This window comes from Pseudomonas sp. BP8, assembly GCF_017875955.1.
GTDB lineage: Bacteria > Pseudomonadota > Gammaproteobacteria > Pseudomonadales > Pseudomonadaceae > Aquipseudomonas.
The window spans coordinates 1,157,059-1,272,079 of sequence record NZ_JAGINK010000001.1 but is presented as its reverse complement, the minus strand read 5'-3'; the positions used below and the strand labels follow the sequence as shown (position 1 = coordinate 1,272,079).

Here is a 115,021-nt window from a genome sequence, read left to right as displayed (position 1 = left end):
CGTCACCGGCCAGTACCGCGCCCTGAATGGCAGCACCCATGGCAACTGCTTCGTCCGGGTTGACGTCTTTACGCGCTTCTTTACCGAAGAAATCGGTAACCAGCTTCTGTACCAGCGGCATACGGGTCTGACCGCCGACCAGGATCACGTCGTTGATCGCGCCAACGTCGATACCGGCGTCTTTCAGCGCGATGCGGCAAGGCTCGATGGTGCGCTGAACCAGGTCTTCTACCAGCGATTCCAGCTTGGCGCGGGAGATCTTCACGTTCAGGTGCTTCGGACCGGTTGCATCTGCAGTGATGTACGGCAGGTTGACGTCGGTCTGCTGGCTCGAGGACAGCTCGATCTTGGCTTTTTCAGCGGCTTCTTTCAGGCGCTGCATGGCCAGCGGGTCACCCTTGAGGTTCATGCCGCTTTCTTTCTTGAACTCGTCGACGAGGTAGTCGATCAGGCGGATGTCGAAGTCTTCACCACCGAGGAAGGTGTCACCGTTGGTGGCCAGTACTTCGAACTGATGCTCGCCATCGACTTCGGCGATTTCGATGACCGAAACGTCGAAAGTACCGCCGCCCAGGTCATACACGATCACGGTGTGATCGCCCTTGGCCTTGTCCATACCGTAGGCCAGTGCGGCTGCGGTTGGTTCGTTGATGATACGTTTTACGTCCAGACCCGCGATGCGACCGGCATCCTTGGTAGCCTGACGCTGGCTGTCGTTGAAGTAGGCCGGAACGGTGATGACCGCTTCGGTGACAGGCTCGCCGAGGTAGTCTTCGGCGGTCTTCTTCATCTTTTTCAGGATCTCGGCGGAGATCTGTGGCGGTGCCATCTTCTGGCCGTTGACTTCGACCCAGGCGTCGTTGTTGTCAGCCTTGACGATCTTGTACGGGACCATCTGAATGTCTTTCTGCACGACTTCTTCGTCGAAGCGGCGACCGATCAGACGCTTTACCGCGTACAGGGTGTTGTGCGGGTTGGTGACCGCCTGGCGCTTGGCCGACTGACCGACCAGGATCTCGCCATCGTTGGCGTAGGCGATGATCGAAGGGGTAGTACGCGCGCCTTCGGCGTTCTCGATAACCTTGACGTTACCGTTTTCCAGGATGGAGACGCACGAGTTGGTGGTCCCCAGGTCGATACCGATGATTTTACCCATGTTAACTCTCCCGAAACTGAATTAGGTGGCAGCGGCTACATTGGCCAACTGCGGTAATATTTGAGTGCTTGACACCTAGATGGGGACGCCCCGGAGGATTTCAAGCCTTCTCGTCGATCGAAGGTTGGGCAACTGCCGGCGCCTTGCTGACCACCACCATGGCGGGGCGCAGCAGACGGCCATTGAGCATGTAGCCCTTCTGGAACACCTTGAGCACGCTGTTCGGCTCTACGTCGGCACTCTCTTGCAGGGCCATGGCCTGGTGATGCTCGGCGTTGAACGGCTCGCCGTGCGGGTCGACTGGCTCGAGGTTGTAGCGCTTGAGGGTGTCGTGGAACATCTTCAGGGTCAGCTCGATGCCTTCACGCATCGGCTTGATCGACTCGTCTTCAGCGCTGGAAAGCTCCAGGCCGCGCTCCAGGCTGTCGATGACTGGCAGCAGGTCGCCGGCGAACTTCTCCAGGGCAAACTTGTGCGCCTTCTCGACGTCTTGCTCGGCGCGACGGCGGATGTTCTGCAGGTCGGCGGCAACGCGCAGGGACTGATCCTTGGCGGCGGCCAGCTGCTCCTCGAGCACCTGAACGCGGGTGCCGAGATCCTCAGAGCCTGCCTGTTCGGTGTTTGGGGTGTTGTCATCCAGCTGTTCGTCAGCCATTGGGTATCTCCTCCGCAATTTCTGGTATGCGAGCTTACTCGCCTTGGTTGTCGGCTATATGGGGTCGGAAAAACCAGGTTCAAGGGGCAAGGCACTTTTCACTTGCCACCAGGCAATCTCCAAACGGGCATTGTCAGCCAGGCAAAAAGCACTGTATAAATATCCAGACATGACCCTTCGGGAGCTGCCCTCATGCTGGTCCACCTGTCCATTCACAACTACGCCATCGTCGAACACCTTGACCTCGAGCTCGCTCGCGGCATGAGCGTGATTACCGGCGAAACTGGCGCCGGCAAGTCGATCATGCTCGACGCCCTCGGCCTCGCCCTGGGCGATCGCGCCGACAGTGGCGTGGTGCGCCCCAGCGCAGACAAGGCAGACATCCTGGCCACCTTTGACCTGGTGGACATTCCCGAGGCCAGCGTCTGGCTCAGCGAGCGCGACCTGGAGCACGAAGGCCCGTGCATCCTGCGCCGGGTGATCACCGCCGAAGGCCGCAGCCGCGGCTATATCAACGGCACGCCCTGCCCGCTCGCCGACCTCAAGGCGCTGGGCGAGTTGCTGATCGACATTCACAGCCAGCACGAGCACCAGTCGCTGCTCAAGACCGACACCCATCGCCGGCTGGTCGACGAATACGCCGGCGCCATTGACCTGTCGCGCCAGGTGCAATTGGCCGCCCAACGCTGGCGGCAAACCCGCCAGGAGCTGGAGCGGCTGTCCAATTCCGGTGATGAACAGCGCGCACGCCAGCAACTGCTCAGCTATCAGCTCGAAGAGCTGGACAACCTCGGCCTGGGCGAAAACGAGCTGGAACAGCTTGAGCAGGAGCACAAGAGCCTGACCAACGCCGAAGCGCTGTTCGGCATCTGCCGCCAGGTGATCGAGCAGTGCAGTGAAAGTGACTCGGGCAATGTGCTCAACGCCCTGACCGTCAGCCTCAACCGCTTGAGCGCGGTGACTGGCGGGCCAAAGGCGCTCGATGAAGCCGCGACGATGATTGCCAGCGCGCAGATCCAGGTCGAGGAAGCGGTGGGAGAACTCAATCGCTTCCTGGATAACTTCGACGCCGACCCGATGCGCCTGCAGGCCCTGGAAGAACGCCTCGACACTATTTATACACTGGCACGCAAGCACCGCGTGCACCCTACCCAGCTGCCGGACCTGCAGCAGCGATTGATGGAAGAGCTCGAAGGGCTCAACGCCAGCGACGAATCGCTCGAGCGCCTTGGCGAGGAGCTGGCGGCATACGCCCAGCACTACCAGGCCAAGGCCACCGAACTTAGCGCCTTGCGCCAGCAGGCGGCCAAGCAGCTGGCAACGGCGGTGGAGCAGGAAGTCCAGCGCCTGGGCATGCCGGGCGGGCGCTTCTGCATCGAGCTGACGCCATTCGAGAGCAGCGAGCTGTCACCGCATGGCCTGGAGCAGATCGAACTGCTGGTCAGTGCCAACCCCGGGCAACCACTCAAGGCGCTGGCCAAGGTCGCCTCGGGCGGCGAGCTGTCGCGTATCAGCCTGGCGATTCAGGTGATCACCGCGCAGACCTCGCGGATTCCTACGCTGGTCTTCGATGAAGTCGATGTAGGGATTGGCGGACCTACCGCCGAGATCGTCGGGCAGTTGCTGCGCCGGCTCGGTGATCGTGGCCAAGTCCTCACAGTGACTCACTTGCCGCAGGTGGCGGCGCAAGGGCATCACCATCTGTTTGTACATAAAGTGCGCAACAGCGAAACCACCCATACTGCAGTGGCTAACCTGGGCAAGCGTGAGCGGGTCGAGGAAGTGGCGCGGATGTTGGGCGGGATCGATCTGACCAAGGAATCGTTGGCGCATGCGCGCAAGATGGTCGTTACCAGTAAGATTTGAGCATCCTTAGTCGGTCAGTGCGGGCCCCTTCGCAGGTGTACGACCGACCCCACAGGGACCGCGCCGCTCAAGAGCCTAGCGCTACCTCCTGTAGGAGTGGCCTTGTGTCGCGAAAGGGCTGCGAAGCAGCCCCGGCAAGCTCAAGCCAGACACCCATTTCGAACCCCCAAAAGCCCCACCCCAGAAAGCACAAAGGCGACCCTAAGGTCGCCTCCGCTTTCAATAACGATCGAAATCGTTACTTCTTCTTACGCACGTACAGGACCAGATTGTGGTCCACCAGCTCGAAGCCATGCTCAGCCACGATCTCTTTCTGACGCTTTTCGATCTCGGCATCGAAGAACTCGATGACTTCGCTGGTTTCCACGTTGACCATATGGTCGTGGTGGCCGCCGTCAGCCAGCTCGAATACCGCGTGGCCGCCGTCGAAGTTGTGACGTACAACCAGACCCGCCGCCTCGAACTGTGTCAGTACGCGGTAGACAGTAGCCAGACCGACGTCTTCGCCAGCTTCCATCAATGCCTTGTAAACATCCTCGGCACTCATGTGACGCTGCTCTGTCGAGTCCAGCATCTGTAGGATTTTGACTCGAGGCAGTGTCACCTTGAGACCAGCTTTGCGCAGTTCGCTATTTTCAACCATGGTCAGCTTTCTCGCCGATGCTGCTTCGCAGCTTCTCTTAATACGGGTATGATCGGGGTTTACGTTGTCCAGCCAAGATAGTGGAAGTCGCCCACCGATGCAAAAGTCCAAGCTCTTGCTAACCAGCCTCACCCTCGTGGGACTGCTCGCACTCGCCGGTTGCTCGTTTCCCGGGGTTTACAAAATCGACATCCAGCAGGGCAATGTCGTCACGCAAGACATGATAGACCAATTACGCCCGGGAATGACCCGACGGCAAGTAAGGTTTATCATGGGCAATCCCCTCATTCAGGATACGTTCAACACCAACCGTTGGGATTATCTCTACAGCCTGCAGCCCGGTGGCGGTAAACGTCAGCAGGAGCGCATGAGCATCTTCTTCAATGAAGGTGATCAGCTGGTCAGCCTGTCTGGCGACTTCATGCCAGGCGTGAGTAAAGACCAGGAGATTCTTGGCGGCAGCGGCGACACCAGTGTCAGCCCGGCGGCACAGCCCGGCGAGCCGACCGAGCCGAGCCAGCCCGCAGAGAAGCCGGCCAAGCCAGGCTCTGTTGAAGAGTCGATCCAGCGCGAGATCGACACCATCGAGACCACCCCGGTCCCGACACCAGCACCGCTGGATACCTCGCCGCAATAAACTGCAGCGACAAGAAAAAGCCCGGACCATGGCCCGGGCTTTTTTGTGCCTGCTGTTTAGCGCTACTCAGCCATTAAGTTGCTTGGCACGCTGGCAGAAGGCATCAACCAGGGTATTGGCCGCCTGATTGAACAGCGGGCCCAAGGTAGCCCGCACGATCGGCCCGGCGTAATCGAACGACAGATCGAGACTGATCTTGCAGGCCTTCTCACCCAATGGCTTGAACACCCATACACCGTGCAACTGGCTGAACGGCCCCTCCACCAGGTTCATCTCGATCGACTGCCCCGGCACCAGCACATTACTTGTAACGAATTGCTGGCTCATGCCGCCCTTGGCCACTTCCAGCTTGGCCCGCATGTGCCTGTCACTGCTTTCGATCACGGTCGAGGCCGAGCACCACGGCAAGAACTGCGGATAGCTGGCCACATCGTTGACCAGATCGTAGAGCGCCTGGGCAGGGTACGGCAGCAGGGCGGAGCGTTGAATATGGGTAGTCATCCAGGCGTCACTTCCAAGGCTGGGCGGCGACGCTTCACAGCGCACCGAAAAACAGGTTCTGTGCAATGCACAGCGCCTGCATTGTCCGGGATTCAATCGGCAGGCTCAAGCACACCGAAATCCCGTAGCCGACGACGCCACGACTGCCTATAATGCGGCCCCTATGGCTAAGCAAAAGAAACATCCGACCGGGACCATCGCGCAAAACAAGAAGGCGCGACACGATTACTTCATCGAACACAAGTTCGAGGCCGGGCTGGTCCTGTCCGGTTGGGAAGTAAAGAGCCTGCGGGCCGGCAAGGCACACCTGACGGACAGCTACGTGCTGCTCAAAGACGGTGAAGCCTGGCTGTTCGGCAGCCATATTGCCCCGCTGACCGCCGCCAGCACCCACGTCATCGCCGACCCTATCCGCACCCGCAAGCTGCTGCTGAACAAGCGCGAGCTTGAGCGTGTAGAGGCCGCCGTGTCGCAGAAGGGTTATACCTGCGTGGCGTTGGCGTTGTACTGGAGCAAGCACCTGATCAAGTGCGAGATCGCGCTTGGCAAGGGCAAGAAGGAGTTCGACAAGCGCGACACCCAGCGCGAACGCGACTCCAACCGCGAGATCCAGCGCGCCGTGCGTAACAAGGGCAAGGAAGACTGACTTCCGCCTGCTGGCACTGCCTGGTTGCAGGTTCGGGCTCAACCCCGCTCTCACAGAGCTCACGCTAACTCATTGATTTAGTGGAACCCTGTAGGAGCGGGCTTGCCCCGCGAAACCGGCAGAGCCGGTGCCATGCACCACAGTGGATGAGCTGGCCTCTTCGCGGGGCGAGCCCGCTCCTACAGGTTGAGCGCAACCGTTTGAGTCCGGCGAAAACGCTGGGGGAACGGTTTACTCGCGAAGGCCGCGGGGCAACTTTCAGTTCCTAGCGCCCGTTGCGCCGCTCCGCCCGCGCCACGCGCTGGGCCTCTTGCTGCGCCTCTTCGAGCACCTCCTGCACATACAAAATGTGCCGGCTCGACACCTCCCGCGCTTCCTCCGCCCTGCCCTCGACAATCGCCTGGTACAGCTCACGGTGCTGCCCGATCAGCATGTCGCGCGTCTCCGTACGCTGCTGATACATCCCACCAATGTTGGTCACCACGTTACGCTTGAGCAAATCGAACAGGCCACGAATGGTATGCAGCAACACCGCATTGTGGCTGGCCTCGGCAATCGCCAGGTGGAAGCGCGCATCCGCCGCGCCTTCCTCCACCCGGCTCACCTCATCCTTGCGCGCATAACAATCCTGCAACGCATCAAACGCCGCCTTGAGCCGCTCGCGGTCCGGCTCAGTGGCACGCTGCGCCGCGTAATAAGCGCATGAAGCCTCCAACGTATGGCGAAACTCGAGCAAGTCACGCTGCGCTTCCGGGCTGTGCTCAAGCAACTGCAGCAGCGGATCGCTGAACGTCGCACCCAGCGACGCCGCGACATAGTTGCCGCCACCCTGGCGACTCACCAGCAGCCCCTTGGCCACCAGCTTCTGGATCGCTTCGCGCAGCGATGGCCGCGACACGCCGAATTGCTCGGCAAGGGCGCGCTCGGCCGGCAGCCGCTGACCCGATGTCAGTGTGCCCTCGAGAATCATCCCTTCCAGCCGCTCGACAATGTCGTCGGACAGGCGCCGTTGGCGGACCTGATCAAAAACCATCACATGCTCTCCACAAACCCCGCACCGAATTCGGGGGCGCCTATTCTGGCCTATCCAGGCCGTTCCGACACGCATCAGTTGGCGATTTTGCCCCGCCATCACCCGCCCACTCATCGGCATCCGACCAAAGTTTGCCCCGAGACAAATTGACACGGGCGCAGCCGCGCTTTTAACCTAGCGTCCAGACATTGTAAATTGGTCTTACCAATTATCCAATGCCAGTGCTGACCAACAACAATTAGGGGCCACCCCATATGCAAACCTGGCAACAACTCTATACCCCCCTGGGAAGTCTTGGCCTGTCCGCAATGGCGGCGGTCATCCCGATCGTATTCTTCTTCCTGGCCCTCGCCGTGTTTCGCCTCAAAGGCCACGTGGCGGGCAGCATCACCCTGGGCCTGTCGATCCTGGTGGCGATCTTTGCCTTCAACATGCCGGTGGACATGGCCCTGGCCGCTGCCGGCTATGGCTTCCTCTACGGCCTGTGGCCGATCGCCTGGATCATCGTTGCCGCGGTGTTCCTCTACAAACTCACGGTCAAGAGCGGCCAGTTCGAAGTGATCCGCAGCTCGGTGCTGTCGATCACCGACGACCAACGCCTGCAAGTGCTGCTGATCGGCTTCTGCTTCGGCGCCTTCCTCGAAGGTGCAGCAGGCTTCGGCGCCCCCGTGGCGATCACCGCCGCACTGCTGGTCGGCCTGGGCTTCAACCCACTGTACGCCGCCGGCCTGTGCCTGATTGCCAACACCGCACCGGTGGCCTTCGGCGCCCTCGGCATCCCGATCATTGTCGCTGGCCAGGTAACCGGCATCGACGCCTTCCACATTGGCGCCATGACCGGCCGCCAGCTGCCACTGCTGTCGCTGTTCGTGCCGTTCTGGCTGGTGTTCATGATGGACGGCCTGCGCGGCGTCAAAGAAACCTGGCCCGCCGCCTTGGTCGCCGGCCTGAGCTTCGCCGTCACCCAGTACTTCACCTCGAACTTCATCGGCCCCGAGCTGCCGGACATCACCTCGGCCCTGGCCAGCCTGATCTCGCTGACCCTGTTCCTCAAAGTCTGGCAGCCAAAACGCTCGTTCGCCGCCGCCCAAGGCAGTGTCGGCGCCGCCGTGGTGCAATCCAGCGGCAGCCAGCCATCGCCCTACAGCTTCGGGGAAATCTTCAAGGCCTGGTCGCCGTTCCTGATCCTCACCGTGCTGGTGACGATCTGGACCCTGAAGCCGTTCAAGGCCGCGTTCGCCCCAGGCGGCGCGCTGTACAACCTGGTGTTCAACTTCGCCATCCCGCACCTTGATCAACTGGTGATCAAGACCGCACCAATCGTTGCCGCTCCAACCGCCATGCCTGCGGTGTTCAAGCTCGACCCGATTTCGGCCACCGGCACGGCGATCTTCCTCTCCGCGCTGATCTCCATGGCCGTGCTCAAGATCAACTTCAAAACTGGTCTTACCACTTTGAAGGAAGTCTTCTGGGAGCTGCGCTGGCCAATCCTGTCGATCGGCATGGTGCTGGCTTTCGCCTTCGTTACCAACTACTCGGGCATGTCTTCGACCATGGCCCTGGTACTCGCCGGCACCGGCGCCGCGTTCCCGTTCTTCTCGCCGTTCCTCGGCTGGCTGGGCGTATTCCTGACCGGCTCCGACACCTCGTCGAACGCCCTGTTCAGCTCGCTGCAGGCGACCACCGCGCACCAGATCGGGGTCAGCGACACCCTCCTGGTGGCGGCCAACACCAGCGGCGGCGTGACCGGCAAGATGATCTCGCCGCAATCGATCGCCGTCGCCTGCGCCGCTACCGGCCTGGTCGGCAAGGAGTCGGACCTGTTCCGCTTCACCGTCAAGCACAGCCTGTTCTTCGCCACCATCGTCGGCCTGATCACACTGGTCCAGGCCTACTGGCTCACCGGCATGCTGGTTCACCACTAAAGTGACAGGGGCCGGGTCCGCTACGGCGCGCCCGGCAGCCGCCCCTCTCCACCTTTACAGCGAGAATCCATGATCATTTCCGCCTCCACCGACTATCGCGCCGCGGCCCAGCGCAAGCTGCCGCCCTTCCTGTTCCACTACGCCGACGGTGGCGCCTACGCCGAGCACACCCTGCGCCACAACGTCGAAGACCTGGCCAGCATCGCCCTGCGTCAGCGCGTGCTGAAGAACATGTCCGAGTTGAGTTTGCAGACCCAACTGTTTGGCGAAACCCTGAGCATGCCTGTGGCCCTCGCCCCCGTTGGTCTCACCGGCATGTACGCCCGCCGCGGCGAAGTGCAGGCCGCCCGCGCCGCTGCCGCGCACGGCATTCCCTTCACCATGTCTACGGTGTCGGTGTGCCCGATCGAAGAAGTCGCCCCGGCCATCAACCGGCCGATGTGGTTCCAGCTTTATGTATTGAAAGACCGCGGCTTCATGCGCAATGCGCTGGAGCGGGCCAAGGCCGCCGGAGTCAAGACCCTGGTGTTCACCGTCGACATGCCGGTACCCGGCGCGCGCTACCGCGATGCCCACTCCGGCATGAGCGGCGCCAACGGCCCAATGCGCCGCATGCTGCAAGCCATGACCCGCCCGCAGTGGGCGTGGGACGTCGGCGTGATGGGCCGCCCGCATGACCTGGGCAACATCTCCACCTACCGTGGCAACCCGACCGGCCTGGCCGACTACATCGGCTGGCTGGGCAACAACTTCGACCCGTCGATCTCCTGGAAAGACCTTGAGTGGATCCGCGAATTCTGGGACGGCCCGATGATCATCAAGGGCATCCTCGACCCGGAAGACGCCCGCGACGCGGTCAAATTCGGCGCCGACGGCATCGTCGTCTCCAACCACGGCGGCCGCCAGCTCGACGGCGTGTTGTCCAGTGCCCGCGCATTGCCAGCCATCGCCGACGCGGTCAAGGGCGAGATCAAGATCCTCGCCGACTCAGGCATCCGCAGCGGCCTCGACGTGGTGCGCATGATCGCCCTCGGCGCCGACAGCGTGCTGATCGGCCGCGCCTTCCTCTGGGCCCTCGCCACACATGGCCAGGCCGGGGTGAAGAACCTGCTCGAACTGTTCGAAAAGGAAATGCGCGTGGCCATGGTGCTGACCGGCGCCAAGTCGATCAGCGAGATCAGCCGCGATTCGCTGGTCCGCGAACTGGGCGCCTGAACGCGCCCGCCCGACACACCCGCCTGATTGCCCGGGGCACGGCGCACAGCAGATGCGCCGGCCCCGCGAGGAGACTGCATGAGCCTGCCCGCCACCTTTGTTAGCGACGCCGCGCGCCTGATCCCGGCCGAACGCCGCTTCTACGACCCGACCTCGACCCTGGCCTTTGGCACCGACGCCAGCTTTTATCGGCTGATCCCCAAGCTGGTGGTGCGCGTCGAGTCCGAGGATGAAGTGGTCGGCCTGCTGCACCTGGCCCAGCGCGATCGCGTCGCGGTGACCTTCCGCGCCGCCGGCACCAGCCTCTCTGGCCAGGCCATCAGCGACTCGGTGCTGATCGTGCTGGGCGATAACTGGAACGGCAAAGAGATCCGCGGCCAAGGCGAACAGATTCGCCTGCAGCCCGGTGTAATCGGCGCCCAAGCCAACGCCTGGCTCGCCCCGTTCGGGCGCAAGATCGGCCCCGACCCGGCCTCGATCAACGCCTGCAAGATCGGCGGCATCGTCGCCAACAACGCCAGCGGCATGTGCTGCGGCACCGCCCAGAACACTTACCACACCCTCGCCGGCCTGCGCTTGGTGCTGGCTGACGGCACCCGCCTGGACAGTGAAGACCCGGCCAGCGTCGCCGCCTTCGAACAGAGCCACGCCGGCCTGCTCAACGAGCTCGCCCGGCTAGGCCGCGAGACCCGCGCCAACACCGAACTGGCCGCGAAAATCCGCCACAAGTACCGCCTGAAGAACACCACCGGCCTATCGCTCAATGCGCTGGTGGACTACGACCAGCCGCTGGATATCCTGCAGCACTTGCTGGTCGGTTCCGAAGGCACGCTGGGCTTTATCAGCGCGGTCACCTACGACACCGTGCTCGACCACCCGCACAAGGCCTCGGCGCTGATCGTCTTCCCTGACGTGGAAAGCTGCTGCAAGGCGGTCACCGTGCTCAAGCAGCAGCCGGTGTCGGCGGTCGAACTGCTCGACCGGCGCAGCATGCGCTCGGTGCAGGACAAACCCGGCATGCCGCTGTGGGTCAAGGCACTGTCGGACAACGCCTGCGCCCTGCTGATCGAATCACGCGCCGCCAGCCAGAGCCTGCTGCATGAGCAACTCACGCTGATCATGGCCTCGATCGCCCACTTCCCGCTGGAGCAGAAGGTCGACTTCAGCGAAGACCCGGCGGTGTACAACTTGCTATGGAAAATTCGCAAGGACACTTTCCCTGCTGTCGGCGCGGTACGTCAGACCGGTACTACGGTCATCATCGAAGACGTCACCTTCCCCGTCGAGCAACTGGCCGAGGGCGTCAACCGGCTGATTCAGCTGTTCGACAAGCACCGCTACGACGAAGCAATCATTTTCGGCCACGCACTGGAAGGCAATCTGCACTTCGTCTTCACCCAAGGCTTCAACAGCGCCAGCGAAGTCGCCCGTTACCAGGCGTTCATGGACGACGTCGCCCAGTTGGTCGCAGTCGAGTTTGGCGGCTCGCTCAAGGCCGAGCACGGCACCGGCCGCAACATGGCGCCCTTCGTCGAGCTGGAGTGGGGCCATGATGCCTACCAATTGATGTGGCAACTCAAGCGCCTGCTCGACCCCAACGGCATCCTCAACCCTGACGTGGTGCTGAGCGAAGACCCGGCCATCCACCTCAAGCACCTCAAGCCGCTGCCGGCTGCCGACGAGATCGTCGACAAGTGCATCGAGTGCGGCTTCTGCGAACCGGTCTGCCCGTCCAAAGGGCTGACCCTCAGCCCACGTCAGCGCATCGTCATGTGGCGGGATATCCAGGCGAAAAAGCGTGCTGGCGAAGACGTTCGCGAGCTGCTGCGCACCTATCAATACCAGGGCATCGACACCTGCGCTGCGACCGGCCTGTGTGCCCAGCGCTGCCCGGTCGGGATCAACACCGGCGAGCTGGTGAAGAAGTTGCGCGGCCAGTCGGCCGAGCATGCCAAGACCGCCGACTGGCTGGCCGAACATTTCCGCACCGCCCTGCGTGGCGCCCGCTTTACCCTGGCCGCCGCCAACGGCGCGCGCAAGCTGCTCGGTGCGCCACGTTTAGCGCAGATCAGCGCGTCGGTGAGCAAACTCAGCAACGGTCGCGTCCCCCAGTGGACCTCAGCCATGCCGCAGCCCTTGCGCGCCATCGACTTCGGTCCGGCGAGCAACGACGCCCGGCCGCGGGTGGTCTACCTGGCGGCGTGCGTATCGCGGGTGATGGGGCCGGCGTATGCCGATCGTGAGCAGAGCTCATTGCTCGACAAGACCCGCGCGCTACTGGAGAAGGCCGGTTATCAGGTGGTATTTCCGGAAAATTCCGACAGCCTTTGTTGCGGTCAGCCGTTTGCGTCCAAGGGCTATGCCGAACAGGCCGAGCACAAACGCCAGGAGCTGATCGCCGCACTGCTGCATGCGAGCCGCGGTGGGCTTGACCCGATCTACTGCGACACCAGCCCGTGCACCTTGCGTCTGGTGCAGGACCTGGGCGAGACCCGGCTCGACCTGTATGACCCTGTGCGGTTTATCCGCACTCATCTGGTCGACCGCCTGGAGTTCACCCCCCAGGAGGCGCCGGTGGCAGTGCATGTGACCTGCAGTACGCAGCACTTGGGCGAGAGCCAGGCGCTGATTGACCTGGCGCGGCGTTGCAGTAAGCAAGTGGTGATCCCCGAGGGGATTCATTGCTGTGGGTTTGCCGGGGACAAGGGGTTTACTACGCCGGAGTTGAACGCGCACTCGCTGCGCAGCTTGAAGGATGCGGTGCAGTATTGCAGCGAAGGGATTTCGACTAGCCGGACTTGCGAGATTGGCTTGTCGAGCCACAGCGGCATCGACTATCACGGGTTGGTTTACCTGGTGGATCGGGTGACCCGGGCGCGGAGTATTTGAGATCACGCTGCGAAGCCCGTAACGTGCTCAGTGCGGACACCGCAGTGTATGGCACCGGCTTGGCCGGTGTTCGCGGGTCAAGCCCGCTCCTACAGGTTCTCTACCAGCCGAAAGATTGACGCAAAACCTGTAGGAGCTGGCTTGCCCTGCGAATCGAGGGCAAAGCCCTCGCCTACGGTCTCACCACCCCCGCCGATGCCAGCCTCTCCAAGGATCGCCCCACAGGCTCTCCACCCACCCAAAGGTTGACCCAAAACCTGTAGGAGCTGGCTTGCCCTGCGAAACGAGGGCAAAGCCCTCGCCTACGGTCTCCCGGCGTAGGATATTTCCGAATCTGGAACCAAATGCTTCAGCTCCAACGTGCTTGGGAATTATCCTACGACCGCTGCAGCCGTTTCACTGTTGTTCAGCAAGTGCAGCAGGGGCTAATTTCCTGGGGTCGTCGATGTCCGGCGACGGGGTGTGAGAGCCCGACCTAGTGGTAGCCAATATGGCAGCTGTGCGCGGGCAGGATTCGTCCTGGCCGGGTACCTAGGTCCGGTCTCTCACACCGCGAACAGCTGCCACCCTCAATTCTGTGAGAGGAATTCTGATAGCAGCTCCTGACCGCCCTAGGAGTTACATCATGAAGAAAATTGTTCCCGACCCACCCCGCTCCGCCCGCGCCCTGATCGAGCACGCCCTCACCGGCCTCTACAACGCCGAGCAAGGAGCACCCGCATGAGCCAAGCCCCCAACAACTGGACCACAGCAGGTCTCGAAACCTGCCTAGACCTCTACCGCATCCAGCCCGGCGTCCCCGCCGAACGCGCTCACGAAGAAATCTCCGTCCTCCTCGGCCTGGTCCGCTACCTCACCTACGAAGCCGAAATGGAAGGCGACCGCCTGCTCCTGTGCGCAGCACGCTACTTCAGCGCCTTCGCCAAAGCCATCGCGGACGACATCGAAAACGGCAAGACCGAACCGACGCCGCCACACTGAAGTGCCACCCATGTCAGCAGGCCAGCACTCCGATTGAACCCTCGCTCAAGCGGCGCAGTCCACCTAACAGGCCCACCTTCCAGAGGCCTTCCAGAAGGAGACACCCATGAAAGGTACTGCGCTCTCAGCCCTGTTCGCGGCCGCTACCCTGCTGGCCTCGCCGGTGTTTGCAGCCGATGATCTCTGCGCCATGAACCTGCAGAAGATCGACGACCAGATGACCACGGCCGGCACGACCTCAGAAGGCCTCGACAAGACCATCACCGACCATGTCGACAAAGCCAAGGCCGCCCAAGCGTCGGGCGACACCGAAGAATGCATCGCCATTACCAGCAAGGTGCTGGAACGTCTCGAGAAGACTGAAAAAGGCAGCGGCAGCTCCGGCGGTAGCGGCGGCGCGTGAGCCTGAATCACGGGCGACAGGACAGGCTGTCGACGTCGCCCGCGTAAAGGCGTATACTCCGCCTTGCGTGCTGAAAAGCGCGTTCAGCTAGAGCTGAGTGTGGGGCCGATTAGGATTCGACGCCGGTCGCGAAACTCTAGGTGCATGCCGAGTTGGTAACAGAACTCGTAAATCCACTGTTGCAACTTTCTATAGTTGCCAATGACGAAAACTACGAGGGTTACGCTCTCGCTGCGTAAGCAGCTGAGCCCGCTCTCCTGGTAGCTTCGGCTCCAGCAATCACTAGGGGATGCCTGTAAACCCGAAGTGATTGTCATACAGAACAGGATCGTCGTGTAGCACGTTGTGGGCAAAGCGACTAAAACTTACACAACTCGTCCAAAGCACCCTGCCACTCGGGCGGCTGCGGATTAACTCAGTAGAGACGGCTAAGCATGTAGTACCGACAGCGGAGTACTGGCGGACGGGGGTTCAAATCCCCCCGGCTCCACCAAATCCTCAGAAGAAGACGCCCCAGGGCGTCTTTTTTTGTGCCTGGAATCTGGAGTTCAGTAAGCCGGCCACAGATCCTAGCGCGCGTTGCACCAGCCGTCCGTACATCAACCGTACGACCTTGACGCCTACGACCGACCCGTCTATTGTACGTACGAGCCAAGCTCGAACGACATCCAGTGAAAATCAAACAGTAATTAATCGATACAGATACTGGTTGAAAATCAGATTGAAACTGACGTTAAACAGCTAGAAAACCGTAAGGAAGCAAGATGATAGACCTAACCAAATCCAATGTACGCAAGCGATATTGGCATGCGGAATGACCTCAAGGAATAAGACACCATCCAGTTCCAATAGCAGGTGACCAAATGCCAACACCCGTTGAAAACTTGAACGCAGCAAAAACTGCGCGCCTTGATCTCAAGACGACTGAGTTCGCCAAAGAGTTCATCCGCAAAGCGGCAACCATTTCAGGTCTCGACATGACGTCTTTCATCATGGCTTCCGCTTTCAAAGAAGCCGAAGCAGTCATGGAAAACTACAACCGCCTGAAGCTCTCGGAGAAAGCATTCTCTCGGCTACACGAAATTCTTCGCGAGGGAGATGAAGAAGCAACTCCACCCCCAGCGCTGGTTAAACTCATGAGGAGTAAAAATACACGTGCAAGAGATCGGTAATTACGAAATAGATAGCAACCTGCGCGCGCATTATTCCTCCTATATATTCCCCAAGACCTTCAGCTGCGGAGAAGCGTTCCTCGACGAATACTTCAAGAGCAAACTAAAGCGGGCCTTGAAGAGCGAGAACGTCACTGGCATTGGCGCGATAAACGATAAAGGAGAGCTGATTGCTATATGCACACTGACCTTTCTTATTTTGGATAAAGCGCGGGTTCAGAATTATCTGGAACACGGATATCAACCCCCTCAGGTTCCGGCGGTCAAGCTGAGCATGCTTGCTGTTGACGTGTCTTATCAACGACAAGGCATTGGCGGAGAGCTGCTGATGATCGCTTTCGATCAGGCTATCACTGTACACATGACCATACCTATTAAAGGGATGTATCTTGATGCAGCACCCAAAGCGATCAAATTCTACCAGTCGCTCGGTTTTGAGACTTTGGACAAGGCGGGTGTTGATGGGACTACGCCGATGTTCATCACGATTAGGACGATGATCGCGGCCGCCTCTGCTGGCGTAGCTGATAGCTGACCGACTTTTTCTGTTAAATAAGGGCGTTGATAGCGCTAAGTTATCTCCGCGACACATAGCGCCCTCCGCCCTCTATACAGCCTTATCCCTGAAGCTAAACGACATATACGCATACACCGTATATCAAGTATCAGAATTAGATACATCAATGGTCTCATTGCTCCCTCCAAACAAGCGCTCAGCCACCTGCCGCCCTCGCTTTAGGCCTTCCTCCGTCAACCAAATCGATTTATTCCTATTTACCGGATCGCTGATAAGCCCTTGTTCATGCAATCGATTCATCACCTCGAAGTCGAAACCCTTCCAGGCATTGCCATGCTCAGAGCTGAATGCTGCCAAGAGGGCCAGCGCTGCATCTTCAATAAGTTTGTCGTCGTATTCCATGATTGTAGCTCCACTCATATTTGGCAGGCGCCAGAAAACAGGTGTGCTATCAAGGATACCAAGACGTCAGTAAGGGGCCAATGAATACGCCTTGCACAGATCAAGCAAGAACCGCCTGCTTCTTTTCTGAAAATCACTAAATATCAATGCCTTAGCATTCGCTTCAACGTGCCCTCACGGCAAATTTCGGTAAAATCCTCGGCACAATGGACTGCTGAAAGGTTGAAAAATGGACTTCACCGCTATCATCTCCAAGAACTGGGACACCCTGAGCTGGTTTATCCCGCTCGTCATCTTGCTTTTTGCACTCAAGAATCCAGGAGTAAAGGGCTATCTGGGCGAGCTGCTCGTACGCTACTTCGCTTGGCTGCACCTGGACGAGCGAACCTATCGCCGCCTGCACAACATCACCCTGGACACACTCGACGGCACCACCCAGATCGACCACGCTTTCCTCTCGGTGTACGGCATTTTCGTGCTGGAAACGAAAAACATGAGCGGTTGGATCTTCGGCAGCGAAAAGCAAGCGCAGTGGACGCAGAAACTCTACAAGCGCACCTTCAAATTCCAGAACCCGCTGCGGCAGAACTACAAACACCTCAAAGCACTGGAAATGAGCTTGGGCGTAAGCGCCGAGTATTTGCATTCAGTGATCACCTTCGTCGGTGACAGCACACTCAAAACGCAAATGCCCGCCAACGTTACCCAAGGCAGCAAATTCATTCGCTACATCAAGTCATTTCAGCAGCCAGTTTTCAGCGAGTCAGAAGTCGACGCGATGCTGCTAGCCCTGCAAACCAACCGCCGCGCGCCCACCCTCGCCACGCAGCGTGAGCATGTACAAAACCTCAAGCGCCGCAGCGATCCGACAGCCGAGAGGCAATGCCCGAAATGTGGCAGTTCGCTGCTGATTCGGACGTTCAAGTCAGGTGCCAAGGCGGGGCAGCAGTTTTGGGGGTGTTCGGCATTTCCCAAATGCCGAACGATGCAGAACTTCTAAGACGCGGAAAGGATTGCGTGCGCGGTGATGCAGTCGTTGCGCACGAAGCGATCAGTTGAGCCTTCGACCGGCGCGCATCGCGTCGGTTTGCATCTGACCTTCAGTGCATCGCGTAACTATGCATAGCGCCGTGCAGGTGAGCGCATGGGTTATTGCTAGCGCCCCCAGCTGTACTGATACCGGTCACGAACGCTTTCGAATAAGCCTTTGCGCCACTGCCCCACTGGCCAAATATGGCCATTTGCCTTCCCAACAAACTCCTTATCTCCCTGTCAAAAAGTTGATACGCCAGCATTTTTGATAGAGAATTAGAAACAGGATGCATTTTAGCGTATTTCAGTATGCTTTAAGCGAGTGCAGGGAATGGACGAAGACAGAACCTCAGATGCGGCCGTGCCGCCCATCGACCAGCTTGATCTCACCGCACACGGCGTTTTGGGCCACTTCGCCAAGTCGTCGCGCAATGTCCAACTGGTGAATTTTCTGATGGCCATGGACCAGGTCGACCGCTGGGCTGTGGATTTTGACGAAGACGCCCCCGGGCAACAGTTCGAAATTCCGCTGCTGATGCAAGAGATCCAGACCTTCGTGGAGGCCTATGCACGCGTGCTGCATCGGCTTCCGCAGCCATTCGCCGAGCTACTGGCACACCTCACCTCGTCGCGCTGCATGTACCTGATGCGGTATGTCGCGCAGCGCAATGAAGGGTTCACTGGAGCGCTGGCAGCACTGTTAGGGAGCGACTCATCGCAGTCGCAGGACCTGGCGGCGTTGCAACGCCGGCTGGATGCCTTCAGCAAGACGCACCTGCTCAGCGAGATTTTCTGCGGGGAGCGGCTGCGCGAGATAACACAGATCATGGGGAGTTACGCAGATGTATAAGGGACGCTTGAATCCTGTCGCCCAGGCGATAGGCAAATCTGTGGGCAAGCGCGCGCTGCTGGGCGGGGTGCTGGGCGCCTGGCTGGTGCTGGCCGGGCCGGCGTTCGGCGCGACCAGCAGCCTGGGCGCGACGTCGAGCAGCCTCATCTCGCAGCAGGACTCCGTCGTCGCCGATGCGATCAAGGCCGATGCCGAGGACTGTGCCGATGGCACCAAGCAAGGCACCATCGGCGCCTCGATCAGCGATGCGCTGAAAATCCACACCGAGCTGGCGTCGGCCACTCCCAATGTCGAATCGCTGTTCAGCGCCACGGCTGACTGCTTCGGTGGCTTGGGCAGCCTGTTCGACCTGTCCGGCTCGATCCCGAGCCTGGGCAGCATCCTCGCGTCGGCCCAGGCGGCAGTCTTGCAGTACGCACAGAAAAAAGTCTGTTCGGCGGTCCAGCAAGTCGCGTCGATGGTGACCACCCCGATCAACCAGGCCATTGGCAAGGTCAGCAGCGGCTCGTCGCTGGGCGATCTCAACGGCCTGACCAACGGCCTGGTCAGCAAAGGCATGAACACCCTCGATCCGGAGCTGGGCAGCGGCTACCACCACGCCGCGGCAGGCTACGAAGCCACCTACACCGTCGACGTCAACCCGTTCAATTACGTGCAGACCGACTTCGGCGGTGGCACCGGTGCCGGCACCACGGCCCCGGCAACCACCAACAGCGTGGCGGCGCCTGCCAGCGCAGCACCGGCGACCAGCACGTCGTCCAGTAGCTCGACCAGCTCCTCGTCGAGTTCGAGCAGCGGGTCATCCAGCTCCGCCGCGGGCCTGTTCAACTAAAAGGGGCTGTCGATGAAAAAGATCGCAGCAGTTTTGGCGGTGGGTCTGAGCGTAGGGATCACGGCGCTGCCTGCCCAGGCGCTGAGCTGGGCGTCGGTGCTGACCTTCATCAGCACGATGCAGAGCGAGATGAGTGCCTGGTCGGTGACGGTCAAGCAGACCGCGCTGTCGGCCAACGTCGTCTCGCAGATGGACAGCGATTCGAAAAAGCAGCTGGCCAACGCGGTAGGCACCATCGAGATGTCCAACCGAGTGATGAAGGCGGTGACCTCGTTCGATTCGGCAGTCGGCCAGCCGGTGACCATCAAATGCACGGCCCAGGAACAAGGCAAGCTGTTCGTGGAGGCCGTGTCGCAGCGTGACAAGGACGCGGCGAAGCTGATGGCCACCTACGCCTCGCAGCGCGTCGGTTCCAGGGCAACTGCCGATCAGGCGGCCCTGGCCATGCACCGCGATACCTACTGCACCGTGTCCGAGGCCCGGCAGGGCATGTGCACCCTCAATGCCAACGGCATGCAGGGCTGGGATGTGGACTACGCCGGGCCTTTCAGCGAGACCACCCTCGCCCCCGAAGGCGAGGCGGCGGCGTATGCCTACACCGCGATGATCACCGATCAGCGCGCCGAGGCGCACATCGACTGCAACAGCGCCGCCTGCAACGCCGCTCAGTCGCAGCAGCTCGCCACCTCGGCGATGAGTGCGATGGCTGCCAACTCTCTCGTAGGGCAGGTGACGGATCGTCGCGTGCCAATGCTCACAGGGCAGTGATATGAATTTTCGCCTGAAGTTAGCGGGCATTGTCGCCGGGTCGACAATGATCTCCAGTTTTTCCTACGGTGCGCTGTACGGTTTCGGCCCCGCCGAGGCATGGACCGCGGCACAGATCTCCCTGCACACGGCGTCAGTCAGCGCCAACATTGGCGCCTTTGGCACCAGCTTCGGTGCGCAGATGAGCTACAAGTTCGAGCAGATCATTTCCGCGGTGGCCATTGCGACCAAGCAGGAAGCGCTGTCGGCGAACGTGGTAGCGGACAACAACCGGCAAACCTCCGAACAGTTGGTCAACGCCATTCGTGCGCAACAGCAGAACACCTCGGTCGCCAAGGCCTACCTCGACTTCAACGCGGCGACCGGCCAAGGCTTCGACCCGTGCGGCACGGTGGCGAAAAACAAGTCGATGGACCTCGCCTTCACCACCCTGGCAGCCAAGGCCAAGGCAGCGGTCGGTGTGCTCGACGCCTCCCCTGGCCGCCTGGTGACGTCGACGGCCCAATCCATGCAGCAGCGCCTCAAACAGCACCGTGACAAGTTCTGTACCACCGCAGAGGCAAATGCTGGCCTGTGCACGCTGAGCACCTTGCCCGGCGGTGACACCAATGCCGCTCTGCTGTTCGAGCCCGCGGAAGAGAACTCGTTGACCACCGAAGCACGCACCGCTTACATCCAGCATGTGATCGGCCCACCGGATGAGGCGCTGGCCAAGGCGGCCGGCGCGACCCCTGCCGGTGAAACCTACATGGTCCAGAAAAACCGCAAGGACTCACTGTTGTCGGTGCCGGCCTACAGCCTGTCGACGATCAATGCGGCCAACACCCGTAGCACCCAGTTCGGCGGCAAGTCGCCCAACGAAGTGCTCAAACTGCGGGTGAACCAGTACTTCGGCGGCAAGGAATCCGAACAGTGGTCGGGTAACCTGGCGCGCCAGACCCAGCGCGGGCTGTTGGTCGAGGCGGCCAAGATGGGCGGCCTCGAGGTATGGATCCATCAGCAGCAGTACGAGCAGAACCAACGGCTGATCGCCAACCTGGCGACCCTGGTGGTGGCATCGTCCGACCGCCTCGGCGCCCCGCTGGAATCGCGCTATCAGAAGGTGCTGTCTGAAACCGCCAAGCAGGCGGTGCAGTGAGATGCGTATGAAAAAGGACTTCGACGAAGCGCGCGAGCCGCGTAAATGGCAGGTGTCGTTCGGCGTTTCGCTGGCGCTCACCTCGACCTTGGCCTGGGCCTATTGCCCACCTCAGTATCAGGAAACCGTCGTCTCGCCGGCATTCACGGCGGCTACCCAGACGCTCAACGCAGCGGTATCGACAGTCGACGCTTCGCTCTCGGCCATCCTCGAGACCCAAAGCCAGCGCCTGACCTCGGCCATCGCGGTAATGACCAAGCAGAAGGCCCTGGCCGCCAACACCGTCGCCGAGGCGGGGCGTAATTCGGCTCAGCAGACGGCCACCGCACTCAACGTGCTGGCCCAGACAGAACGGGTCAAGCAGGCTCGCTTCGACTACGGCGGTGAGTTCGGCCAAGGTTTCTCGCCGTGCAAGGTCTACTCGACCCGAACGCTGATGAGCAACCGCGATGCCGACATGACCACCGAGGTTCGCCAGCGGGTCAAATCCGAGATCGTCGCCGCCCCAGGCACATACGCCGAGCCGATCAGCGCCCAGACCACGCTGGTCAAGGCGCGCGAGAAATTCTGCACCCAGGACCAGGCCGATTCGGGCCTGTGCAGATCGGTAGGGACGATGCCGGGCGCCGACCTGACCGTGGCCACCTTGTTCGAACCCGCCATGGAAGGCGAAACCCTGTATGAAGCCAAGGTCGGCTTCGTCAACAACATCGCTGGCCTGCCGGACGGCCCGGTGCCGGCATCGGCCGGTAAATCGTCTGCCGCCGAAGACTATTCCCTGTCCAAGGCCCGCAAGGACGCGCTGGTCTCGCCTGCGCTCGCCAGCCTCAAGGCGATTCAGCTCGACTACTCGGGTGTAACCGGCAAAGAGACAGGCTCCGACCTGCCGCTGGCGGTGCATTTTCGCAACGAGGTCAAACGCTATTCGGGCAATACGGCCGAATACGACAGCTGGGCCAGGGTAATGTCTGCCCAGAACGAGCGCGGCGCGCTGGTCGAACTGCTGAAGATCAAGGCGCTGGACCTGGCCATCCAGGAGAAGCAGTACCGCCAGTACGAAAGCATGGAAGCCCAGCTGGCTTCGCTGGTGTCGATGGAAGTCACCGCAGGTGGTGCGCAAGACCGCACCAGCGAAGCGGCTTCGGATGCAGCCAAGCAAAACGTGAAGCAGAGTGTGCAGTGACGGAGCGCAAGGTATGAACAGAATGATCTTGCGCGGCGTTGCCGCCGTGGGCCTGGTGGCCTGTGCCCACGGCGCCGTTGCCGACACCTGCATGGTGTCGCCGACCGACAAGGAAGTTGTTTCCGGGCGTTTCGGCAAATTTCGCGGCGGCGGCTCGAGCAACTTCGGCTCGGCCAACCAGAAAGCGCACATGCACGATGGCCTGGACTTTTCCACCAGCGGTGCGTCGCAACCGGTGTATGCGACCACTGAGGGCGTCATCACCTTTGCTGGCAGCCGACGGTCGGCGGGTAACGCGGTACTGATCAAGCGGGCCAATGGCGATATCGTGGCGTACTACCACCTTAGCGGTTTTGCTAATGGCGTGACCCGCGGGGCTACGGTAAAACCCGGACAGCAGCTCGGTCTTTCCGGCAATACGCCCAGCAGCACCATGGCCAAGCATTTGCACTTCACCTACGGCACCGCGCAGAAGGATCAGGCCAGGGCCAAGGCGTTTTCCGAAAATGCCCAGCGTGGGCCGTTCAACCCGGCCCAGTTACCGTCCGCGTTCAATCGGCAGGCCGACATCGGCTGGAAGACTGACCCGGCCCCCTATTTCTGCCAGACTTATTCCATTCAGGATGGACACCCGGAGCACTACCCGATCCTGGGCAAGGACACCAAGGCGCAACATGAGATCCTGTTCGGCAATGTTCCCTCAGGCGGCGTGGCCCCCGACTCCACCGCGGAGCCTGTGCAAGTGGCTGCGGCCAACGCCGATGCCGCGCTGGCTGAAGCAGATGGCAAAACACCTGAGATGTACTTGTCTGACTCCGATGGCTATGGTGCTTTGCCGACGGCTCCCATCGGTGGCTACGACACCATGTCGGTTTCGGAAATGCTGATGACGGAAGCGACCCGTCGGTTCAGCGACGCCGAGTGGAACAACAGCATCACCCACGTTTCCAGCCGCGCCCTGTGGGTCGACTACAACCGGGCGACAGGTGTCAGCAATTATTTGTCGGAAGCGATTTATCGCAAGAAAGAACGAGTTGAAGCATTGCTTGCCGTTTACGCGTCGCAGAAATTGGCAGGTCAACGGGCACAGACCGATTGGGCGCATCAGCGTGCCCAGAAAGGAGCTGTGTCCAGATCCATTGAATAACGCGGCGCCCACGAAAAGGTAATCACAGATGGAACCCAATGAACTCAAGAAGCCTGCCCCAGCCGACGCTCACTCTGCTGCCGGGCCGCACGCCGAGCCGGGGCGGAGTTACGCAGGCCTCTTGGTCCATCATGGCGCAGCGCCCTACAACGATGATTCTGCACAACCGAAAAGCTACTACGTCACCTTGAAAACCCCCGCTGGCGAGCAAACCCTATGGGGCGCCGAACTCGAGCAGGCCATAAGCGGCGCTGGGGTGCAACCCGGCGAAGCTGTTCAGCTGGATTACCAAGGCAACGCCGAGGGTTCGGCGCAACCGGCCTGGAGCGCACGGTCGATTGATCCGGCAGCGCTGCCGGCCTCTGCTCCCGACACCACACCTGAGGTAACGACTGCAGGCCAAGATGCCCCAGCCAGCCAGGCGCCCACTGCCCGCAACGACATCGACCCCGTAACACTCGATGCGCTGATGAAGGTGACGGAGAATCTGCAGAAGAAAGTCGATTCGCTCAACCCAGAGGAAGTCCGGCGGATCAACGCATCCCTGCATGAGGGTGACGCGAAGGCCGCTGGCAAACGCTCGGAACAAGAGGCCAATGGTGCCGAAACCTTGTTGCGAGGCACTGCCGAGTTGGTAGGTGGCGTGGCGTCGTTGACCGGTGCTGCCATGCAGGGTCTGGGCAAGGGAGCGGACGCTCTGGCCAATGCCTGGCGGGGCGGATCAAAGGCCCAGGACGCTCAAGCGAGTGCGGTGGAGCCGGCGTTCTCGGAAGAAACGGCTGGCCGCGTGCAGGTGCTGCCTCGCCTTTCCGAATACCGTGTCGATCAGGTCGAGAAAGCCGCCAACAACTACGAGAAGGCACATGTCGCCTTCTGGAATGCCGGCGACATGCCCCAGGTTCGTCAGCAGATCGAGACCCGCGCCGAGCAAACCGGCCTGACCGTGCCCGAAGTGATCGAGAAGATGAAGCCCGACGGTGAATTCACCGACCTGCATGAAAAATTCGTCGAGGCGGTAGGCCAATCACCCGATGCCCAAAGCAACAAGAAAGCCATGGACAAGGCCCTCACCGGCTGGGCGCGTCAGTACGGCCGCGCCCAGGAAGAGTTGCTGAACCCGGAAACCGAAGGCAGCCCGCATTACGACAAGCTCAAGAACCGTCTCGAAACGTCCAGCCAGAGCATCCATGCCAACGCCGGCAATACACCGGCCTTCGACGGCGAAGCGCAGTCGCACCTGGAGCGCCTCAAGGACGTCATGCAGCGCATCGGCGAGCGACTCAAGGAAATGGTCCAGGGCATCGTCGACCTGGTCCGCGGCAAGCCTTCAGGTCCATCGTCAGGCAACGATTTCACCCCGTGACAGGGGAAAACACCTAGCCAATGCCGAAATGGAGCCATGAAGGCGCAGGCATGACATCCAAGCAAGGAAAACGGAATGAAAGAGTACAGCAACTGGAAAGAAGTCACCGCCACGCCAGAGGCCCATCTGGATTTCCTGCGGGTGGTCGACGCCAGCCTGGATGAAGGCCTGGGTGGCAAGAACCTCTATCAGAAACTGGCCCAGGAAATCAGCGTGGATGGCAAGGCGTTCAGCCAGGCCTTCCACCTGAACAACCTGGAAAACAACTCGGGCAACTGGGATACCGACGAGACGCCAGACCCAGTGAAACTGGAAATCGTCTCGCTCACGTCGAAGATCAAGCAGGCTGATCCAGGCTACGACATGGCTCACTTCACGGTCGGTTATGAATACATGATCAGTGAGATGAAAGAACGTGGCGTAGACGTCGATGCCGGCTTGGATCACAGCGACCCAGCACCTAAACGCACCAGTGGTGCAGACTACGAGCCTGGCATGTAATGCCGGAGGCGCTTGTGAAAACCACCCTATCGATCGTTGTAACGTTGAGCGCGTTGACCCTGGCCAGTGCTGCCCAGGCTCAGAACAGCCCCGAGGCGGCTGAAGAGCAATGGCAGGAGTTGCCGCGCAACACCACCATCTATGTGCCGGTTCCGCAGCAGGTCACGCCGGTTAGCGCATACCGGTCGTGCTCCAATCGCTATGAAGGTGAGCGTTGTGACTTCGCCACGCCTCAGCAGGGGGTCGTCGAAGGCACCTGCGAGGCACCTGAAATGCGCCAACCGCCAGCGTATGGGTATCAGGTCCAGCAATACCCTGCACAAGTGCGAACAGGGCTGGTGTGCACGCCGGTCGACACCCCTGCTCCCGGTGGCCCAGGTAGCGGGCCCGCCAACCCTGGCCACGAGACGCCCTACGCGCCCCCGCAAGCCCCAATGCCGCCCGCTGAAGCAGCGCCGCAATAAAGCCACCGAGCCTACCCGACTCAGCACCTAGTCCGCTGGGTCTGAGTCGTCCGCCTGTTGACGGGGAGCAACAGAGGCCTGCATGTCGAGGATGAACTGGTGTATTGAAGGCAGCTTTTTCTGGAACGTCGGATCCTGCTCCGGCGGGCGGAAGATATACCCCTCACGCAGATGCAGTGCCACCTGCTCCTGATAGCGCTCGACGAACCGCTCACGGATACGCCCGGCCTCAGGCGTATCTTCGGCGACAATCTCCTCCAGCAGCCACTGCGCCACCTGCGCGAAGATCACGCTGCGGTTGTACTGCTCGGTATTCAGCTCGGACTGTGCATAGGTGGAATTGAACTGCCGCTCCATCGCCTTCATCGTGAGCTTCTTGAGCTCAATATCGTCCTTGAGGGCGGCCACCTCGCGTGCCAGGCGGGCCTCTTCTGCGCTTGCGGTGCGATTGGCTTCGTTTGCTTTGGCGACGACTTGCAAATACTGCTCATGCATTTGCTCGACCACCGCCGTCAGTTGCTTCGCAATGCCTCTGAGCTCTACCGTTTCCGAGAAGTATTGCCGCACGAGGTCACGCAGCGGCTCGAGCTTCTGATTGGCGTAGTCCCTGCCAGCATCCCAGCCTTCTGAGTAGCCATTGGAGCGTCCTTGTTCGAAGCCCTCCTGCCGGCCTTGCTGGCGCCCCACATGGAGGTTGGCCTCGGCCTGTTGAAAAGAGCCGTTGTAGCCGCCGTCCAGACTCATGTTGCTCTTGCGTCCCGCCCAGTTATGGTCCATTCCGTAAGCTCCTTGCATCGGCGCATCGTCGCGTCACTCGCCTCACATTGTAGATAATGGCACTGCGATCAGGGCCGATAGCGCCTACTTGGTCGTTTTGATCTCGGCTCCCGCCGCCTGCAGCGCATCAGCCTGAGGCAAAGCGAACTCCGCCAACCGGTGCACGGCAACCGCCACCCAATCGCCGCCAAAGCGCTCGTCTTCCAGCACAGATTTCAGCGCCAGGATCGGCACACAGTGCCCTGCTTGCCCTTGGACATAAAAAGCGGCCAGCCATTCGGGCAGCAGGTGATTTATCGCGTCATGGGTTTCGACGGTGAACATCAATGCCAGCGTGCCGGGCATGGCCTTGACCTCCCGGCTGGGGAGGGCGTCGGCCAGCCAGAAGGCCACTTCACCGAGCTGGTTGGCCAGGATCGGCAGCAAGGCAATCACTTTGCGCCCATCGTGACTGACCACAATACCCGGCTCGAGGTCGACCGTGGGCGCACCGAAGTCCAGCGCCTCATGACGAATGGGCAGCGTCTGCAGAAAATGCTCTAGCAGCGTGTACATCTCGAATGCCGCCGGGATGTCTTTCTGAATGGCTGGAGTGCTCTTGGCCATCACGCTGACAAAACCACCGCCTGACTGCGCAAATACATTGCCACTGATGGCTTGTGCCACGAATGCTTCAAGTTCATCAAGCGAATACATGTTCAACTTCCCTGCACCGGGTCGACTAGACTGAACTTGAAGTTGCTTCAAGGTCAAAGTTACTGTCAACAGTGTGTCTCTGTTTGCAGCCCAAACTTCAAGGAAGTATCAATGAGCCATCAGTTTCATTGCGCATTTCAAGCAGCCCCCGGTAACGTTGGCGGGGTACTGAATATCGGCCCTGCCTCGGTCAGTATCGATCTGGACAATCTGCACCTGTTTGCCGAGGTGGTCGGGCAAATCGAAAAGTCTCGGGCGGGCGGCGAAACCCGCTCGGAAATCCTCGGCGAGTGGGCTGCTCGCGAGGGGATCGACTGGGCGCATATCGGCTTTCATCCCTGCCGCGAAAGCTACAGCCTGCGTTACAACGGCGTAGCGTGGGAATCGCCCGCCGATGCGACAATCGCGGCCGCTGCCGAGGCCAGGTTATTCCTGGATAACATGCGCCTGCAGGCCTGATACCTGCACGGGGCGCTCACTGACGTCATAGGAGGACCTAGCTTCATTGGCCGTGGCCGAGAACTCAAACTCAACCCGGCGATTGACCGCGCGGCCCGTCGCGGTGTCATTCGAGGCAATATAGTTTCCAACTTGACCTTGGGCACTTATCTTCGACGCTTCTACGCCGCGCTGAACCAGATACAACTTCGCCGCTTCCGCTCTGAGTTGGGCAACGCGGCGATTCGCCTCCATGGTTCCCACACTGTCGGTGTAGCCAAAGATCTTCACCTGCCGCGCTGTATGCGCCGAGCGCACCAGCACCTCGGCATCTGCGGCGCTGGGGCCGAACCTTGAGTGGCCAAAGGCGAAGTTCAGGGTCATGTGGTTGATCGAGCCCTGGATCTGTTCCTGCTGCGCACTGATGGCCAGCAGCTCCTGGCGGCTGCCGTTCGCATCGGCCTCTGCGGCCGCCAAACGTACCCGCAGGCTCTGGATTTCGACACGCAGCGCGTTGATCGTTTGCTGCATCTGCGCGGCGTCCTGGCCCTGGGGCGGCGCGGTCGCACGAGAAACCGGTGCGGCAGGGCTGTCGATCAGTTCAAACCCCGCAAACGCCTTTGGGGCGAGTGCTGCGGACAACGCAACCAACACCAACGGCAGCACGGCGCGAGGGGTGGCAATCAGGGTGCTCATACATTTCTCCAGAACCGCAAGATCACGAAAACGATAACCGACCAGGCATACCCCAATATCAAGGCCAGAGCGCCCGCCAGCAAATACGTGCGCAGCGGGTCGATGGCGTCTTGGCCAAGCGGCTTAAGCCCGGGCACCAGGGTGGCTGGGAACCAGGCAAACAGCAGCGCCACCAGCGGGGCAAGCCACAGGCCAAGGCGCAGCCGACGATGGTCGGCACCGCGCGTCCACCAGGCGTACCAGCCGAGGCTGAGCAGGTAGGCCGGTAGCAGCATCACGCTCAACAACAGGGCCGAAAAGGACAGTGCCGCGGCGTAGAAGCGCGGCGTCCCTTCAGTCATCTCACCCATCGTGATGGCGACGACAGCGATGGCAAACGCCACAAGGGCCGCCAACAGCGGCACCAGCAGCAGCCACAAGGCCGCGCGGCGATCGCCCACCACCCTCAGGCCCGGCTCCACGGCAAGTGGCGGTAACGGGTAGGACATGCCTGAAAACTCCTTGTAAGGGCCAGCTGAACGGTGATGTTCAAGACAAGCGTCGCAGCATCTGGGGATGATGCCGATCAGCCAGCGTTCAACGTCCTGTCAATGATCAAAATGGCCTGTTAGAAAAATGTCGATAAGGATGGCGAGTATGAGTTTGAGGCCATTTGCCGTCAAGGTTAAATCCTGAGGTTAGCCAGGCGTTCGCTTGACCAAGGGCAAGGCCTGGCGCACACTGCGCCCATCAAAAAAACGCTTTTCTAACAGGCTAAATTGATAGCATTTTGTCATCCAGGAAGGATCTGCCGCATGAAAGCCCTGCAACTCGCTGTACCCCTGCTGGTTTCGCTCGCCTGCTCTAGCGCCTTTGCCCAAAAGATCGACCAACCCGAAGCCAACGCGCGCCTTACCCAGGTGCTGACGTGCAAACGCAACGTTTCGCTGGAGCAATTCGAAGCGCTGGTCAAGGCAGCGAATGGCAAAGCCATCGTTCGTGCCTCGGCGATAGACGATGGTGAATACACGGTGCCGAACCCGCTGGACGTTTACGGTCGCCCGGTCACCCAGCTTTCGCTGCACCCAGGCGCCAACGGCGAAGGCGACTTCAACGGTTACGGCGGTGCATTCAGCGGCGAGAGCCTGCAGACGGTCGCCAAGCTGGCAGGCATCGCCAAGGACGAAGTCGGCGATTACAAGCAAGTCGTCGGCAACCATGACCTGTGGCTGTATGAAGACTCAGGCAGCACCTACATCAACTGCTCATACGATGTGCGCACGGTGACCAAAACCATCAAGAGCAAGGCGCGCGAGGCAGCGGATGCCGTCAAGCGGGCGACCCAGTAACACTTGGCGATCCGACACGGATTGAATGGCGTCAGGGGATGAGCTTCAGGACCCTGGCGCCGGCGTTTCTGCCAACGGTCAAGGATGACCTGAAGCGCCCTCCCCGGCAGCGCAATCGGCTACGCCGAGCAATACTGTTTGGCCATTTGGTGAATGCGCGCTGCCGCCTGCGCCTGGGCTTGAGCCTGCTCGCAAGCCCAAAGCAGCGTCCCGGCGTCAGGAATATAGGCCACCCCACTCGCCTTCTTCGCCACGAACCACAGCGCACGCATGACAAACAGCGGGTCGCCATTGAGTCGTTGATCACCCGCTGCATGTAGATGGCCGACCAGCGCCTGCGTCGCGCCGATCAACCCCTTGCTCTGGCCATACTGGATCAACGTGCCCAGCTCCTCCGGCTTCATCGAAGGATGGATTGTCAGCGGCGTGCAGAGGTCGGCATCGAGCAAATCCCAGAACGTCACGCCATCCTTGCAGACCATACCCACACGGCGGCCACCGGCCATGTCATCGACCTCGATAAAGGTGCCCGGCTGATACTTGTGGATTTTCATCTTGTAGCCCTTACGGATTGACTGACCGACCATCGTCGGCAACAGGTGCATTCTAAGCATGCAGCCGACACAACGCACCATCGGGCCGTGTCAGGGCTCAGGGGCATCCCAGGCGACGGTACGCTCCAGCACCTGCTCCACAGGACAGGCGATCATCGCCCGGGCCAAGGGCTTGCCATCCGCTCCAGGTATCTCGTAGGCGTCTTTCAAGGTGCCTTCGGGGCGCTCGGCAATCCATGCTGCGGCCTGTTGTAAACCATCGCTGAGAAAGCCCGCCTGGTCCGCCTCACCTACATGCCGCATGTCGATCGCGACCAGCACACCGCGCGCATCGGTGAATGACGGCGCCTCATGCACAGCCTCCAGCGCTCCCACCACATTACCGTTGGTATCGTGCAGCAGGAAGGGATCACCGATAGCCAGCGGCGCTCTGGCAAGGGCGCCGTCAGCGGCCTCCGCAACAATCCGACTGGCCTCGTACTCAAAGCCCAGATCGGCAAAGGCCGAGGACCCCTCAGGGTCAATCCGCACCACTGCATAATTGGCCGACACGTCGGACTTGGGTACAGGAACCGCTTCAAGACCCAGTCGTTGAAGGTGCTCAGCTTCGGGCTTAGAACTGGCGAGCAATGACGAGAGTTCGGCCACTTGCGCGTGGGACTGGGCTGCCAAGACTGATGCGTGCTCCGCTTTGCGCGTCGCCAGCCGATTCTCGATGTTGCTACCGGCGGGGTCATCGGGCATGGACGAGGCGCTCTGGGCCTTCTCGTCCCATGCGAAGAACTTCTCACCTAGCTTTCTGCCTATGCGCTGAACAAGAGGGTCGCCCAGCGAGTCATCGTTTTCAAAGATAACCTTGCGGCCGTTGACTGGCTGATCGAACGGCGCGGACTGCCGTCTGAACGGTAACAACGTACCGCGCTCCGTCGGGAAGGGTTCATTGTTGATACGGGTGAAAGACCCGTCGGGATTGGGCGTGAAAGCCTCATTGCCTTTGAACAGTCGCGAGTCGATCAGCGCTTCCTGCAGCCGCTGGGGATCTTTGATCACAGCATTGTACTGCTCGATGCGCTTGAGCTCTTCCGGCGGCATCGGCCCCATTTCGATGCCTGCTGACTTCAAGCTGTCGTACATGAAGGCCAGCGGGCCAGCGGCCAGCACATCATTACGGTAACCGCCCCCGACCTGGGAATGCGCGCCCGCAAACTTCACCTCTTCAATGCGCGAGTTGTCGTCATTGCGCAGCGCACTGGTCAAAGGAAACGTCGCGCGATATTCATGCATCGCCACCAGATGGGTGGTCGAGTCGACGTTTTTGCTTATTTCCAAGTTCTTGTTCGGATGGCTATCGGTTATCGGGATGCCATACGAAGCAACGGTGTCGAAAATGCCGAGCTTGTTCACATGAACCTGACCTGGCGGAACCAGGTACTCGCGTGTGGGTTTCCAATCGCTATCGAGCTTCGGCACACCGCGGTCGATGATCTCGTTTGCCAGCGCGCGCGCCTGTGCCGCACCCCGGCTGAAGCCGATCAGGTTCACATCGATCTTGTGATCCTGGTTCTTGTTATAAAAGGCGACAAAGGCATCGTAGGCCTGCTCGATACGCTCCTGGCCGCCCAGCCCCGTCCCCCGCTCCAGCAAAGCGACTGGCGTGCTGGACTTCTGGCTGCCGACCCCATCAAGGTAGATCTTCTCTGACTGGCCGAGGTATTGCGTGGGGTCATACGTTAATGGCGCATGATCGGAGTTCAGAGAAAGATTGGTACCCTGCGCGGCATCCAGCTCAAAAAGCCTGGCCACATTAGTATGGCCGCCTTCGGGCGTATCGTTGTCTTTGCTATTAGCCGTGCCATCCAGATACACACTAAAGTATACGGATTTACTCATTTCATATCCCTATGAACAACGATCACTCAGGCTTCGTTCAACTTCAGAATGTGGGCCTTGATTGCGTTACCGGCGCACTCCATGAAACGTCCATAGAACGCCTCGCCCAGATGTAGCAAGGGAGACCCCTTCAAGGAGTCGGCCGCCGCATCCAGGGCAATGACGCCAAACTGCTCCGCAATAATTTCGATACTGCGTGTGCGCATCGATGGCTGGTCGTAAGGCTTCTGATACCACGTGGAAATTTGGTACTGGATGTCATTTCGCTCGAATGCCGCATACAAATGCTCGGCGAGCGCGATGACGGTTTCGCGAATCAGGCCCGGGTCGATATCGTGCGCTTCAAGCAAGGCTTCGACGGGGGCGTTGGCAACCGCGAGCAGATCAGCGGTGGTGTAGCCGGCCATCGGCGGGAATACGCCAGGAGGAAGCTCAACCCCGGGGCCAGACGCCTGATGGATGTTGTCGTCATCTTGCATGGAAATGCTCCTTGCTCGGCAATAATTGCTGAAGGGTAGGCTCGCCCAGCGAGCCATCGTTTTCGGATCAAAGCGCCTGGCTACAGGGGTGCAACTGCCTATCGGACTCACTCACTGCACAGCCCTGCGCAGCGATGCCGTTATCAGTCTTCATTCAACTTCAGAATATGCGATTCGACGGCGTTTCCGGCGCTCTCGACAACACTCAGATAGAACACTTTACCGAGGCGTCGCAACGGTGAGCCTTGCAACGCGGCGGCCATCGCAGTCTGCGCAACGATGCCGAATTGCTCTGCAATGATCTGGACACTGCGCTTGCGCATCCAAACCTGGTCATACGGCTTTTGATACCAACTCGCAATTTGGGACTGAACATCCTCTCGCTCGAACGCCGCATACAAATGCTGAGCCAGCGCGATGACGGATTCGCGAATCAGAGCGGGGTCGATAGCGTGTTCTTCGAGCAACCTTTCGACAGAGGCGTTGGCCACCGCGAGCAGATCAGCGGTGGCGTAGCCTGGCAGGGGCGGGAATACCCCAGGTGGTAGCTCGACAACGGAGCCAGGCTCTTGATGAGTGTTTTCCGCATCCTGCATCGGGCGCTCCTCGCTTGGCACAGTAGTGCGAATACTAATCTCACCCATGGTGAAAATCAATTTTCTAACAAGCATTTTTGACAGGCATGCAGCTGAGTCAGTTCACGCCCGCCACCTGGCCCAAGGCACCCCCACGGCCATCTTGCAGGCTCTGCACGGCGGCGTGGTACAGCAGCGTCAGATCCTGCCTGGCAGCCATCACCTCGCCGTAGAACACCGCCGCTACAAATGGCGCCACCCGAAAGAAGTCGGGCAGTACATCCGGAGGACTGGCGTGTAGCGGAAAGATCGGGTTTGCAGGCGCTGCCAGCTCGAATTCATAGCCGAACCCGCCCAGGCCGGTACGCTCGGATAACGCTTGGGCAATACACAACACTGCCACCAGGCCGATGTCCGCCACATCGTCGGCGTACAGCTCTCCGTCATCGTAGTAGAACTGTTCGCCACGCACGATGGCCTGATCGGCGAGCCCGGTAAGGAGCCGTCGAAGCTGGTCTTCCAGTGGATTCTCAACCATGCGAAGCCTCTGCTCAGCGCGACCGCAGCCGCGTCTCAAGTTGCGCACACCCGTTGCGCGTCACCGTCCAAGACAGCCAAGGGCGGGAATAATTCCCCGCCCATTGGTTATCTGTGGGCAAATGGCCACCCGCTCAGTGCAAGGTGGCCGGCCTGCTCATCAATCGTCTTCGTTGCCGACATTGGAGCGGCTGCCGGCGTAAGGCTCACCGGCAGGCGAACTGGCGCGCCCCGTCCACTGGCCAGCAGCGTCATCCTGCGCATTGCGACCGGCGCCGCCGGCAGTCGTCGCTCGCCCGCCCTCATTACCAACCGAGGATGAACCAGCGGCAGGCGCCGCGTCATTGAACTGATGATCCCTGACCCCGGCGTCATCTGCCCGCTCGGCAAATGACGCGGCCGATTGTTGACCGCCGCCACTTCCGACGGAGGCCGCCCCACCCGACGCAGAACCACTGACGGCATAAGGCTGACCGGCGGCCGATGTGCCACGCCCCTGACCAGCACCGCCGCCCTGCGCAGCACCGCCGGAGCCGTCGGCGGCTGTTGCACGCCCGCCCTCGCTACTGGCCGAAGAAGCCCCAGCGGCGAGCGCCGCGTCGCTGAACTGGTGATCCCGGACCCCAGCGTCATTGGCCCGATCGGAAGAGGAAGCAGCCGATTGTTGCTCGCCACCGCCCACCGAGGCCGCCCCACCCACTGCAGCGCCGCTGGAGGCGTAAGGCTCACCGGCAGCGGACCTGGAGCCACCCGCCGACGCGCCAGCACCGCCATCCTGTGCAGTGCGGCCAGCACCGTCGGCAGCTGTCGCTGACCCGCCCTCGCTAGCGAGGGAGGCCGACCCTGCAGCAAGCCCCGCATCGTTGAACTGATGGTCGCCGACCGCAGTGTCTGCGCCCTCGCCGGAGGAACCCGCCGACTCCTGGTCGCCGCCGCTTCCGGCCGGGGCCGCCCCACCCGATAGCGATTCCTTGAATGCCTGGATACGCGCGTCAGCACCTTCATGGTAAGCCGCCCGGCCCTCGGCCCCAGCGGTCGAGAAGGCCTGCTTGTAGTCAGCGCCGGCAGCGCTGGCGGCCGAGGCAAGCCCGGCACCCGCCGTCAATGCACCCGCCGTCAGACCATCACGCATGCGCCCAGCGGTAGACCCTGCTTCGGAGCCGCGGAACGACTCCACTCCCGCCCGGCCTGCAGACAGTGCAGCGCTACCCGCGTTGCGCATCGCCCTGCCAGTCGACGCGGTGCCACCTGCAATCGCCCGACCCAGGGCAACACCGGCCGCATCACTGACCTTCTCGCCGGTGGTACGGTTGTCGCTGGCCGCAGTAGCCGCAGTAGCCGCACTGGCTTCTGACCCACCGGATTCTCGGGATGCCGCCCCGCCCGCACCCTGGCCGTTCGCACTGAGCAGCGGCGAGCTGCCACCCGAACCACCGCCGCCGCGAGGTCCGCCACCCTTGGGGTCAGTCGGCGAGCCGCCATCAGGCGGTGGCAGCCTGCCTTGGCCGCCACCCAGGCGCATACCCGAGCCACTGCCCTGAACACTTGCGCCGACCCTGCTCATGCCGCCTCGCATATCAGACACCGCATTGGTCTCACCCATGCTGCCAAGACCTCCGCCGATCCAGCTGAGTACCTGGTCGGGCAGTGTCTGGGGCAGGCCGAAGATCATGTACAGGACCGGCAACAACGTCAGCCCGAACACCATGAACCACCAGGCGAAGGTCAGAAATTCCGCAATGGCACCCACGCCGCCCGACGAGGAAACCACCGCGCCACGCATGGCGAAGAAGCCCTGGGCTATGTAGTCAATCACTGGGTCGGACACCAGCACCGCCGCGAATAGACCAAGAACAGCCAGCGCAGGACGGGCGAACAGCGACAGCAACAGCAGGTAGCCTTGGGTCTGCGAACCCACGAATGTACGATCCGGCGTCATGTGCATCACAGCCCAGAGCGGCGCGGCAATGATGGATTGCAGTACGGCGAGGAGCCAGCCGACGAAGACGATCATGAACAGCGTGTACGGCAAGCTCGGCAGAAACACGCCGAAGTAGAACGCCAGCGGCTCGATATAACTGGCCATCAGCGCCAACTGCTTGACCGGCACCTCGATGACCCAGTCCCAGAGCGGGGTGACAATTTTGTCCAGGTCAAGCCCGTTACCCAGACCCTTGACCGAGGAAAGCGTGCCTGCAAGCACCCTCACTGCTGTGCCAGCACTCTTGATCGCGACATCGGCTACTAGAATCCCTCCGCGCGCAACCGCCAGGTAATCCCCAACGCACTTCATGCGATTGAGCGACCCCCCCATTTGTCCAGCCGTTCCGCAAAGCGGGGTCTGCCCGTTGCTGCCTGCACCCGTAGCGATCTCAACCACATTCAGCATCAGGCCGTTGACGAACGAAGACATCTTGGCATCCATGTCCGCCCTGAGGGAGCCCACGTTGATGTCGCTACTTGGATCCTTGGGAATCAGGCTGGAAAGATCTTCTGCCTTGCTTTTCTTCGCGTCGGTGTAAGAGGATTTCTCTTCTGCCTTCTTGTTGATCGCCTCAGCAACGGTGGTCACGCTATTGATCAGTAATGAGGCACGCGCATCTGCAGGCAAAGCACTGAGTGAGGGTGCGCCCACCGACCCAACCGGCTCGGCAAGCACACCGGCAATCTGCCCGCGAACCATGCCAACACGCTGGAACCAGCCGCCAGCCGCTGCCCAACCATCGTCGGTCAGCGTCGTGATAAAGCCTTTGAGGCCATTGTCGACACCGCTCTGGCCACTATTAACTTCGGAGGCGAGATCGGTCGCTATCTGCTTCTCCCACTTGTCCACGATGACGTTGAAGTTGTCGGAATCGACGGCGTCCCATCCAGCGTCATTGATCGTTGCAGGCCAGGACCTGACCCAGGTATCCAGCTCTTGCATCATCAATGTCGCGGCAACCACTTTTTTGGTCTGCACCGCCGCGCGCAGCTGTTCCAAAGCCTGGGGTATTGGCTCCGATTTTGCCTGGGCCGAGTAACTGGCCACTTTCACGGTTCCGCAGAATGGCTCGCCCCCCGCCAGATTGGTGATTTCGTTACGGTCCTGGAGGAAGAAAGTGAGCTCCACCCGACCATCCACTTCAGTGGTCCTGTCCGCGCCATTCGCTCTGACCTCGGGGGAAGAGCCTGAAGCAGTGTTGTTCCTGTAGATCTCGTTTGCCGCCTTGGCACAGTACGATGCCGCAAGGTATTGCCGGGCGAAATCGCGCAAGCCGTAGAAGTTACCGGGCGCATTGACCCCCTGAACGACACCGTTGGGCGACAGCACGCCCATGGCCATACCCGCCTTGTAGGTGCCATTGGCAAAGCCGACACCCCAGAGTGAGAACATCAGGACGATGAGCTGAATGAACGAAAAGCCGCTTGTGGTCGGCAACAGGACCGCGCCGCCCGCCACGATCCTCACCGGCGTCCAGAGTGACGACCAGCTCTTGCCCATCGCCTCGCCATCGTTGGCGGTGTTGGTCACGCCCATCACTGCGACGTAAGAGACGATCAGGGAACCGATGATCAGGATTCCGCTGTTGAAGAAGCCGAACATGGTCGCAAGGATATTCGCGCTTGCCCCCACCATATTGGGGTCGGTGCCTTTGACCAATGCATCGATTACCGGACCAAAGATCCTGGTCAGCATCTCGACCGATTGATCGGTGCAGGCGCTCGGATCGCTGCACGGAGAAAACGGCATCTGAGCCATTGTGAATACCTACCTGAATCGAGTTGCGGACGGTTGATCTAAATCGTTCGCGACGAATTCCCCTTGGAATGCTCCGTCGTCCTTGAGATGGGCTGCCATGCAGCCCTGGCTTTACAGATGCCCTTGAGCTAGCGCCATGCTACCACCCTCGAAGCGGTAGCCTGCCGGATAGATTAGGCCGGGTAATCTTAAACCAGATATCAGCTAATTATCAAAATAATGTTACGAAAGAAAATTAACAAAAACACTGAACAAGCTCCTAGCCATCTACCAGTTTCGATATTTTAGAAGACCTCAAGAATTCACGATAAAGTCAATAAAATCATCGAAAACAGCATAAAAAGTGCTTTAAAAGACAACAAAAACGGAAAAAATGCTCCAAGCCGCGCGTAATCCTCGCTTGGAAATTTAGCTTTATTCAGATACCTTGAAAAGAGCCCAAATCCTGCCAAATAAGGTCAGCGCGACGCCTGACCGAGAGGCCTGGAGCCTGAATGTGACGCACATGGCGACAGTGATTGCCGGCGAGAGGCACCAAGGAAAAACAGCGCTGAGATCCGGGTCGAAGGCTTGTACTGCGGGAGTTTGAGCAGCCACCCAGAGAAAAGATACGATTCTCAGATCGCGGCCGAACGGCTTTTCACGCGATCGTGTAGGTATGCTTCAAATCATCAAAAAAACGATTCATCCGACTCAACCGCAAGAAACAAAACAGTAAAAATGCTATGGTTATCGAGGACACGAACCGCGGGGTTCGTGAGGGATTACCCACAGCACGTCAGCGCAGAGGGATTGATTGCCGGCTTTCGAATACAGGAATGCGCGGCGCCCTAAGCACAGAAGCAGACGCTGCTGGATGCCGACTGATTCGGGCAGGCTCAAGCCCTGTGAAAAATGACGGACATAGATGCAGCTATCAATTCGCGATGCGAGCCGATTCGTGATCGGCGCCGGGTTAATGAGACAAAAAGCCATTGAGGCCTCAAACAACCCGGCAATTAGTTTTGACAACGTAGCGCAAGCCGCCCTGCGTGATACCCCTGACAGTCAAAAGATCCGTCAGACTATCGACGCACTCGCTGATCAAGAGGCGCAATGGCTACGCAACACGCCGCCTCACACCTTAAGTTCCGATCGGGTTATGCAGAGCCGGAAGGCCGAGGTCAACGCGTTCACGGCCATTCATCGCGCAGTGGTCAGCGCCGTAAGCTTCGAAGCAGCCAGCCCGGACGAGAAGGATGGCGAGCAAAGCGTACTACGCCAGTCGCTGCTCGACGCCTTGGAGGCGATCGACAATACCTCGGGTTCACGCGCTGACCGGGAGGGCCTGCTCGCCAATCTGCGTGATCAGGTGGTTTCTGTCTCCTCGGATGGCGACTTCATGAAGGGTGCGCTGCGCGATAGCGAGCAAGCGTACCTGGCCGCCGACCTGGACAAGACATTTGCCCGTTACAACACCCCATCACTGCAACGCAGCGCTGATCTAGACGACTACAGTCTGTAAGGAGCAAACGCCATGCCGACCGCACAGGACTTCCAGAGCTTCACAGCATCCGTATTCCCTTCTCAATCGGCGGAAGTCGTCATCGCCAAGCAGCCCGTGCTGGCTGACCACGGTCGCGACCTGCGTAGCGCGATCAACCAGCTTCCGCCTGAAGCCTCTCGAACGCTGCTCAGTGAATACGGAGCTGCAACCCCCGCTCTTGTGACCACCATCGAAGACGCGATTCTGCTGCGTGAGTTTGCGTTCGAGCACGCAGCCCAGCAGGCGAACTTGAGTAAGGATTGGCTGAGCGACGCAGACGCACACACCTCAGGTATCAATGAGTCAGTAGCAGCGTCGAACGACACCTGGAACATGGCCCCCTGAGCGCGAACAAGAAACCGGAGCTGTTCCGGCTCTTGTCCGCAATTGCACCAAAGCAACAATCAGCGCGAAGCAGCCTTCAGCTGGTAAAGGCTATCTTGGCAGCCCATGGACGCCACTGTGAAGCGCACTTCATACCGCGCATAGTCGCTGGCGCGCACGCCTGCAGGGCGACGCCCCTTATCGACGGCCGAGTGATACGCCAGAACCGCATCGCACGAGGTCATTTCGCTACCACGGGCGTTTAGCCTTGCCGCCTTCGAGCGCATCTGCGCCTCGAAACCCGCATCATTGATGGCAACCGGTGTACGCTCAGGCGTGGTGACCAAGGCGGTGTGCTGCCCCTTCGCTACCCCCAGAAAACCCACGATGATCGAGATGTTCCCAGCGCGATCAATACGCGGCATGCCTGTGAAGCGCGTCGAGAATTGCTCCATCGCAGCCAGCTGACTGGTCGTTCGCCCCGTCAACGTCGCCCAGTACGCCTCGGGCGGGTTATAGGCGTCGTAGGCCGGCGCGGCCCTGTCGTAGGGCTTACCCGCCATCTTCAGCTCCTGCTGCCTGCTAAAGTAGCGCTGACGGCATTTGCTGCTGGTTTCCGCGTCCATTGATTGCCCTGACTTGGCACTGTAGAGCAGAGCAGCGGCACACTCGTAATCATACTGGCCGTTGAAGTAGAGATACTGCCCACTCCGAGCCGGATTGCGCGTTGGCACCAGATCCAGCCCGCTACCTCCCGTACCGTTGGCGACCCCGGTAACAACCCCAGCTGGCATCATCGAGGTCAGCGAACTTACAGCCTCATCCGAAAAGCGAATCTTGGTCGTCCCGTCCGGCATCTGCTCGGTGGTTACACAGCCCGCCATAGCCACAGCGGCCAGAACAGGCAGGATGAGTTTGCACTTGATCATGCTCGTATCCTTACTTGAAAAATCTGCATGGGCGCGCTCAGAAGAACCGCCCCATATCTTGCTGTTTAACCTTGGCTTGCCGGGTGTCCTGCAGTTGCCGCACCACATCGCCAGAGCGCATCTCGATCGGCTCGCCACAGGGCTCACCGACCTCGACCACGTAGCCGTCACGAACACTTACCTGCACGAACCGGACGAACTCGGCGCGAGCCATGAGCGCGCGCTTGCTGCTCTCGTCGACGAAAATGCCAAGGGTCAGCGGCGGCATGCGCCCGTCCATGAAGTTGACGCCCTCGACCGACAGGTAGAGGCGATCGGACACGTAGGCGGCCTGAAAAGGCATGAACGACGCCCAGGCCGCCTCGAACGGCTGAACCCCCACGTACAGGGTGTTGCCCTCCAGCGCAAAACTGAAACGCCCACTTTGCATGGGCGAAAGCAGCATGACCTGATCGTGATTGGGATGACGCAGCACTTCGTCCCGCTTGAAGTTCGCCGTCCACCGCAGAAAGTTGGCGTAGGCCACGACCTGCCTGGCAGCCCGCGCTACCCGTGCCCGCTCTTCTGCGCTAATGGCCGGCCCCACATCCGTTTGGCCCTGGATACCCATCGATCTCAGTCCTCGTGTTTTTTGCGTTTTTCCAACATGCCGAAGAAGTCATCAAGGATCTTGTTCAACATCTTCTGCGGCGTGTGGCCGAAGTTCTTCGCATGCTCGGAAACACGCTCATGGTTGTCATTGCGCAAGGTGTAGGAGTTGGAAGGGTCTTTTTTCCGGTTGCGGAACGAAATGATCCCCGAACGGCGCGCCATCGACATCATGCGCTCGTAATCCGTGTGCGAAATGTTGAATTTCTTGCGGATATCGACCTTGGTCAGGCGCTCATCCGCCTTCATCAACCGCACACTTTCCAGCATCAGGTTATGTAGCTGGTTCAACCGCACCAGGTGGTTGAAGCCACTGTCGATCTGCCCTCGTTCCACCGCACCGCGATCGGTGTCAGGGCGGGCCAGGCCGCTGGAAAGGTTTTTCAGCACGACCTCGTCGGACAGGTCGAGCGGGTTGCGGTTCTTCTTGGTTTCCTTGAAGTCGGGCGACTCGCCGCTCAGGTAGTACACCGAGCCCTGCTTGGCAATTTCCACTTCGAGGAAGGAACAGGCCACCATGAAGATGTCTTCGGTGCAGAGCTTGCGCGACACACCTTGCTGAATGACTTCGCGGCTCAGCGCCTGATCAGCGGCGCGCATGGCGGCGTGGGTGTGCTTGGTCCGCTGAATGTCCTGGACCATGTTGAAATACGACTTCAACGGCAGCACCTTGTCCGACAAGTTGACCAGGGGGTGCAACTCCTTGACGGTGTCTGCCAGTACATCCGGCGAGGGGACCAGCAACGACCTCAGGCCTTGGGCAAGCGACAATAATTTCGCCCCGTCTTTCACTTCATTCGCTGGTCGCATATACGTACCTAAGATTTTCCAATCCAAATTAGTCTTCAAGTGCCGGCGGCGCAGAACAACCGCTCAAGCAGAACAGCAGCGCAAGGCGTGGTCGGCCTTGGCTGCTCATCTCCAATCCTGGAAAAGATCCTCCTTCGGCAACTGCATAGCAGCGAAGATGGGTGCAACGGAAATCATTGCGGTGCCAAACATCCGAGATCACCGCCCTGCCCTGGGTCAAGCCCCATGGACTGAAGCGTCTGCTTGGTCAGTTCCACCTGTGCCTTGATCGACTCGGGATCGTTCGCCATCTGCTGCGCGACAGCATTTTCAATCGGCGACTGAGTGGAAGCAAGATGTGACAGAGTCGACAATACTGCAATTACCAAAATTGGTGGCACGACCCACGCCAGCACCGCCTTGCGCCGGCGCGACTTGTCCTGCCGCGCCGCATCGCTGGCGGCCTGCTCGCGCAGAGCCTTGCGTGAGGGCTGGGGCGCTGCCGCGGGGTACGGAGCACCGACTGCAACGGGCGGCAAGGCCTCCGCATGCGCGCCCACGCGCTCAGCTTCGTCGCGCTGGAAGTAGTCGTTCAGGGCATCGTTCAGGCATTCCGACAGGGCCTGGCGCACCTTGTAGGCAACCAGTGCCGGGTCGATGTGGGTGAGTGAGCCCTTGCGATCCGTGTCGGCATGGAACATCAGCTGCAGGGCAGCCAGTTCGTAGTGCGACAGCGCCCCGGCATCCTCTTCGATCGCCAGGCTGGCAGCCCCCTTCAGCGCGCGCTGATGGCCGTCATCCTCGGCCACATCGAAACCGCTGACGACCAGGGAAAGCTGCTTGAACGCCTTGGGAATACGCACGGTCCGGGTGGCCCGCTGCGCGTCATGTGGGCTTTGGCTGTCGAACACTACCAACAGGTGCTGGCCCGCGCTAAAAATACGGATGCTGGGGTCGAACTCGAAGTTCGGGGCTTTGGCTTTCATGTACTTTGCTCCTTAAAGTTTTCCAAAGATGTCTTCAAGCACGACGGCTTGGGAAAGACCCGTCATCATCTTTGGCTTCCCTGTGCGGTGGTCGACGAAGAAGGCAGCCGGCACCCCCGCTTGCTCCTTGCCATTGTTTTCGAACGCGGCGTACAAAAACGCCAGATTGGTACTCAGTTGCTCGACCGTCTCCGGCGATGGCTCGGAGCGAATCTGCTCATGCTTGCCCAGCACGCGCTGAAGTGTGCCTTTGTCCTTGGCCTGCAGGATCGTGGCGGCAAGCGGCACTCCCTCGGCGGGGTTGCCCAGCGCTGCGGACGGAATCCACTTGATGGTATGGCCCTTTGCCGCGTAAGCCCTTGTTAGGTTGTACGCCTCTCTGCAGTACGGGCAGCGTGGGTCGATGATGATGTAGACGGTATCGCCGATGCCGCCATCGCCCTCCTTGACGCCGGCCAGTGAGTCCACTGTCTTCATCGATTCGGGTACCGTGCCTTGGAATTTACCGTCCATGGCAGCAGCCTCGCGCACGTTCGGGGACTCCACCGGCGACATCAGCGGCGCGGTGCGTGCAACCGGCGCGGCGGCGACTGGCGGGTTTGCGGGGCGAGGGCTGGCAGCACGGGCCGCGCCCGGCAGGAAGGCGTCGGAAATGTTCGCGCCCGATTCAGCATTCCAGGCCACCCCTGTGAACAGCACGGAGGAATCCGGCGTGCTGAACAGCACCACTTGATGGCCGTTCTTTTCCACGGTCCACGCGGTCAAACCGCCCAGGCCGACCGGGCGGGCGTCGACGATGCGGCCATAGCGCGATACCCGTTGCGCTGTCAGGTCATCGAGCGACTGCTGTGCAGGGTTAGCCGCAACGGCGCCTTGAGCGGTGATGAAGGAAGAGAGGTCTGCCGTTTGAGCAGGGTCGGCATGGGCGGCGGAAACCCCCGCCGCAAGCGCCGCCAACACGGCTAGAGGTCTTGCAATCACACCTTTCATGGCTCGATGTCCTTATTAATAATCCAATACGACCGTATTCTAACAAAAAAGTAGATCTTGGCACCAAAAAAACAAAAAAGGGCCATCTTTTGAGATGACCCTGATAGTGGCAATGCGCTCATCGCCGCAGCGTCAAGACACGCCTTGCTCAAGCGCTGCCGCCTGGGCTGCAGCATGCTTCTGCAGTTGCACCGCCTCGTAGCGCTGCTTGTCGGCCTCCAGGTACTTGTACGCCGACATCGCTTGCTCAAGGCCGTTAACCGCCTTGTCGAGCTGAGGTTCGGCCAGCGATACCCCCGCTTTGCACTCGTACAGGAAATGCGACAGGATCCCCGGCGCCTCCGGAAAGCCCGCCTGGCGGCCGATTGTCTGCAGGGCGTACCACATGTCGCGGTCGAAGAAGCGCAACCAGCGCATTTCCGCAGGTGGCAGCACCCCCAGGCGCCGGGCCTGGAAGAACATGGCGAAGATGATCGTCCTGACAAACGCGTGGGCGTGCAGAATGGCGCTGGCGTTAGGGTGCTTGATGTATTTCTGAATGATCGCCCGTGGCACTTCCAGGGGCACTTCAGGTTTCAACCACGCATGAGGATCTGGCGCGCCCTTGCTGCCCTTGCTGCCCTTGCCTGAAGGAGCCTTGAACTGATCCCAGCACCAGGCAATCATGTAGTCACTGTCGGCCATGGCCGCCTTGAACGCACTGTCATCCAGCGAGGCATCCGTCGCCACCACCCGGGGCAGCGCAATAGCCACCAGCAGGGTTTCGGCGGGAGACAGGTTGCCCACCCGGGTCCAGTGCTGCCCCAACTGACGACGCATCACTTCGGTGGCCTTTTCCCGATCGAGGGTAGGCGCCCAGGTCCGGTCCGCCTGCTCCGCCCAGCCACTGATCAACAGATGCTCATAGACAAACTGGCGAGACGTCTGCGACATGCCGAATACCGGATGGTCGAGCGGCTGGGCAATCAGGTCGAGCTCCGCGAACATGCGCAGGTGCGGGTACTGCGCCTTGCTCTCTTGCACATAACTCTTGATGTTATGCGTCTTGGTGAATTTGAGTTTGGGGTGAGTCTTGTTGATGCGGATGAACATGCGCACCGACAGAATCACCATCAGCACCAGCAAGAAACCGTTGATGACCAGCGAAGACGAGGTGATTTCGCTCCATGCCACCGTCGAAAAATCACGCTGGCAAGCGCCGACGATGCCGTCCGGAGAACACATCCGCCCGACCCATTGATTGATCGCAGAGATCCCCGGAAGCGTGGCGAAGTCGCCAATGACGCTCAACAGCCATAGCTGCACGTAACGGACGTAGACGTAGGCGGTCGCAATCTTGTCGTGGGCGAAGTACCACAGGCCCCAGCCCCCCAGGTACAGCACCAGGATGATGCCGATGAGCACTGCGGGGTCATCCCAGGTGAAGCTTCTTTGCCCTCCTCCTTGTTGCTTCATTCAACGCCTCCTTGCGCCGAAAATGCCTTCACACCCTCGACGCCGCAAAGAAATGTGCCGGCCTTGTGCATACTGTTTTCTACCTGACCAACTCTCTGAGAATGTTGTGCGTGGTACGCACTCGTCCTACCAGGAAAACCCCGGCCTGACGAAACACCGCCCGCACGGTCATTTTCTTCACGACCTCGATGTAGACCAACGCGAACGTCATGCACAGCGCCAACGGCAGTAGAAACTTCCACAACGCCGGCACCAGCAACAACATCAACCAAGGCAAGGCGGCGCTTGCGTTGATCACGAAAAAACGTGCAGGTGGCGCGCTTCTGCTCCAGTGATATCGACCTTTTGCCATAACCCCTCCCAACTCTCGCTTGCAATGCCATTACAGGACGCTCCCGGCTCAACCGTGGCGCAGATCGCGGGCGGTCGACTCGCTGATCAGACCCGCCGCGAGCAAGCGATCCGCTTCGGCGGCAAAGGTATGCCCTTCCTCGCGGACGAATTCGGCGACCCGCTGGGTTACCCGGCCCATGTCGGTCAAGTCCATCAAGGTGTCGCGTACCTGCTCGGTGAATCTCAGCCAGGACCGGGCCGCTGTGCGCTTGCCATCGACCGTGGGCACGAGCTTCTGCGCCATCATGAACCGGCTGGTATCGACCAGGTCGTAAATCGCGGTCGCCCGTTCCTGCTCGGGGAACCGCGAGATCATCCTGCGCATGATCGCCGCGACGTCCTTGGCGTGGACCGTGCCAAACACCGGGTGGCCGGTCAGCGACAATTCGACCGCCGCGCGAATGGTTTCCTGGTCACGCAGTTCGCCGATCACACATAGGCCGGGCGCACGCCGCATGGCCTCGCGGTTGGCCCGGTAGAAATCCTTGAAGTGCGTAGGAATTTGCGACTGAACGAAGATCGAGTGCTTGCTCTGAATCTTTTCGTAGGTGAATTCGATTGGTTCTTCGTGGCTGATCAGGTTGCCCTTGATCGGCGTGTCATTTTCAAGAATGAAGCGGTTGATGGCGGCAAAGGTGGTCGTCTTGCCATGGCCCGTCGCCCCGGCGATATAGACGATACCGTCACGCGGCGTGGCCATCCTCACGATCTCCTCGCTCAGGCCAACGTCCTGAATCCGTGGCGGGTCGTCAGGAATCGCCCGGATGACAATCTGGCACGATGTATCGCCATGGCAGGCAATGGGCGAGGCGTTGACCCGGTAGGCGTAACGCAGGCGCGCGCCGCGGGCATCCTTGCGCTGCGGGTCGAACAATTCGTAGCGCTCGTTGACCGCGGTGCCGGAGACGATGTCGGTGGTGGCCGTGTCGCGGTTGGCGGCCATCTTGAGCAGCTCGTTGACCTCACCGACATCCAGCGCACGCCGGGTGACCCCATACAGCCGGCCGTATTTCTTCACCACGACGGGCAATGCGGGCTGGATGAAGATGTCGCTGACGCCATGGCTCAGGGTTTCCAGCATCATCGCCTTGAACTGCTCAGGACGATCGAAGCGAAACGGGTCTTCATAACTGGTCAGCCGCTCCAGGCGCTCGATCAGGGCACCCGGCTCCAGCATCATCACGTCATCATGAAAGTCCTGCTTCATTGCGGCCGGCCTTCACTGGCCGCAGGCTGGGCGCGCAGCTCACCACCGCCGGGTGCGGCAAAGGCCTTGGCCGCACCTGGCTGGCTGGCAACGCCGGGCGCCGCTGCCGGGCTGGCTGCACGCGCGGGTGCCGGCCGGCGCACAGGATTGGCGACCGTCGAGGTTGCAATCGAGCTGCGCCAGGCACTCATGTTTTCATTGAACTGTGGCAAGGCGGTGATGCGCAGCAAGGTTTCGTCCACCGCCATCGTCTGCCCCTCTTTGGTGACGGGGATCGCGGCACCGGAAATGATCGGCATGGTGATCTGGCCGTGGCGGGCAAACTCGCTGAACCGGCGCATGCCATCGATATCGCGGTTCATCCGGTCGAAGCCATAGGTCAGCATCAGGTTTGCCTGTTCGACACCTTGTTTCCAACCGTCACGCACGGCCAGCTTCCATACCCGCTCTTCCTCGTCCGAGCGCGGCATCAGCGCCGACACCAGAGACGTGCGGTCCATGGCGGGCAGCGGGAAGCTCAGGTATTCGCGCCAGCTTGGCGGCACCGAGGAAAAGCGCGCTTGCGACTCGATCTTGTAGGACGCGCCGGAAAGACGCAGCGTGTAGTCACCGTCCTGGTTGTACAGGTGGCGCGCCTCGGTGATCACCGGCGGCACGACACGGTCCTGGATCATCAGGCCGCTGAAGTCGTATACGGTATCGAACTCACGCTCGCGCGACTTCAGGGCCTTGTTGATGTTGGTGAGCTGCCACGCCAGGCCGGCCTTTACCCCCACTTGCAACGCCGCATCGAGGATGGCCTCGCCGCGGGCCGCCGACGCCTGGTTCTTCTCGTCACGCATGGCCTCGACGGCCGACCGGGCATCACCGTTATCAGCCTGCTGCTGCACGTAGGCAGGCTTGTCATACAGGCGCTCGGCGTCTTCGAGGGTCATCGGGGGCATGTCCATCGCCATGATCAGCCCCTCCCCACAGCCAGAGGTACCGGCTTGTAGATCAGGCGCAGGGTATTGGTGCTCTTGTCGAGCACGACATCGGCGCCGGTATCGATCTGCACGGCGATATCCTTGAGGACGTTGATCGGCGTCGCTTTGCGCACCCAGATGTTGATGGGCTTGAGGTCGACGCGCTTGCCACTCTCGACATAGGCGTAGCCATAGCGGCGGGCGAACGTCTGCAGCAGCTCCTGGGGCTTGCCGATGAAGTCGATATCGACCTGGTCGGTGTCTACCGCAGCCTGCCTGGAAGCGGCCTTGACCCGGTCAGCCGTCAGCGACGATACATAGTTGTGCTGGGAGTTGACCGCCACGGCCACCTTGTCGGCAATGATCCGGCTGGCAAAGGCCTCGGTGTCATCGGTGGTGGGTTTGGCAGAGCTTGCACATCCGCCCAGCGCAACCAACGCCAGCAGCACGCCGCCTACCTGGCTGCAGCGCGCACCCATGAGCATTCCTTTCATGTAAAACTCCTGAAGTTGTAATTCTGATCGACCCGGCATGACCCTGCGCCCAAACGCTGCGGGCAGTCTGCGGCGGCCTGTTCTACTGGTAGCTGACCACGTACTGGGCGTGGCGCTGCTGTTCGAGGTACTTTCCCCATTTCACCGCGAGCGGGATCAGGTCTTTCTTGTAGATATCGTTGAATTTCCGGGTACGGGAATGGTAATTGGCGGCGCGGGTCCAGAAATCCTGACCGTTGTTTTCGTCGAGCTTCTGGCGCAGCAGCCAGGCCGCCAATTCCGCGTTGTAACAGCCGCGCCAGGCGACATCGGATTTGGTAATGGCCGGGTACGAGGCGAACACGCCTTTCGGGCCCCAATGGGTGGTGTTGATCTGGAAGTGGCCAAGGTCGGAAGTGCCGTTGGTGTTCGAGACACTTTGTCCGTTCTTGCCGCCTTCCTTGCTGGAAATCGCCAGCAGCACGTTGGCAGGAACCCCTTGGCGCTGAGCGGCCTGGACGACACAGTCGATATCGGCCGGGCGCACGGCATAGAAGTCGTCCGCCTGGACCAGCGCGGGCCACAGCGTCAGCGCGATGAATACGCGGTACAAGTGCGTGCCGGCCATGCTCAGATGATCCACTTCTGATGCTGGAACCAGAACCAGAACGCACCGTCGACAAACAACTGCCCTGTCGAGACCTGCCAGCTGCGGTAGGACTTCTTCATGCCGAACACCCACAGCGCGAAGCCGATCGACAGCCAGTTCAAGGCAACCATGATGCCCGCGCCGCTGGCGAGCATGTAAACAAAACCAAGCATGGCGAGCACGCTGGCGATGAAGAACGCCCTGGAATGCAAGCGATGGTTGCGCGCGATGCGCTCGATCTCGTCGCGCTCGATGGTGGTCAGCTGCTCTTTCACCCGTTCGTTGCGATAGCGTGCAGCGTGGTCACGGACCTTCTTGACGTCATCTTCTTCGAACAAGGCAAAATCGCAGTTGTTGCAGCCCCAGCTGTGCAGCACGCGGATCTTGCCCCTCGGGCTCTGCTCAAGCTCCTGGTGATCGCCCTCGTCCTTGAGCAGCACACCCCGCTCACACTCTGGGCAGGCGGGGCTGAAGTTCGACTGCCACAGCGCCTTGATGTGCTGGTTGCCCATACGCAGCTGATTCACGCCCAACGCCGCCATCGGCATTTTGATGAACGCGTACTTCGCTACTTTCTTCCCTGTGCTGAACAGCCCCATCGCCTCACCATAGCATGCAGAAATTCTAGTTTTTGATTATCTGTCAGATTTATATCGTCGTCAATTTATGACAAATCTATCTCACGGCGGCCGACCAATGGTCAGCCGCTTAACTGTCCTGCTGCCCCTCGATCAACGTGCGGCAGTGTGCATCCAGCTCACCCAGTTGTTTGCGCATCCCTGCCACACCGAGCGCTTCAGGCTCGGCCGACAGGGTGTAGGCCGTTTCGCGGCTGATGGCATCACAGGTGTTCTTGATCCGCTCTTCAGCCGCCCACTTGTCGGACAGCGACTCAAAGCCCTCACCGGCAGCCATCAGCTGCATGTCGAGCAACTGTTGCGGATCGGCGATTGCCAATTCGCCCACCCCGGCATCGTCCGGCAACTGTTCTTCTGTAGCCGCAACCACCGGGGCCACCGGCATACTCCCGAGCAGGTCAGCCACAGCCAGAAGGCTCGCTTCGATCGCCGCCGGGCTCAGCGGGTCGTGCGGCGGCGGGGTGGGCGCGGGTGCAGCCACCACCTGCGCCACGACTGCAGGCGCTGGTGTTTCCGGCAGCGGCGCAGCGGCACGCGGCTTCTGCAGCTCGCCCGTCAGGTACGCCCCGAGCACAGCGAACGAGGTATCCAGGCGGCCAAGCACAGGCCGGTCCGGATCTGCATAGTTATGTTCGAAGACGCTGTGCATCCGGGCAAAGGTGGGGTCGCCCTTGACCACCGAGCGCACCCGCTTGGCGAATGAGCCATCTTTCAGGCTGTCGACAAACGCCTTGCGCGACTCCCTGCTCTGCGGCAGATCCGACGGCTCGGGCGGCTCGACCGGGATGAAATCGTTGATGCGCATTTCTTTCGGCGCCGGGCCAGCGGTGTAGAAACCCAGGCCGCGGATCAGCGCAACGCCACCGGTCTTGCCGTTCTGCGATTTCTTGCCGATGAGGAAGGTGAATTCGCCGTTTTCCTGCATGGCAACATCGTCGTAGTTCAGCCGGCTGCGCTGCTCGATGGCGATGTTGTCGGACTGGCGCAGCTTGTCGTTGGCGCCGCCTGGCGAGCGCTCGAAGTTACCGACCATGGCCTGCGAAGACTCAGCCGCCGCACCCTGCACGCGCCGCCAGGTCTCGGACTCGGTACCCGACGTCAGTCGGCCAACCGCGCGAATATTGGTGTTTTCCCAGGTGGCATCAGCTTCTTCGGCACTGGACTTCTTCAGCGAAGAGAAGTCCTGCGCGGCGAACGTCACGCTGAAGCCCAGGCTTCGTGCCTGCGCCGGTGCCACCGCGAAGCCGACCACGGCGTAATAGCCGTATTCATCGAGGATGGTATAGAACGGGAACTGCGAACCCGTCGGGCGGCTGTCGATGATTTCGCGCACCACCCCTTCGACCCGGTTACCCAGGCAGCCGGCCATCATCTGCTTGATGCTGCCGACGATCATCTTGCCAAGCATGCGCATGCTGTCCGGTGCACGCTCCAGTGCCGGCAGCAGCACCACCAGCAGCCGGCGATTGATCACCACATCGTAGAAATCGACATCGCCGACCCGGGTCTTGAAGATGTGCCCATAGTTGAAGGTCAGGTCGTTGAAGATCCGCCCCAGCTGCATGACGATGTAACCGTGCTGCTCGAGGGTCTTGGTTTCCTGCTTCTTCAGCTTGGTTTTCTGATAGCCCGGCAGGGTCAGCAGGTACGAGCGCAACGGCGCGACGATGACATCGAACATGTCGCCGTACTTGCCGTCATGCTCCCAGACCAGCTCTTCGATGATGTTCAGCTCGAAGTACTCCAGGTACTTCTCTGGCGACAGGTTGATGTGGCCCTTGTCGCGCAGGTACGTCAGCGGGCGGGTCAGCGCCGCCACGAACATGATCGCGCGGCCTTTCCACATGTCGCCGCCACCGCCCGAGTCATCCATCAGCGACACGATCAGCTCGATCAACATGCCTGACGAGGTGTTGCCCATCATGTTCATGTTGTTGGTGACTTTATCGACCTGCTTTTCGACGAAGTCGCGGCCGGAGGTAATGAAGTTGATGATCAACAGGTCATCTTCGCGCCCCAGGTAGCGCGACAGGCGGAAGATCTCCTTTTGCAGCTTGGGGTCGCCCTTGCCGTCGACATAGATGAAGCCGGTGTTCTGCACCAGTGCGTTGAAGACGATCCCCAGCAACAGCTCGGTGTTGTGGGTGACCAGGCTGTCGTCGGTAATGTACAGGTGGTGCGGGTGATCGATCTCGATGCACTGGCACTGCGCCTGGCCGGCAGCGGTGACTTTCCAGACTTCTGCCCAACCGTCGAACTTGGCCGTACCGCGCTTCTTGCGCACCTTGGGCAGCATCACCACGACGCCACGCGCCATCAGTGCCCGAATGGCATCGGTGGTCACGGTATGGGCCTGTTCAGTGCCGTCCGGCTCGCGGCTGAGCACTCGCCAGAGGTGGTCGCCGGTGGCCTGGGCACGGCGGCCGTCGCGCGTGGCCAGGGTCCAGATCGGCTGAACGCCCTGTTCGATCACCCGCAGCACAGCGGCCTGCTTGCCATCCGGGGTAGACACGCTGTCGCCCACCTTGAGCTGGCCCATGCTGACCCAGCCCTGCGGCGTGAGCACCTTGGCGTGCTTGGGCTGGGGCTTGCCGGAACCGGTGGTGCCGAGTACCAGCTGGTGCGTGCGCAGGTCACTGTCGCCAGCGTAGATCTGCTCTTTGCTCTCCAGGTCGTTGCCGAAGAGGGTGACGCCCTCGCCCTTCTTCTTCCCTTTGTAGGAACCGTCGTTGACGTCCGCCAGCTTTGGCACCCGGTACGGGAAGTCAAACGCGCGGTTTTCCACCGCCACGAATTTGCGCTTGAAGGCCCAGGCCAGGAGCAACAGCAGCTCGCCCGAGAACGGCACCTTGATCAAGATCAGGGCCAGGATCGGCAACGCGAACGTACCGAATACCGCACCGTCGACGGACTGAAAGAAGTCACTGAAGCGCTGCCCGGCGAGACGGGTATCCTTGCGCCGCCGGCTGCTGCTGACTTCATGCTGACGGGATGCGCCCTTGTACTGAGCCATCTGTCGCCCCCTTAAACCACGTCTTCGAATGCACTGGCGCTGATGTAGTCAGCGACCAAGTCCTTGGCGATCCGCGCAATCACGGACTGTTCCATGTCGTCATCGACGAACTCGACGTCTTTGAACGTTTCGCGCTTGAGCCGCTCGACCATGTCCTTGCAGCCCCCTGACGGGAAGCGTCGGGCGAGCAACGCCAGCGCATCCGGGCGCGGCATGTGCTCGTAGAGCATGGTGCGCAGCTTGCGGTCTTCGGCGGTGGTGGTCAGCGCCCAGAGCCGCATCGGCCCGGCAGACATGGTGAACAGCTGGCTGTAACTGGCGTTCTTGGTCTCGAAACGCGCCAGGAAGGTACACCCGTGCTTGTTCGCACCGTGGACGAAATTGACCAGCGCATGTTCTTCGGTATCGGAAAGGCCGATGTTCTTTCTCAGCCAGTCGCGGGTTTCCTTGGTGCCCGAGTCAAGGATGAACGTCGCCGTGGCAATCTTTGTCAGGGGGCCAAAGTCCTCCATCAGCTGGGAGGCCAGGATGATTTCCATGTTCCATTTACGCGCCTCGCGGCCGTCGGTCTGCATCTGCTCCTGAAGCCCGGAATGGCCGCCGGTCTTGTGGAACTCGTCCATGCACATGACCTTGTATTCGTCGACCAGATCGGCCACCAGGCGCTCGTAGAACGGCAGGTATTTCTCGGTGAAGAAGGGGAAGTCCTCTTTGGAGAAGGCCACTTTCTTCATGAAACACTGGCGAGCGATCATGTACATCAGGGCCGTCTGCTTCTTGGCCGAAGCCGAGCCCTGCAGCGCCACGTCCTGCAGGTCGAGGGCAACGATACGGGCACTGCCCACGTCGAAGCGGGTGTGGTCGGAGAACACCGGGAAGTCGCCAACGGATTCGCGAATGCCGAGGATGAAGGCATCGACCAGGCTGCGCCCTACCTCACCAGAGCCTTCGTATTCGGCGCGCACTTCTTCGGTCGACGCCACCGCCACCAGGTCATTGAGGGTCGGCACCGCATAGCGCTGGGTTACCTCTGCTTCATAGACCATGCCGGCGTCGAACATCGCATCGACCAGTTCCCAGTAGGTGGTGGCGGGCAGAATGCGGAAACCCAACTGCGCCACCGCGGTGTCGACCACATCGTTATGGCCTGGCTTGTAGGTCTCCGGGCTGGCCCGCTCGATCTTGTCGTCCTTGCGCCGGTAGGCCAGATCGACCATCCGCCCAACGAAGTTGCTCATCCCCTCGTAAGGCTTTTCGCGCTCGGGCGGCGTCACCAGAATGGTCAGGAAGTTCTTGTTGAACTCGCGGTCCTTCGGCAGCGGGTAACGCTGGCCCAGCGGCGTATCCAACGGGTTGATGCAGTCCTTGCGGGCGTTCTGCAAACGTTTGTACACCACCAGGTGATGCAGCCTGGGCGGCAGGTTGTCGCGAACCAGGTCGCAGAAACCGGACGAGGAAATTCCGATATCGGTAATGCCGATGTAGGGCAGGCCGGTCAGGCCAGGCATCAGGCACGATTCAAAATGGTTGTTGTTCATCAACACCGATTTACCCGAACCCGGCTTGCCGGCGATCAAGGTGATCCAGGTGGTCTGCTGGGACGAGAAACGCTGATACTTGAGGATCTTGCCGTCCAGGCTGCGGTAGATGGTCGAGCCCTCCTGGAACGGCGAAGCAGGCCGGGTCAACGGCAGCATCGCCACCGCATCGCCCAGTGGCGCTGCAGCAGGGTTGCCCAGGTGCTTGGTGGTCAAGGCCAGGCAGTTGGACTGGAACGCCTGCATCGGGTTGCCAGTACGCTCGATGAACACCGGCTGGCCCCACGCCTCCAGGGTGCGCCAGAGCTTCGACTTGCGCAGCGCAAGCTCCTTCACGCCTTTCTCGTCAGGGCTGGACCAGGTCATCGCGGCCACTTGCAGCTTGACCATGCACTCACCGTCGCGCACCCGCTCACGCAGCTCTTTGGTGGCCAGGTTGATGTTGCGGTTCTGTTCGGAGGTGACCGACAACAGTTGGGCAAACAGGCTTTTCCAGGCCAGCACACTCATGCCATCGGAGGACAGCATGATCGACACCGAATACGGCAGCGCTCGCGACACGCCGTTTTCCTGGGTTTCGGCACGGTTGAGGCTGTTGAACAGCGTATTGAAATACTGCGGCTCTGCCGGCGGAATCGACATCAGCAAGGGCGCATAAACGCGCGATCCGACCCGCACACTGGTCGGGTCCGGGAGCAGGCTTGAGCGCTGCCCACTGCCAATTTCGCCCGAGGTGACCATGATCTGGCTGGGCAGCGTGGGGAACATGAACTCCGATTTGTCATCGCTGCGGTCGTTGGTCTTCCACCGCATGGGGATCGCGCTGCCCGGGATGTAGGGCTTCCAGGTACGCGGAGTGATGTCCGGATTGACCTTGGCACGGATCGCGCGAATCGCTTCACTGACGTCGAGGATATCCGCCGAGCAGCCGAACTCGGGAGAAGTCAGGTCCTCGGTAATCTTCGCCACGAAGGAAAGATGACGATCCTTGAGGTAGGAGATTGGCCGCAGCAGGTTCTGCGCATCAGCGGTTGCTGGCCAGTCTGACGCTTTCCTGAACTCATTGGTGGCTTCCCGGGCCATTGTCCGTTCGGTCTGGTCGAGCAACGCAGGTCGCGACCAGAACACCAGGTAGCATTCTTCGTCATACACATACTGGGCGTACTTTCTGACACCTTCATTGATCAGGTGACGGACATTCAAACTCAGGCGTTCAGCGGTAGCCGACTGCTGCAAGGCGTTCTGCTCCAGCGGCGCGGTCGCATCCAGATCGCGACTGAAGACAATCTGCAGATGATGCCCGCGCACCTTGAAGTAGACGGCCAGAGAGGCTTCCAACAGGCTCACGAGGCGTTCGAACTGCTCGCGGCCGAGCACGCTTTTGGTGCCATTGAAGCGGACGATGGACGCCAGCGAACCGTCGTTGGCGACGATCGATTGGCCGCCATCGACCGTCTCAAGATCGCAATAGTCCTGCACGTCTGCCTTGAGCTGGCTCAGAACCGTCAGGATCACCGCCTCGAGTTTGTTAAACATTTCCTTGTTCTCCCTTGATAACCTTCTCAACGGCGAGGCTGATCAGCTCTGCGGTCTGGTGCATTAAGCAAAATTCTTCATTAATTGGCCGGTCAATGCGGACCAATTGCCCGGCAAAAACAGCGCGCGGTTATGTTCCGCGTAATATTCAAGCTGTCCGTCCTTGAAGGCGTTCTTGGTGGGGAACAGGCGCAGCGGCGCCAGCCATTCACCGCGCCTGGCGTATTCTTCGTCGCTGACAAGACTCTTGCTCGCGAGTGTTTCCGCTACACCCAGGACGGTGATGACTTCACCGCCGAACACTTCTTTGAGCGAGTCACTGCCACGAAACTTGAACGCGGCGAGCAGGCTGGTAAGTTTGTCATTGACGGCCGCATCACCTAACAGCTCATTGACATAGATACAGCGGGCAATGTTGTTGATTTCTGTCTGCGTCAGTTCCTGCACGGCGACGAAAAAGCCCGAACTGTTCATTGCGCAGGCGCCCAGGTGATGCACTTGGCGACACAGGTTGCAGGCAGTGACCAGGTTTTCTTTGGTGCAGTTGTCGACGTTGCCGTCCAGTGCATGCAGCTCTTGATACTTGGCCGATTTGAAACCACAAAAGCGGCAGGTGTAGTTATCCCGCTGCAACACAGACGTGCGAAGTTTGGCATTCGCTTCACCGTGAAGTTTGCCTGGAGCATCGTCGGAGCGCCAAAGTGGCCGGCGTACACCGAAGACTGGCTGGTTGGCAGTTCGGCTGACATAGCCGCTTGCCAGGGTGGGGATATCGACTGCCTGGTTACCAGCAGAGGGTTGCTCGCTCACGTCTGAAATCCCCGAAACGGTGTTGAGAATGCGGGGCTTTGCGCCCCGCCTTACGGTCAGCGACGCCCAGCCTTAACCGACGGTGGTGTTGCGCATGATCCACATCACGGTGCCAACACCCGCCATCAGGCCGCCGATGAACAGGCCGACAATGGCGGACAGCGGCTTTTCACGCTCGTCCTTGGAAGCTTTCCACAGGGTGTACAGGGACATGGCCACGACCACGAAGCCACCAATCGACACCAGGGAGATGAGCAGCGTGGCACCGCCCTGAGCTGTGTCGTCGATGTTGGTCATGACATCGCTGGCAGTCTTGCCGCCGGAAGTATCCTGGGTCAGGTCGGTCTTGCTGATGGCGAAGGCCGACGGGGCTGCCAGGACACCTACTGCAGCAGTGATTGCGCGAACTTTGGCCGAATCGTAAGCAGCTTTCAGGGTTTTCAGTGCTTTCATGAGTGACGCTCCTTGGGTTTCATATATCGAAAAGCCGTTACGACCACGGCGTGAAAAGTCCAACCAGATTGAATCCGATCGTGTTGTTGAGTACATCGCTGAACCATTTGAAGTTCCACGCCAGGATGCCGCCAATAATCCACCCACTGGCAGTGCCGAGGCCGGCTTGAGTTTGATTGTTGTAATAGCCGTTGACCGTCAACCAGCCTTTCACCATGGCAATGAAACCGACCACCTGCATGATGCCCAGCAAGGCCAGTGTTGCCAGTTGCGCCTGTGCTTGTAAGGTGCTCCCGGAAGAGGAGTAGGACAACATGCGCGAATTGGCATAATCGCCGGTCAGCGTTCGCGACATGATGCCCATCCATTCCAATGTGCCGATGGCCAGCAGAATAGAGCCGATAACCAATTGCACGCAGGCCGAGCCAACGGAAAAACGCTGGCGCCCGGCAACATACTTCAATGCGTTATCGTGGGTCACACCCCAGAGTTCCACGAGGGCGGACGCGGTCAGGTAAAGCCCGATCAGCGCGGCAATTCCCTGGCACATCATAATCGCCGTCGGGACAACTTTCCCGATGTTGACCATCACGTCTACTAGATCGGCATATCCGGCTGCCATGAATACTTCCCTGTTTAAAGAGCGGGTGTGGTGACCACGATTCCGCTGTCACGATCTACGGCGAGCACTTTCAGCTCGCGACGAACCGGGGGCAATGGGTCACCGGCTTTCACGCTGTCTTCGCGATCACCGCTCTGGACCCAGGCCCGGTGGCCGACCACCGCCTGCACTTTGTAGCCGGTCGATTGCGGGATGGGGTGAGCGTTCTTGGCCAGCCCCTGAGCCTGATTCTGTACCGGTGCCTTGCGCGGCGGCTTGACGATCTCGACGCGCTGACGACTCGCCTCGAAGGTGTCCATGCGCTGATTCAGACCGGCAATGGTGCTATCCAGCTGATTGATCTGACGCAGCAGCAGCTGGGTATTGCGCTCGGATTCCTGGCGCACGATCTTCAGCTGTTTTTCACTGTTCTGCTGGGCCTGGAGGGCGGCTTGCGCCTGCTCCTTGGACTTGGCCAACTCAATGCTCAGCACGTCCATCCGCGGCCCCTGCGCAGCTTGCGCCTGGGCTTGCGCGACGCGCTTGGCTTTGGTCGCGGGTGACGAGGTCGTCTTGATAACGACCACGGCAATGATGATGAGGGCCACAAAGCTGCCGGCAAATACGCCTAAAAGTTTTCCGAACGACCAGTTCTTCATGTCGAACTCCTTATCGAGATTGATCGTGAACGTCTTGCAGGAAGAACAGGCCGAAGCCCTTGTTCGCAGGCGTCGCGTAGGTTGCAGGGCGGTTGAATCCACGCCGCACTTCCGACGCAATCGATGTCCCCATCTCGCCAACCGACATACCGATGACCTGCTTCGAGGAGGGCTCGGTGGTGGTCTGGGCAACTACGCCACTTGGGCTGATGACCGTCGTCCCCGCAGTTTGCTGATAGGCCCGGCCGTAGCCAGACAGCAGGGAGGCAGCGCCCAGGGCGAAGTAGCGCTCCATGGTGTGGTGATCCTTCGTCTCGGCAATGCCTTGCTTGGCATCGTCTTCGCGAAGCGCCACCGCACTGATGCGCATGGTCGGCCGCGTGTCGTTCACAGGCGGTGCAAGAATGGTGAACTTGACGCGGATGTTATCCGGCGCCTGCTCGATTTTGCCGATGAGCTTGGAGCCGTTCCACTTGCCACCACGAATGGTTGCCAGCACATCGCCGCCGTCATCGGTGTTGACCTCCGCATCGAGCGTGGCATACATGATCGTGCCGGTCTTGATCAGCATGGCTCGGTCGGTGTCACCCACCGCCTCGATGCCGTTGCGGTCTTTCTCGGTCTTGGCGGTGCGTGCTGCACCGCCACTGTCGTTGGCCACACTGCGCTCTGCCGGGTAGTAGCTGACCGTGCTGAAACTGCTTTTTTCAGCAAATCCTTTGGCGCTTTCCGATTCGCCCATCAGCTGCTTGATCGACTTGAGTGTTTCACTCTTCAGCTCGGTGACGTAGGCGTCACGCTCTTGCTGGGCCTTCTTCAGCTCTTCCTCCAGGCGTCTGCGTTCCTGCTCATCCGCCTGGGCGTTGGCCGCGCCACCTTGCTGCCGAGCGCCCTGGGTACCGGCCGCAGCATCCCGCGGCGGTTGCCCCGCACCGACATAGATCGGCGGCTGCTGACTCGCAGTGTTGTACGGTTGGCCAGGCACATTGAACTGGACAGTCTCGTCTAGAGCGTGATCCCTGCCGGTGGACACCACGATGTTCGGATCGAAGCCTGGCTGATACGACATGCCGCGCTCAGCGGCCTGCTGAGCCTCCAGGGAGCTTCGCTGATTGCGGCGCTCTGCTTCGGCTGCAGAAATCGGGTCGACCGACACCTCTGGCTGCGGGGCTCGCGGCACATCGACCTGGGCCGTCTTGCCGACCGGTTCGTCCTTGGACGTCATGCCGTTGTAAGCCATTGCTCCCAAGGCAACCACGACGACTCCAGCAGCAATCAGCGAGACCTTGCCGACACCGGAGCCGAACACGGCCTGCAGATTGCGCTGCATCTCGTGAGATTTGCGCGTCTTGTTGGTTTGTCCGTCGGAAGACTCGTCGCGATCAGCTACCAGGGATTCGTGCTCTTCATCAAAGCCGGCGTCACTCGACGGTGTATTGTTCTCACTCATTGCAGATTCCCTTGCTCGATGAAGACGGTAACGGCTTGCCCACCGGTCGTGAACGTGACGCTGTTCTGCAAACCGGCGTAGCGATAGACGGCCACGCCAGTCGTGCTCCGCGCAGCATTGGTGTACGCAGGGTATTGAGCGTCAGCCTTCGCTTTCACATACATGTTCTGGCGATAGCTCCAGGCTTCCACGCCATCCAACCCGGTGACCCTCAAGCGCTGCGCCTCTTTTGGCGGTACGCCGTCCAGGAAGTAGGTCAGCGCATTGTCGATGCTCGGCATGTTCATCAGGGCAACCCTGGCCACGGCGTCAGGGTTGCGCCCTGGCACCTTGGCATCCACGCGCATGTCCACTTCTTCCTGGCCGGCAGCCAGAATCAGAATGATCGGGGTGGACAGCCCCCGCAGAGTGACCGTCACGTTGCCGTAGGCCGCAGCAGTGGCTGGGTCGAGGGTCAGGATGTTGGTGGGCGCGACATTGCCCGCCTGCCCGCCCTGCCCAGCGCCACGCTCGCGCCCATCGCTGAACAGCTCGCGGTTGATCGACACGTTCTGGATCATCCACGGCTGCCCGGCGTAGTCAGAGAACACAATCGACGATTGCTGGCCTTTGCTCAGGCGAACAATGGGCGGGGACACACCTGGATCAAGGTCCAGGGCCAGGGTGCGAGTCACGGGCTTGGCCGGGCTGACGTAGGGCGTGGCCTTCTGTTTTTCACGCTCGAGCCAGAGCTTTTTGACCAACTCCAGCTGTGCAGCGGTCAGTTGCGAGTCCTGCACATCCTGAATCGTCTCGTTGACGACATCTTCCGGGCGTGGGTAGACCACTTGAGCACTGCTGGCCACCTGCCGACCCAGACCGTTCATGGGCGGCAGCGGCGGCGCTTCATTTGCCTGCGACGCGGCACCCTGCGCGGCAGCATCGGCGGAGGCAGGCGCGTCTTGCAGCTCGTTGGCAAAAACAGGCATAGCAATAGCGCTCGCAAGCAACGATGCGATCAGATGCTTCTTCATGGTCACTTCCTTGAGATGTACGGCGACAACTGAACAGAATCGACGGCGATCCCTTTCGTGTTAGTGGCCGAAGCCGGGATCTGAACAATGGTTACAGCCGCCAGGAAGTCCTGGCGTGAGCGCGGCTGCTGGTCACCACCGACGTAGAATTCGATAGCAACCGGCACTTGCACCAACCAGTAGTTCTGTCCTGTTGCGAGCACGCCGCTCTCTTCGACCTGGCCGACTTGAGTGGCCATGGCGCGCAAGATCATTCGCCCTTTGAGGACGCGTTCCAGGTTCCCCGAATCGTCAAGCGTCTTCAGGAATGCCTTGCGCCCGTCATCCGTGTACCAGCGGGCCCCTGCGGCATTGAGGTTGGAACGGTAATTCACGTAGTCGTAGGAATATGAGTTCACGACAGCGTCCTTGGCGTACTCGGCCAACGTCGCCGGCGTCACACGCGGATTGCTTTCCGTCGAGACTTCACAGATTGCGTGGTTGTCCGTAGTCGGAATCCAGCGGTACTTCGGGTACCAGAAAACCACTGCTCCAATGGTCAAACCGAACACACAAGTAAGCACCAACAGTTGGCCCCAGACACGCTTGTTACGGCGCTTGAGGTCGAGGCACTCCAACTGGAGACGCTTGACCTCCCTGACGGTAGCCGCCGCTTCCCCGGGCGTTTCGTCCAGCGCCAGCTCCAGCAGCTTCTCCTCATCGGTGCCCCGGCGAACCTCCGGCGCATCGCCACTCGGGGTTCCGTGCTGGGTTTCCTTACTCGACATTCCGGATTTCCCCTGTCGTTCCGTCATAAATGCAAATCGAGTCGGTTCCGTCATAGAACACGACGTTTTCAAAGTTGGTTTGTGTCACGAGCCAGATGGCGGCGACCGCTACACAGGGGAGCAGACCAATGCAGGCCCATTCACCGATATCCAGCAGAACGCAAAGCATTCGGTTGTAGCGTCGTAGCGCGCGAACATCCACGTCTTCGCTGGACCTGCTGCCCCATGACGTGGTCGTTGATTCGAGTTCATCCATATCTCGCTCCGTGAGCAGCATTTTCAGCCAAAACTTAGAAAGGTGCAACACCGAAATTTTGACAGATAGGAACAATCCTTGCAATCCGCGACGTATTTTTGCACATCGAGATGCTGACCATATCGTCAAAACCAGGTTCGTCAGAGCCAAGCTGTAACGCTTGAGTCATGATGAAAATGAGCCTTCAAGCACAGCCACCCCTCCCGATCTAAAGCCCTAAAGGCTTGATTTACGGGGGAATTCAGGAAATGGCGATACCGTGCAGGCCCATACGCTCAGGTGAGGAGGTCTACACAAGAACACGACTTTGAAAATTATCGGCCGAAGCTTTCTTTTAGATCTATGCCTCTTGGCTATTCATGTCGATCAGAATGGCCGGAGTCAGTCGTAGGCGGGCATGATGCAAGGGCCGAGCAAGCGTTAACGGATTGGGATTTCCGCGCTTTACCGGCGACATTTGAGCAAGGGATAACCGCAGGCCTCGCAACACATCCTCCATGACAGGCCTTTAGTCAGGGTCGAAAACACCCCATGAATCCTGTTCGAATGGCGATTTTCCACTATCCGCTCATATTTATGCGATGGCGGCTTTTTGCCACCAGCCCAGCCGTTGACCGCTGACGGCTGCGAACGTTCAGCATTTGGCGAGATTTGTCGGGTTAAATGGCTGTCCGCGACGGAAAGATAACTGCGATGCGCCACCGAGGAATCGCCAAGCTGCAGCTGTACGCGGCTTGTCAGGCGAAATCCTCGAAGGGGGTTGGCGGGAGAATCAGACTTAATGGCAGGGGGGCGCCTGATGGTATGCGCAGCTCAAACTGGGGCAGCGACCTTGCGTCGCGAAAGGGGCGCGAAACGCCCCCGCCCATTGTCGGCTGCTATCCCACCGAGCGCGCCGCAACCCCTCGCGCATGTCCACGGTTGGTGACGATCCCCAGGAACGAGATAAAGATCGCCAGGCTCAACGTCGCCGTGACTTCCGCGCGATGTTCCTCGGTGTACATCATCACGCTCAGCGCTGCGGCAATGAAGATGATCACCGCCCAGGTCAGCCAGGGGAACAGCCACATCTTGAACTTCAGCTCGGCGTTCTCCCGCTCCAGGCGGCGGCGCATGCGCAGCTGCGAGATGGCGATGACCATGTACACCAGCAGCGCGATGGCGCCGGAGCTGGCCAGAAGAAACTCGAACACGCCCGCCGGGGCAAAGTAGTTGAGGATCGCGATGGCCGCACCGATCAGCGTGCTGCCGAACACCGCCGCCCGGGGCACGCCAACCTTCGAGGTATTTTTCAACAGTGCCGGGGCATCGCCGCGCTTGGCCAGCGAGTACATCATTCGCGAGGCAATGTAGATCGACGAGTTCATGCAGCTGGCGACCGCCACCAGCACGACGAAGTCGACCATGAACGCGGCGTTGGGGATATTCATGATTTCCAGCGCACGCTGGTACGAACCCACCACCGCCAGCTGTGGGTCGTTCCATGGCACGATGGAGATGATCACGAAGATCGACAGGATGTAGAAGGTACTGATCCGCCAGATTACCGAGCGGGTCGCCTTGGCGATGTTGCGCGACGGGTCACTGGATTCGGAAGCGGCAATGGTCACGGCCTCGGTGCCGATGAAGCTGAACATCACCGTGATAAAGGCGCCGATCACCGCCGACCAACCTTTGGGGGCAAAGCCGCCATATTCGGCGACCAGGGTGCTCAGGCCGCTGACTTCACGGTTGGGCAACCAGCCCATCAGGGCGGCGAAGCCAAGGCTGATAAAGCCCAGAATGGCGACCACTTTGAGGATCGCAAACCAGAACTCGAATTCGCCGTACTTGGCCACGCTGAACAGGTTGGTGCCAGCCAACAGGAGAATCGACAGCAAGGCGAAGATCCAGCTGTCGACCTGCGGGAACCAGGCGTTGAGCACGTGGCCTGCGGCCAAGGCTTCGATAGGAATCACCAACACCCAGAACCACCAGTACAGCCAACCGATGGTATAGCCGGCCCAGCGGCCGATGGCCTGATCGGCGTAGGTCGAAAACGACCCGGTGTCGGGATGCGCGACGGCCATTTCGCCGAGCATGCGCATGACCAGAACCACCAGGGTTCCGGCCACGAAGTAAGAGATTATGGTGGCCGGCCCGGCTGCCGCGATGGCGTGCCCTGAGCCGACGAAAAGCCCCGCGCCGATAATGCCCGCAATGGACAGCATCGTTACGTGACGTGGTTTGAACCCTTGCGCGAGGTTACTACCATCAGATCCCACGGTGTTCATTGATCTTGTTCTCTTTTTGCTGACACAAGGAAAGGACGGGCAGGTGTAGGCGAAAAAAACTCCTTAGCAAACAATGGGTAGGCGCGTTGAGCGCGCTCTGGTATCGGGTTTTACACGCATTGCAGAGCAACGCGCCAGCGGATTTCGTGAACCATTTAAGCGGGGTGAGACGGGGGGAAATTATGCGAGAACGTCTCACAGGTGTGAGATCACGACAGGGCATGTTCATTCGCGCCAGATGTCGCGAGTGGCATGTCTGTTTGCGGCATGCGCCGAGAAGGTCTTTCGTGGATTGCCCTGGGGGGATGGTATTTTTGGGGGGGGAGATTGGGGGCTTATCCATTTGATGTGGTGGATTATCTGGCCCCTTCCGCCCTTACGGCGGGTCACTTTTTTTCTTGGAAAAAAGTAACCAAAAACCGCTTGCTCCATCATACGGCCCTTCGCTGCGCTACGGGTTCCCTCGCTCCGGTCTTGCTCCGGGAGGACCGCGCTGTACGGCCCCTCCTGGGCCTCAGCGCTTTCCGGCCATCCATGGCCTCCACCTCCCTGCGCAAGACCTGCGCTCGGCCTCCTGAAGTCGCTGGTAGATCAAAAGCAAGATCAAGATCAACAGCCAGGGCAACGGCAGGCGAATCGCTGCGCTCTCGCTTTTGTTTATTTACGAGCGGATTTGTGGGGTGGCTGGCAGGGCTGCGCCCTGCGATTTGCATTGGCTGTACCGGCCTCTTCGCGGGACAAGCCCGCTCCTACAGGGATTGCGCAGATTTTGGATTCGGCGCAATCCCTGTAGGAGCGGGCTTGCCCCGCGAAGAGGCCCGAATATCCACCCCACCTGCCACATTGAAGACAACGCCAGCCCAGACGCCACCCGTAACTTCGCGACGTCAGGAGGCCGAGCGCAGATCAAGATCAACAGGCACTGCAACGGCAGGCGAATCGCTGCGCTCTCGCTTTGTTTATTTACCAGCGGATTTGTGGTGTGGCTGGGCAGGGCTGCGCCCTGCGATTTGCATTGGCAGTACCGGCCTCTTCGCGGGACAAGCCCGCTCCTACAGGTTTAGCGCAGATTTTGAATTCGGCGCAGTACCGGCCTCTTCGCGGGGCATGTCGGATCGCCGCACCGCCGCACCAACAGGATTAGCGCAGATTTTGGATTCGGCGCATAAACCTGTAGGAGCGGGCTTGCCCCGCGAAGAGGCCCGAATATCCACCACCCATGCCACTATCAAAAACAAAGCCAGCCCAGACGCCACCCGTAACTTCGCGACGTCAGGAGGCCGAGTGGAGGTCTTGCGCAGGGAGGTGGAGGCCATGGATGGCCGCAAAGCGCTGAGGCCCAGGAGGGGCCGTACAGCGCGGCTCTCCCGGAGCAAGACTGGAGCGAGGGGACCCGTAGCGTAGCGCAGCGCAGGGCCGGATGCAGGAGCAGGCGGTTTTTGGTTACTTTTTTCCAAGAAAAAAAGTGACCCGCAGTAAGGGCGGAAGGGGCCAGTGGCACCACCACATCAAATGGATAAGCCCACAAGACCTAAGCCAAGCCAAGCCAAGCCAAGCCAAGCCAAGCCAAGCCAAGCCAACAAATCATCTCCCCCAACAATCCGTGAAGAACAAAAAAAGCCCCGGTCTCCCAGGGCCCCGTTGCTCAGGCGTCTGCCTACGCCTGGCCGGTGCGCTCGAAGCGCCGGGCCAGCAACAGGTAAGCGAGGATCCCCAGCACGCCATGGGCGGCCACGAACCAGAGTGCGTTGTCGAACGAGCCGGTGCTGGCCACCACGTAACCAATCACCAGCGGCGTGATGATCCCGGCAATGTTGCCGATGCCATTGAACACACCGCCGCACAGCCCAACCATCTTGCTCGGCGCCACATCCGACAGCACCGCCCAACCCACTGCCGCCAGGCCCTTGCCGAAGAACGCCAGGGTCATGAGCATGATCACCGCAGCGTTGCCGTCGACGTAGTTGGCCAGGACCAGGCTCGTCGACAGCGCCATGCCGATCACGAACGGCGTCTTGCGCGCCCGAGATGGATGCACCCCGCGCCGGATCAGCCAGTCGGACACGAAGCCGCCGAGGATGCCACCGCTGAAGCCACAGATCGCTGGCAGCGCAGCCACCCACCCGGCTTCCATGATGGTCATGCCGCGGCCCTTGATCAGGTAGATCGGGAACCAGGTAATGAAGAAGTAAGTGAGCGCGGTGATGCAGTACTGGCCCAGGTACACCGCCCACAAATTGCGGCTGGTGAACAGCTGCAGCACTTCGGCGCGGGTGGGTTTGCTCTTGGCCGTCTTGCGCTCCTGTTCAAGGTCGACCAGGGCGCCACCCTCGCGCATGTAGTCCAGCTCCTCGCGGCTCAGCCCCGGCGCACTGTGCGGCTCGTGATACAGGCGAAACCACACCACACTCAGCACCAGCCCCAAAACCCCCATCCAGATGAACACCTGCTCCCAGCTCAGGCTGTGAGTCATCCACGCCATCAGCGGCGCGAACAGCACCACCGCCATGTACTGCGCAGAGTTGAACAAGGCCGATGCCGTACCGCGTTCACGGGTGGGGAACCAGCAACTGACGATGCGCGAGTTGGCCGGAAACGCCGGCGACTCGACCAGGCCGAGCATGAAGCGCATGGAAAATAGCGCCACCGCCGCCGACACCCCAGCCAGGCCCATCCAGCCGACCGTACCTTGCAGCAGCGTGAACAACGACCAGAGGATCAGGCTGATGCCGTAGACCCGGCGCGCACCATAGCGGTCCAGCAGCCAGCCGCCGGGGACTTGCCCGAGGGCGTAGGCCCAGGCAAACGCCGAAAAGATCATGCCGAGCATGACCGGGTCGAGGCCGAGATCGCTGAGCACTTCGGTGCCCGTGATGGACAAGGTCGCGCGGTCGGCATAGTTGATGACGGTGATGACGAAAATCAGCGCCAGCACCAGGAAGCGATGACGACCGATGCTGGCCTGCACCAGCGGTGCGGCGGCGGTTTTGCTGTTCATGATGACCCTCTTGCTTCTCACGGAAGCGATTGTTCTTGTCGGGAGGCGAACGGCCCGGGGGCTATGGCGTGTGCACGCTAGACACGATGGGGCGGCAGCTCACCGCGAAAACAGGCAGCGAGGTTGTCGAGGACCATCCGCCCCATGTCCAGGCGAGTCTGCAAGGTGGCACTGGCGCGATGCGGCTGCAGGCTGACCTGGGCGAGATCACGCAAGGCTGGCGGCACCTGCGGTTCATCGACGAATACATCGAGGCCTGCCCCGGCAATCCGCCGTTCGCGCAGCGCGTCGACCAGTGCCTCCTCATCCACCAACTTGCCGCGGGCGACGTTGATCAGGTAGCCGTCCGGCCCCAGCGCTTCGAGCACTTCACGGGTGATGATCGCCTTGCCGTCATCCGCCGAGGCCGCCAGGACCAGGACGTCTACCGAGCGCGCCAGCTCGCTGAGGTCGCCGACAAAGCGATAGCCGGTTTCGGCCTGCTCGCGCCGGTCGCAGTAAGCGATGCGCATGTCGAAGGCCAGGGCCCGCTTGGCAATCGCATGGCCCACCCGGCCCAGGCCGACGATACCCAGGTTGATCCCACTGACCTTGCGTGCCAGCGGCAGGTTGACCGTGCCCCACAGGCCTTCCCGTACCAACCGCTCACCCTCGCCAAGGCGGCGCAAGGTGGCGATGATCAGGCCGATGGCCATGTCGGCGACATCATCGGTGAGCACGCCGGGGGTGGTAGTGACATGGATGTTGCGCTTGGCGGCGTGCGCGAGGTCGACGGCGTCAGTACCGATGCCGCTGATGGCGATGATCTGCAGCGCAGGGAGTTGATCCATCAGCGCGTTGGACAGGCCCTTGGCGCCGCCGGTGACTACCCCGCGTATCTGCGGGCCGATCTCTGCAAGCAGCTTGTGCGGGTGTTGCTGCTGGTACAGGCGATGCACACGGTACTCGCGCAGCAGTACCTCATCGATGGCATCGGGTACTGGCTGGGTCAGCAACAGGTCAATCGGAGTGTCTGAGTTGTTCATCGTTGGCATCCGGCAGCTCGGGTAATGACGTCGATGCTAGGACCACGATCGATACAGGTCTAATATAGATAGTGGATCGAATAATACGGATGTTGAATCATGGAACTGCATCAGTTGCGCTGTTTTGTCGCCGTCGCCGAAGAACTGCATTTCGGCCGGGCGGCTGTTCGCCTGCACATGACCCAACCGCCATTGAGCCGACAGATTCAATTGCTCGAGCATTCGCTTGGGGTGCTGCTGCTCGAGCGCAACAACCGCCAGGCGCGGCTGACGCCGGCCGGGCAGAAATTTCTCGAAGACGCGCGGCGCGTGCTGCAGATTGCCGAGTCGGCCAGCCTCTCGGCACGGCGGATTGCCCATGGCGAGGCCGGTCGGCTGATGCTGGGTTTCACCGCTGTTGGCGCCTACAGCCTGATCCCGCAGCTGCTGGTGCATGCCGCCGAAGTACTGCCGGACATTGACCTGGAGTTGAGCGAGCGAGTCTCGCTCGGCCAGGTGCATGCGCTGGAAACCGGCATGATCGATGTCGGCTTTGTCCGCCAGGTGATGCCCAGTGCCCGGGTCGAGTACGTGCTGATTCACCGTGAACCGTTCGTGGCTGCCCTGCCCCATGGCCATCCTCTGGCGTCCAAGGGCGAACTGAAGCCCGAGGATTTTCATCAGCAGCCGTTCATCATGTACAGCGAGACTGAAGGCCGGTACTTCCACGACCGGATTGCCAACCTGTTCGCGCGGCATGAAGTGCAGCCGCGTTACACCCATCAACTGGGCCAGACCCATTCGATCATCGGACTGGTGAATGCCGCACTGGGGGTTGCAGTGGTGCCCGCATCAGCACAGGCGCTGCACATGGAAAACGTGGTGTTCAGGCCGCTGGCGCAGAATGAACAGCAGGCAGAAATGTTCTTAGCGTTTTGCAGTGACAATCCCAACCCGGTGCTGCCGGCGTTTGTCGAAGTGGCCCGGCGGTTCTTTGCCTGAATCGCGGCATTGGCCAACGCACACCCTGTAGGCGCGGGCTTGCCCCGCGCCTACAGGGTTCTGCTAACAGCCATTGCCTGATGTTCAGCGCACCAGGCAAGGCCGCTTGTTATCGAAGCTCCACCCCGGAATCAAAAACTGCATCGCCACGCTGTCGTCGCGCGCGCCCAGCCCCATGTTGCGATAGCACTCATGCGCCTTGGCCAGTTGATCCTCATCCAGCTCCACCCCCAGCCCAGGCCGCTCGGGCACACGCACATGGCCATCAACGATACGCAGCGGATCGCGGGTCAGCCGCTGGCCGTCCTGCCAGATCCAGTGCGTGTCGATCGCGGTGATCTCACCCGGTGCCGCAGCCGCCACCTGGGTAAACATGGCCAGGGAAATATCAAAGTGGTTGTTCGAGTGCGAGCCCCAGGTCAGGCCCCAGTCATTGCACATCTGCGCAACCCGCACCGAGCCTTGCAGAGTCCAGAAGTGCGGGTCGGCCAAGGGGATATCCACAGCCTGTGACTGGATCGCATGGCCCATCTGCCGCCAGTCGGTGGCAATCATGTTGGTCGCCGTCGGCAAGCCGGTGGCACGGCGGAACTCGGCCATCACCTCACGTCCGGAATAGCCATTTTCGGCACCGCACGGGTCTTCGGCATACGCCAGCACCTGATGCTGATCACGGCACAGGGCAATAGCCTCCTTGAGTGACCAGGCGCCATTCGGATCAAGGGTGATGCGCGCCTCCGGGAAGCGCTCGGCCAGGGCGGTAACCGCTTCGATTTCTTCCTCGCCGCGCAACACGCCGCCCTTGAGCTTGAAGTCACTGAAGCCATAGCGCTGCTTGGCGGCCTCGGCCAGGCGCACCACCGCCTCCGGGGTCAGGGCTTTTTCGTGGCGCACGCGCAACCAGTCGTCGTCAGCATCGGCTTCATTGCGGTAGGCCAGGTCCGTCTGCTGGCGGTCGCCGATGTAGAACAAATAACCGAGCATCTTCACCGCATCACGCTGCTGGCCCTCGCCCAGCAGCGCTGCCAGCGGTACGCCCAAGTGCTGGCCGAGCAGGTCGAGCAGCGCCGACTCGATGGCGGTCACCGCATGCACGGTGATGCGCAGGTCGAACGTCTGCAGGCCGCGACCCGCGACATCGCGGTTGGCGAAGGTCTGGCGCATGGCATTGAGCACGCGCTGGTAATGGCCGATCGGTTGGCCGACCACCAGGCTGCGGGCGTCTTCAAGCGTCTGGCGGATGGTCTCGCCACCGGGCACTTCACCCAGGCCGGTGTTGCCGGCACTGTCGCGCAGCACGACGATGTTGCGGGTGAAATACGGGCCATGGGCGCCGCTGAGGTTGAGCAGCATGCTGTCGTGGCCAGCGACCGGGATTACCCGCAACTCGGTGACCACTGGCGTGCCGGTATGCGCCGGCTGGATACCATTGAACGATTCTGGAGTGCTCTGCATATTCATGATTATTGTCCTGCAGGTTCAGTGAGTGTGGCTCAAGGCCGACTGCGGTTTGGGATCATTGGAGGCACCGGCCTTGGGCCGGGTGCGGACGAAGAACACCACGATGGCGGCCAGTACCGAGGTCACGGCCAGGCCGTACAACCCGCCCTGAATCGAACCGGTGTGCTGTTCGAGAAGGCCGAAGGTGGTCGGCGCGACAAACCCGCCGAGGTTGCCCACCGAGTTGATCAAGGCGATTACCGCCGCAGCGATCCGTGCGTCCAGGTAGCCCTGGGGGATCGGCCAGAACAACGCCGACGCCGACTTGAAACCGATCGCCGCAAAACACACGGCGACAAAGGCGAATACCGGTCCGCCGGTGGTCGACATGAACATGCCGATCGCGGCAATCACCAATGCGCCAGCGACCCAGGCCTGCTGGAATTTCCAGCGCGCGGAACCGGCAGCGAAGGCGTACATGGCGATGATCGAGATCAGCCAGGGGATCGAGTTGAAGAAGCCCACCTGAATGTCCGACAGGTCACCCATGCGCTTGATGATGCTCGGCAGCCAGAAGGTGGCGGCATAGATGGTCAGCTGGATGCAGAAGTAGATCAGGCAGAACAGTACGATCTGGCGGTCCTTGAGCAGACCCCAGGACGACACCTTGACCACCCCGTGGGCCTCGCGCTCACGCTGCTCGCGGTCGATCGTGTCGACCAGCGCGTCTTGTTCAGCGCGGCTCAGCCATTTGGCATCATGGGGTTTGGAGTCGAGCCAGAACCAGACGAAGAAGCACAGCGCCACCGAGGCCATGCCTTCGATGAACAGCATCCACTGCCAGCCGTGCAGGCCCATGCCCTGAATCTGCATCAAGACCCCGGCCAACGGCCCGGAGATCAGCGAGGCCACGGCCGAACCGCTGAGGAAGATGGCAATCGCCTTGCCGCGCTCGGCGGCGGGCAGCCAGCGGGTGAAGTAGTAGATCACCCCGGGGAAGAACCCGGCTTCGGCCACGCCCAGCAGAAAGCGCAGCACATAGAACTGGGTTTCGGTCTGCACGAAGGCCATGGCGGTGGCCACCAGGCCCCAGGTGAACATGATGCGGGTCAGCCAAAGCCGTGCGCCGACGCGCTGCAGAAGCATGTTCGAAGGCACTTCAAATAATGCGTAACCGATGAAGAACAGGCCTGCACCGAAGCCATAAGCGGCGGCACTGATACCCAGGTCGCTTTCCAGGTGCGGGCGGACGAAGCCGATGTTGACCCGGTCGAGGTAGTTGACGATGAACATGATGACGAACAGCGGCAAGACGTGGCGTTTGACCTTGGCCACGGCGCTGGCCAACACGTCATCGCGCCGTAGGGACGGATCGAGGGTGTCGTTCACTGCAAAATCTCCCACTATTTGTTTTTGTGCGGGTCGATGGATGTCGCGGCGGGAGGCAGTCCGCCTTGCTTGTCTGACATGCCAGTGGACGAAATCATAGGGCCTGTGCAGTTGTACGACAAGAACACGAACAGGCGGCAAATTACAAAATACAAGCTAATAAAACGCTTAATTTCGGCAAAAATCGCTGATAGAGAAATAACAGGATGGTCATCAGGCCGTGATCGAGGCGTAGAAATAATTCAAAAAACTAACTTGTCATACAAGTCGGGGTGCTAATCTCGCCGCTATCACGCTGCACTTGTACGACCTCCATCAGGAGCCGCACCATGAATCTGTCTGCCCCGCTCGAAACCGCCCGCAAGCGTGGCCATAGCCGCGCCCATGACCTGGTTTCCACCCTGACCCAGCAGATTCTTCTGGGCACCTTCAAGCCCGGCGACAAGCTGCCGTCGGAGAACACCCTCGTTCGCGACCATGGTGTCAGTCGCACCGTGGTGCGCGAGGCATTGTCGAAGTTGCAGGCGTCGGGGCTGGTAGAGCCGCGCCATGGCATTGGCACGTTCGTGATCGAGCGCGAGGCCCAGTCCCGCCTGCGCGTCGGCGCGGAAAACGCCGCCAGCGTGCGTGACCTGCTCGAACTGCGTATCGGCCTGGAGGGCCAGGCGGCCGCCCTCGCCGCCCTGCGCCGCAGCGAGCAGCAACTGCTGCGCATGCGTCAGGCGCTGGATGATCATCAGGACATGGCGGCGGCCGGTGATAGCTGCATCGAGCCAGACCGACGTTTTCACCTGCTGATCGCCGAGGCCACCGGCAATCTGTATTTCACGCAGATGATGGCGCAGTTGGGCAGTGGCCTGATCCCGCGTAATCGCCTGACGGCGGATGAGCGCTCCGGCTCCAGGCTGGCGCGGCATGCTTATCTGGCCAACCTTGAGCATGAGGCGATCCTCAATGCCATCCGCCGCCAGGACCCGGACGCGGCGCGGGCGGCGCTCTGCTTGCACCTGTCCAATAGCCGCGATCGGTTGTTGCCGGAGTGATCTGTGCGGACTGTGCCGGCCTCTTCGCGGGACTAGCCCGCTCCTACAGGGCCAGCGCCGGATCGGAAACCGGCGCTGGCCCTGCAGGCGCGGGCTAGTACCGCGAAGAGGCCCGCCGAGTCGATCAAATCTGGGTAAAGCGCCCCAGCCGCTGACGCAGCATGCTGTTCTCGCTGCGCAACTGGTGCACCTCCTCCAGCAACTCCAGCGCCAGCGCCACCCCCTCCCATTCCAGCTCAAGCTCGTGATGCAGCTTTACCGCACGCTTCAAGGTGCCCGGCGCACGGTCATCGAACAGCCAGTCCTCCGGCGTTCGCCCGGAAGGTTCAACAATGCCGTGTTCGACAATTTCGATCACGCAGTCGGCCGTCAGGTCGGCTTCCTGGCAGAGGGTTCGCATGTCCAGTTGAACGATCAGGGTGCTGCTCATGATCAACTACTCCATTGTGTCCTCGGATTGAACGCGGCTTTCTCGGAGAGCTTGGTCCACAATTCGCGGGTTTGCTCATCCGATTGGGTCGGCATGACCACCTTGAGCTGCGCATACAGATCGCCACGTTCGCCTTGCTTGTTGGCCAGGCCCATGCCCTTGACCCGCAAGCGCTGACCGCTCTGGCTGTCTGGCCGAATGGTCAGGTTGATCTTGCCGGTCAGGGTTGGCACCGCCACCTTGGTACCCAATGCCGCCTCCCAGGGCGCCAGCGGCACGGTGATGATCAAGTCATGGCCTTCGACATCGAACAGCGGATGCGGCGCCATGCGGATGGTCAGGAACAAGTCGCCGTTGGCGCCACCGCCTACCCCTGGCGCACCCTGGCCCTTGAGGCGGATGCGCTCGCCATCGGTCACCCCGGCAGGGATCTTGACGTTGAGGGTCTTGGTGGTGAACCCGGTGCGCTGGCCGGCGCCGTTGGTCTGCGGCACCTGGAAACTGATCTGCTTGGATTCCTTGTTGAGCGTCTCTTCAAGGAAGACTGCCAGTTCCAGTTCCACGTCCTGCCCTCGCCTGCCAGCGCTGCGCTGTTGTTGCTGCTGCCCGCGACCGAACGGGCTGCCGCCACGGGCGCCGAAGATCGAGCTGAAGAAATCCGAGAAGTCGCCGCCTTCGAAGCCCGCACCCGCGCCAGCACCGCCACGGTTCTGCCAACCCGGCGGGGCCTGGAACGGCCGACCATGCTGGCCGCCGTACTTGCGAATTTCGTCGAACTCGGCACGTTTTTGCGCATCGCCGAGTACTTCGTAGGCCTCGTTGGCCTCCTTGAACTTGTCCTCGGCGTCGCGCTCCTTGCTGACATCGGGATGATACTTGCGGGCCAGCTTGCGGTACGCGGCCTTGATCGCCTTGTCGTCCGCGGTGGGCTCTACGCCGAGTATCTTGTAATAGTCTTTGAAGTCCATCTATGGATCACCAGTGTGAATTTTCGTGTTGCATCTGAAGATAGGGGTCAAGCATAGCCTTTCAAGGTCGGCTTGGGGTTGCTATAGAGCAGACGACTGGTCTTGATTCTGCTGGCCACTGGCATAAACTGCGCGGCCGTTTTGCCTCCGGAAGCTATTTCCCATGTCCGACGTATCCCCGGCCCGTGCCCTGGGCATCGACTTTGGCACCTCCAACTCCACGGTCGGTTGGCACCGCCCAGGTGCCGAATCGCTGATCACCCTGGAACAGGGCAAGATCACCCTGCCCTCGGTGGTCTTCTTCAATATCGAGGAGCGTCGCCCGGTTTACGGCCGCCTGGCCCTGCACGAATACCTTGAAGGCTATGAAGGGCGCCTGATGCGCTCGCTGAAGAGCCTGCTCGGCTCCAAGCTGATCAAGCATGACACCAGCGTGCTCGGCAGCGCCCTGCCGTTCAAGGACCTGCTCGGCATGTTCATCGGCGAGCTGAAGAAGCGCGCCGAGGCCGATGCCGGCCGCGAATTCGACCAAGTGGTGCTGGGCCGGCCGGTGTTCTTCGTCGACGATGACCCGGCCGCCGACCAGGAGGCCGAGGACACCCTGGCCGAGGTCGCGCGCAAGATCGGCTTCAAGGATGTTTCGTTCCAGTACGAACCGATTGCCGCGGCCTTCGACTACGAGTCGGGCATCGACCGCGAAGAGCTGGTGCTGATCGTCGATATCGGCGGTGGTACCTCTGACTTCACCCTGATCCGCCTGTCGCCGGAGCGCCATCTGGACGACGACCGCCAGAGCGATATCCTCGCCACCGGTGGTGTGCACATCGGCGGTACCGACTTCGACAAACAGCTGAGCCTGCAGGGCGTCATGCCGCAGTTCGGCTATGGCAGCCGGATGAAGAGCGGTGCCCTGATGCCGACCAGTTATCACCTGAACCTGGCGACCTGGCACACGATCAACGCGGTGTACTCGCAGAAGTCGCAGCTGGCCTTGGGCAACATGCGCTACGACATCGAAGATGCGCAGGGCATCGACCGCCTGTTCAAGGTCATCGAGCAGCGCGCCGGGCACTGGCTGGCCATGGAAGTCGAAGCGAGCAAGATCGAGCTGACCGACCAGGACAGCCGCCTGATCGACCTGCGTCGGGTCGAGCCGGAGCTGACCGTGGAGTTGACCCGGGCGCTGTTCGAGGATGCCATCGGCAGCCTGCTGGAGCGCGTGCGTGGCAGCGTCAGCGACTTGCTGAACAAGGCGGGTGTGAGCGAGAGCCAGGTGGATACGGTGTTCTTTACCGGCGGCTCGAGCGGCATCCCGGCGCTGCGCAACAGCGTGGCGGCGATGCTGCCCAAGGCGCGGCATGTCGAAGGCAACATTTTTGGCAGCATTGGTAGCGGCCTGGCGATCGAGGCGCGCAAGCGTTACGGCGTCATTTGACGGTTTTTGGGGCTGCTGCGCAGCCCTTTCGCGACACAAGGCCGCTCCCACAGAGACCGCGCGAACCTGTGGGAGCGGCCTTGTGTCGCGAAAGGGCCGCACAGCGGCCCCAAAAATCTTCAATCAGACCAGTTCAGCGCGACGCAACTCACTCTTCAGATACGCATAATAGATCGGCCCCGCCACCACCCCCGGCAGTCCAAATGCCGCCTCGAACACCAGCATCGCCAAGAGCAGTTCCCACGACTTGGCACTGATCTGCCCGCCGACGATCCGCGCATTGAGGAAGTATTCGACCTTGTGGATCACGATCAGATAGCCCAACGCCGCCAGCGCCACCCAGATCGACAGCGACAAGCCGACAATGGTGATCAGCGTGTTCGACATCAGGTTACCGATCACCGGCAGCAGGCCGAGCAGGAAGGTCAGCACGATCAGGGTCTTGGTCAACGGCAGGTGCACGCCAAACAGCGGCAACACCACGGCGAGGAAGATGCCGGTGAAAAAGGTGTTGAGCAGGGAAATCTTGATCTGCGCGAAGACAATGTTGCGAAACGCCGTCACCAGCAGGCTCAAACGCTCGAACAACGCCGCAGCCAGCGGTTTGCGCCGGGAGATGTCCGGCAGCCGCTGCAAGGCGACGATAGCGCCTAGGATCATCCCGATCAGCAAGGTGACGAACATGTGCGCCATGCCCTTGCCGACCAGTTGCAGCTCACCCAGATGGCTCTTCAGCCACTCACCGATGGCCACCTTGAACTCGGCCGCACTGGCCGGCAGGTAGCCTTCGATGAACGGTGGCAACTGGCTGCGCGCACGCTCTACCAGGAGCATGAACTTGTCCAGCGAGGCCCCAGGGTTTTCTGCCTCGTGCAAGAGAAAGCTGAATGCGCCGGCAATCAACAAGGTCAGCGTAGTGACGACCAAGGTGCCCAGCAGCGCCACCGCCAGCCAGCGCGCACGCTGTCCGGCAATCAGCGGCTGGAGCCGCGGGGTGAGCATGTTGACCAGCTCGAACACCAGCAGGCCCGCCAGCAGGCTGGGCAGCAACTTGAGCGGGAGCGCCAGCAGCAGGCCGGCAAAGACGATGATCCAGCTGGCCAAGGTGACCTGGCGAGGGGTGAAAGTCATACAGCCTCAGGGGCAGACAGCGGAAAAGACCCGCAGTCTGCCAGCCTTCTGCCAGCAAACATAGGCGCAGGTCACTTCTTCTTCAGGCAGTCGCTCATGAATGCTTTGCGCTCGTCACCCTTGAGGGTCTTCTCGCTGGCGGTGGCGTTGCAGGTCTTCATCTTTTCCTGCTGGGTAGCCTTCAGGCACTTGCTCATGAAGGCTTTGCGCTCATCACCCTTGAGGGTCTGCTCGGTGGCCTCGGCATTGCAGGTTTTCATCTTCTCCTGCTGGGCAGTGGCGGCAAATCCTTGCGCGCTGATCAATAGCCCCAACAGCAGCAACGGCACGTGCAGCATCTTCATGGCGTGATCTCCTTGTCTCCGCGCCCGACGCACGGACATGACGCTGAGTGTAGACAAGTTTTTTCGGCGCTCACTCAGGCGGCACGGGCCCGCCGGCGGTATTGCTCGGGGGTGCATTGGGCCTGACGCTGGAACATTGCAATGAACGCCGAGGCGCTGCTGTAGCCAAGGTCAAAAGCGATCGCCTGGATCGGCTCGCCAGCTTCCAAGGCCTCGATCGCGCGCAAAAAACGCAAGCGTAGACGCCACTCACCAAAGCTCATGCCCAGTTCACGCAGAAACTGCCGCGCCAGGGTCCGCTCGCTTACGTGCACTCGCGCCGCCCACGCGGCCAGCGGCCGGTTGTCGCCAGGCTCGGCGCTGAGGGCTTCGAGCACCTGGCCTAGGCCTTCATTGCGCGCGAAGGGCAGATAGCAGGCCTGAGTGGGAGCCAGGGACAGCTGATCGAGCAGGACCTCGACCAAGCGCTGGTCGCGTTGGTCCTGGGCGATCGTCAGGTCGCGCCGGGCAAAGTCGCCCAGAATAGCCTTGAGAATCTCGCTGATCTCCAGGCTGCACGGCGTTTGGGGCAGTGCCTGGCACAGGTCGCGGTGCAGGTACACCGAGCGATAGACGATGGCTTGAGGGTTGTAACAGCCATGTTCGGTGGCAGGCGGAACCCACACGGCGTAGTGCGGCGGCGAGATGAAGCGCTGGCCGGCAACGTCCAGGTGCATCACGCCGTGAGCGGCGTAGTTGAGCTGACCCCAGGCGTGACTGTGGGGGGCGCTGAAGGTGTCGGCGCTGAACTCGTCGTAGCGGAAGTAGACCGGGGCCGGGAGCTGGTCGAACTGGGGGATTTCGAGGTATTTGCCGGTCATTGTCTGGATCGCAGGGTGGGTTGTCTGGATAGGAGTATAGGCTTGCGGACAGACAGCGGATAATGCGCGACACCAGGATTTTCTGCTACAGCACAAGAGCACCCGCAACATGAACTACACCTTCCCCCTGCTGGCCATCCTCATCTGGGCCGGCAACACCGTCGTCACCAAGCTCTCGGCCGGTGCCATCTCACCGGCCGAGATCGGTTTCTATCGCTGGCTGCTGGCCGGCCTGCTGTTCACGCCGTTCCTGCTGCCCAAGGTCTGGCGCAACCGCGCGGCGATCCGCCCGCACCTGGGCAAGGTGATCATCCTCGGCGTACTGGGCATGGCCCTCTACCAAAGCCTGGCCTACTTCGCCGCAAGCGTCACCAGCGCGACCAACATGGGCATCATCGTTTCGCTGATGCCGCTGATGGCATTGGCCCTGTCGATCGCCTGGCTAGGCCAGCGGTTGACCTATGGCGCCCTGCTCGGCGCACTGGTGTCATTGGTCGGGGTGGTCGAAGTGGTCTCTGCCGGCCAGCCACAGGCGCTGCTCGACCAAGGCCTGAACCGCGGCGATCTGTTGATGCTGGTGGCAACCTTTGCCTACGCCCTGTACAGCTTTCTGCTGAAGAAATGGCAACTGCGTCTGCCGCCCCTGCAATTGCTCTACCTGCAAGTGCTGGTGGCGATCATCGTGCTGCTGCCGCCGTTCCTGTTCGCCAGCAAGACTGGGCTCGACAGCAACAACATCGGCCTGGTGCTGTACGCCTGCGTGCTCGCCTCGATGATCGCCCCGCTGCTGTGGATGCAGGCGGTACAGCGCCTGGGGCCGAGCCGCACGACCTTGTTCTTCAACCTGCTGCCGGTGGTCACCGCCCTGATCGCCGCCGGGGTACTCGACGAACAGCTGGCCAGTTATCACCTGTATGGCGGCCTGCTGACCCTCGCCGGCGTGCTCCTCGCCGAACGCTGGACCACCCCGCTACGCCGCGCCGTTACAGCCCCGCAGCTTTAAGCCGGGCAGCGTGTTCAGTGAACAGCCGCACCGGCTCGGCGCCCTTGCCCACCGCGCCGAGTGACTGGTTGACGATGTCCAGGTGGTCGAGCGGATAGTCGTCACCGATCACCTGGCCCAGGTGCGAACTGTTGCGCCCGACCATGCCATCACACTGGCCTTTTTCGCGCTCGAAGGTGCGCGCGAACAGGCGGCAGAAGCGGTTGCTGCCATCAAAGCGGTTGCGGCCCTGGTCGGTGCGTCCCGGCTGCAGCGTGCCGGACCAGGAGTAGTAGCGCACGCCGTTCACTTCATACGCCCCCTCCCCGCCCCACACCTCTGGCAGCCCCTGTGGATAAGCCAGGTTGAACCGCGCCACGCCGTGGTGGGTGAGCGACTGATGCGAGGCGTGCACATCGATCGGTAGCGGATCGCGCCGCCAACCAGTCTCCAGCCAAACCAACAGCTGCGCCAGGCCATGCAACACGGCTTTGAGGATGCGCCCGTGGGGAGAGTCGCCCGGCGCCTTGTGGTCAAGGTAGTCGGCCAGCTCCGAGCCATGATTGGGCCCGGCTACCGAAGTCACCGAAGCGACCCGATCCGGCCGCTTGGCCGCCGCATAGCGGGCGCTGAGTGCGCCCTGGCTATGGCCGATGAGGTTGACCCGCTCGGCGCCGGTGCGCTGGCAGAGGTCTTCGATGATCGCCAGCAACTGCTCGCCGCGCACTTCACTGCTGTGCAGCGGTGAGACCTGCACCGGGTACACCTTGGCGCCACCCTTGCGCAATGCCGGGACGATGCCAAACCAGTAGGGGTAGAGCAGTACGCGCACGAAACCGAGCATGCCCGGCACCAGCACCAACGGGTATCGCGTGGCCAGATCCTGGGTCATCGCCTTTGCCCTCTGCGTGGTCAGTTGGCCAACACTACAGGCCCGTCGATGACGATCGCAATCGAACTCCTGAGGCGCGCTGCGGTTCCAAACCAAACAGACCCTGAGCAAGGAGCGGGACCATGTACAAGCAGACCCTGGCAATCCTTCTGGCCAGCGCCACCCTGGCCGCCTGCGGCAGCCGCCCGGAAAACCCGGTGGACTACGTCACCTACCGTGACGAACCGCTGGTCAAGCAGGTCGAGAACGGCATGACCATGCAGAAGGTGATCGCCATTGGCGGCAGCCCATCGACGGTCATCGACCTGCCCCATGGTGGCACCTGCAACGACTACATCCTTAACCGCGACGGCCACCAGCAGCCTTACTACGTGCGTTTTGATGCCACTGGCCACGTCGATGCCAAAGGCTTCAAGACCTGCAAGCAACGAGAAGAGGACAAGGAAGCCGTGTCCGGCACCTGAGCCCTCCTGACGCCCTGACCACCCTGTTTTTTCGGAGATAATCATGAGCAATGTTGAACTGACCGATGTGAAGACCCTGCGCGAACGTGCCCGTCAGCACGTCGAGCAAGGGGCGGTGACCGAAGGCTACAACGCCGATCGCGAAAAGATCCTGCAGGTACTCAATGAGTCGCTGGCGACTGAACTGGTGTGCGTGCTGCGCTACAAGCGTCACTACTTCATGGCCAGCGGCATCAAGGCCAGCGTCGCTGCTGCGGAGTTCCTCGAGCACGCCAACCAGGAAGCCGAACATGCCGACAAGCTGGCTGAGCGGATCGTCCAGCTCGGCGGTGAGCCGGACTTCAACCCAGACAACCTCACCAAGAACTCGCATGCGCAGTACGTTGCGGGTAACTCGCTGAAAGAGATGGTGCTGGAAGACCTGGTGGCCGAACGGATTGCGATTGATAGCTATCGCGAGATCATTCAGTTCATTGGCGAGAGCGACCCGACTACCCGACGCATCTTCGAAGACATCCTCGCCCAGGAAGAAGAGCACGCCGACGACATGGCGGATCTGCTGCAAGGCCTGTAACAGCTGGGGGGCGCTTTGCGCCCCTCTCGCGTCCCAAATCCGCCCCCACAGCGAAAACGCTAACTCATTGATTTAGCAAAATCTTGTAGGAGCGGGCTTGCCCCGCGAAACCGGCGAAGCCAGTGCCATCCACCACGGTGGCTGGACCGGCCTCTTCGCGGGGCAAGCCCGCTCCTACAGGGTACGCGCCAACCTTGCAACCGCGCCCGTCCCCCGCCTTTACCTCACTTCTTGACCGCCGCTGGCGCCTTGCCCGCACGCATCTGTTCAAGCAGCGGCGTGCACTGGTTAGGCACATCCCCACTAGGCGCAATCAACGCCAGCAACCCCGCCGCCGGCCCGATCGCCACTCCCAGCGCCACCATCCCCGCGCCGCGCAAAGCCAATGGCAGCGCCTGCACGCCAGCACTAGGCTTGGCAAACGACCCGCGTACATACAGCGGCGAGCGCAACGAGAACAGGCGCACGCCCTTCGACTCAGGGGTGATCTTCATGTCCAGGCGCTCACTGGCGAAGTTCGCCGTGCCGTCGACATAGATGATCGCGTTCTCGGTGTCGAAGAGAAACAGCCGGGTGCTGGCCAGACCATCCTTGATGCCGACATCGGCGGCCGCGCAGTTGATCTTCACGTCCTTGTCACCAAACAGCTTGCCGATCACATAGTTGCCGACGTTGAGTCCGGCAATTTCCATCAAGTCACGGCTGATTGCGCCATCGTTGATCAACAGCCGCAGGTCGCCATTCGAGGTACCCAGCAACGCGGCCACCGAGTTACCGCGCCCGCTCAGGTCGGCATCGCCGTTGAGCTCGCCGAAACTGGTCTGCATCGGAGCAAAGGTCGGGAACAACTGCTTGAGCTTGAAGCCACGCGCCGTCAGCTTGGCACGGCCTTGCAGGGGCACGCTGCGACCGTCCAGGCGGATGTCCGAAGACAGGTTGCCGCCCGCCACGCCAAAGCGCAGTGGCTGCAGACGCAACAGACCATCCTCTAGCAGAACGTGGGCCGACAGATCCTTGAACGGCAACTGCTCACTGTGAACGATGCGCTTGCCGCTGAAGCTGACGTCGGCGTCCATCGCCCGCCAGCGCTCGGTGCGAAACTCTTCAACCGGCAGGACCTTGTCCGTTGGCTGCTTGCTGGCACCACCGCGAGCCTTTTGCTCGGCATTGGAGTCGGCACCGATCAGCGGCGCGAGGTCCTTGAACAGCAGTTGATTGGACACCAGCTTGCCAGACAACTTGGGCCGCGGCTGGCTGGCGACGAAGCCCAGGTCACCATGGATATCACTGTCGCCGATCTTGCCGTTGAAGCCTTCGTAGTTGAAGCGGGCGCCTTGCGGGTCGTGCAGATTGGCGATCAGGCGGCCGTCGGTGGCATAGGGCGGAGTGTCCGGCAAGGTCACTCCGGTCAACGGGTACAGGTTGCCCAGGCTTTTGCCCGAGAGGCGCAGGCGCAGGTCAAGGGCGCCAAGGTTGCGTGGATCGGTCAGGGTGCCGGCCACGACCACATGGGTGTCGGCAATGCGCACATCGGCCTGCAGCGGGAACGGTTGGTTGGCGTCCTGCAGCGCGAGCAGGCCGCCGATCTTGCCGGTGCCGGACACCGGCTGATCCTTGTAGCGTCCCTTGGCCTTGAGGCCGAAGGCGTAGTCCTGGGCACCGGCGGCCTTGTCGGCGCTGGCCTTGCCCACGATCTCACTGAACGGGATCGGCTTGCCCAGTGGGTCGATCTGCACCTTCATGCTGGTTTTCAAGGTCTGGTCGTCAAAACTGACGTTGCCTTGGTCAAAGCCGATGGCTCCGATGTCCAGTACCCATTTCGACGGTTCAGCGTTGTCGTCCTTGGGGCCGAAGTCGAAGGTCCAGTTGGCCCGACCATCGGCCAGCCGGGTCAGGCTGGCATTAGGCTTGGTCAGGTCGATGCGCGGGATGACGATCTGCTGGAAGATCAGCGGCAGCGGCGCCAGGCGAAACTCGACGCGCTCAAGGCTGACCATCTGCGGCTCCTTCAGCCAGTCCGGGTTGCCTAGGGTGAGGTCTTCGGCAATGAACCGCGGCCACGGCACCCACGCACGCCAGCCGCCCTCTTCCGGCTCGGTGCGCCACTGCACGGCAAGATTGCCGTTGATCGCGAAGGGACGCTGCAAGGCCTCGGAGACTTTCTCGTTGAGCAGTGGCTTGGCCCGGTTCCAATCGAACGTGGCGATGACCACCACCAGGATCGCCAGCACGGTGATCAGGCTGGTGAAGATCCAGGTGAAGATTCTGGCTGGGCGCGTCATTGCGGAGGTCTCCTGACTGCATGGCACAAAGCGGGCACGGACGATGGCACTTAGTATGTCGGACTGATGAAAACCCGAGGGGTTTAATCCAAGGCGCATGATAACCAGGAATTTCCTGACAGCTTGATCGGCTTTTCCTCAGCACCTGCCCCTGAAGGGCACTTCGCAACACGCCATTACTTGGCCAGCTTACACCCTGCAAACATTGATCTAGAGGCGTCTGCGCACAGTATCAATGCGGTCGATTGTTACCATTACCCTTATGAACTTTTCTCTGGCGCGAGCGCGAGTAGCATTGGCTCCGTACCCACTTTCCAGCCCCCCAGAGGAGCACCAAATCATGAAACGCCAACTGCTGCTGAGCCTGACCCTGACCCTCGCTGCCACCAGTGCCTTCGCCCTGCCGGCCCAGGAACAACACCTGACCGCCGAGTCCCGCTCGAGCACTGCAACTGCTGCCCAGCCCCTCGACACCTTGGCTGAAGGCGGCGCCGAGCGCTTGCAGGAACGTGCCGCCCGTGTCGCCGAGGGTGGTTCGGATCGCCTGATCGAACGCACTGGCCGGGTTGCCGAAGGCGGCTCTGATCGCCTGATCGAACGCACTGGCCGAGTCGCCGAAGGGGGCTCTGATCGCCTGGTAGAAATCAGCCGCGCGAGCTGATCGCCATGGTCGAAAAGAACAATCCACGACACTGCGCCTGCTATCCTCCGAGCCCGGTCCATTGACCGGGCTTTGTTTTTCTATCCAGAATGCCCCGTCGTACAGCCACAGAAGCCTCACCATGCTGCCTCGTGCCGAACAGAAGCTACAGACCCGACAGGCCCTGCTGGATGCTGCCTGCCAGCTCATGGAGAGCGGCCGCGGCTTCGGCAGCATCAGCCTGCGCGAAGTGGCCAAGAGCGCTGGCATCGTGCCGACCGGGTTCTATCGGCACTTTCCCGACATGGACGCCCTCGGTCTGGCCTTGGTCGAGGAAGTCGACGTCACCTTCCGGCGCACCATCCGCCTGGTGCGGCAAAACGAATTCGAACTGGGTGGCATCACCGACGCCTCGGTACGCATCTTTCTCGATGTGGTCGCCGCCCACCGCGCGCAGTTCCTGTTCCTCGCCCGCGAACAGTACGGTGGCTCGCAGGCCGTGCGCCAGGCCATCGCCCGTTTGCGCCTGGACATCAGCTCAGACCTCGCTACCGACCTGGGGCGCATGCCACGCTGGAAGCACCTAGACGCAGCGGCCCTGGAAGTCATGGCAGACCTGGTGGTGAAGACTGTCTTCGCCACCCTGCCCGAGCTGATCGACAGCCCTGACCCACAGACTGCGCAGCCAATGAGCGCGCAGGAGAAAATCACCCAGCAGTTGCGCTTCATCTTCGTCGGCGCACGGCATTGGCAGGGCCTGAGCAGCTCCGGCTGATACAGCGTTACTGCCGGGCAAGCCCGCTCCTACAGGTTCAGTCGGCGCTGCGATCCCTGTAGGAGCGGGCTTGCCCCGCGAAGAGGCCAGGACTGACACACCAGCACTGCTCCAGCGCCACTCACCAGTTCTGCTACCATGACGCACTGCCCGATTGCGACGAGCGCTTCCATGTCCGACCCCCGCCCCACCCCGTCCGAGCTGACCACCCGCATTGCCCGTTTGCGCCAGCATTTCGCCGAACGCATCGTGCCGCTGTGGCAAGGTCCGGGCTGGAACGCAGAGCTGGCCCTGCCCTTCGAAGCGCTCGACGCACAGCACCAGCCGCTGCCCGTGCAGCGCTATCGGGCCATGGCCGTCGCCCGTCAGTTATACCTGTTCAGCAGCCGCATCGAGCAACCGGGTGCGGCCGAGCGCGCCGGGGCGCTGTTTCGCTCGCTGCAGCGGCATTTTCACGATGCCGAACACGGCGGCTGGTTCTACAGCATCGATGCCGCCGGGCAGCCGCTCGATCGGCGCAAGGATCTCTACACTCACGCCTTCATCGTCTTCGCCTGCGCGCACTACTGGGGCAAGATTCGCGAGGGCTTGGTGGAAGCCACGTTGAACGCCGCCCTGGACATCGTCGCCGAGCGTTTCGCCCGCGATGATGGCCTGTACGAAGCAAGCCTCGCTGAAGACTGGGCAGACCTGGGCAGCGGCCCGTTGCAGAATCCGCAGATGCACCTGGCCGAAGCCTTCCTGCAGACCCTGGCGGTACGCGACGATGACGACGTGCAGCAGGCGCTCCTGCAGCTGTGCGAAGCCCTGCATGCGCACTTCATCGAGCCCGAGCATGGCCTGATGCTGGAGCAACCGCGCGGGGCTGTGGATAACTGGTTTGAACCGGGCCATCAGTTCGAATGGTTCTATCTGCTCGAAACTTCACCTTTGCTGCGAGGCAGCGCCCTGCACGCATCCATTACCCAGGCATTTGCCTACGCCGAGCAAACGGGCGTGAAGGATTCGGCAGTACTGGCGTCGCTCAATGTCCAAGGCGAGGTCATCGACCCGACTCAACGCATCTGGGCCAAGGCTGAGTATGTGCGGGCACTGGCGTTGCGTTCAGGCAGCGAAGAACAGTTGCTGCAGCAACTGCTGAACTTCGAAGCGAGCTTCCTGCACGCGGGCGGCTGGCACGAATGCCTGGACGCCAGCGGCGTGGTGAGCCGGCATGACATGCCGTCGACCACGCCCTATCACCTGGCGACCTGCCTTGAAGGCTTGCAGCGCCTGGCCTGACCCCTCACTTCTACCTGACACCTCTACCTTGTAACTGACACCTCTTCCTTGTAGGAGCGGGCTGGCCCCGCGAACAAGGGCAGAGCCCTTGCCCTACGCAGTCGGTATCCGGGCTGGCCTCTTCGCGGGGCAAGCCCGCTCCTACAGGGCTGGCCGCTGTGTCCTGAGGTTCGCTCTACTTCGCCGAGCGATCAATCGAGAACCCAGCCCAATCCTGGCTCACCGGCATCAGCTCAAGGCTGTTGATATTGATGTGCGCCGGCTGGTTGAGGATCCAGAAGATGGTCTCGGCGATGTCCTGCGGCTGGATCGCCTCGGCGCCAGCATAGGTGGCGTCGTATTTGGACTGGTCTCCGCCAAAGCGCACCAGGGAGAACTCACTCTCACACAGACCCGGCTCGATGTTGCTGACCCGCACGCCAGTACCGCGCAGGTCGCAGCGCAGGCTCAGCGAGAACTGGCCAACGAACGCCTTGGTGCCGCCATACACGTGGCTGCCCGGGTACGGATAGTTGCCCGCCACCGAACCGACGTTGAGGATCGACGCGCCACGGCCATGGGCGATCAACCGCGGCAAGAGCAGGCGGGTGGTGTACATCAGGCCCTTGATGTTGGTGTCGACCATGGTTTCCCAGTCGTCCAGGTCGCACTTCTGCGCCGGGTCCGCACCCAGCGCGAGGCCGGCGTTGTTGACCAGCCCGCGTAGTTTGTCGAACGCTGGCGGCAAGTTGGCGATGGCTTGCTCCATGGCCGCGCGGTCTCGCACATCGACCACCACGCCGTGCACTTCGGTCTTGGCCGAGAGCTCGGCGCACAGGGCGTCCAGGCGCTCCTTGCGGCGGCCGGTCAAAACCAGTTTCCAGCCGGCATCGGCGAACAAGCGAGCAGTCGCCTCGCCAAAACCGGAAGTGGCGCCAGTGATGAATACGGTGGACGTCATGCTGTTCTCCTTCGCAATGGGGGGTGTCGTCGGCAGGCCTGGAAGGATGCCCGCCGCCAGCGCTACCAGCAAGCCGTTTTGCAGACTGATCAAAAAATGATCAAACCCCGCAAAGCCTTGCAGCAGAAGCCTCGGCGCAGTGTATACGCATGTTATCCACAGGCCTTTCCCCACGGAATGGGGGCAACTCGTCGGGTTGCGGGAACGAATCAGCCGTGCAGGCGTCTGGGGATAACTCTGTGGTGATGGCGCAACGCTTTCAAACGTGCCGCTTGCAGCGGTCTGTCCAAGGCTTTTGCACAGAGTTATCCACAGAATTGACAGGATTTATGGTGGATGCCTAGGGTGTGGATTTATCCCTGTAGAATCAATGATTAGCAGCACTTGATCAAAAAACGATCAGACACCTCCAGGCCTCTAACGGTGGGGCCTACAGCTGATTGCCACCATGTTTTCCACAGGCAGCCACACATTATCCGTGGACAGTTTTGTGCCTGTGGAAACAAGGGCTCGGAGCGGGGTTTGCGGGGATATGGCGGCGGGTGTGCGACACGTTGTCCACATTGAGATTGCTGGGGCTGCTGTGCAGCCCTTTCGCGACACAAGGCCGCTCCCACAGAGTCGCGGCGCCTGTGGAAGCGCCTTGTGGGAGCGGCCTTGTGTCGCGAAAGGGCCGCGCAGCGGCCCCAGCAATCTCAATGGCCGCCGAGATAGGCGTTACGCACTTCTTCGTTGACCAGCAACTCCTGCCCCGTACCGGTCATGCGAATCTGCCCGTTGACCATCACGTAAGCCCGGTCCGACAGCTTCAGCGCATGGTTGGCATTCTGTTCGACCAGAAAGATGGTCATACCGGTCTTGGCCAACTCACGCAGGGTGGCAAAGATCTGCTTGACCACGATCGGCGCCAGCCCCAGCGACGGTTCATCGAGCAACAACAGCTTGGGCCGGCTCATCAAGGCCCGGGCAATCGCCAGCATCTGCTGCTCGCCACCGGACATGGTCATCGCCCGCTGGGTACGCCGCTCCTTCAACCGCGGGAACAGTTCGTACATGCGCTGCATGTCCTCGGCGGCATGCTTGTCGCCGATCGGGATGGTGCCCATCATCAGGTTCTCCTCGACAGTCATGTCGGGAAACACCCGGCGTCCTTCCGGCGACTGGGCGATGCCGTTGGAAGCAATGTAGTGCGAGGACTTGCGGGTAATGTCGGTGCCGCGATAGACGATCTGCCCGGACGCCGCGCGCGGCTGGCCGAAGATCGACATCAGCAAGGTCGACTTGCCCGCGCCGTTGGCACCGATCAGGCTTACCGTCTCGCCTTCGTTGATGTGCATCGAGACCTTTTTCAGCGCCTGGATCGGCCCGTAGAACACGTCCAGGTCCTTCAGCTCGAGAATGGGTGCAGTCATACCAGTTCCTCTTCATCAGCACCCAGATAAGCGGCGATTACCGTCGGGTTGTGGCGGATTTCCTGCGGTGCGCCTTCGGCAATGACGTTGCCGTGGTCGAGGACGACGATATGGTCGGAGATGCTCATGACCATGCCCATGTCATGCTCGATGAGCACCACGGTGATGTCATGCTCATCGCGCAAGACGCGGATCATGCGGCTCAGCGCCTCGGTTTCCTGCGGATTGAGACCAGCCGCCGGTTCGTCCAGGCAGATGATCTTGGGCCGCGTACACATGGCCCGGGCGATCTCCAGCCGGCGTTGCTGGCCGTAGGACAATTCGCCCGCCAGGCGGTTGGCACAATCGACCAGGTCGACCACCTCCAGCCAGTAGAAGGCGTGGTCCAGCGCATCGCTCTCGGCCTTGCGATAAGCCTTGGTGTTGAGCACCCCGGCCAGCAGGTTGCGGTTGACCCACATGTGCTGGGCCACCAGCAGGTTTTCCACTACCGACATTTCCTTGAACAGGCGAATGTTCTGGAAGGTCCGGGCCAGGCCTGCACGGTTGACCAGGTGAGTACCGCCGAACATCTTGTAGTACAGGCGGTTGGCAAAGCGTGCCGGCGAAACGAAGTCAGTCGCCTGGAAGCGCTCGCCTAGCAGTTGGATGACGTCGGTGCGGTTGCCGCGCACGTTGAGTTCGATGCGCCCGCCACTGGCCTTGTAGAAGCCGGTCAGGCAGTTGAACACGGTGGTCTTGCCGGCGCCGTTAGGCCCGATCAGGGCGAAGATCTGGTTGCGCTTGACCTGCAGGCTGACATCGCTGAGCGCCTTGATGCCGCCGAACTGCATCATCAGGTGTTCGACCGACAGAATGATTTCCTCACTCATGGCGCCACTCCTTTACGCGGGACCACACCGGCACGGCTGATACGGATCAGTCCGCGCGGTCGCCAGATCATCATCAACACCATCAACACGCCGAACAGCAGCACGCGGTACTCGGAGAAGCTGCGCAGCAACTCCGGCGCCACGGTCAGGACGAACGCCGCGATGACCACACCAACGGTCGAACCCATGCCGCCCAGTACAACGATCGCGAGGATCAGCGCCGACTCGAAGAAGGTGAACGACGACGGGTTGACGAAGCCCTGGTAGGTGGCAAAGAACACCCCGGCCAGGCCCGCCGTGGACGCCCCGAGAGTGAACGCCGAGAGCTTGACCAGCACGTGGTTGAGGCCCATCGAGCGGCAGGCGATCTCGTCTTCGCGCAGCGCTTCCCAGGCACGGCCGACCGGCATGCGGGTCAGCCGGTGCTTGATGTAGAGCACCGCCAGCACCACCAGGAACAACACGATGTAGATGAACAGGAATTTGATATTGGGGTTGTAGTCGATGCCGAAGAACTCGTGGAACGGCACCCCGCCGTCCTTGGCGCGACGGCCGAACTCCAGGCCAAAGAAGGTCGGCGACGGCGCCGGCATGCCGTTGGGCCCACCGGTAAACGACAGCCAGTTGTTCAGCACCAGCCGGATGATCTCGCCAAAGCCCAGGGTGACGATCGCCAGGTAGTCACCGTGCATGCGCAACACCGGAAAGCCCAATATGCACCCGGCCAATGCCGCAGCAATGGCCGCCAGCGGCAGCACACTCCAGAAGCCCAGGCCCAGGTATTGATAGCCCAGCGCCAGGCCATAGGCGCCGATCGCGTAGAACGCCACGTAGCCCAGGTCGAGCAGCCCGGCCAGGCCGACCACGATGTTCAGGCCCAGGCCTAGCAGCACGTAGATCAGGCCGAGGATGACCACGGTCAGCAGGTACTTGTTGGCAAAGATCGGAAAGACAATGGCGATCACCACCAGCGCCGGGATGATGTAGCGCAGGCGCGACTTGTAGTCTGGCGCCAACACATGCACGCCCGTGCCGCCACTGTCGAAGCCTTGCAGCATGCGCTGGCCGGCGCTGCTCTGGAAGAACAGGCTGAGCAGGAAGCGCCCGACCATTACCCCGCCGACCAACCAGGCCACACGGGCCGGCTCGGCATTGAAGGTATAGCCGTCGAGCACCACGCCGACCACAGGGCCAAACACGATCAGTGCCAGCAGGCCGGCAACCACGGTTTCGATCAGGCTGCGTTTGATATCGAATGCGGAAGAAACAGTTTGCGCTGAGGACATGTTCACACCTTAGCCACGAGCGGGCGACCCAGCAGGCCTTGGGGACGGAAGATGAGGATCAGCACCAGCAGCGAGAAGCTGAACACGTCCTTGTAGTCGGAGTTGATCAGGCCTGCGAACAGCGACTCGGAAATCCCCAGGATAATCCCGCCCAACATGGCACCCGGCAACGAGCCGATGCCGCCCAGCACCGCCGCGGTAAACGCCTTGATGCCGATGATGAAGCCGGCATAGAAGTCAAAGGTGCCGTAGTTCATGGTGATCAACACGCCGGCCAGGGCGGCCATCACCGCGCCAATGACGAACACGTAGGAGATCACCCGGTCGGTATTGATGCCCAGGATCGAGGCCATCTTGCGGTCTTGCTGGGTCGCGCGGCACATGCGTCCGAGCTTGGTGTACTTGATCACATACGTGAGCAGGCCCATGCCGACGAACGCGGCAATGAGGATGAAGATCTTGGTGTAGGTCAGTTGCACGAAGCCTGTGCCCACTTCCACGCGCCAAGCACCTTCGAGCAGGGTCGGCACGCCTTGCTGACGAGCACCCTGGCTGATCTGGGCGTAGTTCTGCAGGATCAGCGAAATACCGATGGCGCTGATCAGTGGCGCCAGCCGAGTGGAATTGCGCAGCGGTTTGTAGGCGATGCGTTCAATGGTGAAGCCGTACACACCGGTGACCACCACGGTGAACAGCAGTGTGCCGAGCATCAGCAGGGGGAAGGATTCGACACCGAAATAAGCCAGCAATGCCAGGCTGATCGCCGCAAGGTATGCGGAGATCATGTACACCTCGCCGTGCGCGAAGTTGATCATGCCGATGATGCCATAGACCATTGTGTAGCCGATGGCGATCAAGCCATAGACCGACCCGAGGGTCAGGCCATTGACCAGTTGCTGCAGGAAAATACCATCCATAACGCAATCTCGCTGAGTGAGATTGCACAAGCGCCGACCACGGCGAGCCTCGGATGAAGCGGCCCTCGCAGCGCAGAACCGGTGCAGATCTACGGATAAAGACAGGTACCGCAGGGGCGTTGGCCCGGGCGCGCGCCCGGGCCGTCAGCCGTTGTTATTTTTGTTTTTCCAGCTGGTGGTACTTACCGTCCTTGTCCCACTGGTAGACCACATAGTCGGAGACGGTCAGGTCACCCTTGGCGTCCCACTTCTTCTCGCCCATGACGGTCTGCACCGGGTTGGCCTTGAGCCACTTGGCGGCCTCTTCGCCCTTGTTCGACTTGGCGCCGTTGAAGGCGGCAGCCAGGGCCTGAACCGAAGCGTAGGCGTACAGGGTGTAGCCCTCTGGCTCGGTACCGTTCTTGCGGAACTCGTCGACTACCGCCTTGCTGTCGGGCAGCAGGCGCGGGTCGGCGCCGAAGGTCATGTACACGCCATCGACATATTGTGCGCCGCCCGCAGTGGCGACCAGTTCGTCGGTGACGATGCCGTCATCGGACATGAACTTGACGTCTTTCAGGCCGGCTTCACGCAACTGGCGAACCAGCGGGCCGGCTTCCGGATGCAGGCCGCCGAAGTAGACCACGTCGGCGCCTGCGCCACGGATCTTGGTGACCACGGCGCTGAAGTCTTTCTCGCCACGGGTCAGGCCTTCATACAGCACGGGTTTTACCCCGCGCTTCTCAAGCTGAGCCTTGGTCGCGTCCGCCAGGCCCTGGCCATAGGTGTCCTTGTCGTGCAGAACCGCGACCTTCTTGCCTTTGAGCACATCGACAATGTAGTCACCGGCGACGATACCTTGCTGGTCGTCACGCCCGCACATGCGGAACATGGCGTCCAGACCGCGCTCGGTCACCTGCGGGTTGGTCGAGCCAGGCGTGATGGCGATGACCCCGGCATCGGCATACACCTCGGATGCGGGAATGGTATTCGACGAGCAGAAGTGCCCTACCACGCCGGCTACCTTGTCCTGATCGACCAGGCGGTTGGCGACGGCCACGGCTTGCTTCGGCTCGCAGGCGTCATCGCCTTTTACCAACTGGATTTTCTCGCCATTGACGCCGCCTGCGGCGTTGATCTTGTCGGCCGCTGCCTGCGCACCTTTCATGTATTGCTCGCCAAACGCTGCGTTGGCCCCGGTCATCGGGCCTGCGACGCCGATCTTGAGGTCGGCCTGAACATACGAAGAAACACCCAGTGCCGTAGCCACGGCGAGCGCCAGGAAACCTTTCTTGTAAAACGTCTGCGACATGAGGTGGTGCTCCTAGAGTTTTTTTTGGTTGGCACTACAACTTCAGCACCTTGCTCAGAGCAAGGGCCGTGCCATTGGTTTTGTTATTCAAGGAAACACACCGGGAGGGCTGCGCGGCGGCACGCGCCGGGCTTTCTTTATTGAGCGTGCAACCGTCTGGCACCGGCAAGGCGCCACCACCGACCCAGCAAAGGAGCAACCATCCAGTGCCATCATTGCAACCCCGCCCAGTGTGAACGTGCAACCTGCCTGTAACCGCGTGCGTCACCGAAGTGCACACCGCTGGTGCGCGACTGCTACAGGGGGCACTGTTTCAAGGCTAGCTGGTGCACGGAAAAACACCTGTTTCTGCAAGATCGCCGCGTTATCTGAACCTGTAAGAGCGGGCTTGCCCCGCGAAGCGGCCACAACTGACACTCCCCCGAAAAACACTGGCACAATAACCGCCACCCCCGCGCGCTTGCGCCGTTTCAGCGAGCGCCGCTGACCTGGAGCTTTACATGAGCGAGAGCGCATTCGCCGAGCGCATCGTGCACAACCTGCTCGACACCGACTTCTACAAGCTGACCATGATGCAGGCGGTGCTGCACAACTACCCGGACGCCGACGTCGAGTGGGAGTTTCGCTGCCGTAACGGCGAGGACCTGCGGCCTTATCTGGGCGAGATTCGCAAACAGATAGAATTGCTCAGCGAGCTCACCCTCGATGATGGCCAGCTGGCCTTTCTGGAACGCATCAGCTTCCTCAAGCCGGACTTCCTGCGCTTTCTGCGCCTGTTCCGCTTCAACCTGCGCTACCTGCAACTGGGCATCGAGAACGATCAGTTGTGCCTGCGCCTGCGGGGTCCCTGGCTGCATGTGATCCTGTTCGAGGTCCCCCTGCTGGCGATCATCAGCGAGGTGCGCAACCGCCACCTGCACCCGCGCATGCGCCTGAGCGATGCCAGCGACCAGCTCTACCGCAAGTTCGACTGGCTCCGCGCGCACGCCAGCGACGACGAACTGGCCGAGCTGCAGGTCGCCGATTTCGGCACCCGGCGGCGCTTCTCCAGCCGCGTCCAGGAAGAAGTGGTGCGGGTCCTGCGCGACGACTTCCCGGGGCGCTTCGTCGGTACCAGCAATGTCGACCTGGCATGGAAACTGGATATCAAGCCACTGGGCACCATGGCCCACGAGTGGATCATGGCGCACCAGCAACTCGGTCCGCGGCTGATCGACAGCCAGATCGCCGCACTCGATTGCTGGGTCCGTGAGTACCGCGGGCTGCTCGGTATCGCCTTGACCGACTGCATCACCATGGATGCCTTCCTCAACGATTTCGACCTGTACTTCGCCAAGCTGTTTGATGGTTTGCGCCACGACTCCGGCGAACCGGTAGCCTGGGCAGAAAAAGCCATCGCGCACTATCAGCAACTGGGCATCGACCCGATGACCAAGACCCTGGTGTTTTCCGATGGCCTCAACCTGCCCCGCGCGCTGGAGATCTTCCGTGCCCTGCGTGGCCGCATCAACGTCAGCTTCGGCATTGGCACCAACCTGACCTGCGACCTGCCCGGGGTGGCGCCGATGAGCATCGTGCTTAAAATGACCGACTGCAACGGCTCGCCGGTGGCGAAGATCTCCGACGAGGCCGCCAAGACCCAATGCCGCGACGAAAACTTCGTCACTTACCTGCGCCACGTATTCAAAGTCCCCCACAAGGAGTAACCCATGCAAGCCGTCCAGCAAGAGATCGCGCAGCAGCTCAAGGTGCAGCCGCCATTTGCCGACGCTGCCGCGCTCGAGGCCGAAGTTGCCCGGCGCGTGGCCTTCATCAAGGATTGCCTGGCCAATGCCCGGCTCAAGACCCTGGTCCTGGGCATCAGTGGTGGCGTCGACTCGTTGACGGCCGCCCTGCTCGCCCAGCGCGCGATCAACGAGCTGCGCGCCGACAGCGGCGACAGCGCCTACCGCTTCATTGCCGTGCGCCTGCCGTACCAGGTGCAGCACGACGAGCATGACGCCCAGGCGTGCCTGGACGTGATCAAGGCCGATGAAGTACACACCGTCGACATCGCCCCCGCCGTACGTGCCTTGGCAGGCGAGGTGAAAACCCTGGAAGGCGCCTCGCCGACCCTGGTCGACTTTGTCGTCGGCAACACCAAGGCGCGCATGCGCATGGTCGCCCAGTACACCATTGCCGGCGCGCGCGGCGGGCTGGTCATCGGCACTGACCATGCGGCCGAAGCGGTGATGGGCTTCTTTACCAAATTTGGTGATGGCGCATGTGATCTGGCGCCGTTGAGCGGCCTGGTGAAGCACCAGGTGCGGGCCATTGCCCGTAGCTTTGGCGCGGCCGAGGCGCTGGTGGAAAAAGTACCGACGGCGGACCTGGAAGACCTCGCGCCGGGCAAGCCGGATGAAGCGTCACATGGCGTGACCTACCAGCAGATCGATGCGTTCCTGCATGGCCAGCCGGTGAGCCAGGAAGCGTTCGACATCATCGTCAGCACCTACCGCAAGACCCAGCACAAGCGCGAACTGCCGTTCGCGCCTTGATGGCTTCTGGGGCCGCGCTGCGGCCCTTTCGCGACACAAGGCCGCTCCCACAAGTCCAGCGCAATACGCCGGTATGTGGGAGCGGCCTTGTGTCGCGATTGGAGGGCAAAGCCCTCCCCCATGCTCAGGCAGTCGTTACTTGACGACAACCTTGCCTTTCATCATCGAGATGTGGCCCGGGAAGGTGCAGAAGAAGCTGTAGTCACCGCCAGCTTCCAGTTTCGAGGTATCGAACTTCACCTCGGTTTCTTTCTCTGGCGCGCCAATCATCGCGGTGTGCGCAATGATGTTGGCGTTGTCCGCCTTCAGGTAACCCTTGTCAATGCCCTGGGTCATGCCTTCAGTGGCAATGGCCTGCATGTCGGCCGTCTTGCTGATCACCAGGTTATGGCCCATGACGTTCTTCGGCAGGTTGCCGGTATGGGTCAGCTTGACGGTGAATTCCTTGCAGCTTTTGTCGACCGTGAATTCCTTGCTGGTGTAGGACATCTGGTCAGTCGACTCGACCGTCACCGAGCATTCGGCGGCAAAGACAGAGGCACTGGCGAGGGTCAGCAGGGATACCGCTACAGCTTTCGCAAACATCGTGAATCTCCTTGGCAGGGTTTTATCAATTGCGAGACTGCCTGAAACCGGAACGGGCGTCCCTGATATGCATCAAGGGGTGTTCAGTGGCCAGCCAGTAAATTTGTTCTATGGATTGTATACAACCAATCTAAGTGCACATCATGCCCTCTTACTGGACGATGAGACAACCTCACAATTGGAGCAATTGATATGTCCCTTGGTAGCTTGCTGAACAGCCTCTTGGCCGCTTACGCCCATGGCGCGACCGGCGCCGCCTGTGAGTTCTCCCGCCCCGAGTGAACGCAGGCCTTGGAAGCGGACGCCTGGCGCCTTACCCTTGCACCTCTGTGAAGGGAGAGAAGCAATGCCTGTACGTTCCGTTTGTGTCTTCTGTGGTGCCAGCATTGGCAGCAACCCCGCCTACCGCGAAGCTGCGGTCGCCCTCGGCCAGGCCATCGCCCGCCGCGGCCTGACGTTGGTTTATGGCGGTGGTGCGGTGGGCCTGATGGGCACGGTTGCCGACGCCGCCATGGCCGCTGGTGGTGAGGTGATCGGGATCATCCCGCAGAGCCTGGTCGACGCCGAAGTCGGCCACAGTGGCCTGACCCGCCTGGAAGTGGTCGACGGCATGCACGCACGCAAAGCCCGCATGGCCGAGCTCAGCGATGCCTTTATCGCCCTGCCGGGTGGCCTGGGGACGCTTGAGGAGTTGTTCGAGGTGTGGACCTGGGGGCAACTGGGCTACCACGCCAAGCCGCTGGGACTGCTCGATGTAAACGGCTTCTATACCAAGCTGGGCGGGTTCCTCGACCATATCGTCGAAGAAGGTTTTGTGCGACCGCAGCACCGGGCGATGCTGTTGCTCGGGCAGCAGGCGGATGCGTTGCTGGACGGGATGGATGAATTCGTCGCGCCGGTGGTGCCCAAGTGGGTCGATCGCGCGCCTGACTGACCGTGCATCAGGGCCCGCTGCGCGGGCCTTTCGCGACACAAGGCCGCTCCCACAGGTACGTTGCACGCCTCGAAGGCGGCGCTGACCTTGTGGGAGCGGCCTTGTGTCGCGAAAGGGCCGCAAAGCGGCCCCATCAACCTTCAGATCAACGCGGAACCGCTGGCTGACGCGGCTTCTTCTTGCCGCCGCCCTTGGCCGCTTCCTTACGCTCCTTGGCCGCCTGCTGGTTACGCGCAAACGCCTCAGCCTTGGCCTTCTCGCGCTTGTCCCACGGCTTGCTGCCGTCACTGGCGCGCGGTGGCAACCCGGAGTGCTGAGTGAGGATCTTCTGTTCCTTGCCCACCTTGTGGCTGCCGCTCGGCGTCGAGTTCTTGCGTCGGGCGCTCTGGTAGCTGTCAGTCTGCGGCTGGTGCAGCGGAATCAGCTGGTGCTTGCCCGGGCCGATCAAATCGGCACGGCCCATCCGCTCCAGGGCTTCACGCAGCATCGGCCAGCCCTTCGGATCGTGATAACGCAAGAACGCCTTGTGCAACCGGCGCTGCTCGTCGCTCTTGACGATATCGACGCCTTCGCTCTTGTAGGTGACCTTGCGCAGCGGGTTCTTGCCCGAGTGGTACATGGCCGTGGCCGAAGCCATCGGCGACGGGTAGAACGCCTGTACCTGGTCCGCACGGAAGCCGTTGCCCTTGAGCCACAGCGCCAGGTTCATCATGTCTTCGTCGGTAGTGCCCGGGTGCGCGGCGATGAAGTACGGGATCAGGTACTGCTCCTTGCCCGCCTCCTTCGAATACTTCTCGAACATGCGCTTGAAGCGGTCGTAGCTACCGATGCCCGGCTTCATCATCTTGTCCAGCGGGCCACGCTCGGTGTGCTCCGGGGCAATCTTCAGGTAACCGCCGACGTGGTGGGTGACCAGTTCCTTGACGTACTCCGGCGACTCCACCGCGAGGTCATAGCGCAGGCCCGAGGCGATCAGGATCTTCTTCACCCCCGGCAAGGCGCGGGCCTTGCGGTACAGCTCGATCAGCGAAGTGTGGTCAGTGTTGAGGTTCTCGCAGATACCCGGGAACACGCACGACGGCTTGCGGCAGTGTTTCTCGATCTCGGTGCTCTTGCAGGCGATGCGGTACATGTTGGCGGTCGGCCCGCCGAGGTCGGAAACCACCCCGGTGAAGCCCGGCACCTTGTCACGCATCTCTTCGATCTCGTGCAGGATCGACTCGTGCGAACGGTTCTGGATGATCCGCCCTTCGTGCTCGGTGATCGAGCAGAAGGTGCAGCCACCAAAGCAGCCACGCATGATGTTGACCGAGAAACGGATCATCTCGTAGGCCGGGATGCGCTCCTTGCCATACGCCGGGTGCGGCACACGGGCGTAGGGCATGCCGAACACGTAGTCCATTTCCTCGGTGGTCATCGGAATGGGCGGCGGATTGAACCAGACATCCACTTCGCCATGCTTCTGCACCAGCGCGCGGGCGTTGCCCGGGTTGGTTTCCAGGTGCAGCACGCGGTTGGCATGGGCATACAGGACCGGGTCGTTACGCACCTTCTCGAACGATGGCAGGCGCAGCACGGTCTTGTCGCGGGTCATGCCCGGGCTGTCGAGGATCTGCACCACCTTGGCTTCGTTGGGGTCTTCAGCATCGCCCTTGGCCTGCTCGATGGCGCAGGCCTGAGTGTCCTGGGTGTTCACATACGGGTTGATGATCTTGTCGACCCTGCCCGGACGGTCGATCCGGGTAGAGTCCAGTTCAAACCAGCCCTTGGGCGTGTCACGACGAACAAACGCAGTGCCGCGCACATCGGTGATCTGCTCGATGGTCTCGCCGCTGGACAGCCGCTGGGCAACCTCGACCACGGCTCGTTCGGCGTTACCGAACAGCAGAATGTCGGCGCAGGCGTCGATCAGGATCGAATGGCGGACCTTGTCCTGCCAGTAATCGTAGTGAGCAATCCGGCGCAGCGACGCCTCGATGCCACCGAGCACGATCGGCACGTGCTTGTAGGCTTCCTTGCAGCGCTGGCTGTAGACCAGGCTGGCGCGGTCAGGACGGCTACCGGCCAGGCCACCGGGGGTGTAGGCGTCGTCGGAGCGAACTTTCTTGTCGGCGGTGTAGCGGTTGATCATCGAGTCCATGTTGCCGGCAGCGACACCGAAGAACAGGTTCGGCTCGCCGAGCTTCATGAAGTCGTCTTTGGACTGCCAGTTCGGCTGGGCGATGATGCCCACGCGGAAGCCCTGGGCTTCGAGCAGGCGGCCGATGATGGCCATGCCGAACGACGGATGGTCGACGTAGGCATCCCCGGTCACGATGATGATGTCGCAGGAATCCCAGCCGAGCTGATCCATCTCCTCCCTGCTCATTGGCAGGAAAGGCGCTGGCCCGAAGCATTCGGCCCAGTACTTGGGATAGTCGTAGAGTGGTTTGGCTGCTTGCATGTCAGTGACCGGTTCTTGGTGTGCAGGGAAATCGCGGGCGCGGAATATAGCACAAATTTTGATCACATCCGACGGTAATGGTCGGATTTTGCCTGAGCGCATCCGGCACAGAGACGATGGGAGAATCCGCCATCAGCGTGCGAAGGCACGAAGAGGAAAATGGTTTTCATCAGCATCTGATCAACCCTATGGGCACAGTACCGTTACCAAGTGGTCACTAAATGTTATCCCCCCTCCCCCCATTTCAGTGCTCAACTATATGAAATAACAAGTGAAAACACGGAGGGAACACGCCAAAACGATTAATCCTGAGATGCATCCTCCTGCCTCCGAAGAGCTTTCCTACAAATACAATCTCCTGGTCTAGCCGCCTCATTATTGAGGCCAACTAATCCGCAGTGCTACAAAGTACCTGCGTTAATCACCGCATATTCTTCTATGGAATCCTATTAAGTGAGCCGGGCTTGGCATGCTTGATTCTGGCTTACATGCCAGATCTCCAACGTTTTCACCTGATGCGTTCGGTAGTGCCCGTCGTGCCACAAAGCGCCCTTCGCAAAGGTTTGAGAGAACAAATGTCGACGATCAGAAGCCTTGTCGTTGCACTAGGCACCACGCTGCTTCTCAAGGTTGCCATGGTGATACCAGCATTGGTGCTGGCAGACATCATCGACAGTCTCTCAAACTCAAGCCCATCGTCATCCACGCTACTGGTCATATTCCTTTGCTTGATGGCTAGCCAGGCGCTGCTTATGCCCCTTCAAGCCTGGTGCCTGGCCCGACTCATCCAAGATCGGGTTCGCCATCTTTCGATCAACTGGTGCAGGAACTTGTTGGAAAAACGCTTCGAGGCGTTCGGGCAGCTGCATGGGGGAGTTCTGGTCAAAGTCTTGGATCGCGGAATAACTGCGCAAGAGCGCTGGCTGGGATTTCTGATTGGTTCTGCCTGGCCAATTCTTGCAGAAGCTGCAGTGCTGGCCGGTGTATTCATCTATTTCGGCGCGGGCCCGGTGCTAATCGGGCTGGCGGTGGTTAGCATGCTTTATCTTCTAAGCAACAGCGCTTTGGTGCGCTGGCGTCGACCTCACATAGAAGCGGTCAATGCGAGGGAGGATGAGTTGGCTGAACAATGGGTCGATACCTTCGCAAGCGCTACAGTGATCAAGCTTGAACGCGCCGAAGCGGCCGCCATGCGACCGGTCAATCAGACTCTTGTGCAGTATGCCGATGCAGCAGTCTGCGTAGCGACATCTGGTGGCTGGGTACAGGCGCTGAAAACGCTGTTTATCGGGCTTGGCAGTGGTGGGACGCTAGCCTGGGGAATGCTGGATCAAGCCAGCGCAACGCCGTCACTCAGTCTTGGCGAACTGGTCGCACTGTTCACCTTGACCGGCGGCCTTTTGGGCGGAATTGCTCAGCTTGCCGAAGCCTGGCGCATGCTTGACCAGTTTCGCGTCGACAAGCGAAAACTCGAGCAGTGGCTACGTTTACCCGACTTTGCTTGCGCCTCTTCGGCAAAAGGCGCTCCGAACGAGGCGCCGGCCAGCCTCAGCCTTCATCCATGCAGTTTGAACGAGGGCACTGAAGTACGCTTGCTGCTCAGCGAGGCGCTGACCATTTTCCCGGGTGAGCGGGTAGCTATCGTTGGCCCTAGCGGCGCAGGAAAATCAACGCTGTTACATGCACTTGCCGGCACTCTCCATACAATAAGACAACACCTACACATCGACGGCAGATGCGTTGAGGAAATGGATGCTTCCAGTCAGTTTCAAAAAATTCGATTGTGCCCGCAGGGGGCACGTTTCATTCCCGGCACTTTTGCCCGTGCAGTCCTTTTTGATCACGACCACGACAGAACTGAAGTCCAGTCCTGGCTCAATCGTCTTGGCTTGGAAAGCGAGTGGTATCTACGAGAATTGGATGGGAGAGGCGACAGCGTCTCTGGAGGTGAGGCTAAGCGACTTTCACTGATGCGATTACTGAACCAACCAGGGGCGTACAACCTGTTCGACGAACCCACAAGCGGCCTTGACGGCCCGCTGGCCGGCAAGGCTTGGGATTTGTTATTCGAGTCCCTCGGGGGGCACAGTCTTGTCTGTGTCACTCACGATCAGGACGCGTTGCAACGATTTGACCGGATCATCCGCCTGAAAGGAGGAGAGATCGTGGCCATTGAGACGCCTATCGGTAGCTGACCTACATTCCTTCAAACCAAAAGGCTCGGCAGCGCCACACCAAGCGACTTTGAGCGAACGACACAATCATTCGTCGTCGTCGAAGTTGTACGCACCCGGCGCCAGGTTTTCGAAGCGGGTGTACTTGCCGATGAACGCCAGGCGGACAAACCCGATCGGGCCGTTACGCTGCTTGCCGATGATGATTTCGGCCACACCTTTGTGCTCTGTCTCCGGGTGGTACACCTCGTCCCGGTAGACGAACATGATGACGTCGGCGTCCTGCTCGATTGCACCGGATTCACGCAAGTCGGAGTTGACCGGGCGCTTGTTCGGGCGTTGTTCCAGCGAGCGGTTGAGCTGCGACAGGGCAATTACCGGGCAGTTGAACTCTTTCGCCAGGGCCTTGAGCGATCGGGAAATCTCGGAGATTTCGTTGGTGCGGTTATCGCCGCTGGAACCGGGGATCTGCATCAGCTGCAAGTAGTCGACCATGATCATGCCGATCTCGCCGTGCTCACGCGCCAGACGGCGGGTGCGCGCACGCATCTCCGAAGGGCTGATGCCGGCGGTATCGTCGATGAACAGCTTGCGGTCGTTGAGCAGGTTGACTGCGGAGGTCAGGCGCGGCCAGTCGTCGTCGTCGAGCTGACCAGAACGGACCTTGGTCTGATCGATACGGCCAAGCGACGAGAGCATACGCATGATCAACGATTCGCCTGGCATCTCGAGGGAGAACACCAGTACCGCCTTGTCGCTGCGCAACACGGCGTTCTCCACCAGGTTCATGGCGAAGGTGGTCTTACCCATCGATGGACGGCCGGCAACGATGATCAGGTCGGCCGCCTGCAGGCCGCTGGTCTTGCCGTCGAGGTCGGTGTAGCCGGTGGAGATACCGGTAATGTCGCTGTCGGAGTTGAACAGCGTGTCGATACGGTCGATGGCTTTGGTCAACAGCTCGTTGACCCCCACCGGGCCGCCGGTCTTGGGCCGCGCCTCGGCGATCTGGAAGATCTGCCGCTCGGCATCGTCGAGGATCTCTGCGGCGTTGCGGCCCTGCGGGTTGAACGCGTTGTCGGCGATGTCGGTGCTGATGCTGATCAGCTGGCGCAGCGTGGCGCGCTCGCGAATGATCGCCGCGTAGGCCTTGATGTTGGCAACCGACGGGGTGTTCTTGGCCAGCTCGGCCAGGTAGGCCAAGCCGCCGACCTGGGTAGACAGGCCTTCGCGGTCCAGCTGTTCGTGCAGGGTAACCACGTCGAACGGCTGGTTGAGATCGACCAGCTTATGGACCGCGCGGAAGATCAAGCGGTGGTCATGGCGATAGAAGTCACCATCCGACACCTGGTCCAGCACCCGCTCCCAGGCTTCGTTGTCCAGCATCAGACCACCGAGCACGGCCTGTTCGGCCTCGATGGAATGTGGCGGCACCTTCAGCGCGGCGGTTTGCAGGTCGAGTTGTTCGGGATTGGTGATCTCGTTCATGTCCACAAAGAATTCTGGGAGAGGAGAAAAACAAAGGGCACGGTCTGCGAAAGGCAGAGCCGTGCCCGATGTTAACCGCCTAGCTCACAAGGAGCCAGCCGATTGCTGCAGCTTAGGCTGCGACGACGACCACACGTACGGTGGCTTCAACGTCGCTGTGCAGGTGCACGGCTACGTCGTATTCGCCAACGTTACGGATGGTGCCGTTCGGCAGACGAACTTCAGCTTTAGCCACTTCAACGCCGGAGGCGGTCAGGGCGTCAGCGATGTCGTGGGTGCCGATCGAACCGAACAGCTTGCCTTCGTCGCCAGCGGTGGCAGTGATGGTCACTTCCAGCTCGGCCAGTTGGGCAGCACGGCTTTCAGCCGAAGTTTTCTTGTCGGCAGCAGCCTTTTCCAGCTCGGCGCGACGTTCTTCGAACGCAGCCAGGTTGGCGGCGTTGGCAACGGTGGCCTTGCCGAATGGCAGCAGGAAGTTACGGCCGTAACCGGCTTTAACTTTAACTTTGTCGCCCAGGTTGCCCAGGTTAGCGACTTTTTCCAGCAGGATCAGTTCCATTTGGTAAAACCTCTTAACTTTTAACCTTCACCGTTCGCGGAATCATCACCCTGAGGCGACTTGCGACCGCGAAAATCAATCAGGCTATCGACAATGGCCAAAACCACGAGCAACGGATAGATCAGTTGCATGAACAGGACCAGCGTGACGTACAACCCGACCAGCCAAAACTTGCCCAGTCGTTTCTGTGCCACCAGCCCGTGCAGCAGGGCAAGCCCGGCGAACATGAGCGGTACGCTGCATAGCGGCGTGAGCAGTGCCAGGGCAGAACCGAAGTTCGGACCGAACACCATGCACACCAGCAGCAGCAGCGCTGGCAACCGAGGAATCCGCACCGCTTGAAACTCGCGGCCGAAACCTCCGGGGTTGTACAACGAGGCCTGCCAGTAGCGCCCCAACATCAGGGACAACACACTGACAACCTGCAGCAGTGCTGCAATCAGGCCGTTGAGCACAGGTACGATGAGCGCCCCGAGGCGTCCCTGTTCCTCTACCGATAACTGCTGGTAGAGACCGTCGAGCATCTGCGGCAGGGCTTTTTCAAGCGCTCGCGCCAGAGCTTCAATCGGTTCACGGAACACCGAACCAAGGATCACACCGTACAACAGGCCCAGCGCGATGCTGGCAAGCAGCACCCGGTTCCAGGAATGCCCGGCGCGCAATAGCGCAGCCAGCCCCAGCGTACCCAGCAGCACCATCAAGGTGCGCGGCTCGCCGAAGACCCACCAGGCCAACGCAGGTAAAACACCCCATACGATGACCGAGGAAGCGTCCTTGAAACCGCGCCGCAGGAACACCAGGCTCCCAGCGGCGGCACACAACCAGAACAACAGCGGCAATGCCGCACAACCGGCCACCACTACGGTGGCCTGCACGCGACCGCGCATGATGAAATCAGCTAACGCTCGCATGCTTATCCCTTGCTACTTGTCGAAAACCCGGTCTCAGCGGCCGTGGCTGTCGGTGTAGGGCAGCAGGGCCAGGAAGCGGGCGCGCTTGATAGCGGTAGCCAGCTGACGCTGATAACGAGCTTTGGTACCGGTGATACGGCTTGGAACGATCTTGCCGGTTTCGGATACGTAAGCTTTCAGGGTGTTGAGATCTTTGAAGTCGATCTCTTTCACGTCTTCAGCAGTGAAGCGGCAGAATTTACGACGACGGAAGAAACGTGCCATGTAATAGGCTCCTCAAAAGGTCCGTGGATTACTCGTCAGCGTTATCGCTGTTGTCGCTGTCATTGCTGTCGTCGCCTTCGGCGCCATCAGCAGATTCAGGACGGTCACGACGCTCACGGCGCTCGCTGCGGTTCTCTTCTGCCTTGAGCATCTCGGACGGGCCGGTGACGGCTTCGTCGCGACGGATGACCAGGTTACGGATCACGGCATCGTTGTAGCGGAAGTTGTCTTCCAGCTCGGCCAGGGCCTTGCCGGTGCACTCAACGTTCAGCATCACGTAGTGAGCCTTGTGAACATTGTTGATTGCGTAGGCCAGTTGACGACGGCCCCAATCTTCCAGGCGGTGGATTTTGCCACCATCTTCTTCGATCAGCTTGGTGTAACGCTCAACCATGCCGCCGACTTGCTCGCTCTGATCCGGGTGGACCAGGAAGATGATTTCGTAATGACGCATGAATGCTCCTTACGGGTTAGTAGTCTGCCAGGAAATCTGGTCAGACAAGGAGTGAATGACACTGTATGACTTGCCTTGTGCAGAAGGCACATGCGCGCCTGCCTGCTGGGCAAGGGGCGCAATTGTAGAGAAGGCCGAACGCACAAGCAAGGTGATTGGCGATTATTTGAACAGCCGGAAACATATCCATCGATCGCAGCGCCTGGGCTAGCCTCTTCGCGGGTCAGGCCCGCTCCTACAGGGTTCAGTGTGATCCCCGCAGGAGCGGGCTTGACCCGCGAAGAGGCCTGTTCAGACCACCCATCAGCGCTTGAGCTGACGCTGGCGCACGGCCTCGAACAGGCACACGCCGGTGGCGACCGACACGTTAAGGCTGCTGACGCTACCGCCCATCGGCAACTTCACCAAGAAGTCGCAATGGTCACGGGTCAGGCGACGCATGCCTTTGCCTTCGGCGCCCATGATCATCACGATCGGCCCGGTCAGGTCCTGTTGGTAGATTTCCTGCTCGGCCTCGCCAGCAGTACCGACGACCCACAAGCCACGCTTCTGCAGTTTTTCCAGCGTGCGCGCCAGGTTGGTCACGGCCACCAGCGGGATCACCTCGGCGGCGCCGCAGGCAACCTTGCGCACGACGGGCGTGAGGGTGGCCGACTTGTCCTTCGGAACCACCACTGCGGTGGCACCGGCAGCATCGGCGGTGCGCAGGCAGGCGCCGAGGTTATGCGGGTCGGTGACACCGTCCAGGACCAGAATCAGCGGCGGGGTTTCGGTGCGCTCGAGCAACTCCTCGAGCATCAGCTCGCCCCACACCTGGCTCGGGCTGACCTCCGCCACCACGCCCTGGTGAACGCCTTCGACCCAGGCGTCCATCTCACGCCGTTCGGCCTGGCCGACCGGCACGCGGTTTTCCGCGGCCAGTGCCAGCAGCGCCTGGACACGCGGTTCGCTGCGCCCTTCGGACAGCCAGATCTGCTTGACCCGCTTGGGGTGATGCTGCAACAGGCCCTGCACGGCATGCACGCCGTAGATTTTTTCCAGCTGACTCATGACTTGCTCTTGCTCTTGCTTGGCGCGCCCGACTTCGGCGGCCCCTTGCGGTGCTTGGTCGGTTTGCCGGAGGACGACTTGCTGCCCTTGCTCGGCTTGCTGGCGGCCGGGGCGTTACGCGCCTCGCCCATCAGCGCCTTCTTCATCTCGCGGCTCTTGCGCACTTCGGCGTTACGCTGCACGGCGTCCTTGGGGAAGTACGCATCAGCGGCTTCGCTCTTGCGCCGGCGTGGCGCCGGGTCGATCTTGGCTTCGACCTTGGCTTCACGCTGCTCGACCGGCTTGGATTTACCCGCGCCCGCGCCTGCAGCAGGGCCATCGACAGCGCCGCGCTTGCGACCGACGGCAGCCGTGGCGCTCTTGTCCGACACTTCGAAGTCGATCTTGCGCTCGTCGAGGTCGACCCGCATGACCTTGACTTCAATCGTGTCGCCCAGACGGAAGTTACGCCCGCTGCGCTCGCCCGACAGACGGTGGTGCACCGCGTCGAAGTGGTAGTAGTCACCCGGCAGCGCACTTACGTGCACCAGGCCTTCGACGTAGATGTCGGTCAGCTCGACAAACAGGCCGAAGCCGGTCACCGCAGTGATCACACCCGGGAAGATCTCGCCAACGCGATCCTTCATGTACTCGCACTTGAGCCAGTTGACCACGTCGCGCGTAGCTTCATCGGCACGGCGCTCGGTCATCGAGCACTGCTCGCCCATCTGCTCCAGGGTGGTCTCGTCGTACGGGTAGATGCGCGCCTTGGGAATGCTCATGGCGCCCGCGCGCTTGACGTGCGGGGTTTCTACCTTGGAACGGATCACGCTGCGAATGGCGCGGTGCACCAGCAGGTCGGGGTAGCGACGGATCGGCGAGGTGAAGTGGGTGTAAGCCTCGTAGTTCAGGCCGAAGTGGCCGTTGTTGTCGGTGCTGTACACCGCCTGGCTCAGCGAGCGCAGCATGACGGTCTGGATCAGGTGGAAGTCCGGACGGCCGGCAATGCTCGCCAGCAGCGCCTGGTAATCCTTCGGCGACGGCTCTTTGCCCTTGTGCAGGGACAGACCCAGTTCGCCGAGGAAGGCGCGCAGTTTTTCCAGACGCTCCGGCGGCGGACCATCGTGCACACGGTACAGCGAAGGCACGTGGTGTTTGCGCATGAACTCGGCAGTGGCAACGTTAGCCGCCAGCATGCACTCTTCGATCAGCTTGTGGGCTTCGTTGCGCACGGTCGGACGAATTTCGTCGATCTTGCGATTTTCGCCGAAGATGATCCGGGTTTCCTGGGTCTCGAAGTCGATCGCGCCACGGGTATGACGGGCCGCCAGCAATACCTTGTACAGCGCGTACAGGTGCTTGAGGTCTGGCAGGACTTCACTGTACTCCTCGCGCAAGGCCTTGCCTTCGCGGGTACGGGAGTGCTCGAGCATGCTGCTGACCTTGTTGTAGGTCAGGCGTGCGTGCGAGTGGATGACTGCCTCATAGAACTGGTAGTCGACCATCTGGCCAGACTTGTTGATGGTCATTTCGCAGACCATGGCCAAGCGATCGACGTGCGGGTTCAGCGAGCACAGGCCGTTCGACAGTTCTTCCGGAAGCATCGGTATTACCCGCTCCGGGAAGTACACCGAGTTGCCGCGCTGCTGCGCTTCGATGTCGAGGGCCGAACCCAGGCGCACGTAGCTGGATACGTCGGCGATCGCCACGTACAGGCGCCAGCCGCCAGAGAACAGTCGCAGCTTGCCTTGCGGCTCGCAATAAACGGCGTCGTCGAAGTCGCGGGCATCTTCGCCGTCGATAGTGACGAACGGCAGATGGCGCAGGTCGATGCGCTTCTCTTTGTCCTTCTCTTCGACTTCGGAGCGGAACTTGCGCGCTTCCTTGACCACTTCCTGCGGCCACACGTGGGGGATGTCGTAGCTGCGCAGGGCAACGTCGATTTCCATGCCCGGGGCCATGTAGTTGCCGATCACTTCGACCACATCACCTTGCGCCTGGAAGCGCGGCGTGGGCCAGTGGGTGATCTTGATCTCGACGAACTGACCGATCTTGGCGCCGCCGTTACGCCCCGCGGTGACCAGCACTTCCTGCTGGATCTTCGGGTTGTCGGGGGTCACATAGCCGATGCCGCCTTCTTCAAAGTAGCGACCGACCACGCTTTCGTGGGCACGCGAGATGATCTCGACCAGCACGCCTTCGCGGCGGCCACGGCGGTCGGTACCGGAAACGCGTGCCAAGGCACGGTCACCGTCGAAGGCCAGGCGCATCTGCGACGGGCTGAGGAACAGGTCGTCGCTGCCATCATCGGGGATGAGGAAGCCGAAGCCATCGCGGTGGCCCGAGACGCGACCACAGATCAGGTCAAGCTTGTCTACCGGGGCATAGGTGCCGCGCCGGGTATAGATCAGCTGACCGTCGCGCTCCATGGCGCGCAGGCGGCGGCGCAGGGCTTCGATCTGCTCTTCCTCGTGCAGACCGAACTCTGCCGCCAGCTGCTCGCGCGCCGCGGGCTCGCCTCGGTCGGCAAGGCGCTGCAGGATCAGCTCACGGCTGGGAATAGGATTATCGTATTTGTCCGCTTCGCGAGCGGCCTCGGGATCGAGGGATTGCCAATCGGCCATCAGAAGGGGTTCACCTTGGGGTATATAGAGTAGAAGTTTGGCATAGGCGTATTGAAACCGGAAATGTCGGCCTTGGACAGCCCCCGTCTGAGGGTCTTGTTCGCATTGGAAGGCCTGTGGAATCAACGGGTTGAGTTTTTTGAATTTTTTTTGATGCTGGGGGTTTACAGCCCCCAGGGGCATCCGTATAGTGCGCACCACAACGACGGACACCGACGTTGTAGTTGAGATGAACGATGTTGTAAAGCATCAAGTGATTTCGACAATGTGTGCCCAGGTGGCGGAATTGGTAGACGCGCTGGTTTCAGGTATCAGTGACCGCAAGGTCGTGGAAGTTCGAGTCTTCTCCTGGGCACCAAATATTTAGAGCGATAGATAGCAGGTCTGTCTGTCACTCAGCAAGAGATTCATCGCAGTACGCTGTAGATGTAAAGCTTTGCCCAGGTGGCGGAATTGGTAGACGCGCTGGTTTCAGGTATCAGTGATCGCAAGATCGTGGAAGTTCGAGTCTTCTCCTGGGCACCAAATAAAAACCCACTAGCTTGCTAGTGGGTTTTTTCTTGCCTGCGTTTTTTGTTGCCCTGCCCTATTGTGGGGTGCCCCGCGAAGAGGCCGGTTCGGCCAACTCCCCCTCAGAAACTCTTCTCGAACTTCAGCGCCACCTCGGTCTGATGGTACGCATACGCCCAGTCGATGCTGCTATCGGTCACCGTGCGCTTGGCATACAGGCTCGGCACCACGCCGGCGACGGCAAAGCGCGGCACGCTCAGGCTGGCAATGTAGATCTGCTGCCGATCCTTGCGCAGCCCCCCGAGAAACGCATCCGCCTCATCGTACTGGGTCTTGCGATACAGGCCGATCACGCTCAGGTTCACGCCCACATCAAAGCTGTGGTACGCCCCCAGGCTGGCCAGGTATTCGCGATTGCTCGCGGTGTCGGCCTCCTGGCTGCGCCGGGTATAAGTCACCCCACCGAATACCAAGGTGCGCGGATCGAGCAGATAAGACAGCGACGTGCCGACCTGCCGCTCGTCGTAATCGTCGAAATATTCACGTTGCTCGCCCTGAAAGCGAAAATGCTTGTCCTGCAACTGCACGCTGATCTGCAGCCGGTTGGTCAGATTGTGCTTCCACTCGCCACGCACACCGCTGGCCTGGTACTTGGTGTGGTGGTCGCTGTAGTAGTTTTCGAACAGCGGCGTCAGCGACACATCGTTCAAGGCGCTCTGATAGTTGTACCCGGCGTAGACCACGCTGGTGTTGTCGTCATACCAGGTCTCGGTCTGGTCTTCGTCACTGTGCTTGTCGTAGGTGTTGCCGTAAGTCAGGCCCCGCACCAGCACATGGTGATTGCCGGCGATCTGCAAGCGGCGCTCCGCGGCGACGTCGTAGACCACACTGGAGGACTTGATTGGCTTGGGCATCTGCCGCGAATAGTCGAAGCACTCGGAGAAGATCGTGCACACCTGGGTCGTGGTGATCATGCCGTTACCCTGGTTGATGTTGCTGTTGTAACCAAAACCCAACGAGGCCGACCCATGCCACTCGCGACGGGTGTCGATGGCCTTGCGGTATTCACCGAGCACACCGAGCACCTGCTCGGGGACTTCAGCACTGGCGACCTCGCCGAACAGCGTTTCGGCCTCGCGGGTCTGGTTGTCTTCGAACAGGGTCCGCGCCAGTTCCAGCCGCGCCCGAACGAAGCCGGGCTGCAGCTCATCGGCGCGGCGCAGGTGGGCGATGGCCTGCTTGTACTTGCGCTGCTGGCGATCGATCAGGCCTTCGGCCATTTCCACCAAGGCCTGCTCATACCCGGGCAGTTGCCGGTAGCGCTCGACAAACTGGCGCACCTTGCCCCACTGCTGCAGGTTGATCGAGACATAGATGGCCGGCCCGAGATCTTCCAGGGTGTTCTGCACGTTGTACGTCTGCCCCTCGATGCTAATCAGCGAAGCGTCGTTCTCGGCCGGGTCCGGCGCCCCCAGGTTGGCCCGCTCACGCGCCTCGGCGCTGCGGTCAATCTTGTTCAGCAGCAGACGGGTATCGTCATCGTCGGCCAGCAGCGCGGTGGAGAACAGGGTCGAGACACACAGCAGGGCGACGCGCACCCGCAGGGACGGCAACATGGTGATCGGTCCGGGACAGAAAGGAATATGTGGGAAGGGGGAGCCGAAGCGCCCGCCTCCGTTTCACGGGTGTGTTACTGCTTGGCGCCGCCGAAGGCGACTTTGGTGGTGCCAGCGGTGTAGATACCCGCCAAGGCCTCGGCGCTGTTGCCGTAGAACTGGCCTTTGATCTGGCTGCTCCGAGCGAACGAACCGTTGGCCGCAATGGTGGTGCCCGCGAAGTTGATCGAACCCACGGTACCGGCCAGGGTGCCGGAGCCGCTGCCGTAGTTGGCGGTCAGCACGCCACTGGTCACGCCTGCGGCGGTACCTGGGTTGTACTGATTGATGCCCACGACGTTGTACTTGGCGTTGACCAGGGTCGGCATGCTGGTAGTCGGGTTCTCACCAACGAACCAGACCGTACGGTTGGCGTGCGACAGGTTCAGGTCAGTGCTGTTGGTCGGCTGGGTGCCGGTCTTGGCAGGCGACCACTCACCGAAGTACACCTCGGAGCCCGATACCTTGGCGATGACTTCACCGCCGAACTGTGGGTAACCCGGAGACGGCGCCGCAATCTGGCGATAGGCAAATACTTCGGTGTTATAGGCAACCTGATTCTTCCAGGTTTGGGAAGTGGTGACGTTATTCAAGGGGTTGACGATGAGTGCCGAGGTCGTGCCATAACCACTCAGAAGCGCATTGGTCTGAGCAATCGGACCCGCTTTGAAACTGACAACTGATGCACTATTGACATTGCCACCCGCAACGGTAGGCATCGCAATGCCTGCCGTACCGACAGCCATCATATTCGATGCCTTAGCCACGACAAAAGCCGACGAAGAACCGCCACTAACGGGTGCGGCGAGCGCGCCGGAAGTTACCAGCGTCAATGCAGCCATCACAAAAAGTTTCTTCACAACAATCTCCTTATCATAGGTTGAGAAAACACTGTTTTTACTAAAACAGCAAAAAATCTAGAAGCGTGCGGTCAAGCCCACCTTGAGGGTACGACCGGGAGCCGGCATCACCGTCCGTGACAGCGGATCAAGGTAATATCGGTTTGTAATGTTGTTCACGCCAACGTCGACATCAATGTGCTTATTGACGTGCAAGGTCGCATAACTGTCGAACACCCAGATGGGATGCCACTCGTAGGGCTGGTTGATACCTTTGACAAAATTAAGATTCTGTTCGATCCACTTGGCCTCTTCCTTGTTCTTGGCGCTGCTGTGATACACCATGCGCGCGCCCAGCTCCAGGCGCTCATCGAACAGGCGCACACCCCCATCCAGGTTCAAGGAATATTTAGGCTGCAAGCTGGTTCTGGAGAACGTCGACGGGAAACCACCGGTCACGCATTCCTTTACCCTGCCGTAAATAGGATCAAGGGTATTGGCCACATCTTTATCGCATAGACGCTGATCAAGCCGATAGCTGGCGCCGAAGCTTGTAAAATATTTACCGGTATCAAAACGCGCCTGCAGCTCGATACCCGACATCAGCTTTTTTTCATACTGAATAATGTTATAAGAGAAATCCCTATCTATGTAATCCTTGATCTCGCTTTTATAATAATTAACACGTAAATCCGCGCTTCTCCACTCGGGAGCAAACCCTAGCAGGTCTTGAACATAGCCTACCTCCCAGTTATAGGCATGTTCAGGGCTCGGCTGATTAGCGGTAACACCCATCCCCGTACCTGAATACGATTGGGAGTCTTCGTAGATGGTGGGGAAGCGAATAAACTCAACATAACGCGCATACACCCTGGCGCTGTCACTCAGCTTCACGGTGACCCCAGCCATAGGCGCCCAAGCGCTATCCTCACGTTTTTTCGGCTTGGCCCAGCGTTCACTCTCCGGTATTTGTTGGTAGGGACTGCTTGTCCCAGCCCAGGTGGGCAGATAGCGCGCAACGGTACGTCCACTACCTTGAGCGTTGACCACCTGCTCATTCAGATCAATCGTGCCGTTGGTGAAGGGGTTGGCACTGCTGTCCAGCACCGTGCCCTTGAGCGGTACCTGGACGTCATCTGCCTGCACATAATACACACCGTTTACGGATGCATCCCCAAGGGTTGCGGCTACGTTTTCTTCGATGAAGTCTGGATCGTCGACGCCCCAACTTTCCACCTCAGCACGCACCGTTTTCTCGAAGTCGAGGGCTTCTTGGTCACTCAGCAGTCGCTTGTAACCGAAGTTCTCTGCGGTTTGGTAAGCGCTAACATCCCAGCCCGCTGTTTGAGCTTTCCGATAGTCATCCAAGGTCGTATCAAACGAGTTGTAATCGCTGTAGCGCGCCCCCGCAGTAAACGTCAACCACGGCGTTGCAGCCCACTCGTTATTAAAGCTGAAGTTATACTGTTCACGTCTCCCACCGCGTGGCCCCAAATAATTCAAGGCAAAGATATAATTGCTACCAATATCCTTGGACGCATTGTCACTCTGCTCCAGTTTTTCTTTGCTGAAATCGCCCGACAGCGTCAACATCCAACTGTCCGTCAGTTGCATGCGGTTACCGAGCGTAACGCCCCAGCGATCATGTTGGGTCACCTGCAGGGCACGCGAGAACAGGTTGAAGCGACCGTCGCTATTGGCTAACTTATCGGGCATCGCTGTATTCCCATTACACCCTGACAGGCTGTAGCGGCATTGCACATAATTGTCCCACGCCGCATCCCCATCCCCGGCGATGGCATACACCTGCTCGCCGTTCTGGTAGCGCTTCGAGTCGCTTTTGGTCATCCAGAAGCCGGCATCCAGATCGACCCAACGGTTATCTTCCGGATTCCACGTGTAATTGATCGAAAGCGTGTCCTGGTTGACTTCACTGTAGGGCAGCTGAAAACCGAAATTGCTGCCGCTGGGCACTTGATGCATGGTCTCGTTGATCAAGTAAGGCATGGTTTCGCCAAACTCGATATCGCTGTGCATGTAGGAAACTTTGACACGCTGTTCATAGGGCAAGTAGACCGTTCCCTTGAGCAGCGTGGTGCGCATTTCGTTCGACGTGCCTGATACTTCTCCACCTGGGTTATAGAAGCTGGCCAGATAGTTCCCCGTGGTGTCGCCAATTGCCTGAGCGTTCTTCGCCGCCTCCCCGTCGTAGCCACTTTCAGACTCGTAACGCTTACTGCCCTCCTTACCGCTGTAGTAGTTACCCTTCTTGCGATAACTGTAAGCACCGAGCAGGTCGAAATTTTCCTGGCGGGTCGCCGCGGCGATGCGAAACGCATTGTCCTCGAAGTCGAAGTCATTCGAGCGCGAGGACTCATGCGGGGTATAGAGCGTTCCGCCGCCGTTGGCGAAATAGATGTACTGACCTGCGCGATAGGCCCCTTCGATGTCGCGGTAATCCCGCCCCAGGTTGTTGATACCGTCTTCATTGGGCGCCACGGCATTGCTGGCAGTCTCGCTCTTGATCTCCAGCCCATAGCGCTCACCCGGCGTGACGATGTCCTCGGCGTCCAGGGTGCGGATCTCGACCGAGCCACCGATGCCACTCTTGACCCCAGGGGTCATCGACGGCCCCTTTTCCACCGAGATGCCGCCGATCATGTTCGGGTCAACATAGTTGCGGTTGGAAACCCCCGCCGACCCCAGCCACACCGAGGTGGATTGCTCAGTACCGTCGACCGTCACCGGAATCCGCCCTTCGCCCTGGATGCCACGAATGTTCGGATCAAGCGCCCCGCTGTTGCGCGACTCGCCGCTGTAGACGCCGTTCAAGCCCTTGAACAGGTCGCCAACGCTGGCGCCCTTGTAGCGCTCGATGTCTTCCTTGCCGACGTACACGTTGGAAACGTCCTTGCGGTAGACGTCGTTCTTGCCCTTTTCGTCCAGCGCCTCCCACTCGCCCTTCACCTCCGACGCCTCCAGCACCTGCAGGCCTTTCTGCGAGGTACCGGACTTGTTCAGTTCGTCCTCGAAGCCTGCGGGCAGCTCGATCTCGATCGCACCCATGTTCGGTGTGGACGTCTTGCCGGCCTGGGGTTCTCCCTCGGCCAAGGCGGCGGGGCTGGACAGCGCCAGCAGGATCGACCAGGCCAACGGCTTGAGGCGCATGGGCGACGGTGGTGTGGTGAGCAAGGGCATGGCGAGACCTGTGTTTATCGATACATGGCAGTTTCATGGCCGCTCTGTGGCGGCGGAGTGATACTACCGATAAACGCAAATGAATCTCGTTTAGATGTATATGCGAGAGGCAAAAAAATGTATGCGTGGGAGTTGGGTGAAGGGCGGCATCGCCGGGTGCAACCGACCATCGCGCCTGGCTTGAGCCTGCCGGGGCC

General features: G+C 60.7%; 105 protein-coding genes, 2 tRNA genes and 1 other RNA gene (1 of these 108 cut by a window edge). 40 read left to right on the top strand and 68 right to left on the bottom strand.

All coding sequences use genetic code 11. The features are described 5' to 3' along the window. A protein-coding gene (gene dnaK, locus J3B00_RS05545; RefSeq protein ID WP_101322169.1) for a molecular chaperone DnaK crosses the window boundary here: on the bottom strand, positions 1-1,156 show its 5' portion. 773 nt of this gene lie to the left of the window's left edge; only the first 1,156 of its 1,929 coding nucleotides appear in the window; its start codon is at positions 1,154-1,156; the stop codon falls past the left edge of the window. Between the two features lie 100 nt (positions 1,157-1,256). Next, entirely contained in the window at positions 1,257-1,811 is a 555-nt protein-coding gene (grpE, locus tag J3B00_RS05540; RefSeq protein ID WP_209865186.1) for a nucleotide exchange factor GrpE, read from the bottom strand. 192 nt (positions 1,812-2,003) lie between these two features. Here grpE and recN point away from each other — a divergent pair, with 192 nt between their 5' ends. Next, positions 2,004-3,677, top strand: coding sequence for a DNA repair protein RecN (gene recN, locus J3B00_RS05535; protein ID WP_209865183.1), 1,674 nt, complete (start codon positions 2,004-2,006; stop codon positions 3,675-3,677). A 238-nt stretch (positions 3,678-3,915) separates the two neighbouring features. Here recN and fur read toward each other — a convergent pair whose 3' ends face one another. Continuing rightward, positions 3,916-4,320 (bottom strand): ferric iron uptake transcriptional regulator, encoded by a 405-nt coding sequence (gene fur / locus J3B00_RS05530; protein ID WP_209865180.1) that lies wholly within the window; start codon positions 4,318-4,320, stop codon positions 3,916-3,918. Between the two features lie 97 nt (positions 4,321-4,417). On the opposite strand from fur, the gene bamE reads away from it, so the two are divergent. Continuing rightward, on the top strand, positions 4,418-4,957 hold the full coding sequence (bamE, locus tag J3B00_RS05525; RefSeq protein ID WP_209865177.1) for an outer membrane protein assembly factor BamE: 540 nt from the start codon (positions 4,418-4,420) through the stop codon (positions 4,955-4,957). Positions 4,958-5,023: 66 nt separating this feature from the next. On the opposite strand, the gene J3B00_RS05520 is transcribed toward bamE, so the two are convergent. Next, on the bottom strand, positions 5,024-5,458 hold the full coding sequence (locus J3B00_RS05520) for a type II toxin-antitoxin system RatA family toxin (protein ID WP_209865174.1): 435 nt from the start codon (positions 5,456-5,458) through the stop codon (positions 5,024-5,026). Positions 5,459-5,621: 163 nt separating this feature from the next. Between J3B00_RS05520 and smpB the strand changes: the two genes are divergently transcribed. Further along, positions 5,622-6,104, top strand: coding sequence for an SsrA-binding protein SmpB (smpB, locus tag J3B00_RS05515; RefSeq protein WP_209865170.1), 483 nt, complete (start codon positions 5,622-5,624; stop codon positions 6,102-6,104). A gap of 265 nt (positions 6,105-6,369) precedes the next feature. Here smpB and J3B00_RS05510 read toward each other — a convergent pair whose 3' ends face one another. Then, complete coding sequence (locus J3B00_RS05510) at positions 6,370-7,137, bottom strand: FCD domain-containing protein (RefSeq protein WP_209865167.1); 768 nt, start codon at positions 7,135-7,137, stop codon at positions 6,370-6,372. Positions 7,138-7,391: 254 nt separating this feature from the next. On the opposite strand from J3B00_RS05510, the gene J3B00_RS05505 reads away from it, so the two are divergent. The 8 genes from J3B00_RS05505 to J3B00_RS05470 all read left to right on the top strand — a co-directional run bounded on the left by J3B00_RS05505 (position 7,392) and on the right by J3B00_RS05470 (position 16,257). Next, positions 7,392-9,062 (top strand): lactate permease LctP family transporter, encoded by a 1,671-nt coding sequence (locus tag J3B00_RS05505; RefSeq protein ID WP_209865163.1) that lies wholly within the window; start codon positions 7,392-7,394, stop codon positions 9,060-9,062. A gap of 69 nt (positions 9,063-9,131) precedes the next feature. Then, positions 9,132-10,277, top strand: a complete 1,146-nt coding sequence (lldD, locus tag J3B00_RS05500; protein WP_209865159.1) for an FMN-dependent L-lactate dehydrogenase LldD — start codon at positions 9,132-9,134, stop codon at positions 10,275-10,277. A 78-nt stretch (positions 10,278-10,355) separates the two neighbouring features. Next, a complete protein-coding gene (locus J3B00_RS05495) occupies positions 10,356-13,166 on the top strand; it encodes an FAD-binding and (Fe-S)-binding domain-containing protein (RefSeq protein ID WP_209865156.1) in 2,811 nt (936 codons plus the stop codon). 720 nt (positions 13,167-13,886) lie between these two features. Beyond that, entirely contained in the window at positions 13,887-14,147 is a 261-nt protein-coding gene (locus tag J3B00_RS05490) for a DUF3077 domain-containing protein (protein WP_209865152.1), read from the top strand. Between the two features lie 106 nt (positions 14,148-14,253). Further along, positions 14,254-14,550 (top strand): hypothetical protein, encoded by a 297-nt coding sequence (locus J3B00_RS05485; protein ID WP_209865149.1) that lies wholly within the window; start codon positions 14,254-14,256, stop codon positions 14,548-14,550. A 101-nt stretch (positions 14,551-14,651) separates the two neighbouring features. Continuing rightward, positions 14,652-15,043, top strand: a transfer-messenger RNA (tmRNA) gene (gene ssrA / locus J3B00_RS05480). 370 nt (positions 15,044-15,413) lie between these two features. Further along, complete coding sequence (locus J3B00_RS05475) at positions 15,414-15,722, top strand: DUF1778 domain-containing protein (RefSeq protein ID WP_209865145.1); 309 nt, start codon at positions 15,414-15,416, stop codon at positions 15,720-15,722. Continuing rightward, positions 15,706-16,257, top strand: coding sequence for a GNAT family N-acetyltransferase (locus J3B00_RS05470; protein WP_209865141.1), 552 nt, complete (start codon positions 15,706-15,708; stop codon positions 16,255-16,257). The genes J3B00_RS05475 and J3B00_RS05470 overlap by 17 nt, the downstream gene beginning before the upstream one ends. A 123-nt stretch (positions 16,258-16,380) precedes the next feature. Here the strand turns inward: J3B00_RS05470 and J3B00_RS05465 are convergent, their stop codons facing one another. Next, positions 16,381-16,641, bottom strand: coding sequence for a DUF6429 family protein (locus J3B00_RS05465; protein WP_209865138.1), 261 nt, complete (start codon positions 16,639-16,641; stop codon positions 16,381-16,383). Between the two features lie 229 nt (positions 16,642-16,870). On the opposite strand from J3B00_RS05465, the gene J3B00_RS05460 reads away from it, so the two are divergent. The 10 genes from J3B00_RS05460 (at position 16,871) to J3B00_RS05415 (ending at position 25,919) form a co-directional block, all read left to right on the top strand. Further along, positions 16,871-17,641: an NERD domain-containing protein gene (locus J3B00_RS05460; RefSeq protein WP_209865135.1), complete on the top strand. Its 771-nt coding sequence runs from the start codon at positions 16,871-16,873 to the stop codon at positions 17,639-17,641. A 363-nt stretch (positions 17,642-18,004) separates the two neighbouring features. After that, entirely contained in the window at positions 18,005-18,523 is a 519-nt protein-coding gene (locus tag J3B00_RS05455) for a type IV secretion protein IcmW (RefSeq protein WP_209865132.1), read from the top strand. Next, positions 18,516-19,355 carry a hypothetical protein gene (locus J3B00_RS05450; RefSeq protein WP_209865129.1) on the top strand — a complete coding sequence of 280 codons (840 nt, stop codon included), beginning with the start codon at positions 18,516-18,518 and terminating at the stop codon, positions 19,353-19,355. Before J3B00_RS05455 ends, J3B00_RS05450 begins: the two co-directional genes overlap by 8 nt. 12 nt (positions 19,356-19,367) lie before the next feature. Continuing rightward, complete coding sequence (locus J3B00_RS05445; RefSeq protein WP_209865127.1) at positions 19,368-20,123, top strand: hypothetical protein; 756 nt, start codon at positions 19,368-19,370, stop codon at positions 20,121-20,123. Between the two features lies 1 nt (position 20,124). Continuing rightward, positions 20,125-21,261 (top strand): hypothetical protein, encoded by a 1,137-nt coding sequence (locus J3B00_RS05440; protein ID WP_209865124.1) that lies wholly within the window; start codon positions 20,125-20,127, stop codon positions 21,259-21,261. Between the two features lies 1 nt (position 21,262). Further along, positions 21,263-22,444, top strand: a complete 1,182-nt coding sequence (locus J3B00_RS05435) for a hypothetical protein (RefSeq protein WP_245362500.1) — start codon at positions 21,263-21,265, stop codon at positions 22,442-22,444. Between the two features lie 22 nt (positions 22,445-22,466). Continuing rightward, positions 22,467-23,591 (top strand): M23 family metallopeptidase, encoded by a 1,125-nt coding sequence (locus J3B00_RS05430; protein ID WP_245362499.1) that lies wholly within the window; start codon positions 22,467-22,469, stop codon positions 23,589-23,591. A gap of 28 nt (positions 23,592-23,619) precedes the next feature. After that, a complete protein-coding gene (locus J3B00_RS05425) occupies positions 23,620-24,954 on the top strand; it encodes a hypothetical protein (protein ID WP_209865120.1) in 1,335 nt (444 codons plus the stop codon). 75 nt (positions 24,955-25,029) lie between these two features. Continuing rightward, the gene (locus J3B00_RS05420) at positions 25,030-25,455 is read left to right on the top strand and encodes a hypothetical protein (protein ID WP_209865117.1); all 426 of its coding nucleotides are present in this window, start codon (positions 25,030-25,032) and stop codon (positions 25,453-25,455) included. 14 nt (positions 25,456-25,469) lie between these two features. Then, positions 25,470-25,919: a hypothetical protein gene (locus J3B00_RS05415; protein ID WP_209865115.1), complete on the top strand. Its 450-nt coding sequence runs from the start codon at positions 25,470-25,472 to the stop codon at positions 25,917-25,919. Between the two features lie 27 nt (positions 25,920-25,946). On the opposite strand, the gene J3B00_RS05410 is transcribed toward J3B00_RS05415, so the two are convergent. Both J3B00_RS05410 and J3B00_RS05405 read right to left on the bottom strand, forming a co-directional pair. Continuing rightward, on the bottom strand, positions 25,947-26,696 hold the full coding sequence (locus tag J3B00_RS05410) for a hypothetical protein (protein WP_209865106.1): 750 nt from the start codon (positions 26,694-26,696) through the stop codon (positions 25,947-25,949). An 84-nt stretch (positions 26,697-26,780) separates the two neighbouring features. Continuing rightward, entirely contained in the window at positions 26,781-27,449 is a 669-nt protein-coding gene (locus tag J3B00_RS05405) for a hypothetical protein (RefSeq protein ID WP_245362498.1), read from the bottom strand. Positions 27,450-27,503: 54 nt separating this feature from the next. Between J3B00_RS05405 and J3B00_RS05400 the strand changes: the two genes are divergently transcribed. Beyond that, complete coding sequence (locus J3B00_RS05400) at positions 27,504-27,851, top strand: hypothetical protein (RefSeq protein WP_209865104.1); 348 nt, start codon at positions 27,504-27,506, stop codon at positions 27,849-27,851. Here the strand turns inward: J3B00_RS05400 and J3B00_RS05395 are convergent. Then, positions 27,819-28,526 carry an OmpA family protein gene (locus J3B00_RS05395; RefSeq protein ID WP_209865100.1) on the bottom strand — a complete coding sequence of 236 codons (708 nt, stop codon included), beginning with the start codon at positions 28,524-28,526 and terminating at the stop codon, positions 27,819-27,821. The genes J3B00_RS05400 and J3B00_RS05395 overlap by 33 nt on opposite strands. Continuing rightward, entirely contained in the window at positions 28,523-29,014 is a 492-nt protein-coding gene (locus J3B00_RS05390; RefSeq protein ID WP_209865098.1) for a hypothetical protein, read from the bottom strand. Before J3B00_RS05390 ends, J3B00_RS05395 begins: the two co-directional genes overlap by 4 nt. Positions 29,015-29,320: 306 nt before the next feature. On the opposite strand from J3B00_RS05390, the gene J3B00_RS05385 reads away from it, so the two are divergent. Then, on the top strand, positions 29,321-29,854 hold the full coding sequence (locus tag J3B00_RS05385; RefSeq protein ID WP_209865095.1) for a hypothetical protein: 534 nt from the start codon (positions 29,321-29,323) through the stop codon (positions 29,852-29,854). Between the two features lie 119 nt (positions 29,855-29,973). Here the strand turns inward: J3B00_RS05385 and J3B00_RS05380 are convergent, their stop codons facing one another. The 6 genes from J3B00_RS05380 to J3B00_RS05355 form a co-directional block, all read right to left on the bottom strand. Continuing rightward, positions 29,974-30,468 (bottom strand): hypothetical protein, encoded by a 495-nt coding sequence (locus tag J3B00_RS05380; RefSeq protein ID WP_245362497.1) that lies wholly within the window; start codon positions 30,466-30,468, stop codon positions 29,974-29,976. 30 nt (positions 30,469-30,498) lie between these two features. Beyond that, the gene (locus tag J3B00_RS05375; RefSeq protein WP_209865093.1) at positions 30,499-32,298 is read right to left on the bottom strand and encodes a DUF2235 domain-containing protein; all 1,800 of its coding nucleotides are present in this window, start codon (positions 32,296-32,298) and stop codon (positions 30,499-30,501) included. 26 nt (positions 32,299-32,324) lie between these two features. Next, positions 32,325-32,777: a hypothetical protein gene (locus J3B00_RS05370; protein WP_209865092.1), complete on the bottom strand. Its 453-nt coding sequence runs from the start codon at positions 32,775-32,777 to the stop codon at positions 32,325-32,327. Between the two features lie 143 nt (positions 32,778-32,920). After that, the gene (locus J3B00_RS05365) at positions 32,921-33,373 is read right to left on the bottom strand and encodes a hypothetical protein (protein ID WP_209865090.1); all 453 of its coding nucleotides are present in this window, start codon (positions 33,371-33,373) and stop codon (positions 32,921-32,923) included. A gap of 97 nt (positions 33,374-33,470) precedes the next feature. Continuing rightward, on the bottom strand, positions 33,471-33,890 hold the full coding sequence (locus tag J3B00_RS05360; RefSeq protein WP_209865087.1) for a hypothetical protein: 420 nt from the start codon (positions 33,888-33,890) through the stop codon (positions 33,471-33,473). A 159-nt stretch (positions 33,891-34,049) separates the two neighbouring features. After that, positions 34,050-37,631 carry a DotA/TraY family protein gene (locus tag J3B00_RS05355; RefSeq protein WP_245362496.1) on the bottom strand — a complete coding sequence of 1,194 codons (3,582 nt, stop codon included), beginning with the start codon at positions 37,629-37,631 and terminating at the stop codon, positions 34,050-34,052. A 907-nt stretch (positions 37,632-38,538) separates the two neighbouring features. Between J3B00_RS05355 and J3B00_RS05350 the strand changes: the two genes are divergently transcribed. Next, complete coding sequence (locus J3B00_RS05350; RefSeq protein WP_209865085.1) at positions 38,539-39,135, top strand: hypothetical protein; 597 nt, start codon at positions 38,539-38,541, stop codon at positions 39,133-39,135. 12 nt (positions 39,136-39,147) lie between these two features. Beyond that, complete coding sequence (locus J3B00_RS05345) at positions 39,148-39,501, top strand: hypothetical protein (protein WP_209865082.1); 354 nt, start codon at positions 39,148-39,150, stop codon at positions 39,499-39,501. Positions 39,502-39,560: 59 nt separating this feature from the next. On the opposite strand, the gene J3B00_RS05340 is transcribed toward J3B00_RS05345, so the two are convergent. The 25 genes from J3B00_RS05340 to J3B00_RS05220 form a co-directional block, all read right to left on the bottom strand. Continuing rightward, a complete protein-coding gene (locus tag J3B00_RS05340) occupies positions 39,561-40,409 on the bottom strand; it encodes a hypothetical protein (protein ID WP_209865077.1) in 849 nt (282 codons plus the stop codon). Between the two features lie 37 nt (positions 40,410-40,446). Beyond that, positions 40,447-41,019 (bottom strand): hypothetical protein, encoded by a 573-nt coding sequence (locus J3B00_RS05335; protein ID WP_245362495.1) that lies wholly within the window; start codon positions 41,017-41,019, stop codon positions 40,447-40,449. A 5-nt stretch (positions 41,020-41,024) separates the two neighbouring features. Beyond that, complete coding sequence (locus J3B00_RS05330; RefSeq protein ID WP_245362494.1) at positions 41,025-41,828, bottom strand: hypothetical protein; 804 nt, start codon at positions 41,826-41,828, stop codon at positions 41,025-41,027. 212 nt (positions 41,829-42,040) lie between these two features. Continuing rightward, positions 42,041-42,832: a hypothetical protein gene (locus tag J3B00_RS05325; RefSeq protein ID WP_209865071.1), complete on the bottom strand. Its 792-nt coding sequence runs from the start codon at positions 42,830-42,832 to the stop codon at positions 42,041-42,043. 12 nt (positions 42,833-42,844) lie between these two features. Then, positions 42,845-43,822 carry a hypothetical protein gene (locus J3B00_RS05320; protein ID WP_209865068.1) on the bottom strand — a complete coding sequence of 326 codons (978 nt, stop codon included), beginning with the start codon at positions 43,820-43,822 and terminating at the stop codon, positions 42,845-42,847. A gap of 132 nt (positions 43,823-43,954) precedes the next feature. Further along, positions 43,955-45,277: a type IV secretion protein gene (locus J3B00_RS05315; RefSeq protein WP_209865065.1), complete on the bottom strand. Its 1,323-nt coding sequence runs from the start codon at positions 45,275-45,277 to the stop codon at positions 43,955-43,957. Positions 45,278-45,356: 79 nt separating this feature from the next. Continuing rightward, positions 45,357-45,575: a hypothetical protein gene (locus J3B00_RS05310; RefSeq protein WP_209865062.1), complete on the bottom strand. Its 219-nt coding sequence runs from the start codon at positions 45,573-45,575 to the stop codon at positions 45,357-45,359. A 102-nt stretch (positions 45,576-45,677) separates the two neighbouring features. Continuing rightward, positions 45,678-46,877: an ATPase, T2SS/T4P/T4SS family gene (locus J3B00_RS05305; RefSeq protein WP_209865059.1), complete on the bottom strand. Its 1,200-nt coding sequence runs from the start codon at positions 46,875-46,877 to the stop codon at positions 45,678-45,680. Further along, on the bottom strand, positions 46,874-47,821 hold the full coding sequence (locus J3B00_RS05300) for a type IV secretory system conjugative DNA transfer family protein (protein ID WP_245362493.1): 948 nt from the start codon (positions 47,819-47,821) through the stop codon (positions 46,874-46,876). The genes J3B00_RS05305 and J3B00_RS05300 overlap by 4 nt, the downstream gene beginning before the upstream one ends. A gap of 14 nt (positions 47,822-47,835) precedes the next feature. Next, positions 47,836-48,336, bottom strand: coding sequence for a DotD/TraH family lipoprotein (locus J3B00_RS05295; RefSeq protein ID WP_245362492.1), 501 nt, complete (start codon positions 48,334-48,336; stop codon positions 47,836-47,838). Between the two features lie 82 nt (positions 48,337-48,418). Beyond that, a complete protein-coding gene (locus tag J3B00_RS05290) occupies positions 48,419-48,943 on the bottom strand; it encodes a transglycosylase SLT domain-containing protein (protein ID WP_245362491.1) in 525 nt (174 codons plus the stop codon). 2 nt (positions 48,944-48,945) lie between these two features. Then, positions 48,946-49,491, bottom strand: coding sequence for a hypothetical protein (locus tag J3B00_RS05285; protein WP_209865055.1), 546 nt, complete (start codon positions 49,489-49,491; stop codon positions 48,946-48,948). 181 nt (positions 49,492-49,672) lie between these two features. Next, positions 49,673-52,615, bottom strand: a complete 2,943-nt coding sequence (locus tag J3B00_RS05280; RefSeq protein WP_209865052.1) for a TraM recognition domain-containing protein — start codon at positions 52,613-52,615, stop codon at positions 49,673-49,675. 11 nt (positions 52,616-52,626) lie between these two features. Continuing rightward, positions 52,627-55,689: a type IV secretion protein DotO gene (locus J3B00_RS05275; protein ID WP_209865049.1), complete on the bottom strand. Its 3,063-nt coding sequence runs from the start codon at positions 55,687-55,689 to the stop codon at positions 52,627-52,629. Between the two features lie 63 nt (positions 55,690-55,752). Continuing rightward, positions 55,753-56,499, bottom strand: coding sequence for an HNH endonuclease (locus J3B00_RS05270; protein ID WP_209865046.1), 747 nt, complete (start codon positions 56,497-56,499; stop codon positions 55,753-55,755). 72 nt (positions 56,500-56,571) lie between these two features. Beyond that, positions 56,572-56,952: a hypothetical protein gene (locus J3B00_RS05265; protein ID WP_209865042.1), complete on the bottom strand. Its 381-nt coding sequence runs from the start codon at positions 56,950-56,952 to the stop codon at positions 56,572-56,574. A gap of 37 nt (positions 56,953-56,989) precedes the next feature. Beyond that, complete coding sequence (locus tag J3B00_RS05260; RefSeq protein WP_209865038.1) at positions 56,990-57,574, bottom strand: type IV secretion protein DotIE; 585 nt, start codon at positions 57,572-57,574, stop codon at positions 56,990-56,992. Positions 57,575-57,588: 14 nt separating this feature from the next. After that, positions 57,589-58,212 carry a hypothetical protein gene (locus tag J3B00_RS05255; protein ID WP_209865035.1) on the bottom strand — a complete coding sequence of 208 codons (624 nt, stop codon included), beginning with the start codon at positions 58,210-58,212 and terminating at the stop codon, positions 57,589-57,591. 10 nt (positions 58,213-58,222) lie between these two features. Further along, positions 58,223-59,662 carry a DotG/IcmE/VirB10 family protein gene (locus J3B00_RS05250; protein WP_209865033.1) on the bottom strand — a complete coding sequence of 480 codons (1,440 nt, stop codon included), beginning with the start codon at positions 59,660-59,662 and terminating at the stop codon, positions 58,223-58,225. Next, a complete protein-coding gene (locus J3B00_RS05245) occupies positions 59,659-60,675 on the bottom strand; it encodes a DotH/IcmK family type IV secretion protein (protein ID WP_209865029.1) in 1,017 nt (338 codons plus the stop codon). Before J3B00_RS05245 ends, J3B00_RS05250 begins: the two co-directional genes overlap by 4 nt. 2 nt (positions 60,676-60,677) lie before the next feature. Then, positions 60,678-61,442: a DotI/IcmL family type IV secretion protein gene (locus J3B00_RS05240; protein ID WP_209865025.1), complete on the bottom strand. Its 765-nt coding sequence runs from the start codon at positions 61,440-61,442 to the stop codon at positions 60,678-60,680. Continuing rightward, positions 61,432-61,698: a hypothetical protein gene (locus J3B00_RS05235; RefSeq protein WP_209865022.1), complete on the bottom strand. Its 267-nt coding sequence runs from the start codon at positions 61,696-61,698 to the stop codon at positions 61,432-61,434. Before J3B00_RS05235 ends, J3B00_RS05240 begins: the two co-directional genes overlap by 11 nt. 878 nt (positions 61,699-62,576) lie before the next feature. Then, positions 62,577-63,971 carry a GABA permease gene (gene gabP, locus J3B00_RS05230; RefSeq protein WP_209865018.1) on the bottom strand — a complete coding sequence of 465 codons (1,395 nt, stop codon included), beginning with the start codon at positions 63,969-63,971 and terminating at the stop codon, positions 62,577-62,579. A gap of 1,657 nt (positions 63,972-65,628) precedes the next feature. Next, a complete protein-coding gene (locus J3B00_RS05225) occupies positions 65,629-66,969 on the bottom strand; it encodes an MFS transporter (protein ID WP_209865015.1) in 1,341 nt (446 codons plus the stop codon). Between the two features lie 77 nt (positions 66,970-67,046). Continuing rightward, positions 67,047-67,994 carry a 2-hydroxyacid dehydrogenase gene (locus tag J3B00_RS05220; protein ID WP_209865012.1) on the bottom strand — a complete coding sequence of 316 codons (948 nt, stop codon included), beginning with the start codon at positions 67,992-67,994 and terminating at the stop codon, positions 67,047-67,049. 99 nt (positions 67,995-68,093) lie between these two features. Between J3B00_RS05220 and J3B00_RS05215 the strand changes: the two genes are divergently transcribed. Further along, the gene (locus tag J3B00_RS05215; protein ID WP_209865009.1) at positions 68,094-68,975 is read left to right on the top strand and encodes a LysR family transcriptional regulator; all 882 of its coding nucleotides are present in this window, start codon (positions 68,094-68,096) and stop codon (positions 68,973-68,975) included. A gap of 84 nt (positions 68,976-69,059) precedes the next feature. Here J3B00_RS05215 and gudD read toward each other — a convergent pair whose 3' ends face one another. Beyond that, positions 69,060-70,436: a glucarate dehydratase gene (gudD, locus tag J3B00_RS05210; protein WP_209865006.1), complete on the bottom strand. Its 1,377-nt coding sequence runs from the start codon at positions 70,434-70,436 to the stop codon at positions 69,060-69,062. Positions 70,437-70,454: 18 nt separating this feature from the next. After that, a complete protein-coding gene (locus tag J3B00_RS05205; protein ID WP_209865004.1) occupies positions 70,455-71,804 on the bottom strand; it encodes an MFS transporter in 1,350 nt (449 codons plus the stop codon). A 329-nt stretch (positions 71,805-72,133) separates the two neighbouring features. Between J3B00_RS05205 and J3B00_RS05200 the strand changes: the two genes are divergently transcribed. Continuing rightward, the gene (locus J3B00_RS05200) at positions 72,134-72,847 is read left to right on the top strand and encodes a FadR/GntR family transcriptional regulator (protein ID WP_209865001.1); all 714 of its coding nucleotides are present in this window, start codon (positions 72,134-72,136) and stop codon (positions 72,845-72,847) included. A gap of 124 nt (positions 72,848-72,971) precedes the next feature. Here J3B00_RS05200 and J3B00_RS05195 read toward each other — a convergent pair whose 3' ends face one another. Together J3B00_RS05195 and cbpA are read right to left on the bottom strand one after the other, a co-directional pair. Next, on the bottom strand, positions 72,972-73,277 hold the full coding sequence (locus tag J3B00_RS05195) for a chaperone modulator CbpM (RefSeq protein ID WP_209864998.1): 306 nt from the start codon (positions 73,275-73,277) through the stop codon (positions 72,972-72,974). Between the two features lie 2 nt (positions 73,278-73,279). Next, positions 73,280-74,245, bottom strand: a complete 966-nt coding sequence (cbpA, locus tag J3B00_RS05190; protein ID WP_209864995.1) for a curved DNA-binding protein — start codon at positions 74,243-74,245, stop codon at positions 73,280-73,282. A 163-nt stretch (positions 74,246-74,408) separates the two neighbouring features. Here cbpA and J3B00_RS05185 point away from each other — a divergent pair, with 163 nt between their 5' ends. Then, positions 74,409-75,680 carry an Hsp70 family protein gene (locus tag J3B00_RS05185; protein WP_209864992.1) on the top strand — a complete coding sequence of 424 codons (1,272 nt, stop codon included), beginning with the start codon at positions 74,409-74,411 and terminating at the stop codon, positions 75,678-75,680. 123 nt (positions 75,681-75,803) lie between these two features. Here the strand turns inward: J3B00_RS05185 and J3B00_RS05180 are convergent, their stop codons facing one another. The 3 genes from J3B00_RS05180 to J3B00_RS05170 all read right to left on the bottom strand — a co-directional run bounded on the left by J3B00_RS05180 (position 75,804) and on the right by J3B00_RS05170 (position 78,015). After that, positions 75,804-76,811, bottom strand: a complete 1,008-nt coding sequence (locus tag J3B00_RS05180) for a hypothetical protein (protein ID WP_209864989.1) — start codon at positions 76,809-76,811, stop codon at positions 75,804-75,806. Positions 76,812-76,882: 71 nt separating this feature from the next. Further along, positions 76,883-77,155, bottom strand: coding sequence for a PsiF family protein (locus J3B00_RS05175; RefSeq protein WP_209864986.1), 273 nt, complete (start codon positions 77,153-77,155; stop codon positions 76,883-76,885). 74 nt (positions 77,156-77,229) lie between these two features. Continuing rightward, complete coding sequence (locus tag J3B00_RS05170) at positions 77,230-78,015, bottom strand: helix-turn-helix transcriptional regulator (protein WP_209864983.1); 786 nt, start codon at positions 78,013-78,015, stop codon at positions 77,230-77,232. A gap of 109 nt (positions 78,016-78,124) precedes the next feature. On the opposite strand from J3B00_RS05170, the gene J3B00_RS05165 reads away from it, so the two are divergent. Then, positions 78,125-79,018, top strand: a complete 894-nt coding sequence (locus J3B00_RS05165; protein ID WP_209864980.1) for a DMT family transporter — start codon at positions 78,125-78,127, stop codon at positions 79,016-79,018. On the opposite strand, the gene J3B00_RS05160 is transcribed toward J3B00_RS05165, so the two are convergent. Next, on the bottom strand, positions 78,999-79,889 hold the full coding sequence (locus J3B00_RS05160; RefSeq protein ID WP_209864976.1) for a triacylglycerol lipase: 891 nt from the start codon (positions 79,887-79,889) through the stop codon (positions 78,999-79,001). The genes J3B00_RS05165 and J3B00_RS05160 overlap by 20 nt on opposite strands. A 122-nt stretch (positions 79,890-80,011) precedes the next feature. Between J3B00_RS05160 and osmE the strand changes: the two genes are divergently transcribed. Then, complete coding sequence (gene osmE / locus J3B00_RS05155; protein WP_209864973.1) at positions 80,012-80,353, top strand: osmotically-inducible lipoprotein OsmE; 342 nt, start codon at positions 80,012-80,014, stop codon at positions 80,351-80,353. A gap of 43 nt (positions 80,354-80,396) precedes the next feature. After that, entirely contained in the window at positions 80,397-80,927 is a 531-nt protein-coding gene (locus J3B00_RS05150; protein WP_209864970.1) for a ferritin-like domain-containing protein, read from the top strand. Between the two features lie 224 nt (positions 80,928-81,151). On the opposite strand, the gene J3B00_RS05145 is transcribed toward J3B00_RS05150, so the two are convergent. After that, positions 81,152-83,209 (bottom strand): AsmA family protein, encoded by a 2,058-nt coding sequence (locus tag J3B00_RS05145; protein WP_209864967.1) that lies wholly within the window; start codon positions 83,207-83,209, stop codon positions 81,152-81,154. Positions 83,210-83,549: 340 nt separating this feature from the next. On the opposite strand from J3B00_RS05145, the gene J3B00_RS05140 reads away from it, so the two are divergent. The 3 genes from J3B00_RS05140 (at position 83,550) to J3B00_RS05130 (ending at position 85,905) form a co-directional block, all read left to right on the top strand. Beyond that, the gene (locus J3B00_RS05140; protein ID WP_209864964.1) at positions 83,550-83,870 is read left to right on the top strand and encodes a hypothetical protein; all 321 of its coding nucleotides are present in this window, start codon (positions 83,550-83,552) and stop codon (positions 83,868-83,870) included. A gap of 121 nt (positions 83,871-83,991) precedes the next feature. Beyond that, positions 83,992-84,624 (top strand): TetR family transcriptional regulator, encoded by a 633-nt coding sequence (locus tag J3B00_RS05135; protein WP_209864961.1) that lies wholly within the window; start codon positions 83,992-83,994, stop codon positions 84,622-84,624. Positions 84,625-84,795: 171 nt separating this feature from the next. After that, positions 84,796-85,905, top strand: coding sequence for an AGE family epimerase/isomerase (locus J3B00_RS05130; protein ID WP_209864958.1), 1,110 nt, complete (start codon positions 84,796-84,798; stop codon positions 85,903-85,905). A 175-nt stretch (positions 85,906-86,080) separates the two neighbouring features. Here J3B00_RS05130 and J3B00_RS05125 read toward each other — a convergent pair whose 3' ends face one another. The 6 genes from J3B00_RS05125 to J3B00_RS05100 all read right to left on the bottom strand — a co-directional run bounded on the left by J3B00_RS05125 (position 86,081) and on the right by J3B00_RS05100 (position 92,623). Then, positions 86,081-86,845: an SDR family oxidoreductase gene (locus J3B00_RS05125; RefSeq protein WP_209864955.1), complete on the bottom strand. Its 765-nt coding sequence runs from the start codon at positions 86,843-86,845 to the stop codon at positions 86,081-86,083. A 695-nt stretch (positions 86,846-87,540) separates the two neighbouring features. Further along, a complete protein-coding gene (locus J3B00_RS05120; RefSeq protein WP_209864952.1) occupies positions 87,541-88,257 on the bottom strand; it encodes an ABC transporter ATP-binding protein in 717 nt (238 codons plus the stop codon). Next, the gene (locus J3B00_RS05115; RefSeq protein ID WP_209864949.1) at positions 88,254-89,129 is read right to left on the bottom strand and encodes an ATP-binding cassette domain-containing protein; all 876 of its coding nucleotides are present in this window, start codon (positions 89,127-89,129) and stop codon (positions 88,254-88,256) included. Before J3B00_RS05115 ends, J3B00_RS05120 begins: the two co-directional genes overlap by 4 nt. Then, positions 89,126-90,415 (bottom strand): high-affinity branched-chain amino acid ABC transporter permease LivM, encoded by a 1,290-nt coding sequence (gene livM, locus J3B00_RS05110; protein ID WP_209864946.1) that lies wholly within the window; start codon positions 90,413-90,415, stop codon positions 89,126-89,128. The genes J3B00_RS05115 and livM overlap by 4 nt, the downstream gene beginning before the upstream one ends. A gap of 2 nt (positions 90,416-90,417) precedes the next feature. Further along, complete coding sequence (locus J3B00_RS05105) at positions 90,418-91,332, bottom strand: branched-chain amino acid ABC transporter permease LivH (protein ID WP_209864943.1); 915 nt, start codon at positions 91,330-91,332, stop codon at positions 90,418-90,420. 154 nt (positions 91,333-91,486) lie between these two features. Beyond that, positions 91,487-92,623, bottom strand: coding sequence for a branched-chain amino acid ABC transporter substrate-binding protein (locus J3B00_RS05100; protein ID WP_209864939.1), 1,137 nt, complete (start codon positions 92,621-92,623; stop codon positions 91,487-91,489). A 500-nt stretch (positions 92,624-93,123) separates the two neighbouring features. On the opposite strand from J3B00_RS05100, the gene pncB reads away from it, so the two are divergent. Further along, on the top strand, positions 93,124-94,329 hold the full coding sequence (pncB, locus tag J3B00_RS05095) for a nicotinate phosphoribosyltransferase (protein ID WP_209864936.1): 1,206 nt from the start codon (positions 93,124-93,126) through the stop codon (positions 94,327-94,329). A gap of 3 nt (positions 94,330-94,332) precedes the next feature. Continuing rightward, positions 94,333-95,160 carry an ammonia-dependent NAD(+) synthetase gene (nadE, locus tag J3B00_RS05090; RefSeq protein WP_209864933.1) on the top strand — a complete coding sequence of 276 codons (828 nt, stop codon included), beginning with the start codon at positions 94,333-94,335 and terminating at the stop codon, positions 95,158-95,160. Positions 95,161-95,295: 135 nt separating this feature from the next. On the opposite strand, the gene azu is transcribed toward nadE, so the two are convergent. Beyond that, entirely contained in the window at positions 95,296-95,745 is a 450-nt protein-coding gene (gene azu / locus J3B00_RS05085; protein WP_209864930.1) for an azurin, read from the bottom strand. A 346-nt stretch (positions 95,746-96,091) separates the two neighbouring features. On the opposite strand from azu, the gene J3B00_RS05080 reads away from it, so the two are divergent. Next, entirely contained in the window at positions 96,092-96,679 is a 588-nt protein-coding gene (locus J3B00_RS05080; protein ID WP_209864927.1) for a TIGR00730 family Rossman fold protein, read from the top strand. Positions 96,680-96,824: 145 nt separating this feature from the next. On the opposite strand, the gene J3B00_RS05075 is transcribed toward J3B00_RS05080, so the two are convergent. Continuing rightward, positions 96,825-99,122, bottom strand: a complete 2,298-nt coding sequence (locus J3B00_RS05075; RefSeq protein ID WP_209864924.1) for a YgiQ family radical SAM protein — start codon at positions 99,120-99,122, stop codon at positions 96,825-96,827. A 575-nt stretch (positions 99,123-99,697) separates the two neighbouring features. Here J3B00_RS05075 and J3B00_RS05070 point away from each other — a divergent pair. Beyond that, positions 99,698-101,317, top strand: coding sequence for an ABC transporter ATP-binding protein (locus J3B00_RS05070; RefSeq protein ID WP_209864921.1), 1,620 nt, complete (start codon positions 99,698-99,700; stop codon positions 101,315-101,317). Between the two features lie 66 nt (positions 101,318-101,383). Here the strand turns inward: J3B00_RS05070 and dnaB are convergent, their stop codons facing one another. The 7 genes from dnaB to rnr form a co-directional block, all read right to left on the bottom strand. Then, the gene (gene dnaB / locus J3B00_RS05065) at positions 101,384-102,781 is read right to left on the bottom strand and encodes a replicative DNA helicase (RefSeq protein WP_209864918.1); all 1,398 of its coding nucleotides are present in this window, start codon (positions 102,779-102,781) and stop codon (positions 101,384-101,386) included. Between the two features lie 112 nt (positions 102,782-102,893). Further along, positions 102,894-103,340, bottom strand: a complete 447-nt coding sequence (rplI, locus tag J3B00_RS05060; protein ID WP_119146281.1) for a 50S ribosomal protein L9 — start codon at positions 103,338-103,340, stop codon at positions 102,894-102,896. A gap of 20 nt (positions 103,341-103,360) precedes the next feature. Next, positions 103,361-104,251 carry a hypothetical protein gene (locus J3B00_RS05055; RefSeq protein WP_209864915.1) on the bottom strand — a complete coding sequence of 297 codons (891 nt, stop codon included), beginning with the start codon at positions 104,249-104,251 and terminating at the stop codon, positions 103,361-103,363. A 33-nt stretch (positions 104,252-104,284) separates the two neighbouring features. Then, positions 104,285-104,515 carry a 30S ribosomal protein S18 gene (gene rpsR / locus J3B00_RS05050; RefSeq protein WP_003249563.1) on the bottom strand — a complete coding sequence of 77 codons (231 nt, stop codon included), beginning with the start codon at positions 104,513-104,515 and terminating at the stop codon, positions 104,285-104,287. Between the two features lie 28 nt (positions 104,516-104,543). Next, a complete protein-coding gene (gene rpsF / locus J3B00_RS05045) occupies positions 104,544-104,969 on the bottom strand; it encodes a 30S ribosomal protein S6 (RefSeq protein WP_209864913.1) in 426 nt (141 codons plus the stop codon). 303 nt (positions 104,970-105,272) lie between these two features. Next, entirely contained in the window at positions 105,273-106,019 is a 747-nt protein-coding gene (gene rlmB, locus J3B00_RS05040; protein WP_209864911.1) for a 23S rRNA (guanosine(2251)-2'-O)-methyltransferase RlmB, read from the bottom strand. Further along, on the bottom strand, positions 106,016-108,622 hold the full coding sequence (gene rnr, locus J3B00_RS05035) for a ribonuclease R (protein WP_209864909.1): 2,607 nt from the start codon (positions 108,620-108,622) through the stop codon (positions 106,016-106,018). Before rnr ends, rlmB begins: the two co-directional genes overlap by 4 nt. A gap of 271 nt (positions 108,623-108,893) precedes the next feature. Between rnr and J3B00_RS05030 the strand changes: the two genes are divergently transcribed. Continuing rightward, positions 108,894-108,980 (top strand) — tRNA-Leu (locus tag J3B00_RS05030). Positions 108,981-109,060: 80 nt separating this feature from the next. Next, positions 109,061-109,147 (top strand) — tRNA-Leu (locus tag J3B00_RS05025). A gap of 107 nt (positions 109,148-109,254) precedes the next feature. Here J3B00_RS05025 and J3B00_RS05020 read toward each other — a convergent pair. The 3 genes from J3B00_RS05020 to J3B00_RS05010 form a co-directional block, all read right to left on the bottom strand. Then, entirely contained in the window at positions 109,255-110,748 is a 1,494-nt protein-coding gene (locus tag J3B00_RS05020; protein ID WP_209864907.1) for a porin family protein, read from the bottom strand. 74 nt (positions 110,749-110,822) lie between these two features. Beyond that, on the bottom strand, positions 110,823-111,647 hold the full coding sequence (locus J3B00_RS05015; protein ID WP_209864904.1) for a Slam-dependent surface lipoprotein: 825 nt from the start codon (positions 111,645-111,647) through the stop codon (positions 110,823-110,825). A gap of 57 nt (positions 111,648-111,704) precedes the next feature. Then, positions 111,705-114,824, bottom strand: a complete 3,120-nt coding sequence (locus tag J3B00_RS05010) for a TonB-dependent receptor (RefSeq protein WP_209864901.1) — start codon at positions 114,822-114,824, stop codon at positions 111,705-111,707. Positions 114,825-115,021: the final 197 nt, after the last annotated feature.

Bases quoted from the DNA above. Each gene is read 5' to 3' on its own strand.
- grpE (WP_209865186.1), bottom strand. From the start codon at position 1,811: ATGGCTGACGAACAGCTGGATGACAACACCCCAAACACCGAACAGGCA.
- recN (WP_209865183.1), top strand. From the start codon at position 2,004: ATGCTGGTCCACCTGTCCATTCACAACTACGCCATCGTCGAACACCTT.
- fur (WP_209865180.1), bottom strand. From the start codon at position 4,320: ATGGTTGAAAATAGCGAACTGCGCAAAGCTGGTCTCAAGGTGACACTG.
- bamE (WP_209865177.1), top strand. From the start codon at position 4,418: ATGCAAAAGTCCAAGCTCTTGCTAACCAGCCTCACCCTCGTGGGACTG.
- J3B00_RS05520 (WP_209865174.1), bottom strand. From the start codon at position 5,458: ATGACTACCCATATTCAACGCTCCGCCCTGCTGCCGTACCCTGCCCAG.
- smpB (WP_209865170.1), top strand. From the start codon at position 5,622: ATGGCTAAGCAAAAGAAACATCCGACCGGGACCATCGCGCAAAACAAG.
- J3B00_RS05510 (WP_209865167.1), bottom strand. From the start codon at position 7,137: ATGGTTTTTGATCAGGTCCGCCAACGGCGCCTGTCCGACGACATTGTC.
- J3B00_RS05505 (WP_209865163.1), top strand. From the start codon at position 7,392: ATGCAAACCTGGCAACAACTCTATACCCCCCTGGGAAGTCTTGGCCTG.
- lldD (WP_209865159.1), top strand. From the start codon at position 9,132: ATGATCATTTCCGCCTCCACCGACTATCGCGCCGCGGCCCAGCGCAAG.
- J3B00_RS05495 (WP_209865156.1), top strand. From the start codon at position 10,356: ATGAGCCTGCCCGCCACCTTTGTTAGCGACGCCGCGCGCCTGATCCCG.
- J3B00_RS05490 (WP_209865152.1), top strand. From the start codon at position 13,887: ATGAGCCAAGCCCCCAACAACTGGACCACAGCAGGTCTCGAAACCTGC.
- J3B00_RS05485 (WP_209865149.1), top strand. From the start codon at position 14,254: ATGAAAGGTACTGCGCTCTCAGCCCTGTTCGCGGCCGCTACCCTGCTG.
- J3B00_RS05475 (WP_209865145.1), top strand. From the start codon at position 15,414: ATGCCAACACCCGTTGAAAACTTGAACGCAGCAAAAACTGCGCGCCTT.
- J3B00_RS05465 (WP_209865138.1), bottom strand. From the start codon at position 16,641: ATGGAATACGACGACAAACTTATTGAAGATGCAGCGCTGGCCCTCTTG.
- J3B00_RS05460 (WP_209865135.1), top strand. From the start codon at position 16,871: ATGGACTTCACCGCTATCATCTCCAAGAACTGGGACACCCTGAGCTGG.
- J3B00_RS05455 (WP_209865132.1), top strand. From the start codon at position 18,005: ATGGACGAAGACAGAACCTCAGATGCGGCCGTGCCGCCCATCGACCAG.
- J3B00_RS05450 (WP_209865129.1), top strand. From the start codon at position 18,516: ATGTATAAGGGACGCTTGAATCCTGTCGCCCAGGCGATAGGCAAATCT.
- J3B00_RS05445 (WP_209865127.1), top strand. From the start codon at position 19,368: ATGAAAAAGATCGCAGCAGTTTTGGCGGTGGGTCTGAGCGTAGGGATC.
- J3B00_RS05440 (WP_209865124.1), top strand. From the start codon at position 20,125: ATGAATTTTCGCCTGAAGTTAGCGGGCATTGTCGCCGGGTCGACAATG.
- J3B00_RS05435 (WP_245362500.1), top strand. From the start codon at position 21,263: ATGCGTATGAAAAAGGACTTCGACGAAGCGCGCGAGCCGCGTAAATGG.
- J3B00_RS05430 (WP_245362499.1), top strand. From the start codon at position 22,467: ATGATCTTGCGCGGCGTTGCCGCCGTGGGCCTGGTGGCCTGTGCCCAC.
- J3B00_RS05425 (WP_209865120.1), top strand. From the start codon at position 23,620: ATGGAACCCAATGAACTCAAGAAGCCTGCCCCAGCCGACGCTCACTCT.
- J3B00_RS05420 (WP_209865117.1), top strand. From the start codon at position 25,030: ATGAAAGAGTACAGCAACTGGAAAGAAGTCACCGCCACGCCAGAGGCC.
- J3B00_RS05410 (WP_209865106.1), bottom strand. From the start codon at position 26,696: ATGGACCATAACTGGGCGGGACGCAAGAGCAACATGAGTCTGGACGGC.
- J3B00_RS05400 (WP_209865104.1), top strand. From the start codon at position 27,504: ATGAGCCATCAGTTTCATTGCGCATTTCAAGCAGCCCCCGGTAACGTT.
- J3B00_RS05395 (WP_209865100.1), bottom strand. From the start codon at position 28,526: ATGAGCACCCTGATTGCCACCCCTCGCGCCGTGCTGCCGTTGGTGTTG.
- J3B00_RS05390 (WP_209865098.1), bottom strand. From the start codon at position 29,014: ATGTCCTACCCGTTACCGCCACTTGCCGTGGAGCCGGGCCTGAGGGTG.
- J3B00_RS05385 (WP_209865095.1), top strand. From the start codon at position 29,321: ATGAAAGCCCTGCAACTCGCTGTACCCCTGCTGGTTTCGCTCGCCTGC.
- J3B00_RS05380 (WP_245362497.1), bottom strand. From the start codon at position 30,468: ATGCTTAGAATGCACCTGTTGCCGACGATGGTCGGTCAGTCAATCCGT.
- J3B00_RS05375 (WP_209865093.1), bottom strand. From the start codon at position 32,298: ATGAGTAAATCCGTATACTTTAGTGTGTATCTGGATGGCACGGCTAAT.
- J3B00_RS05370 (WP_209865092.1), bottom strand. From the start codon at position 32,777: ATGCAAGATGACGACAACATCCATCAGGCGTCTGGCCCCGGGGTTGAG.
- J3B00_RS05365 (WP_209865090.1), bottom strand. From the start codon at position 33,373: ATGCAGGATGCGGAAAACACTCATCAAGAGCCTGGCTCCGTTGTCGAG.
- J3B00_RS05360 (WP_209865087.1), bottom strand. From the start codon at position 33,890: ATGGTTGAGAATCCACTGGAAGACCAGCTTCGACGGCTCCTTACCGGG.
- J3B00_RS05355 (WP_245362496.1), bottom strand. From the start codon at position 37,631: ATGGCTCAGATGCCGTTTTCTCCGTGCAGCGATCCGAGCGCCTGCACC.
- J3B00_RS05350 (WP_209865085.1), top strand. From the start codon at position 38,539: ATGCAGCTATCAATTCGCGATGCGAGCCGATTCGTGATCGGCGCCGGG.
- J3B00_RS05345 (WP_209865082.1), top strand. From the start codon at position 39,148: ATGCCGACCGCACAGGACTTCCAGAGCTTCACAGCATCCGTATTCCCT.
- J3B00_RS05340 (WP_209865077.1), bottom strand. From the start codon at position 40,409: ATGATCAAGTGCAAACTCATCCTGCCTGTTCTGGCCGCTGTGGCTATG.
- J3B00_RS05335 (WP_245362495.1), bottom strand. From the start codon at position 41,019: ATGGGTATCCAGGGCCAAACGGATGTGGGGCCGGCCATTAGCGCAGAA.
- J3B00_RS05325 (WP_209865071.1), bottom strand. From the start codon at position 42,832: ATGAAAGCCAAAGCCCCGAACTTCGAGTTCGACCCCAGCATCCGTATT.
- J3B00_RS05320 (WP_209865068.1), bottom strand. From the start codon at position 43,822: ATGAAAGGTGTGATTGCAAGACCTCTAGCCGTGTTGGCGGCGCTTGCG.
- J3B00_RS05315 (WP_209865065.1), bottom strand. From the start codon at position 45,277: ATGAAGCAACAAGGAGGAGGGCAAAGAAGCTTCACCTGGGATGACCCC.
- J3B00_RS05305 (WP_209865059.1), bottom strand. From the start codon at position 46,877: ATGAAGCAGGACTTTCATGATGACGTGATGATGCTGGAGCCGGGTGCC.
- J3B00_RS05300 (WP_245362493.1), bottom strand. From the start codon at position 47,821: ATGCCCCCGATGACCCTCGAAGACGCCGAGCGCCTGTATGACAAGCCT.
- J3B00_RS05295 (WP_245362492.1), bottom strand. From the start codon at position 48,336: ATGAAAGGAATGCTCATGGGTGCGCGCTGCAGCCAGGTAGGCGGCGTG.
- J3B00_RS05290 (WP_245362491.1), bottom strand. From the start codon at position 48,943: ATGGCCGGCACGCACTTGTACCGCGTATTCATCGCGCTGACGCTGTGG.
- J3B00_RS05280 (WP_209865052.1), bottom strand. From the start codon at position 52,615: ATGGCTCAGTACAAGGGCGCATCCCGTCAGCATGAAGTCAGCAGCAGC.
- J3B00_RS05275 (WP_209865049.1), bottom strand. From the start codon at position 55,689: ATGTTTAACAAACTCGAGGCGGTGATCCTGACGGTTCTGAGCCAGCTC.
- J3B00_RS05265 (WP_209865042.1), bottom strand. From the start codon at position 56,952: ATGAAAGCACTGAAAACCCTGAAAGCTGCTTACGATTCGGCCAAAGTT.
- J3B00_RS05260 (WP_209865038.1), bottom strand. From the start codon at position 57,574: ATGGCAGCCGGATATGCCGATCTAGTAGACGTGATGGTCAACATCGGG.
- J3B00_RS05255 (WP_209865035.1), bottom strand. From the start codon at position 58,212: ATGAAGAACTGGTCGTTCGGAAAACTTTTAGGCGTATTTGCCGGCAGC.
- J3B00_RS05250 (WP_209865033.1), bottom strand. From the start codon at position 59,662: ATGAGTGAGAACAATACACCGTCGAGTGACGCCGGCTTTGATGAAGAG.
- J3B00_RS05245 (WP_209865029.1), bottom strand. From the start codon at position 60,675: ATGAAGAAGCATCTGATCGCATCGTTGCTTGCGAGCGCTATTGCTATG.
- J3B00_RS05240 (WP_209865025.1), bottom strand. From the start codon at position 61,442: ATGTCGAGTAAGGAAACCCAGCACGGAACCCCGAGTGGCGATGCGCCG.
- J3B00_RS05235 (WP_209865022.1), bottom strand. From the start codon at position 61,698: ATGGATGAACTCGAATCAACGACCACGTCATGGGGCAGCAGGTCCAGC.
- gabP (WP_209865018.1), bottom strand. From the start codon at position 63,971: ATGAACACCGTGGGATCTGATGGTAGTAACCTCGCGCAAGGGTTCAAA.
- J3B00_RS05225 (WP_209865015.1), bottom strand. From the start codon at position 66,969: ATGAACAGCAAAACCGCCGCCGCACCGCTGGTGCAGGCCAGCATCGGT.
- J3B00_RS05220 (WP_209865012.1), bottom strand. From the start codon at position 67,994: ATGAACAACTCAGACACTCCGATTGACCTGTTGCTGACCCAGCCAGTA.
- J3B00_RS05215 (WP_209865009.1), top strand. From the start codon at position 68,094: ATGGAACTGCATCAGTTGCGCTGTTTTGTCGCCGTCGCCGAAGAACTG.
- gudD (WP_209865006.1), bottom strand. From the start codon at position 70,436: ATGAATATGCAGAGCACTCCAGAATCGTTCAATGGTATCCAGCCGGCG.
- J3B00_RS05200 (WP_209865001.1), top strand. From the start codon at position 72,134: ATGAATCTGTCTGCCCCGCTCGAAACCGCCCGCAAGCGTGGCCATAGC.
- J3B00_RS05195 (WP_209864998.1), bottom strand. From the start codon at position 73,277: ATGAGCAGCACCCTGATCGTTCAACTGGACATGCGAACCCTCTGCCAG.
- cbpA (WP_209864995.1), bottom strand. From the start codon at position 74,245: ATGGACTTCAAAGACTATTACAAGATACTCGGCGTAGAGCCCACCGCG.
- J3B00_RS05185 (WP_209864992.1), top strand. From the start codon at position 74,409: ATGTCCGACGTATCCCCGGCCCGTGCCCTGGGCATCGACTTTGGCACC.
- J3B00_RS05180 (WP_209864989.1), bottom strand. From the start codon at position 76,811: ATGACTTTCACCCCTCGCCAGGTCACCTTGGCCAGCTGGATCATCGTC.
- J3B00_RS05175 (WP_209864986.1), bottom strand. From the start codon at position 77,155: ATGAAGATGCTGCACGTGCCGTTGCTGCTGTTGGGGCTATTGATCAGC.
- J3B00_RS05170 (WP_209864983.1), bottom strand. From the start codon at position 78,015: ATGACCGGCAAATACCTCGAAATCCCCCAGTTCGACCAGCTCCCGGCC.
- J3B00_RS05165 (WP_209864980.1), top strand. From the start codon at position 78,125: ATGAACTACACCTTCCCCCTGCTGGCCATCCTCATCTGGGCCGGCAAC.
- J3B00_RS05160 (WP_209864976.1), bottom strand. From the start codon at position 79,889: ATGACCCAGGATCTGGCCACGCGATACCCGTTGGTGCTGGTGCCGGGC.
- osmE (WP_209864973.1), top strand. From the start codon at position 80,012: ATGTACAAGCAGACCCTGGCAATCCTTCTGGCCAGCGCCACCCTGGCC.
- J3B00_RS05150 (WP_209864970.1), top strand. From the start codon at position 80,397: ATGAGCAATGTTGAACTGACCGATGTGAAGACCCTGCGCGAACGTGCC.
- J3B00_RS05145 (WP_209864967.1), bottom strand. From the start codon at position 83,209: ATGACGCGCCCAGCCAGAATCTTCACCTGGATCTTCACCAGCCTGATC.
- J3B00_RS05140 (WP_209864964.1), top strand. From the start codon at position 83,550: ATGAAACGCCAACTGCTGCTGAGCCTGACCCTGACCCTCGCTGCCACC.
- J3B00_RS05135 (WP_209864961.1), top strand. From the start codon at position 83,992: ATGCTGCCTCGTGCCGAACAGAAGCTACAGACCCGACAGGCCCTGCTG.
- J3B00_RS05130 (WP_209864958.1), top strand. From the start codon at position 84,796: ATGTCCGACCCCCGCCCCACCCCGTCCGAGCTGACCACCCGCATTGCC.
- J3B00_RS05125 (WP_209864955.1), bottom strand. From the start codon at position 86,845: ATGACGTCCACCGTATTCATCACTGGCGCCACTTCCGGTTTTGGCGAG.
- J3B00_RS05120 (WP_209864952.1), bottom strand. From the start codon at position 88,257: ATGACTGCACCCATTCTCGAGCTGAAGGACCTGGACGTGTTCTACGGG.
- J3B00_RS05115 (WP_209864949.1), bottom strand. From the start codon at position 89,129: ATGAGTGAGGAAATCATTCTGTCGGTCGAACACCTGATGATGCAGTTC.
- livM (WP_209864946.1), bottom strand. From the start codon at position 90,415: ATGTCCTCAGCGCAAACTGTTTCTTCCGCATTCGATATCAAACGCAGC.
- J3B00_RS05105 (WP_209864943.1), bottom strand. From the start codon at position 91,332: ATGGATGGTATTTTCCTGCAGCAACTGGTCAATGGCCTGACCCTCGGG.
- J3B00_RS05100 (WP_209864939.1), bottom strand. From the start codon at position 92,623: ATGTCGCAGACGTTTTACAAGAAAGGTTTCCTGGCGCTCGCCGTGGCT.
- pncB (WP_209864936.1), top strand. From the start codon at position 93,124: ATGAGCGAGAGCGCATTCGCCGAGCGCATCGTGCACAACCTGCTCGAC.
- nadE (WP_209864933.1), top strand. From the start codon at position 94,333: ATGCAAGCCGTCCAGCAAGAGATCGCGCAGCAGCTCAAGGTGCAGCCG.
- azu (WP_209864930.1), bottom strand. From the start codon at position 95,745: ATGTTTGCGAAAGCTGTAGCGGTATCCCTGCTGACCCTCGCCAGTGCC.
- J3B00_RS05080 (WP_209864927.1), top strand. From the start codon at position 96,092: ATGCCTGTACGTTCCGTTTGTGTCTTCTGTGGTGCCAGCATTGGCAGC.
- J3B00_RS05075 (WP_209864924.1), bottom strand. From the start codon at position 99,122: ATGCAAGCAGCCAAACCACTCTACGACTATCCCAAGTACTGGGCCGAA.
- J3B00_RS05070 (WP_209864921.1), top strand. From the start codon at position 99,698: ATGTCGACGATCAGAAGCCTTGTCGTTGCACTAGGCACCACGCTGCTT.
- dnaB (WP_209864918.1), bottom strand. From the start codon at position 102,781: ATGAACGAGATCACCAATCCCGAACAACTCGACCTGCAAACCGCCGCG.
- rplI (WP_119146281.1), bottom strand. From the start codon at position 103,340: ATGGAACTGATCCTGCTGGAAAAAGTCGCTAACCTGGGCAACCTGGGC.
- J3B00_RS05055 (WP_209864915.1), bottom strand. From the start codon at position 104,251: ATGCGAGCGTTAGCTGATTTCATCATGCGCGGTCGCGTGCAGGCCACC.
- rpsR (WP_003249563.1), bottom strand. From the start codon at position 104,515: ATGGCACGTTTCTTCCGTCGTCGTAAATTCTGCCGCTTCACTGCTGAA.
- rpsF (WP_209864913.1), bottom strand. From the start codon at position 104,969: ATGCGTCATTACGAAATCATCTTCCTGGTCCACCCGGATCAGAGCGAG.
- rlmB (WP_209864911.1), bottom strand. From the start codon at position 106,019: ATGAGTCAGCTGGAAAAAATCTACGGCGTGCATGCCGTGCAGGGCCTG.
- rnr (WP_209864909.1), bottom strand. From the start codon at position 108,622: ATGGCCGATTGGCAATCCCTCGATCCCGAGGCCGCTCGCGAAGCGGAC.
- J3B00_RS05020 (WP_209864907.1), bottom strand. From the start codon at position 110,748: ATGTTGCCGTCCCTGCGGGTGCGCGTCGCCCTGCTGTGTGTCTCGACC.
- J3B00_RS05010 (WP_209864901.1), bottom strand. From the start codon at position 114,824: ATGCCCTTGCTCACCACACCACCGTCGCCCATGCGCCTCAAGCCGTTG.